The sequence below is a fragment of the Paenibacillus suaedae genome, assembly GCF_032337355.1.
In the GTDB taxonomy this organism is placed as follows: domain Bacteria; phylum Bacillota; class Bacilli; order Paenibacillales; family Paenibacillaceae; genus Paenibacillus_B; species Paenibacillus_B suaedae.
The window spans coordinates 1-115343 of record NZ_JAVYAA010000008.1 but is presented as its reverse complement, the minus strand read 5'-3'; the positions used below and the strand labels follow the sequence as shown (position 1 = coordinate 115343).

Genomic DNA, 115343 nt, shown 5'->3' with positions numbered 1-115343 from the left:
CGCCTTTACCTAAGGAAGCAACTGTACCTTTGTTGTGGTACTCGAACTTCTTAAGCGGCTGGTTGCGAATTGAAGCAACGATGTTGCTCGCGCATACCGGACCTTGCTGCATCGCCATTTGCGCTGTAGGCGGATATGGACGATCAATTGCCGGATTAATCATGAGCGAGTTGTCCCCAATAATGAAGACATTATCATGACCTGGCGCTCTCAAGAATTCATCAACCTTCACACGACCGCGCATTGCCTCGAAGCCTGCTTGCTCGATGAGACGGTTACCACGAATACCGCCTGTCCATACAACCGTAGAAGACTTGATTTCTTCTCCAGTTGCAAGTAGAACACCTTCAGGTGTGCATTCCTTGATCGCTGTTGCCAGCTTGAATGTAACGCCTTTTTTCTTCAATACATTCATTGCATATTCAACAAGCTCAGGATCGAAGCCTGGAAGTGCTGTTGGCGCCGCTTCCACGTTATAAATATTGACCAATTTGGGATCGACATCAAACTGCTTGCACAGCATAGGAATGCGATCGGACAATTCACCGATGAACTCGATGCCTGTGAAGCCTGCGCCACCTACAACGAAATTCAGACGATCAGCACGAGTCTCATCTTGCTTATATAGAGCAAATTGATGTTCGATATGCTCACGGATTACGCGAACAGAGTTGATGCTGCGAATGCTGAACGCATACTCGCCAAGTCCAGGAATACCGAATGTTTCAGGCTCCCCACCAACACCAATCACCAAGTAATCATAAGACAAAGTTCCGTCCTCAAGAATGACTTTCTTATCTTGAATACGAATTTCCTTCACCGAAGATTTCACAAAGTCAATTTTGAACTCATCGATCAACTTCGAGATAGACACTCGAGCATTCTCATAGGAATCCGTACCAGCAGCAGGCATATGCAAATGAGTTGTGAAGTAATGATAGTCATGTTTGCTGACTAATGTTACGTCTGCTTCATTATAGTTTAATTCTTTCTGAAGACGTTGCGCTGCCATGATGCCGCCGTAACCCGCGCCTAGGATTACGATTTTAGGAATGTTACTCATCTTTCATTAGCTCCTTCCAAATCGGGTCAATCATTTTGTGTAGGTTGGTAATAACATGTTACAACTTGAATATGAATACCCTTGTTCTAGAAACCCGCGTATATACATCAATCTTGTGAAGTTGTGAAAAACCCCACAAAAAACAACAAACGAAATGTAGGTACCTATACATTATACAACTGGTAATCATTTTTATTATGGTCTAAATGATTGAAAGTAACTCATTCAGATAGATCCATAATCACGTGCACATCGCATTATGCCCAACATCGACAAATTGTCGACAATTTACAAACAATTCAACTGCAATGATATCGAGTTTCCAATTAAATTACAAGCACCTTTTTTGTAGAACAATGTATGAAAGCGTTTAATTTTGATAATTTTCACATTTATATCGAAATCCCTGGAAAATGTACGGTTTCCTTCTTGTCGAGCACCGTTTATAATGATAGATGTGCCAAAACACACAATGACCATGATCACATGGTCAGACATCGCCATTGGAGGTGCTCTGCCTTGAATTCACAACTTGTATCACAACAAGATGTAGTAGATATTTTAATTATTGGGGGCGGGCCTGCCGGCATGTTCGCTGCATTCTATGGCGGCATGCGACAAGCTTCCGTTCGTCTTATTGAAAGCATGCCTCAATTAGGAGGCCAATTAGCAGCATTATACCCGGAAAAGTACATCTATGACGTTGCCGGATTCCCGAAAGTAACAGCGCAAGAACTTGTTGATTCCTTGAAAAAGCAAATGGAACATTTCAATCCTGATGTTCGCTTGGAAGAGAAGGTTCAGGGAGTAGAGAAGCTCGACGAGCGTCTATTCGCCGTTACTACAGATAAAAGCGTTCATCACGCAAAATCCGTTATCGTAACAGCTGGTGTAGGTGCATTCGAACCACGCCGCTTGGAGCTGCCTGAAGCAGCCCAATACGAGAAATCGAACCTGCACTACTTCGTTAGCGATCTGCATCAGTTCAAAGGCCAGCGCGTGCTGATCAGCGGCGGCGGAGACTCTGCTGTCGATTGGGCACTCATGCTGGAGCCTATTGCTGAACAAGTTACACTTATTCATCGCCGCGACAAATTCCGCGCGCATGAACATAGTGTTGAGCAATTGATGAATTCCAAGGTTCAAGTGATTACGCCTACAGAAATTACCGCTTTGCATGGTGATTCTAGTCGAATTGAGCGCGTAACACTGACTAACACCAAATCAAAAGAAGCAATGGATATCGATGTCGATGCAGTTATCGTCAACTTCGGCTTCGTGTCCTCCCTCGGACCAATATCTGAATGGGGCCTTAACATCGAGGGCGGTTCCATCGTTGTTGATTCTCGTATGGAGACGAACATTCCAGGCTTGTTCGCTGCTGGCGACATTACGACTTACCCAGGCAAGCTGAAGCTCATCGCTGTCGGTTTTGGCGAGGCACCAACTGCTATCAATAACGCTAAGGTGTATATTGATCCATCAGCTAAGCTGTCTCCTGGACACAGCAGCAGCATGAAAATGTAACTAAATAAACGAAAGAAAGGGTATCCTATCTCCAACATCTTTATCTAACGGAGGAGGATACCCTTGTTTCATGTTTGTCCACTATGCAACGGCATGATCAGTCCCGAATTTCAATGTCCGAACTGTTTGAACCCAACCACTGACAGCGGCAAACTGGAAGATTATGTTGGACCTTACGCCCCATATCAGCCAGACGATTCCGTATCCCATCAAACGATGCTGGATGATAGTTCTGTATCTAGTTCTGTATCCATGCAGTGCCTGCATATAATCTATTGTGAGCACTGCCACGCAACCACTTATGTGAACGGACTGGCTTGGGAGTAAAGCCTCGGCATGCCGGTCATCTATGTGCACACCGGTATTCGGAAGAGGGTCGGACAAAGGCAGCGCCTTTTCATTTCCTCAAGCAGCAACGCGATGAATTCTTCATCCAATCGGAGCCTGATTGCCTGCTCATAGGAATCAATAAGCAGTTCATCGGAAAGCAAAGCCATCTGCATCACAACCTTTCCTAAACTTTCCTGCCGCATTCATCATATCACGGCCTCAGAAAGCAGAACAAGCGTTCCAATATCCACAGGCGTTTGTGGAAAAATTGTGAATAATTTGTTGATAAACGTCAAAAAACGCTATCTATCAGTGGGGATGATGTGGATATAATTATTCACATCTTTTTGGATTGTTTTTCTAATAAAAATGTTTAATCATTTTCCAATCTCTAGTAAATCTAATCTATCAAATCCCACTTCCAACGTAGATTGCCCCTTACTGCGGTCTTGTGTTCACCTCGAATATCCAGATATGACCAGTTCGATCAATGCCATAATCGAAGCCGAGCTGGCCAATCCCTGGATATTTCCTCTCTAATAGCGATGTGCAGATCCATGTCAAATATCTCATCTTACTCTTCTTGGCGCGGACGCTCTGTCCAGAGAGCGATCTTGCAATTCCTTGTGCTGCGGTTACCATCGTACCTCCTTTGCACAAGTTCGTCACGAACAAGCCTCTTCTCGCCAAGCGCCCAACCATCGAGCGTACACCCCATTTGCCATTTGACTTCACTACTTTAACCCGGTAATCGATCGGTCTTCCATTAATCGTAGCTAGATGGATTCCCCGCTGAATTAGGTAGGTACGCTTCTTTTTCGTACCGGACAATGATCGCACCATGGCATCGAAATCTCCAAAGCTGCGTGTATTGGCCTGATACGTATATCGATAAGTCGATCCGCTCTTCGTTACTTTAATAACACCGGCACCGCCAGAACCAACGACAGGCTTGATGACGACGAAGCCGTGTATGTTTAACATTTCATGGAGATTAGACGTATTGTATATACGCGTTGCCGGAATATGCCCTGCTACACGTGAATCCGATATTAGCGCCGCGGTTTTCAACCATTTGCTGGCTAACTGTCTGCCTTCCATTCGCCACTCCCCTTTCGTCCTTAATACTTATACATACTCATGGCTCCCAACCGATTCTTGTATGATTGTCCATGGCATGTGCCTGATTTGCACAAGACTAGATCAAGTTGGACGCATAGTGCTTGTCTTTTTCAAGATTGGGATGGTATCGTATAAGGGATAATAATGGATGGATATAAAGGATGGGAGCGACCGTCATGTCAACTGCAGCTGTATATGAAGCGTTGTACTGGATTGCGATCGTATCTATGTCTGTCGTACTCGTGCTTGCCAATGTAGGTATACTTGCGATCGGTTTTCAATTTTGGAGAAAGCATAGACGGGTACTTGGAACAGCGTGCTGGCTGTTTTCAGTATTTTGTTTTTATTTGATCTCCATCATGATCAACAAGACGTTCTTATAATTGTCAGTTCTGATCATCTAGGAAGACTTGATCGACTCCCGCAAGACGGACAATGGGGCAAAATCCTTGGACTTCGCGCTTGGCGCCTGCTCCAGGGATTTTTGTTTTTGTGCTTTTCCCCTCATAATTAGACCTGATCACTCCCCACCTTGGAATGGAGGTAAATCGCATTGATCATTCATGTACTCGTTGCGGATGATGACCCGAATATTGTAACGATGCTGCGGCTTGTGCTCGAATCTGAGCAGTATCATGTGTTCGACGCGAGTGATGGACAAGCTGCAGCACAACTATTGGAGCAGGAAACCATTCATATTGCGATCGTAGATGTCATGATGCCAGTGAAGGATGGCTGGACATTATGCGCCGAAATTAGACAGCAATATGATATCCCGGTGATTATGCTCACCGCGCTCGGCGAACTTGAAGATAAGGAGCAAGGCTTCGCAGCCGGCACCGATGACTATATGGTGAAGCCCTTCGAGCCGAAGGAGCTGCTATTCCGCATGAAGGCGCTGCTTCGGAGGTATCAGATCGTATCTGACAGCCTCATACGCCTTGGTGCAACAACTATCGACCGCAAGAGCTATACCGTTGCAGCCTCCGGCGAAGAACTGACTCTTCCCCGCAAGGAGTTTGAGCTGTTAGCGCAGCTTGCTTCCTATCCAGGGCGCATCTTCACACGCGAACAGCTGCTGGCTTGGATATGGGGTACTGACTACGAAGGGGACAGCCGAACCATTGACGTGCATATTAAGCGTCTTCGGGAGCGTTTTCCTGAGAATGCAAGTGGATTCCGAATCACTACAATCCGAGGCCTTGGCTACAAATTGGAGGTTCCTGAACCTTGAAGACACTGTATACACGAATCGTGTTTTTCTCAGCAATAATCGTATTTATCAGCTTCGTATGCGGCGTCTTTCTGGCGAATATCGCGCACAATCAAGCGATCTCCAGTCATTACGAGCAGAAGATGGAGAAGGTTGGGCACGCGCTGGCGCGCATGAACAACATGTTATCGTCTGGTGAAGACACGGTTGACGAGGCGTTAACGAATCTCGCTGAACTGGGCTATCAGCTGTACCTTATCGCTCCTGATCATCATGTGAAGACATTCGGCAGACCATTCAAGAATGCTGATCTTGCTCCTGAAGCGATTGACAGCGTTCTTCAAGGGAATACGTATCGCGGCATGCTTCAGCAAAGAGCATGGAGCAGCTTCTTCGTCCCCGCTATATTCGAGAATCGACTTGCCTTGAGCCACGGTATCCCGCTCACAGTTAATGGCGTGCAGCACGCTATGTTCATTCGCCCAGATATGGTGCAGCAGACCGAAGAAGTGCGCGTTCTCATTGCGGTACTACTCGTCTCTACCTTCGTTATCAGCCTAGTGCTCATTTCCGTGAAGACACGCTATCTCGTTAAGCCGCTGCAGCGGTTAACCCGAGCCACTATGGAACTGGAAAAAGGCAATTACGAAGTTAAGCTGGATCTCCACCGCAATGATGAAATTGGTGAGCTTGCAAGACGATTCACCGTAATGGCTGAAGCTCTTGGGCAACTGGACGCCGTACAGAAGCAGTTCGTCGCGAATGTGTCCCATGAGATTCAATCTCCCTTGACTTCGATCCAAGGATTAGCGCAGCAGCTCATGGATCACCCGCTGCCGCCCGAACAAGAACGACGCTATTTGCACATCATTGCAGATGAGTCGCGGCGGTTATCCGGAATAAGTCGGCAATTGCTGACGCTCGCCTCCTTGGAACGAGGAAGCGAGATGATGAAGCAAGCTTCTATCCGACTAGATGAACAGCTGCGAGAAGTCATCATCCTACTTGAGCCGCAATGGAGCGTGAAAGACATCGAATTGGATCTTCAGCTCGATAGCGTGAAGTTAACGGGAGATACAGGATTGCTGTATCAAGCATGGACAAATCTGCTAACGAATGCGATTAAATTCACTGCGTCGCAAGGAACCATCGGGATACAATGCAAACAACAAGGAGAAGACATTATCGTAGTTGTATCTGACACGGGGATAGGTATTCCAGAGGATGTACTGCCACATATCTTCGAGCGATTTTACAAACACAGTGAGCTTGCTGAACCAGGACAGAGCCAGCATGGAACAGGGCTTGGCTTAGCCATCGTAAAGCGAATCATTGAATTGCACAACGGAACGATCCGCGTGTCTAGCGAAGTAGGACAAGGAACCATATTTACGATCCGATTCCCTAAATAGCGTATAAGCAGAACATGACCCCGTTGTCATGTTCTGTTCATATTGGGTTCATACAACTGCGGTACACTCCTATCATCCATGCGAATGACGAAACAAAGGAGAGAGTTTACTGTGAAAAAACTGTATTACACTTCATTCTTCTATGCCATTCTTGGCCTCATATCGGGTATCTTTTACCGGGAGTTCACCAAAATAAATGATTTCACAGCTTACACAGCATTAAAACCGCTGCACACCCATATTCTCGTTCTCGGCTTCCTGTTCTTCCTGCTTCTCACCTTGCTTGCGAAGCAGTTCCGCGTGCATGAAGTCCGTTCATTCAAAGGTTGGTACTATGTATATAATATCGGTCTGATGCTAAGTCTTGCAGCGATGACGGTTCGCGGCATCCTTCAGGTTAACGGAACTGATATGAAGGGCTTGAGCCACATGGCAGGCCTTGGTCATGCAGTCCTCGGAGCAAGCATCATTTGGTTCATGATCCTGCTAGGCAAACGAGTGAAGGAATAAACTGACCCTAACAGGCATATCCGAAGGCTGCACCTGCTCTTCTTATAAGAGTAAGGGCAGCCTTCTTCAGTTGAGCAGAATAGATGGCTGCACAGCTTCTGTGTTCTGTGTTCTGTGTTCTGTGTTCTGTGTTCTGTGTTCTGTGTTCAATTCGTTCTATCCCCGCGCAAATTAACAGCTGCCTGAACTCTCAATAACGGTAGCTCCCGTGGTTCCTGCATGGTACGTATTGTTGTGATTCTGGGCATCCCTCGTTGAATCTTGACGGGAATCATAGCAAGTCCCATGCCACCCTCCTGGACATTCCGTGCAATACGCTCTATAAGACACCAGCAGTGTACGGTCTACATCAGTGGATTGCTGTACTTGATGTGCATCATGATGTTCATTCATAGGTATCACCTCCTGCTCGTTATAAGGTTCGCCGAAACAATTTGCAGTATGATTAGAAATATTAGGATTAGCGCTATAGACGCCAAAACAACAAAAAAACCTCTTACAAGGTAACGATGCTCAACTCTACCGTAATAAGAGGTCTTCTATATTTCATTATCATCTAATCACGAAGTCTAATCGCAATTATCGAATCGAATGGAATCAGAATGTATCATTCATCTATATATAAGGTATCATGCAAATAAGTGGAGACTAGTCGTCGCACTTCTCCGCTTTTCCCTCATTTGTTGCTGTACGGAAGCTGGAGCCGCAGCCGCAAGTTGCTACCGCATTCGGGTTGTCGATCGTGAAGCCGCCAGACATGCCGGATTCCTTGTAGTCGATTGTAAGGCCACTCAGATGAGGAACACTTTCCTTATCGATGACGACCTTCATGCCGCCAATCTCCAAATGCACATCTTCCTCAGTCTCTTCATCGTCAAATCCCATACCATAAGAGAATCCACTGCAACCGCCTGGACGAACACCGACGCGCAGGAACATATTTTCATTTTCCTCTTGCGCAATCATTTCCTTTATCTTCTCAATCGCTTCATCGCTGATTGTAATCATTCTAATCACCCTCCTCGTATTACTAAGTATAACCATCCCCTTCGGCATATACAAGAGAACATCGCTGCTGGTAATTTGCACCTTTACTTCCTGTAGACGTATTGCCCCACCTCTTATGCGAATGTATAATGGAACTGACATCAATTAATGTGATTCGTTTCACTGCAATCTCCGACGGAACTTATCCGCCGCGGAGTTTTTTATTTGTCAACAACAGCATATTGTGCTGAATTGTAAAAAGATACCTTACCTGAAGGGGGCCTGTGTATGACTACAGTCATGACGCGTCATGCCGATCCACGTATGGCCGAAATCGCAGATAAAGTCGAACGCGGTGAGCGCCTGACGCTTGAGGATGGCGTTTACTTGTATGAAACGGACGACCTGTTGACCTTGGGTCAATTGGCGAATCTTGCGAACATGCGCAAGAACGGCAAAAATGTTTATTTTATTGAAAATATGTCCCTATACTTCACGAATGTATGCGAAGCGCACTGCGCATTCTGCAACTTCCGTAAAGATCAAGGAGACGAGGGTGCTTATACATTGTCCAGTCAAGAAATGATCGACTTCGTAGATCAGCACATCCATCCGGGCGTACGCGAGTTTCATATCGTTGGCGGACACAACCCGCATGTACCGTTCTCTTATTATGTAGATTCGCTTCGTGCACTGAACGAGAAGTATCCAGACGTCACACTTAAGGCGTACACAGCAGCTGAAATTGATTTCTTCACACGCATCAGCGGCTTGAGCATTGAAGAGGTGCTTAAAGAGCTAATGAATGCCGGACTGGAATCTCTGACAGGTGGAGGAGCAGAAATTCTATCCGATGAATATCGGAAGAAGATGCGTGTCGAGAAAGCTGGCGTTGAGCGCTATCTCGAAGTTCACCGTACGGCACATCAACTTGGCATGAAGACACATACAACGATGCTGTACGGCGCAATCGAATCGCATGAGGATCGTATTCGCCATATGATCTCGATCCGCGAACTTCAAGATGAGACGAATGGCTTCCAAGTATTCATCCCATTGTCTATGCAGCCGAAGAGTCCTAAAGCCAGCATCAAGCGCCGCAACTCCGCGTATGAAGACTTGAAGACAATTGCGATCAGCCGCCTTATGCTGGACAACATTCAACATATTAAAGCGTACTTCATCAATATCGGAACCCAGTTGACACAAGTTGCACTTACGTTCGGTGCTTCCGACGTGCACGGCACGCTTGTGAAGGAACGCATTAGTCATGCAGCCGGCGCGCTTACACCGGAAGGTTTGACGCGCGATGAACTCGTATGGCTCATTAAGGGAGCAGGCCGTACGCCAATCGAACGCGATACGTTCTACAATCCGATAAAGATATATGAGTAATGTCGATGTAATTGATCATTGAGCATATTAGAGAGATAGAGGTAATGCATGACCCTATTGGATAATACAACAGAGAATCAGCAACCGCGGGCACGATTCATAACACCGAAGACATGGCTTCCAGCTGGCTTCACGGAATCGCGTCCCAGGCAAATGAGTGGAGCCATACGACGTAATCGCCGCTTGCGGCGCAGCACCTACCATCTTAATTTTTCGGCAACATGGGGGGAGTCGAACAGATGAAACGATACGTCATACTCGGTGGCGGCTACGGAGGATTGGCCATCATTAGTCGGTTGTTGGAGGGCGAGCTGCCTTCCGATGTACAACTTGTATTAGTTGACCGCATGCCTTATCAAGGCCTCAAGACGGAATATTATGCACTAGCAGCCGGAACGGTGTCTGATATGGACATTCGCGTGTCCTTCCCGGATGATCCGCGCGTGCACCTTCATTATGGGAATGTACAATCCATTGATTTGGACGGGCAGATTGTCCACTTCACAGATGGAGATGCACTCGCCTATGATCATCTAGTCATCGGTCTGGGTTGCACGGATAAGTATCATGGCATTCCAGGCGCCGAGCAGTTCGGCAACAGCATTCAATCACTCGCCAGTACAAGACGCACCTATCAATTGCTAAATGACATCCGTCCATACGGACACGTAAGCATTGTGGGCGGTGGGCTTAGCGGTGTTGAAATGGCGGCAGAGCTGCGTGAGAGCCGACCTGATCTCAATATCCGGATTCTGGATCGGGGATCGCGCGTGCTATCTGCGTTCCCGGAGAAGCTCTCTCACTTTGTCTCTGGCTGGTTCCTTGAGCACCATATTGAGCTTCGTTCTTTTGTGAATGTGAGCCACCTCGAGGATGGAGTCATCTATAACCGGAAAGAAGATATTGAAGAAGAGATTTTGTCGGACGTTACCGTATGGACTGCCGGCATTCAGCCTGTTGCTCCGGTACAGCAGCTCCAAGTTGCGAAGGATCCACAGGGCCGTGTCATCATTAACGAATATCATCACATTCCCGAATATCCGAATGTTTTCGTTGTAGGAGATTGCGCAAGCCTCCCGTTCTCGCCTAGCGCACAAGCAGCAGGCGCCCAAGGGGAGCAGATTGCGGATGTCATTCGGGCGAGATGGAACGGGGAAACTCCTCGCTTAGGTAAAATTAAGCTGAAGGGCGTGCTTGGTGCATTAGGCAAAAAATCCGGCTTCGGCGTTGTTGGCAAGCGTGCCGTTGTAGGGTATGTGCCTCGCGTCATTAAGAGCGGTGTATTATGGATGTCTAAGAACCATTTCGGATAATACCTGCAATGATTCTACTCTATAACAAAGCATGGGAGCAGCGGCATCAATCGATGTCCAGCTGCTCCCATGCTTTTATTTCCTCTATTTTGATCATAATTTTGTCATATAACTCATCTGCCGTTTCCCCAGCAACGATTTCACCATTTACTAATGCAAACGGAAACATGTAGCACTCCCCGCAATTCCCGAGACAACCATACTCCAGTACGTCATACTCCGGGTTGCCTTCTAGGCGCTTCATGACATTATCTGTCCCGTGATGCATATTATTCACACAAAATTCTATGATTGGTCGCATTGACATTATCCCCCGCTTTCATGTTGCGCCTTTGAATTCGGATAGCTTTATAATATAATAAAATCAGCATGGATGAAAGGAGTTGTCATAGATGAGTGAAAATGCACAAAGCACAGTTTACGATGAAGTGCTGGAAGTGTTGGATAAACTGCGCCCGTTCTTGCAGCGCGATGGCGGCGACGTTGAATTGGTTGATGTTGAAGACGGCATCGTTAAGCTTCGCCTGATGGGCGCTTGCGGCAGCTGCCCAAGCTCCACGATCACATTGAAAGCGGGTATTGAGCGCGCTTTGGTGGAAGAAGTGGAAGGCATTACAGAAGTCGTACAAGTATTCTAAATTGAATAATTGGACTTCATAAGAAGGAAGGCTGTCACCAGCAGTTGAATCTGCCGGGGACAGCCTTTTTTCAATCCCGAATCATTTCATTGCGTTAACTTATCACTGCTAAATAATAGGTAAAGCGACATTGCTGGATAGCTGCTACTGCTGCGGCTGCTTCGCTTAACTGCAGCTTGTTCCCCATCATTCTTCCGTTATTTCAACTGAATTCCAAGCTTCAAGGCCATGCCGATATTATAAGCAGTACGCTCCATATTGTCAGCAGCTTGTCCTAAGGCCTCCTCCAATGTCGTAACTCCCGGAACAATCGTAAATACCATATCGATACCGTGCTCATGAACCACTTCATGTCCAGCTGCAAGCGTACCCGCAATACCGATAACTGGTACTCCATGCAGCTTCGCCGTCTTCGCTACGCCGATTGGCGTCTTGCCGTAAATGGTCTGCCCGTCAATCTTGCCTTCACCGGTAATGACCACATCAGCATCAACTGCATGATCTGCTAAGCCGGTTGCGTCGATGACAATATCTACTCCTCGCTTCAATTCAGCTTGCAGAAAAGCCACCACGCCTGCCCCAAGCCCTCCGGCCGCCCCAGCGCCTGGCATATGGGCGACATCACAACCGACGTCCTCCCGTAGCTTCGCCGCGTAGTGCGCCAAGTTCGCATCCAGTTGCTTCACCATCTCCGGCGTAGCTCCCTTCTGGGGGCCAAATACTGCCGATGCTCCCCGCTCTCCGATAAGCGGGTTGTCAACATCGCAGGCCGCTACGAATTTCACCTTCGCAAGCCGAGGGTCAACACCGCTCAAATCGATATGTGCAATGCGGCCGACCTCTTCGCCTCCATCACCAATTTCCGTTCCATCCTCAGCTAACAGCCGAATACCAAGCGCTTGAGCCATCCCAGCGCCGCCATCATTCGTAGCGCTGCCTCCAAGCCCCAGGATAATCGTCTCTACCCCCTCATTCAATGCGGATAGGATCAGCTCTCCCATCCCCCGCGTCGTCGTAACGAGTGGATTCCGCTGTGCCGGTGGAACAAGCGCCAGTCCCGATGCCGCAGCCATCTCAATAACTGCGGATTTGCCATCACCCAAGACGCCATAGAACCCTTCCACAGGTGTTCCAAGCGGCCCTGTTACTGTCGTCCGTACAATTCGGCCGCTTGTCGCATCTACAAGCGACTGCACGGTCCCTTCTCCGCCATCTGCCATCGGTACATATACGAGTTCCGCCTCCGGGAATACCCGCCCCAAGCCGCGGCCAATCGCCTGACATGCTTCCCACGCAGACAAACTTTCTTTAAAAGAGTCTGGAGCAATTACGAATTTCATACTGATCCACTCCTATCCATGCAATCTGACTTTCTCTCCGAGTTGTACATTAGCTGTTTATCTACATTTCTATTTCTATTTCTATTTCTATTCCTTTACCTGTCTCTCATTACGAACCAGCAAGTTCCTCAGTTATACCTGCACAACTTGCGAGGTTTACTGCCTTGTCCCAGTACATTGTATTGTCCTTGGCTTACAAGAACCAGCCGAAGACACCGAATACGAGCGTAGATACGATAGCGAGTACAAGACCGATTAGCGTTTCATAGGGGATAAGACGAAGACGTTCCTTCATCGCCATATTCACGCTGCCGCCAGTGGCATGGAAGAAGCTGCCATGCGGCATATGGTCGAACACCGTAGCACCCGCATGTATCATTGCCGCTGCCCCTAAGGATGCGACGCCAAGCTCCATAATGGTCGAACCGAATACCGAGCTTGCTACCGCAGTACCTGCAGTTGTGGACGCTGTCGCCAGAGACATCAAGGCGCCACTGATTGGTGCAAGTAAATAGGCTGGCAAGCCTGAAGCCGTCAAGCCATCAATAATAACATCCTTCAATTGTGAGTTCGAAATAATTCCGGCAAGTGTCCCCGTCCCGATAAGCATGACGGCAACACCCGTCATTTTGCCAAGTCCAGAGGTTGCATATCGGTTAATCTGTGTAATGCGTCCCATACAGAGTGCCCCTACTAAACCACCAACAGGGAGAGCGATAATGGGGTCAATGGCGATGCCTGCAATCGGGCGCAAGGCCAGCAATGCAATTGCTGTTATTGGCGCCATCATTGCAGCAAGAAAGCTAGGAAGCTGTTCCTTGCTATCCTCCACCTGCTCTACACCTGCTACCTTCGTTCCTTTATGAGACAACTTTTTCGCAATCCAATACGTTACGAACAAACCAATCAAAGCTGGGATAATTCCTGCTGCCATTATCGAAGTCAACGGGATATGGAAAGCATCCGCCGCAGAAATCGCGTTCGGGTTCGGCGACATAATGTTGCCTGCCTTGCCTCCCCCAATCATAGCGAGCAATATCGCCATACGGGACAAGTCTGCACGCTGCGCAATTGCAAGTGCGATTGGAGCCACCGTAATGACCGCCACGTCGATAAATACACCAACAGCTGTCAACACCATCGTTGCAAAAGCTAGTGCGAACAATGCGCGAGTCTCGCCTACCTTGCGTACTAATGTCTCTGCAATCGTCTTCGCTCCGCCTGATTCAATCAATACGCCTGCAAGAACACCTGCTGCTAATATTCGCAGCACAGCTGGAATCATCGTCTTGGCTCCATCCATCATTAGCGTTACGGAGTCAATTAAACCAATTCCTCCGACTACGCCGCCTACCAGCGCGCCAATCATCATACCGTACGCCGGTGGGACTTTTCGTAAAATAAGCACGATAGCAACCACTAAAGCCGCCAGTGCACCAAGTACAGATACCGTTACTGTCATAGTCCCCATCCTCCTTGAAGATGCAGTGTTTCGTTGTTGTACCTTTACTTTACCTCCAATATGAAAGCGCTTCATCATGCATAAACATGAAATGAAGCGCTTTAAAAAGTGTATTTTTTGTTCAATTGCACAAAACAAGATCCATCAACCTTTGTCTTGCTGCTATCAGGCCTGTATGTGAAATAAGATACATGAAATAGACATGCTCAGCCTTTCCGTTGTTAACTGGCTAAGACTCATTACTGCGCAGCATCGCGTGAATCCACCACGCCGACATTAACGTATACAAATCGCGAAAGCTCTTGGGATCCTTGCCTGTCACATCCGCAATCCGCTGAAGACGATAACGGAGCGTGTTGCGATGGATGGCCAGCCGCTGTGCAATCCGCTGCTGCTCGCCGCTTTCCTCATAATACACCTGCAGAGTCTGCCTCAATTCCCCGCTCCGATCTTCTTGGATGAATCGCTGCCACATCTGCTCCATTTCATCTGTAACCCAGCTGCGGCCCACATTCGCCAGCACCGTCTCATTTGGCATATCCTCACTATAATAGACCGTATGCTCAGGCAGGATTGCTTGACCCGCGCGCATCGTATCTTGAGCAGAGCGATAGGATGCTATGAGCCCATCGATTCCTGAATAAGCCTTGCCCACCGCGATACGAAGAGGTGCAATCTGCTTCTCTTCCAGCAACTTCCGAATTTTCCGTATTCCCTCGCATATATCCATATTCGGCTTCCGTGGGTGCAAATGCGGCTTGAATAGGACGATTTGCCGCGTATTCCGTATCGCGATAAGATCAATTGTCGGCCGCCCTTCCAACAGTTCTACAACTCTGCGCAGTGTAGGCACTGAATCCGCATCCTGTTCATCCGTAAGCTCCAGAATACAAGCAACACGAGGCTTGTCCGGCTTCAGGCCTATTCGTTCCGCCTGCAGGCGAAGCATGGCTTGATCTCCCGGTTCCGCATGAATGACCGATAAGAGGAAATCCTCCTTCATCCGCTTATCCCAGCGCGCCTTTTCCAACAAATCCGCCTGCTCCAAATACATCTCAGCTGTCATCTTGACAAGTTCCCCATACTTCGTCACTTCAGCAGGATCTCCCGTAATCCCGATAACGCCGACAACTTCTCCGCGAAATTGAATAACAAGATTCGTCCCCGGCATAACACCCTGAAGATTGCGTGCACTCTCTTTATCGATCTCGAACCTTCCCTTGCGCTCAATGGCAATGAGTGCCCCTTCATGCTTTTGATTAATGCGGGACAGGTCGCCCGAGCCAATGATCCGCCCACGCTCATCCATCACATTTACATTGTACCCAATGACCTGCATCGTCCGTGAGACGATTGCTTGCGCCAATTGCTTGGTCAGCCAACTCATATCTTCATACCACCTATCACGCGAAATCAAAAAGAGGTTAGGACATCCCGCATCCCGTCCATCCTTCTTCTCCAAAATATGAAAACGCCCTCGTTCCAACAGGGCACAGCAACCGCTGTGTCTGTCAGCCGACGGGCGTACATGCAGCATTAGGATTTCGAGCTAATCGTTGTACGAATAGGATCGAGTCCGCCTGAGACATTAATAATATTACCAGTTATAAAGTCAGAAGCATCCTCACATAGGAAGCGGATGACTCGTGTCACATCTTCACCACTGCCGGGACGGCCGCGCGGCGTTTCGTCATCGGTTAGATGAAGTACATCCTCGATTTTTCGCTCCTTGTTGTCACCACGAATATCGCCAGGGCAAATCATATTCACCGTAATGCCATTTTGTGCTTCCTCTACCGCCAGTGTCTTCGTGAAAGACACTAGTCCCACCTTGGCTGCGGCATACACCGCCCGATGCGGCCAAGAACGCGCCTCAGACGCATGGCCGAAGCCATAATGAATAATGCGCCCCCATCCCTTCTTCCGCATCGATCCGAGCAGCAAATGATCGAGCAGTATGACACCACTTAGATTCCCATTCAATAAATACATAATGTCCTCTTCCGAGTAATCCGCGAACAATCTCCGCTCTCTGATGAACGGCCCAGCATTGTTCACCACAATATCAGCCATACCGATGCGTTCATTCATTTCAGTAACGAGCCGCTTCACTTCCTCTGGCTTGGAAATATCCGCGCAAATGGCAATACACCGTATTCCCGTCTTCTCGAGCTGGAGCCGCAGTGCTTCAGCCTCTGCCTCGCTATGTACATAATTTAAGACAATATCATGCCCGGCTTCGGCCAATGTCATAGCTGTCATCTTCCCGAGGCCTTTGGCGCTCCCCGTAATAAGAGCAATTTTACGCTGCTGTTCCACGTCGTAATCCTCCTTTTGAGCGCTTCAAAGAACTTCCACGTTCAGTATAAGATATTTGCCTTGGCAGAACAACTTTGCATTGGACACTGATGTAGACAGACTGTCCGCTCCGCAATGCAATGCACTTGAATCCCTTCCACCTAGATTACAAAGAAAAAAGCCCTAGCAGCAAGCTCCACCTTTCTTATCGAAAGGCAGCTTGCCTCTAGGGCTTCTGTCATTGAAAGTATTCTACAATTAAAATGCAGGTACGATCGAACCTTGGTATTTATCTTCAATAAATTTCTTCACATCGTCAGACTGCAAAGCTGCAAGCAATTTCTTCACAGCATCACTATCCTTGTTGTCCTCGCGAGCCGTCAAGATGTTCGCATACGGAGAATCCTTATCTTCAATGAACAACGCATCCTTCGTAGGATTCAAGTTCGCTTGCAGTGCATAGTTCGTATTGATAAGCGAGAAGTCAACTTCATCCAGCGTACGAGGCAGCATTGCAGCTTCCAGCTCTTTGAACTTCAAGTTCTTCGGATTCTCAGCAATGTCGTTAACCGTTGCTTCCAGACCTACGCCATCCTTCAACTTAATAATGCCCTGCTTCTCCAGCAAGAGCAGCGCACGTCCGCCATTTGTTGCATCGTTCGGAATCGATACCGTTGCGCCATCTGCAATTTCACTAACCGACTTAATCTTCTTGGAGTAACCTCCGAAAGGCTCAACGTGAATATTGCCTACAGTTACAAGGTTGTATCCCTTCGTCTTCACTTCATTGTCCAAGTACGGCTTATGTTGGAAGAAGTTCGCATCAAGCTGCTTCTCGTGTACTTGTACGTTCGGCTGAACATAATCCGTGAACTCCTTAACTTCCAACTCAATCCCTTGCTCAGCCAGCTTCGGCTTGATATGATTCAGTATTTCTGCATGAGGCACCGGTGTTGCACCTACGACAAGCTTCACTTTTTCTGTGCCAGACTTGCCTGCCTCACCAGATGCGTTCGTGTTATCGCCTGCTGTATTTTTGTTGCCGCAAGCAGCGAGTACCGCTACGAGTGTAATAAGCGTTAATACAAAAGTCCACTTTTTCATGTCATTCACTACTCCTTCCAAGATCCCCATTTTAATTGATGAATATTTGTAAGTTGAAGCTCCTAAGAGCGTGCTTCCTATGCCTATTAGGTTTTGATTCAAATGATCATTTCATCCAACTCGTAACTACCGATAATTCCAATTGAATTACTGGGATTATATCATATTTTGTGCTGCCGTCAACCATGAAATGACCGACTCAGCACAATATTTTTTTATTTTCTTGTATAGCGGCGAACAAATGCATCGCCAATCCATTGCAGCACCTGTACGAGTATAACCATAATAACGATCGCCACGATCATCATTTCAATCTCATAGCGATGGTATCCGTAGCGAATCGCTAGGTCACCGAGACCGCCGCCGCCAATGAGACCTGACATCGCTGTATACGATACGAGCGTAACCGCCGTTATCGTCGTCCCTGCAATCAAGCCTGGCATCGCTTCGGGCAGCAGAACCTTATATACAATCTGCCAAGTGGATGCTCCCATTGCCTGTGCTGCCTCAATAACGCCCCGATCAACCTCACGCAATGACGTCTCCACGAGACGAGCGAAGAATGGTGCAGCCGCGATAACGAGCGGCGGGATTGTTCCTTCTACACCGATAGATGTGCCTACTACAATTCGTGTAATCGGTATGATCGCAATCATTAGAATAACGAACGGTACTGAACGCAGCACGTTCACAATGAATGACAAGATACTATATACGATCTTCCCAACTGTGCTATCCGTGCGCCCAGTTAAATACAAGAGCACGCCTAGCGGCAAGCCAACAAGGAAGGTGAATAGTACAGAGAACAGCATCATCTGCAATGTTTCTCCAGTAGCCGAAGACACATCGCTCCAATTGACAGTAGAGAAATCGAAATTCATCACGCAATCACCTCCACTTCAAGACCCTGCGCCCGGAGAGAAGATAATGATTGCTCTACAGCACTTGTGTCGCCATCTAGACGAACGACCAATTGGCCGTAAGGAGTATCCTTCATCCGAGAGATCGTTCCCTGCAGTATTGCGAAGCTGACGCCCGCTTCCGTAAGGACACGATGCAGCACCGGCTCATACGTGACATCACCCAAATAGTTGATCTTCACAACATGGGAATGCTCAGCAGCCTGGCTCTTGAATGCCGCCCAAGGCTGAATATCCGCATCGCTGCGCTCTTCAAGAATGAATTCGCGCGTTACCGGATGCTGAGGCTTCAAGAACACGTCTACAACCTTGCCTGCCTCAGCAATCTTCCCGCCATGAATAACGGCAACTTTGTCGCATATCGCTTGGATGACGTGCATCTCATGGGTGATTAGCACGATCGTAATTCCGAACTTGCGGTTAATATCGAGCAGCAGCTCCAAGATCGCATTCGTCGTCTGCGGATCTAGCGCCGAGGTTGCTTCATCACAGAGCAGCACCTTCGGATCATTCGCAAGCGCACGCGCAATCCCTACGCGCTGCTTTTGTCCACCGGACAATTGAGCCGGGTATTTATGCTTGTGTTCTTCCAAACCAACAAGCCTAATCAACTCATTTACTTTCTTCTCTACTTTATCCTTGGATGTTCCCGCCAGGCGCATCGGAAATGCAATATTGTCATATACCGTTGCTGAACTGAGCAGGTTAAAATGCTGAAAAATCATCCCGATTTTACGCCGCTGCTGCTGCAGCGCCGACTTCGACAGCTTCGTTAAGTTAACGCCGTCTACCTCAACTACGCCTGCCGTAGGCCGCTCAAGCAGGTTAATGCTGCGCAGCAGCGTACTCTTCCCTGCACCTGAATGGCCGATAATGCCATAAATCTCGCCAGATTCAACCGACAGACTCACATCATCCAGTGCCAGCAGCCCTTGCACCTTGCCGTTAGCACCATATTGCTTACTTATATGTTCCAGCCGAATCAACGGAATCGTCACCTTCCTTCATGCTAGCTACATTCTAGAATAGATAGGCCCTACAGCCTTATCTTCATCTATTCGTATGCTGTATCCTCTCAATAACTGTCGCCACATATACCACATTGCCTTGGCTGCCTTCACTTCTCCATTTTGGGGCCGCTCGTTCATGCAAAAAGCCCCCTCTTGGCAGATGCCAAAAGGGGGCGAACGTTCGGTATTCTGTGAAGAAACCAGATGAAAAATCGACTCTCCCTTTCTTATCTGCCAGAACATTACGTTCTGAAGGAATTAGCACCATTGACATCTTGCAATCACATAACTTATTGTTATGCATCCGGGTTGCAAGATCGGTTGCCGGGCTTCGCAGGGCCTGTCCCTCCGCCACTCTTGATAAGAAAACAGTTATGAAATTTAAATTGAGTATAATGCAGCGGGTGAAAGTTGTCAATTAACTTTTATTCCCTTTTCAATTCCATTACTTGACGGGAAGCAGTCGAAATACATGGATCAATGCGCCACACACCATCTCCAGACCATGCTGCAAATCTGCCACATTGGCCTGAATATCCTCAAGCTTAATTTTGTCATTCAAGCTGCGATGCCGCTGCCATAAATCATCCTGCATTTCTGGGTTCATATGATGAATCTCCATATTGCGTCGCTTGCGCAGCCGCTGAAGCGCATCTTCATGCTGCTCCTTCAATGCCAGCAGGGCATGTTCCAATTCAGGATGCTGTCCCTTGAAGCGCAATTGGCGAAGCACCGTAAAGTAAGAGAAATGATGCTTCACCCTTTCGGTCTCCAAGGACAGCACTGTATTCAGCAGCGTTCCAAGCTTGTCCAAAATCGAGAACACGCGAATAAATCCATTTTTATAAAAATAGACGTACCGGTAATAATCATCCTGCTCCGATTCAGACATCTCGGCCTCATAATGCTTCGACACACGATCGGCGAACTTGTCAGACGCATATACGCTTTGTTCCAGTTCATCCAAGGAGGTCTTCAGTCCGACTGTCCATACTTCTATCTTGCGCCAGAAGTGATCGGGATCGCCTGTTCCCTCCATGCGACTGCGTATTGCTTCCAAATAATTGTCCATCCCCGCCATTGCATCCTTCAACGTTCCGCTGTCAACACGGGGCGGCTCCCCGAACAAGCTGCGCAGCATGGAACTCACCCCCGCTTAAATCCGTTTGGGAAATAGTCTTTCCAACGGCGGTCGACCAATTCCACAATATCCTCACGCGGGAATAACTCATCTGGGTAGCCTGGCTTCATGCGGGCATCGATAACAATTGGCAATTTATACGAGAGATGGTGATTACGGACTTCCATTGCCGCGTATATATCTGATGCGGGGTTAAATCGCGTAAATACCGTCCACAAGAACGACAACTGCGTATTGGCAACCTGAGCGTCGTCAACGAGGAAGACGAGCGGCCACTTCGTCTCTTGTGCAGCAAGACGATGTAGCAATCGTTCCGCCAGCTGTGGTTCTGCTTCATACGAAGCACCTGACATTGTCAAGCAGCCACGGCAAAATACAGCCACATCGTTAATCTCATCGATCGGGCCTTCTTCGTACACGCCAGGCAATTCACGGACTACATCGCCTACACCGAGCAATATCCCCTTGCTGCCATGGTTCAGCTTATGCCCCGTATAGTCAAGTGTGTCATGGGACGTATTATTAATCACATACAGATCCGTCTCTGGCTTGAAGCGCTCTAGCACCGCTTCCGTAAGCTCTGCAAAGTTCTCTAAGTCAACCGGCTGATCCGTCAACATCAAGAACTTCGTCAAGCTAAGCTGCCCTTCGCCAAGAATACGGAAGCCAGACAGAAGTGCCTCACGAGAATAGCTCTCACGTACAACAGCTGCGGCAAGCGAGTGAACGCCTGTTTCTGGATATGGATGTACCTTGCGTACCGCCGGCATAACCATCGGGAACGCTGGCGACAACAATCTAACCAGATACTCGCCCAAATAGTAGTCTTCCTGACGCGGCTTGCCCACGATTGTAGCTGGGTAGATCGCATTCTTGCGGTGGTACATGTGCTTCACATTCAGGAACGGGAACTCATGCGCCCATGAGTAATAGCCGTAGTGGTCGCCAAATGGCCCCTCCATGCGGCGCTCATGTGGTGGAACGTACCCTTGGATAACGAATTCTGCTTCCGCTGGGATGCGATGTCCTTCGAATCCGCTGTCTACTACGGGCAGACGCTCACCCATGACGAATGAGGCCATCAACAGCTCCGGGAGCTTCTCCGGCAGTGGAGCGATCGCAGCCGCAATCAGCGAAGGCGGCCCGCCCACGATAACGGATACCGGAAGCGCTTCATTGCGCAGCTCAGCCTCATGATGATGGAGGCCGCCGCCCTTTTGAATTTGCCAATGCACGCCTGTCGTGCTGTCATCGTAAATTTGAATTCGGTACATACCGAGATTGTGATCAGCGCTCTTCAGCTCCGGATGTTCGGTATAGACCAATGGAAGTGTAATAAATGGACCTCCGTCCAGCTGCCAGCTCGTCAATGCCGGCAAGCCCTGCATTGGCTTGTCTGTACGCTTCACCTGCATAATTGGAGCTTGGGAAGAAGATACATCCTTCATGCCAACCTTCATCAGGCTAAGGAGCTCTTTCACCGTCGAACGCTCTTGCCACAGCTTCTTCGGCGATGGAGGCATTAGACGGTTTACGGCCTCTACGCACTTATTCGCGAGCTGTTCAGGACGCGTTCCGAACGCCATATCTACCCGACGCATCGTACCGAACAGGTTCGTCGTCACTGCAAAGGGGCTGCCCTTCACATTGGTGAATAGAAGCGCAGGACCTCCCTCTTCAATGACGCGCCGATGAATTTCTGCAATTTCCAAATACGGATCAACTTCCGCTTCAATAACGACGAGGTCATTCTCACGCTTCAGCGTGTCGACAAAGTCGCGTATATTCGTAAATGACAACTACGAGCCCTCCTTGAAAAAAATAAGCATATCTGTGTTGCTGTACTTGAACAGTTACATGGATGCCGCAGGATGTCTGCAATAATTTGCGTTCACAAGCGGGCTTTGATGACAAACGAAAACTTCCTCTTCTGTAGTATAGCTGTTTTTTTGATGAACCTAAAGCCTGACCGAGCAGACAACTTACGACATTATTACGACATTGTAAGATAGCCGTAAGCCGATTACATGGTACGAGCAGAATGTCTACAGGTATAATGAGATCATCCAAGGGGACACATCATAAATAGTTGGAGGTAGAATGATATGAAAAACAACAATCAAGTTATCGTACGCAAGCCGTGGAATGTTCGCTGGTTGGCAGCAGCAAAGGCTGCCGCATCTATCGTATTGCTCGGTGCGCACTCGAATGAAACACAGCAAGTAAAGGAAGGCGCCTAATCCAATGAATGTTTCTCAGAGAAAAAGAAGCAGCTCGCTTGCCTCTCGTTGACAATCTCCATTGTCCAACAGTAAGCGATCTGCTTCTTTATTTATAACCACTGTGTCCATTCTATAACTCAAACTCAATCTTCTTCGGTTCTTCTTACCACCATCACAGCCAAGAAAAACGATCCTTATTTTTGCCGCAGCTGCCAGACACGGATGCTCATATAACAGAGTACACTGAACAGTCCACAAATCAATACCGTATGTAATAAGCTTGCAAATAGGAATAAATCAGGATTCGTGATCGTACTCGCAACGACCGCGCCGCTTGCAATCTGTGCTGCACAAAGGATAAGCGCCCAAATGCCGCATAACTGAATCTCGCGATTGTTCTTGTGTTTGTGGTAAGCAAAATGGGACATAATCGCGATTACAACAAATAATAGTGCTGCTGCCACACGATGCATGAAGGCAATTCCTGTCCCCCCCGACAGCTCCGGAATCAACTCCCCGTTGCACAGCGGCCAGCCCATGCATGCCCCTGAAGAGTCCGTGTGCCTAACAAATGCCCCTACGTATATTACGATATACGTATATAGAAGTGTGAACCATACCCCATAGCGAAATTCTGCACGAACGGAGTTTACAACAGATGCAGAATCGATGCCGCGTTCGTAGCGCCTTGCCACTACACTCATCATGAAGGAAGAAGCGAACGCCAGCAGCGAGAATCCGAAGTGAAGCGCCATAACAGGCGGAGACTGGGTAAACACTACCGCAAGCGCTCCCATAATTGCTTGTATAATGGTAAATAATAAGGTGAGAGAAGAGTAATATAGAGCCTCACGATGATGCTTCGCATAGCGAAGAACGTAGATGAACAAGGCCAGAACAAGCAATCCTACAACACCCGTCACAGATCGGTGAGAATATTCGATCATGGATTCGATCGTATATGCCGGAACAAACTTGCCATTGCATAGTGGCCAATCCGTGCCGCAGCCACTTCCGGAGCCTGTCTTCGTTACAAGCGCCCCGTTTAACACCACGATAAACATACCGATGCAAACCGCGTAAGATAACCGCCTCAATATCCGGTAGATGTTCGCGTTCACTAGTTTCACCTGACCCGTTGTTCAATTTTTTGCCATTACAAATTATGAAAACAGTTCCAATCGTCCTCCATTATACAAGATTTCCTAGCTGAGTGTACGGCTAATTTGTGACAAATATTACATCTTTCACTTCCAAATCGATGCATCAGCCCCCTTACCTCATGTACAAGATTGACTTCAGATAATATCGGCTTGCTTCGGATGTACATCGTTCTGCACTCCCTTTCAAGGCAATAAAAAAACCGCCCCACCAGCGGGACGGTTCTCATATGTGCATCGAGTGGCTATTCACTTATTATACAGCTGCAGATACTGCAATTGCCCGATCAACGAACTGCTCGATTTCAGGACGAGTCTTGCGCAGCTTGTTCACGAAGCGAATGGTTTCCTTACCGCCCTTGAAGGCTACGAAGCTTGGAATACCAAGAATGTGGTATTGCTGTGCAACATCAAGGAGCTTCTCCGAATCGATTTCAACGAACGTCACCTTACCTGCATAATTCGTCTCCAATTCAGGCATGAAAGGATCGATGAAGTGGCAATCTGGGCACCAGGATGTCTTAAATACCGCTACAACTGGCTCCTCTTGTGCAATGATCTCATTGAACCGCTCAACTGTTTCTATTCTTTCCATACACGCTTCACTCCCTACTAAGTTCACAGAATCTAACATGGAACTTCTCTTATCCAACATCCAGCAGATGTATTCTGATACTTCTGCTTTCTTGAACTTATAACATTTGAAGAATGGAAAAGTCAAACCCCACACATGAACGTCTACGGCTGTTTTTGGGCATACTATGAAGAAAATCAATGAATTCGGTCACGTATCGTCGTCTCGAAATGGAGGGGAACAATCGATGCTGTCCAATCTGTCCAAGCGCATGCGCCACGCGATACAGCTGATGCGCCACTCGTTCGATACGGCATATAGTGTCGTCCGTTCAACTTGGAATGAACTTTATCAACAACTCGTACAATGGCGGGAACGCCCGTCGTTTGATTGGAATCGCGCCGCAGCGAAACGTGCGGAAGAGCAGGCCAGCCGACTGCTGAATGAGAAAGTACGTCAACAAGGAACAACCAGCAGCTTTCGAGAGCGAGAAGATACGGAATTCTCAGCGGAGGAATGGCGGATCATCCGACAAATTCAGAGCTCTGTTCGTACAGCCAATCGCAACAATATTACACGCACCGCAGCCTATGCGCGAATCTATCAGTCTTACCCAGAGCTGCATTGGGCCCTGCTCGCGCATATGGTCTCACGTAATGGCGGCTGGAGTATGACTGATTTGCAGGGAGAATGGCTGCCCCGCATTATGAGTGCGAACCATAGATTGTGGACCTACCGAGTGCTGGAACGATCGAATGCACTCATATTCCATGATGCCTATCCGCAGCTGCTGCTGTATGCAGCCAGCCGCCGAGCCGGCAAGAGCCTGTTCCATCTGCTTCCTGCCTTTGGCGTATCTGCCTTCATGACCCCATTCTGGGACGGCTTCTGGGTACAGCAGACAAGTTCGCTGCTCACGACAGCACTTATTATTAACGAACAGAACGTCATTGAAGGCAGAGTTATGCGCAATCCCACCTACCGGGCACATGTGCTTAATGAATGGGATTTCCAATTGCATGGTTGGCTGCAGATGAATCAAGTCATTTTCCCGCTTGGCGTTCCATCTCTACGAGAGGAAGAAGCGATTCCGCTCGTTGGGCTTAATTTAGAGAACTTTACTGACTTAGATGAACGCATAGCGTTCGGAGAGAAGCTGTATGCGCTGTTGTTCCATACGCCCCATATTTATAATCATGCTGTTCGTTTCATGCGCGCGGCCCCTCATACGGGATCGAGAGCAGACTATTGGCCGCACCGCTTTGTGAAGCAGGCGATCCCGCCCGATCGAACCGAACTATCTGATTCATACCGCGCTTATAGTCCGGCCTTGACCGATGTCTGGAAGGACGAGCCGGCACGGCAAATTGAAGAAGGCGATTGGTTCATAGATGAGCGAATGTATCGGCATCTCCAACCGATTTCAGCTCCGCTGCAGGCTGACATGACCAGCTCTCATGATCGGTTGTGGCGGGAGACTGCCTCGCTCGCTGGGTTCATTCACCCGAGCAAGGGATAACGAAGCAGATTTTATAGGATTGCAGTCAAAGAAGGACACTTCTCCAGTAAGTGTCCTTAGTGTCCTTCTTCATTCAGCCTGCCGATTCCATGTATTCATCCGGCTTAATGCCTTCATATCGTGTAAACGCACGTTTGAACGAATATACGTTTTCGTAACCCACTCGGCGTGCGATGTCATCAATGCCGCATTCCTTTCCTCGCAGCAATTCCTTAGCCATTTCAATACGAAGCCGACATAAATAATCGTAGAAATTGATTCCAGTGACTTCCTTAAATAGTTTAGACGCTTTGGAGACCGACATCTGGAAGATTTCAGCAAGCTGTTTTAAGGATACGTCGGCACTCGTGTAATTTTGGTTTACGTACTGCAGCAACTGACTTCCAGCTTCAATCGTCGATGACGTATTGGAGTACCGATTTCGCTCGCATAGTAACGTTCCCACTTCAAACACATAGCCCCACATTTCTTCCGTATTTTTGCCCTTTGCTCTATTGGCAAATTGTTTCGCGTAAATGCCCGTATCGAGATTGAGCTCATGCAGCACTCTTAGCAGCGTTTCCATCAATAATGAAACGAGTTTGATCGTACTTGCCTCAGACAGGTTTCGTTTCCCGTTTTCCGCGCTGATTTCATAAAGGATCTGCATCGAGGTATCTAGATTCCCTATCTTCAAGTTATTAATCAACTGAACCTCCCAATCTGTCGGATAATAATAGTCAACGATGCTTGGAATGGTCTCCTCCGGCGCGATCCGTAGATGTTCCCGTGAGAACAACGTATACTGCAAACTTTCATTAGCCGTATAGTAAGACTTACTTATGCCAACGAGCCCCTTCTCCATCGTTCCATACAGGACAAAAGGCTGGAAACCACATGTACGTTCAATTTCTTCCGTAATTCCGGCAGCAATTTGTTCCATCATGCCATCTTCTCCAAATCGGTTTGTGGAGGATAGGATCAACGCTTTGTCCGCATTCGTCACTTCGAATAGCTCATAGTCGAGCCGATGACAGCTCATTACTTTTTCGATGATCACCATCGTCATCATCTCGATTTTCTTAATTTTATCCAGATCGGAAAAATCACGGATCGCATGAAAGCTGATCAACATCGTGCAATAATGCATTTCCTCGGTATAGCCGATACCGAATTTTTTCAATCCGTTCATATGCTGATCATCGGCGAAATACCCCTTGAGAAGTTGAAGGAACAAATTCGACTTCGCCGCTTTTTCGTAGTCCTGCATAGATTGCTGAAGCACCTGATTTTCACTCAACAGCCGGTCGAACGATTCCTCAATGTAATTGTATTCAGAGCCGGATACGGGACTATTTTTACCCTCCTCGTAACGAATCCCTGCGGAGAGCTTGTGAAGCAAGGTTCCTAGAGGTCGGTAACTGACCTTGGCCAACAGAAAAGCCGACAACATGCCGAATGCAATGGAGATCATGATAGCCAGCAGTGAACTGAACAAGTTATTGATACCGATGACACTGTTATCGAAGTAAGAGATTTTATATTGCAGACTGCTCTCTTGGGAAGGCACAACAAGCTCATAGGTATGCTCAATTTCCTGAACCCCGTTATCCGGATTCCGGCTCTGCTTGAAAATAGGCGTCTCATGTGTCGTAATTAAGATGTCTTTGGATTCCACACTCCCGAAACGACGCATGTATTCCGAGAAGTAATCGCTGTCAATAAATAGAGCCAGTACCGCCCGCGGGTGATTGACCACCTCCAGACTTTGAAGGACAGGAATAACCCTCTTACTGCTGCCCCACAAATTGACCGTTGCTGGCGCCATTACTTTGAAATACTGTTGCTCCCGAAGAGCGCTTTGCATCATTTGCCGTGTATCTCCATCAAATATAGCAATATTAGAGAAGAAGTGGTCTTCCGAAAATGTCCCCCATGTCGATAACATCTGTTGTTTATCTGGAAAAATGACTGTGCCGAAAGATAGCACGTTTGTAGAATTAATTGAATTTTCGAAATTCCTTCGGATTTCGAGCATCTTCAACAAATCAAATTCATCATCATAAACATCCGTATTCTGCATCATCTTCCGAAGCCATGATTCAATGCTAATCATCTTCGCTATATTTTTGAGCTCGTTCAATTTATTGTCCACAACCGCTGCAATCCGATTTGCATCCGATACATGCTTCTCATGCAGCTTCTGACGTTCCTCCGTTATGTTCCGCTGTACATTTAAGGTGCTGAATACGATGATGGGGATGATCAAAATCGCAGTATAGGACAGAAAGATCTTTCGAAACGTGCCGCTCCCAAAGCTCCAATGTCGCATAGTCCGCACCTCCTTCGGTTTGAAGAACACTTCACATGATGAAGCAATATGAAGAAAACGGCGAACTCCTCTAAGGAAGCCGAGGAGAACGCCAATTTTCCAGATTATTGGTACAATGTTACTGGATGCTGTTGTATCTATCCAGCAGCTGCTGATCAATCTTCATTAATTCATCGAGCCCAAGCTTTTTCAGCTCGGAGATATATTGATCCCAATCGTCAAGTGATTTTTGGCCTAGAGCAAGCTTGGTCGCAAGTTCCTGAGAGTACGTGTTCAAGTTAGTTAAAATTTTTGTTTTCTTCTCGAGCTGCTGATCATCAGGAATGGCCAAATAGTTCAGGTTCATATTCACAAAATATGGTTTGTAATTTAAAATATTCAGCTCATGATCGGCTTTTGCTTTGGGCACACCAGAGAGCTCGAATTCGAGATTGGCGAATTGAACACGTGGAAAAACCGTGTCCCCGAATAATGGACGCCCAGTAATTTGACCCGATTTAGCCAACTCTTCGTCTGAGCCATTATTAATAAATACCTTCGCGCCGTTGCTGTCCTTCTTGTAAGTTTGCCCTTCGATTCCCCAATACAGAAGATCTGCATATTTTTCCGAGTAAATCGTATCGAAAAACTTGATGGCTGCTTCCACGTCTTTGCAATCTTTTGTAATTGCATACTTCTGCCACACAAGGAATGGAGGTTCCAACTGTGCTGCCGGAGTGATACCGTCGACCGCCTTGAGCGGCATCAATGGGAGGAACTCCCCTCCACCGTTAATGGTAGGCTCCTGATAAGTCTCCAGATTATAATCACTCAATGAAGCAACCTGGTTTTCGGTCATTTTTTGTTGCTTTTGCTCCCCTGTCGCCCCAATCAGGCTTGTGTCGAGAATGCCCTCTTTCGTTAACTGCTGCAAGTAGCGGAAGTAATCTTTAATTCCGTCTTGATACCAAGGGGATACTACCTTTTTGTTCTCAACATCTACTGCCGTGATATCTGTACCAAGCCCGAACCATTGCGCGATAGCGCCTTCAAATTTGCTTGGATCGTATACGAGCACTTCGTTTTGCTTGCCATCTCCGTTGGCATCCTGCTCCCGGAACGTCTTCAATGTTTGCAAATATTCTGCAGCTGTGTTTGGAACCGGGAGCTTCAGCTTATCAAGCCAGTCTTTACGAAGCAGCATCGTCAATGCAACCGGTGCTGGCGTTTTACCCTGATATGTTTTTTTATGAAGATTGCTGAACCAGTACATTTTGCCGTCAGGCGATGTTGTCGTCTTTTTGGCGTATGGGAATTCTTCATTGTACATTTTCTTAATGTTGCCGTTGCTGTACTTCTCAATCAGTGGATTCAGATCAAGCAGGACGCCCTGCTTCGCCAAATTCAACACTGTCGTATTATCTAGAGCCGAAATGTTCACGATGTCTGGAAGCGAGGAACCGGACGCCATTCTCGTTTGAACGACCACTTTATATTGCTCGCCTGGAACCATCTCATAGTCCAATTGCAGACCGGCATCTGTGAGCATCTTATCGACTTCTTTCCATACCGGATATTTCTCTCTCTCATCGAATTTGATATATTTATTCGAACCTTGCGGCCCAAGCAGTTTCAATTTTTTGACTTCGGCAGAAGCAGATCCTCCTGCTTCCTCCTTCTTGTTATCGCCGCTGTTGGCGCTGTTACTGGTGGTGCTGCATGCCGTGATCGACCCAATCATGAGAATTGCCATTAATACGGAGATCAATGTTCTTTTCCATTGTTTCATTTTTAGATTCCCCCTTGAATCGATAAAAACGAATTTCAAAATGATTTCAGCGAAATCTGGCCCTTGTAGCAGAAATGCTGAAATCTTATCCCAGATATATTGTAAACGCTTTCAATACATCAAAAACATTCTTTCTCGTCCAGACCGCAATTCGACGTTAATACGATCTATTCCCTTAAAAAGTAAAGTCCTACTCTTTTAAAGAACCAAGAAGCGCTCCCTTGATGAAATACTTTTGAAAAAATGGATACGTAAATATGACAGGCAATGCTGTAAAAACGATAATCGCGTATTTTAACTGGATGTTGGTCAACATGTTCGCCACCGCATTTTTGGTATCTTCCAGCGATAACATCTTTAGATCCACCGACTGTTGAACGACCACACGGTATAGATACATTTGCAGCGGATGAAGCTTTTCGTTCGGCAGATAGACAAGCGCGTCGAACCAGCTGTTCCAAATCCCGACAATCGAATAAATCGCAATAACGGCAAGAATCGGCTTGGAAATCGGCAATATAATCTTAAACAGCAGCTGCAGATGGGAAGCCCCGTCGATAAAAGCAGATTCCTTCAGACCATCTGGAATCGTCATAAAAAACGTCCTGACGAGGATAATATTCCAAATACTAACCATCCCAGGGATAATAACTGCAAACATGGTATTGTACAGCCCGAGCTTATTCACGAGCAGGTAGGAGGGAATTAATCCACCCCCGAAATACATCGGAATTAGTAGAAATACAACGATCCATTTTCGCCCCTTCAGATTGCGTACCGTTAACGGGTATGCACCCAACACAGCCATTAAGCAGTTCAAAAGCGTACCTGCAGCAACGTAAATCAAAGTGTTCGAATACGCCCACCACATTTTCGCATCTCTTACGATCAATTCATATGAGCTTAGGTTAAAGCCTTTCGGAAACCAAACAACATTCATGGCGGCTACTTCCGAAGGCGAACTGATCGACATGATGATGACGAAATAAAACGGATACAGGGTGATTAAGCAAATGACAAGTGCGATCGCGTACAAGATAATGTCGACCACGACAGAGCCTTCCCTGATCTTGTTCGGATTTTTCCTGACCGAGGCCATTGTACTCCTCCTTACCACAAGGCATAATCTGAATATTTACGGCTTAGCGTATTTGCGAAATACAGCAGCGTGAAGTTGATGACCGATATGAACAGCCCAACTGCAGTCCCTAAGCTGAATTGTCCGCCAAGCAAGCCATCGCGGTACAAATAGGTGCCAATGACATCCGCCGTTTCATATACCATTGGGTTATAGATCAACAAAATAAACTCGCTGTTCGCTGAAAACAGACTGCCAATCGCGAATATAAGCAGGAATAAGATGGTCGGACGAATGGATGGCAACGAAATATGGAGGATTTGTTTAAGGCGGTTGGCTCCGTCCATCTTGGCAGCTTCGTATAAATGAGGATCAACAGAGGACATGGCTGCCAAATATAAAATACTGCTCCAGCCAAATGATTTCCATATGCTCGTGATCGTATAAATGGCCGGAAAATACCCCGCTTCCGTGTTTATCGCGACCGGTGTCCCGCCGAACATCTTCACGATGGTATTAATGATTCCATCTGTATTGATGAATGACAACACCATGCCCGCAACGACGACGTTTGAAATAAAGTGAGGCAAGTAGCTTGCTGTCTGTACGTACTTCTTGAAGATGCCACTTTTCAGTTCGTTAAGCAGTACCGCAAACAGAATGGGCACCCAGAAGCCAAACACCAGAAAATAAAAGCTGAGCGAGAACGTATTACGCATCAATCTTCCAAAATATGGACCATTAAAAAATTCAATAAAGTGTTTAAAACCTACCCAATTCGTATCTGTAAATGAGAAAAAAGGTTTTCCCGGGAAATAATCTTGAAATGCGATGATTATCCCGTACATCGGAATATAACTGAAGATAAAAATATGAAGTAGAACGGGAAGCATTATAAGGTAGAGTTGAGCATTTTCACGCAAGTGAAATGATCGGCGTCCCCCCGGTTGACTGTTCGTCTTCATGATCTTCCCCTTTCCATATCGATTGCGGTAATTTTTGGGCCCCTTCCGCAATTTTATGATAATCTCGCCCGGTTTTGTAAGGCAAGCAACATTTTTTGATAGCGCTCGCAATATTTTCGCTGCATTGAAATTCACCTCGAACAGCCATTGCAGACGCAGGTGATGGAGGCGAAGCAGCAATAAAACAAAAGGTCGAGTTAGGGTACAAGCGTACCCCTTACTCGACCTTTCTCATTACCAGTATCATCTTACAGGCAGTAAATCAGCCTCAGCTTATGAGACAGTCTCTATGACAGTCCATGACAATCCCTATCGGAACAGATCTTCCTCCATCCACTTCAGCTGTGGACTGATGCGAGGCACGATGTCCATATTGGCTAGAATGTCTGCTTCCAGCGATAGTCCCTGTGCCATCTCGATAAGTTCAAGTTCCCCTGCATACAGCCGGAATACTGCGCGCTCTGTCACGTACAGCACTTCGATGCCACGTCGCTGTGCATAATCTGCGCAGAAGGTAAGCTGCTCTACCTGCCGAACGAACTTCCGGAAGCGTCCCTCTTGAAGGATACGAAGGCCCCCATCAGCTATCTCCATCTTCAGACCGCCAGCCGTAAAGGTGGAACAGAAGACAAGCTTCTTCGCATTTTGGCTTATATTAATGAAGCCGCCGCAGCCTGTCAGCTTGCCTCCGTACAGACTCACATTCACGTCTCCTCTTCCGTCTGCCTCTGCCATCCCCAGACAAGCAACATCAATCCCTCCTCCATCGAAGAAGTCGAATTGGGCTGGCTGATCAAGAATAGCTTCTGCAAACGCAGATGCGCCGAAGCTTAGCCCGCGTGCAGGTATGCCACCAACAGGGCCGGATTCAAGCAGCAGCGTCATATCTGTTCGTCCTGCTTCAAGTGCTGCATATCCAACTCCCTCAGGCAGACCGATACCGAGATTAACAACACTGCGTGAGGGGATTTCCTTGAGTGCTCGCCGTGCAATGACTAGCCGCTCATCTCTTGCCATTGGAGGCACATATGCGGCGGACGATTCCTGCTGTATCTCCCCAGCATATGCGGGGTTGTATACCTCTGCGAACGTCATTGTATGCTCCTCCGGCCTAGCGACAACGATAGCATCGACCAGCATGCCTGGGATGACTACCTGCTTCGAATGCATGGTTCCGTGCGGCACGATGCGCTCTACCTGCGCAATCACAATTCCTCCGCTGTTCCTCGCTGCTTGAGCAAGTGCCAGCATTTCTAACGTTACTGCCTCTCGCTCCATGGAGATATTGCCGCGCTCATCAGCAGTCGTGCCGCGCACGAAAGCGCAATGAATCGGAAAAGCTCGATAATAGAGCTGCTCTCGGCCTCCAAGCTGCACCAGCTCTACAAGCTCTTCCACCGTGCTTGCATTCAGCCTGCCCCCTCCATTCCTCGGATCGACAAAGGTATGAAGGCCGACATGGGTCAATGTCCCCGATCGGCCTGCAGCAATATCACGATAGAGATGTACAATCACACCCTGCGGAAAGTTGTAGGCTTCAATCCGGTTATCGAGCGCAAGCGCGCCCAAACGCGGAGCAAGTCCCCAATGCCCTCCAATGACTCGCTTCACCATGCCTTCATAGGCAAGATGGTTCACGCCGCGAACAACGCCATCCCCTTGTCCGGCTGCATACACAACTGTAAGCCCTGTCGGCGCCGCCTCGTTCAAGAAGCGGCGCTCCAGCGCTGACGTAAGTGCTTCTGGGTGAGCACATCCAACGAAGCCTCCCACAGCAACCGTTGCATCATTCGCAATAAGCGCCACCGCTTCATCCGCGCCCATAACCTGAGCGCAGCGGCGCGGGACAAGCGGTTGATTCAGCCGCTGATCGAAGCGGCTATCCACTGTGCTGTGACGAGCATCTAGTCCATTCAAATGGACAACCCTCCGTTCACTTCCAGCACTGTTCCATTTATATAATCAGCTGCATCCGAAGCGAGGAATAAATACGCTTGTGCAACTTCGTCCGGCCGTCCTAATCGGCGCAGCGGTACTTTTTCACGCATACTGTCAATAATCTTGTCCGGCATCTTGGCCACCATCTCCGTTGCGATGAAGCCTGGGGCAACCGCGTTCACACAAATCCCCTTAAATCCTAGCTCGCGAGCCCATGTACGCGTCATGCCAATGACGCCTGCTTTGGTCGCAGCATAGTTCGTCTGTCCAATATTGCCTTGAACGCCAACAATCGATGAGGTATTAATGATTTTCCCCTTGCCTTGTGCAGCCATATAAGGAGCTGCAAGACGCGTGCATAGAAACACTCCATTCAAATTCACATTGATAACATCCTGCCATTGTTCTGGGGTCATCTTCAGCAGCATCGCGTCACGTGTAATTCCAGCATTGTTAATCAGAATATCGATAACGCTAAATGTTGCAACCGTCTGCTCCATCAGTTGCCGTACGCTTTCTTCATCCGCTACATTCGTCTTCACGAATAACGCACGATCACGCTGTTCTCTTGTCAGCTCTTCGATCACTTGCTGCCCCGCCGTCTCATTGAAGTCAGCGATAACAACATTCGCCCCTGCCTCAAGAAACAAGTGTACCGCTGCAAGCCCTATGCCGCTTGCTCCGCCTGTAATGATTGCCGTTTTCCCTGTAAGCTTCATCGTCATCGTCTTCCCCTGTCTCCCTTCAATCTGTATGGTCGGCCGATGCAGTTGACCCGCTAGGAGCTGCTTCTGATGAATCTCTCCCCAAGAAGGACTCGATTGCATGCAGCAGCTGCGGAAGATCGTCAACTAACGGTGAGTGACCGCATCCTGTCAATGGAACGAACTCCGCAATGTCTCCCAGATCAGCCAGCGTCTCTCTCGTCATCACCTCAGTAATAACTAAATCCTGCATGCCCCGCAGAACCAAAACGGGGGCTTTGATTCGTTTCACAGCCCCGCTTCCCGGAGATGCTTCATGATCAAATACACTCACGTTAAACGTGTTCAGCGCATGATACACATCCATCAGATTACGCTGCGTCAAAATATCGTCTATATAGGTTTCGTATCTTGCCTCTTCCGGTTGATTTCGATCATAGATAACGGCCTCATACAATTGCTTCATAAACCGGCGATCCCGACGTATGTTTGCAGATTCGATGAGGGTATTGCGAGCCAATGATCGAATACCTTCGATGGTCGTAATCCGGCGCGTAACATCTGGCAGGCCGTTCGATCCGTCCTCATAAAATGGATAACCACGAGTCGAGACGCTTGCCAGTAGCACCAGCCGTGTTACCTCATCAGGATAAGCGGCTGTATACTCCATTGCCACCCCGCCACCAGTCGACCAACCAATGAGGGTGAAACGAGTTAGTCCGAGTAAATCGACCCATTGCTTCACATCTGCAGTGAAATCAGATAAGGATTCAATCGGCGTATGATAGGTAGAAATACCAAACCCACGCAGGTCGACCGCATACAGCTTATACCGAGCACCCATCTGTTCCAGCACGACATCCCAATGGCAGGACGAATTCATGTTGCCATGAATCAGCACAACTACCTCATCGCCGCCATCACGTTCACGGTATCCGAGTGTTTCCCCATTTGGCAATTCAACGGATTTTACATGAATCTTCATGCTTCGTCCCCCCATCTTAAGGTGAGTGCGCCCCACGCATACCCGATGCCCGCAGCTGCTAATACAACAATGCTGCCCGGTTGAATCAACTTCCGTCTTACGCCTAATTCCAGACATAAAATCGGATCGAATTGACCGATATGACCATAGTCCTCTAAATAAACGGAACGTTCTTCAGGAATCCCTAAGGAGCGCAGCACGAATTCATGTGCGGATCGTTTCATATGAAGCAAGCCTATAAAATCAATATTCGAGACCATATATCCACTACCCTGAATGGCTTGTTCCACCACCTGAGAGAATCGCTGCATCGACACCGCATCCAGTCGCGACTTCATCCGTTCTGGATCTGGGACTCGGAAGCAAGCCTGACCTTGCGCCAATAGCTCAGCCGTCAATGGCTGCTTCGTTCCCCCTGCTTGAATGATGACATCTTGCGCAAATGATCCATCCGTAATAATTGCTGAATCCAGCACCTCTGGATACGAAGGGCCAGCCCCACGCTGGAGCAGCATCGCTCCGCCGCCAGCACCCAAGTTCGCCATGAAGCGAGTGTTCGGATCCGTTAAGTCAATCAGGTCGCCGTTGCGATAGCCGCCAGCAAGCAGCACAGTGCGAATACGAGAATCCCCCAACATCATCGACTTCGCTGTCCGAACAGCCATAATTGCCGTACAGCATCGGGAGCCCATATCGAAGCCCCACGCATTTACAGCTCCAATCTCATGCTGCAGTTGAAGAGCCGCCGTCCATACCGGGTATTCCTTGTATTCTTCACCGATATATATAATGAGATCAATTTCCTCAGGCGCGATCTGGGCACGACGAATCGCTTCCTCCGCTGCTGCAACCCCCATCGCGCAGGGATGATCATCAGGCCCTGGGACAGGCTTCTGCCGGATGCCCAGCTTCGACTCCACAATATGCTGAGGAATGCCTGACGCTTCTGCAATATCACCGCTAGTCATTTTCTGGTCAGGGATGTAAGTTCCTACGGACAACAGACGGACGATCGACTGCTCATTCTTTTCTCTTTCATTCATTCCGTTCTCGTTCATGCGCGTCATTCCCCCGCTTCATCATCAGCTGCATATAGCCAACCGCTTCCTCCCATGAAGCAACGGTCTGCTCTTCCTGGCCCTGTACATAGGTAATTCGGATTCGCCAATCGTCCAATCCCTCGGTCTCCTGCCGTATCCGGCAGCGGACGACAAAGGAACCGACCACAGAGGTATCCTCAACCAAATGATGTCGATTGTCCTGATTTCGACTGTCATGAGCCTCCAAGTGCACATCCTCTTCCAAGTGCTCCGCAGCCGTGTCCTTCTGCCTGCGAGAAGTCATCCTGCCTCCTCCTTCCCATGCCGTGATGCTGTCTCCGTAGGAGACGAAGAGGCTCTCCTTCCTCTCCGCTTCATCCACCACATTCGGAGCGTTCCGGTTATGCCTGCTGGGAAGATGAGCACGACGACAATGTAGAGAAGGCCAAAGAAAATAATCCATCTCTCGAATATGGGGTGGAACTTAGCCAGCTCAGTTAGGCCATGGTGCGCCCATTCAATAATCGCTGAGCCAATAATCGCCCCAAATAGTGTCCCAACGCCGCCAATAATCGTCATCAGAAGCGCGTTCAAGGTCATATCCATCGCGAACACCGTCGTATTGACGAATCGCAGTGTCAGCACATACATGGATCCGCTAATGCTGGCGACTACACCTGCGACTACACTTGCAAACACCTTGTAGTGGATGATCTCATAGCCGAGCGAAGCGGTTCGCTGCTCATTTTCACGTATCGCCATCAACACACGACCGACGGGGGATTGCGTGAACCTTCTGAGCAGCATATAGATGACAACCATCACAGCGAGCGATACCATGTACAGCACCGTCCGATCCTTTAGCTCCGAGGGAATCGGGAACGTGAAGCCGTCATTTCCTCGCGTCAGAGACCTCCACTTCTCCGCCAAGACAAGCAGCAATCCGGAAAAGGCCAACGTAAGCATTGCGTAAAAGTGATTCTTCAAACGCAAAGACAACATGCCTACCAGATAGCTGAGCAGCGCCGACAAAATCACACCTGCTGCAATCGACAGCAGCAAGACTCCGATGTTGGCCCCCATCCGATCGAGCATGACACCAGTTGCGTACGCACCAATACCGAAGAACATACAATGACCGAATGAGACAATGCCTGTATAACCGAGCAAAATGTCGTAACTCATCGCAAAAACAGCGAAGATGCAAATTTGCGTCATAATAATGAGGAAGCTGCGCGAGTCATTGATCCACGGCAGCACGGCAAGTCCAATGACGAGCAGAAGGAACCATTTCGTTCCGATGTTTATATGTCTCATTACGCTCCCCCCTTCGCCCCGAACAAGCCTGAAGGCTTAATGAGAAGGACAACCACCATCAACAGCATATTGCCTGCAAGCGACAAGTCCGGCACATAATAGGCCATAAATGCTCCCGACAAGCCAACTAACAGTGCCGCCAGTGCAGAGCCTTGGATGCTCCCCATGCCGCCAATGACAACGACGATGAAGGCAAGAATGGCAAATTGCATGCCCATTTCGGCAAAGATCACTCCTGAGTATGGAGCAAGCAGTACGCCTCCCAGTGCCGCCAGACCTGCCCCAACCATAAATACAAGCGTGAATACACGCCGAATCGGAATGCCTAGCGCTTGAACCATTTCCGGATTCATAACGCCTGCGCGCACGATTAGACCAATCTTCGTACGCTTCAATATGAACAATAATCCGCCGTACACGAGCGCACCAATTACGATGATGAAGATTCGGTATTTAATTAGAATCACTCCGCCAACTTCCCAGCTTCCGCTGAGTATAGGCGGGGCATCCGCCTTAAGTGGATTCGGGCCGAATACAACTTTGAGCAATTCACTTAACACAAGCATAACGCCTAGCGTGACCAGAATCTGCTGCACATGATTGCCGTACACGGGCCGAATGACAATGCGTTCCATCATGAAGCCAAGCAGCATTCCAACAAGAATTGCCCCCACAATCGCCAAGACGAATGAGCCCGTTGCCGCATACAACCACACCCCGCTATAGGCACCCCAGGCAAACAAGCCGCCGTGCGCGAAGTTGAGCACGCTCATAAGTCCGAATATAAGTGTCAGCCCCGACGCGAGCAGGAAGACGAGCATTCCGGTCGCAAGCCCATTAACAATCAGATTGATGAACCCGTTCAATACATACTCCCTCCTCTTTGGCGCATCGGTTACGCAATGCCCAAATACTTCCGCCGTGTCTCCTCGTCATAACGCAGTTCATCCATCGTTCCTGCCTTCACGACGCGCCCTTCGTCCATCATGTAGTACGCGCTTCCAATGCGGCTCGCCATAAGGAAGTTCTGCTCAACTAGGAGCACGGTCGTCTTCTCCTTCATCTGCTGGATAGCTTCCATCAGCTTCTCCACCATAATCGGGGCAAGCCCTTTGCTAGGTTCATCGATGAGGAGCAATTCATTGTCGTTCACATATGCCCGGGAGATCGCCAGCATCTGCTTCTGCCCTCCACTCAAGAGCCCACTCTTGCGGTTCCAGAAGCGGCGCAGATCTGGGAACAGCTCCATTGTCCATTCCAGCCGAGCAGCAGCCTCTTCGCTATTCCCTCTCATCGCAATACGCATCGTTTCTCCTACCGTTAGATCCGTGAAGATTCCCTGATCCTCTGGAACATACCCGACCCCTTTGCGAGCAATGAGATGCGTCGGAAGCTGATCCAATCGTTCTCCCTTATAGTGGATTTCTCCCTTGGATGCCGGATTCAATCCCATAACGGAACGCAGTGTCGTCGTCTTGCCCGCCCCATTGCGGCCAAGCAGTACGGTAATCCCACCAGCCTTCACTTGGAAGGTGACCCCTTGCAAAATGTGAAACTGTCCGATATACGTTTCAATTTCATTCACCTGCAGCAGCGTCATCATACAACCCTCCCAAGTAAGCAGACTGTACCAATTCATTATTCATAATCTCATCCGGATGACCATCTGCAAGCAGCTTCCCATTAAACAGAACGGCGATCGTATCGGATAAATCCAGAACCATCTCCATCTTGTGCTCAATGAGTAATATCGTTCGATCTTTGGCATCCTTCACCCGACGGATCACTTCCATAATCGCTGGAACCTCTTCCACTGATATGCCAGCCGTCGGTTCATCGAGCAGAAGAAGCGACGGCTGGAGCGCTAGCAGCATCGCTAGCTCCAGCTTGCGCTTCTCTCCATGCGCCAAGTGCTTCGCTGTAGCACCGCCTCTTCCTCCAAGCAGCACCATTTCGAGCCAATGCTCCGCTTCTTCTTCAAACTGACGATACGCTCGCAGTGATCGATACCAATTCATGCGAACACCATGTCTGGATTGGACAGCAAGCCGTACATTCTCCATCACCGTCAGATTGGGGAATACATTCGTGATCTGAAAGGATCGCCCCATCCCAAGCCTTGTCCGTTCGAATGGGGGCAGCAACGTCACGTCGCGCCCCTCGAATTGGACCTGGCCAGAAGTTGGCCGCAGTTCGCCGCTTAACAAGTTGAACAGGGTCGTCTTACCTGCACCATTTGGTCCAATGATTGACTTGAAGCAATTACGCTCAACGGTGAGGTTCACTTCCTGTACTGCGATATGTCCGCCGAACGCAATCGTCAAATCTGTTGTGCTCAAAATCTTATCCACCGCTTGGGACGAATGGGAGCGGCGAGCTCTATTCGTCCCCTGTTCAATCGGCAGCGACTCGGCCGTCCTGAGGTTGTTCTCCGCTCCGCTCATGTCCCGACCTCCTAGTTAACGTTTGTTGCGAATCGGCGGTGCCGTCTCTTCTGGCGACAGTTCACGGATAAGTACAGGAACCGGATAATCGGTACCATCCTTCTTCTCCAGCTTCACCGCATACATCGTCTGCAGTGCTTGGTGATCTTCCGCTCGGAACGTCATCTTGCCCTTCGGCGCATCAAATGTCATTCCTTCCATCGCTACAATCAGCTTGTCGGCAGTCGTATCACCGCCCGTCTTCTTCACCGCTTCCACGATCGCGATCGCTGCTGACATGCCTCCAGGTGTGAACAAATCTGGCAAATCTCCATTGAATCGCTTCGTATGTTCTTCTACGAGCCATTTATTCACATCATTGCTCGGAAGTGAATGGTAGTACACCGAGAAGCCTTCCATCCCCTCCAGCTCCTGCATTGTCTTCAGAGCCGCGATATCCGGAGCTCCAGTAGACAGTTTGATGCCTTGCTCCGTTACCTTCATATCCTTAAGCTGCTTCCACGGCGTATTCGCTCCCGCCCATACTACGAACAAGTAATCCGGTTTTGCACTTACAATTTTCTGAATGTTCGCGGTAAAATCCGTTGCAGTAGCGTCCGCGTACTGCTCTTCTACAATTTCTGCACCAAGCTTGATCGCTGCTTCCTTGAACGCCTTAATGCCATCGCGTCCGAACGCGCCATCCGGTGCGAACGTTGCAATCTTAACGCCCTGCTTCGCTATCGCCGCCGCGCCTGCAACCGCGTCCTGCGAGGAATTGCGTGCAGTGCGGAATACGTATTTGTTCCACAACTCGCCTGTAATGCTATCCGCAACAGCCGGCTCGACGACCATAATCTTCTCGTATTCCTCAGCAAGCGGAAGAACCGCTAATGTATCCCCTGAGCTGGATGAACCAACAAGGAAATCAACCTTATCGGTTTCAAGCAGCTTGGTTGCCTTCTTAACGGCTACGTCCGGCTTCGTTTCCGTATCTTCTACAATGAATTCAACTGGCCGTCCATCGATCGTCTTCGTACCTTGTGTGGCATAGTCGATGCCAAGCTCGAATCCGCGAACCGTCTGTTTGCCGTAACTTTCAAGCGCCCCCGACATGGAAGCAAGCACTCCGATCTTGATTGGCGTCTTATCTCCATCGGACGATTTCTTCTCTTCCGTTTGATTATTCTTGTTCTCTGTCGATGCTGCACCATTGTTCTCTTGCTTTGCGGAGTTCCCTCCCGCATCACTTCCACTGCTTCCACAAGCAGCTGTCAGCAGCAGGAGCAAGGACATGAAGCTGAGCAGCAATAGTCTTGACATCTGTATGCGAACCGCCCGTTGCTTATCATGGCTGCGATGTAATTGTTGCTTCTGATTGCTTGTTTCACGAATAAATAACTGTGTCATAGACACCAAAAACCCCCTTACGAATCATTTCTCATTCATCATAAGAGGGTATAGTTACAAATGAGTTGCATCGGTTAGGAAACCGCAGCACGACATACTGCCAGCTTAATCAACAGATAAGCAAGCAACATTCCGCAGCAGATCCCTCTTAATCGTCATCACTCAGTATTACACTCGATATGTCCCGAACAAGTTCTCGGATATCCTTCATCGGCTCGATCCCTAGCTCTTCCTCCAACGCCTTTCGGCATTTGTTGTACCAGCGCAAAGCTTGATTGCGATTGTTCATTTGAAGATGACAAGCAATCAGGATTCGGTACGCCTCTTCCCAGCAGCGATCTTTCGCTACAATCGATTCCGCCCAGCGGATCGCCTTGTCGAAGGTATTCATAGCCGCATAGTGGCAAGACAATCTCTCTGCTCCACGCATGAACAACACTTGCAAGCGTTCCCGTTCCTCAATGCACCAATCCTCGTAACGGCGTTCAGGCATATAGTCGCCTTCATAGATAAGGAGCCCTTCCTCCAGCAGTTTGATTGCCTGCTCCACATCGCCAGCTTCAAGCCCTTGTTCGATCGCCATCTCGAAGCGATTGGCGTCGAGCACCCAGCCCGCAGCCGGATTCAATTGATAGGTGGTTCCCCGCCTAATGATGTAATAAGGGTTCGAACGAACACGACGATGCGGTTCCAAGGCCGTATTCAAGGCATTTAGCGCCACCTTGAAGTCTCGATTGGCCGCCTTCTCCTCTGATTGAGGAAACAGAGAATCCAGCAGTTCTTCCTTCGTCAACGAACGAGTCCGTCTAGTCACCAGAAGCTGGAACAGCTCTTTTGCCTTGCCACGCTGCCAGTCTTTGTCCGACAACTCGATATCGCCAAGCTGGACGACAAAATTCCCAAGCGTATGTATATACAAGGTATATCCAGGGTGGTACGTAAGCTGATCTAGTCCTAATTCCGTAAGCATCGTCGATGCGTAGGAACGGCAAATATCAAGTCGTACCGCTTCAATAAGCAGCGGAATGAGCTGCTGCGTGTCGCTCGGCCCGAACAATGTACGCCGCGTGATCAGGAACGAGTAGCCTTCCCGCTCCGTCCGCGCCAAAAAGCGCTCCATCGCAACCGCGAACTTGCTGTCCTGCTCTGTCCGATAGGCGCATAATGCGAGCCACATCTCAACAGCAGCGCTGCCGAATCCATCACCGCAAGCGAGGAAACGTTCACTACATTCACGGAAAACATCCTCGGCTTCGGCATACCGATTCGCGTTGAACAGTGCAATGCCCATGCTCAGCCTAATTAGCGAGGTGAGCCAGCCATCATTCGCGAATTGCGTCTTCTCCCAAGCACTATGCCCGTATCGTAGAGCCGTATCCGTTGAACGAGCTCTGCCGAAGAGCAAGCAGAGTCCCATATATGGCTCAGCGCTGCCGCGCTTCACTTCCAGCCGTTCCATGATTGACAGCGCCGCCTGATAGCAATCAGCAGCTACCTTCGCATCATACTTCCCAGTCAGCTGCGCAGCATGGCCCATTCGCATCCATCCGCAAGCCTCTACGAAGGGCGCCTTGAAGCGAATGCCCTGCATCATTCCCGCTTCTGCCGCCTCCTTCGCCGCAACTGGCTCTCCGCACATACTGCTGATAAGCGAGAGCAGCAGATCAATCTCGCGGTGCGAGCGGGATAATGTCTTGGAATGGTAGCTAAGCCCGCGGAAGAGCGAACCCTGTTCCTGTTCCATCATCTGGGCATGCATTAGCTTCGACTTTGCCTTGTGCAGTCTGCCGGTACGGAGGAACAACCGCGCTTCAAGCAGCCAGTCTCTTCCCTCTGCGTGGATATGAATAGCCCGATCGTACCAGAGCTGCGCTTCTGTTCCTCTGCCCGCATTAAGCATATTTTCAGCCATCAATGTATATAAGCGGCCAAGACGCTCACGCTCGCCCGTTCGAACCCTTCCACCTGATTCATAGCTTGAATGCCGCAAGTTAACGCTTTCAATTCGATCTACATGCATGATCCGGCCTCCATAGAGCGACTCTGCAATTGCAATCGCACGCTCCAGCAGAGGCTCTGCCTTGCCAGGTTGTATCGTATCCAGAAATAAGAGAGCTTGCCCTTCAAGGGCCATCATCTGAACAATGCGATTGCTGGCACTATCTGCTTCATATTCGGCTATGCGGTATTGGGCTGACGCCTCTTCATACTGGCAGCGATAACGCATAATATCCCCATGCAGCACATGCAAATATGGGTATCTTCGCCTCGTACGCTCTGGAATCGTCAGCAAGGAGGCATGGACGAATTCCAAATGACCGCCCTGTATCAACTCTTCGCCCCCATCCTGCAGCAGCAGTGCCGTCTCTTCGGCATCCTGCAGCACCATCGCCTGTGCCATCGCCAGATCATAGCGGCCGCGCGATGCGAAGATGTGAATGGCCTGCTTCGCCAAAGACACGTAACGATCATGCTGTCTTCTCAACTGATCGAGCAGGAATTCACGGAACAGGGCATGATAGCGGAACTGCTTGTCATCGACTGCTGACAAGAAGCCGCTGCCGCACAGCTCAAACAACAGGGCATGTGAACCGCTTCGCCCGCATACGGCATCACACCAGTCACCGGTAAGCTCGTCAAAGATACTCGTCTCCAGCATGAAGGAGCGCATCGACAAAGATTGCTTCTGGAACAGCTCCAATGCCAGAAACTGAAACAACTCCTCCATCGTATCTCTTGGCGCCCGCAGAAGTTCTTCTAGCGACCCATTGGAAGACAGCAGCCGCTGCCATATAAGCTGCACCGCAATAATCCAGCCTTCCGTCTGCTTATAAATCCGCTCAAGCTGCTGCTTCGTAAGCGGGTACCCGTAATAATCGCTGTACAACACTTCAATTTCTTCTTCATTGAATGCAAGCTCTTCCTTGCCAATTTCCAGTACATGGCCTCGGATGCGCAATGCAGCTAGACCATCCCACTGAGGCTTGGCGCGTGAGGAAATGACGATGCCCATCTTGTCGCAATCAGGCAAATAGGACACAACATACTGCATCCATTCGTCAATGCTTGTAGTCGGTTCGACGAGGTGGTAATCATCAATGATTAATATCGTCCGCTTTGAAAGCGATACCAACTCATTCAAAAATAAGTCTGCCAAGGCAATGATATCTTCACTGCTGTTCCGATTTCCACCGCTGTGCAGCTCAGCAAGCAGCGATTCCCCAAAATCGGGAACCGCTTGCCGCAACGTATAAATGATATGGGATACAAATGGGATAAAGTCATTGTCTTGGGGAGATGCTCCGTACCATGCATACGTCATGTCCGAGGAGCGCAAATAGGCGGACAGCGCCGTCGTCTTGCCGAATCCCGGACCAGAGGTCAATATGGTGAGCGGGAAATCTGTAATGCGGGTTAGCACTTTAGCAAGACGAGGACGGTGGAGCAGCTGCTTCTTCAGAGGGGGCGGCATTAATTTCATTTTAAGCACGCGGCCTTCTTTCATGCAGAACCTCCAATTCCTCTATTTTCCAATGTTGTCCTGTATATTGTATCACAGTTATACCTGCTTCAAGCACTTTTACAAAAAAATGAGCGGCTGACCTCGGTCAACCGCCAAACCATGCTTTCATTGCCTTTTTGTCCAGCTTGCCCACTACTGTCTTTGGAAGCTCTTCAGTGAGAATAAAGCGCTTGGGCACTTTATACTTACCAATCCTCGCTTGACAGTATTGCTTGAGTTCTTCTTCCGTCAAGGAGGAGATCTCTCCTGTACTGACAGCGGCAACGACAACTTCGCCCCACTTCGAATCTGCTATGCCAAGCACAGCTGCTTCCAGCACCTTCGGATGGCTCTCGAGAATATGCTCCACTTCAAGTGGATATACATTCTCTCCTCCGGTAATAATCATATCTTTCTTCCGGCCAACAATATAGTAATAGCCGTCCTCATCCCTTCGAGCCAGATCCCCCGTCAACAACCATCCATCCTGCATCGTCTCTTCCGTTGCCTGCGGATTGTTCCAATAATGAGAGAACAAATGACCTCCCCGAAGCACCAGCTCTCCGACTTGACCTGCTGCCAGCACGCGCCCGTCAGATCCAATAATCCTTGCCTCTCCGAGCAGCATCGGCACGCCTACCGATCCGGGCTTCATTCTAGCCGCTTCCGGCTCGATTACGAAATTGTTTGGACCAGACTCTGTCGCGCCGTATCCTTCCTTAAAAGGCAAGCCTCTAGCATGAAATGCTTCATATACGGATAATGGACACGGGGCACCTCCCGAGAGAAAGGTTCGCATATCCGGAAACATATCATTTCTAAATGAATCGCACTGAACGAGCAGATGATACATCGTCGGCACCATTAACACAATCGTACAACGTTCTTCCCGAAGGAGCCGGATCATGTCATCCGCTTGGAAATTGCGCACGAGCACGACCGTTCCCCCAGCCATAAGTACAGGGAATGTCAGTGCATTAATGCCTCCAGTATGGAACATAGGCAAGATCGTCGGCGTAACGTCCGATTCGTTCAACTGCCAGCTAATTACCGTGTTCGCCGCATTCCAGAATACAGAGCCATGCGACAGGACAACCCCCTTCGGTTTCCCTGTTGTTCCCCCAGTGTAGATCATGAGCCATGGATCATCGAGGCAGATTGCTTCCTGTGCCAATATGTCACGAGGTTGTGCAGGCTCATCTGCCGTTGCCCCGGCTGCAATCTCAGCAGATGCATCCTCGATTGCATTGAATGTCGAACTCCCCGGCTGTTCACATTGGGCCTCCGCCTGTTCATGCAGCAGCGCAGACACATCCAATACTTCTACGCTTCTTTCTTGTAATGCTTCAGATAGAGCAGCAAGCGAAGGAACCGTTCGATCATAAAGCAGCACCTTCGGCGAACAGTCCCGTACAATTTCATGCAGCTCTGCTTCCGCGAGCCTCCAATTCATTGGGGCGGCAATCGCGCTCAACAGTCTGCAGGCAAGCAGTGCATCCAGCATCTCAGCCTGATTTAGCAGCAGTACAGCAACCCGATCCCCAGCGCTAACACCATGATGCTGCAGTACAAACGCCAACTTCCTTGCACGGCATGCAAGCTCTCGATACGTGTATCGATTCCCTGTATGAGCGTCTACGACCGCGACTTTATCCGGCGTCTTCTCGCAGCGATGCTCGAACCAGTATGCAGCACTGTCCACCGTTTCAAAGCTTCGCCATGAATGCTGTCGTTCCGATTCAGCCCCGCTCGACGATGACAGCGACACCATGACCGCCTCCTACACAGAGCGCAGCCGCGCCGTATTTCACCTTTCTCCGCTCCATCTCGTGAAGCAGTGTCACAAGCACTCTTGTCCCGCTGGCACCAATCGGATGTCCGAGCGCAATCGCGCCTCCGTTCACATTGACGATCTCTGTATCAATGCCCAGTTCCTCGGTAACAGCCAGCGCCTGTGCCGCAAAAGCTTCATTGATTTCGAACAGTTCAATATCCTGCATGCGCAGGCCTGCCCTGTCAGCAGCCTTCCGCAGCGCAGATACAGGTCCGAGTCCCATCCATTCCGGCTCCACGCCTACTGCTGCATAACCGCGCATCACCGCGAGGGGTGATAAATTACGCTTCACAGCTGCTTCCGAGCTGCACAAGACAACAGCAGCTGCCCCATCATTAATCCCGGACGAATTGCCCGCTGTAACCGTGCCATTGCTAAGGAAGGCAGGTTTCAGTTTGCTTAAATTGTCCATGGTCATGCCATGGCGAGGGTGCTCATCCGTATCCACCGTCCGGAAAGCCCCCTTGCGTTCAGGTACTCGGATTGGAATGAGCTCAGCTTCGAATCTTCCATCACGCATCGCTGATTCCGCACGTTGTTGGCTCTTTAGTGCAAATGCGTCCTGCATGTCACGTGTGATATGATAGCGTTCCGCTAATTTCTCTGCGGTAATGCCCATTGGCTGCTGTAGAAAGGCACAGGTCAGTCCATCATGCAGTACAGTATCCAACAGCTCCCCGTGCCCGTACTTATATCCCTGTCTTGCCTGCTTGAGTATATAGGGAGATTGGGTCATATTCTCCATTCCGCCAGATACGACGATATCTGCATCACCCGTCCTGATGTTCTGTGTCCCCAGCATGACAGCCTGCAGCCCTGATCCACAGACTAGGTTGACCCCCGTCGCTGGTGCATGGATAGGGATGCCCGCCTGTAAAGCCGCTTGTCGTGCCCCATTTTGACCAACTCCAGCTTGCAGCACCTGTCCCATCCATACTTGATCCACATGTTCTCCCATGATGCCAGCGCGGCTGCAGGCCTCTTGAATAGCAGCTGTGCCCAGTTCCACTGCAGTCACATCCCGATAATTGCCTTGAAATGAACCGATTGGCGTGCGTGCCGCCCCCATTATCCACACTTCATTCATCTATTCCACCCCACGTTCAGGATTTATGGCTGCCGCTTGCAGATATGTCCTGCAATGTTCAGAGGCTAACCCCCTCCCCAAATGCCCGTTCACCCGCAAGCCTGTATATCCACCATTTCCAGTAAACGCGATGACAGTTGCAAATCAGTTGCATAACGTTACAGACATGAACGCACTCCATGACCTTGCTCTTCACAAGGGCTATTTCGAAATAGATGCGACCGAGAAGAAGTGAACCGATAGGACAACAAAAAAGCACTCGAACCGCGACGCGGTTCAAGTGCTCTCCGTAATTTGTATATATTTATTGCATCCGTAACGCCGCACCTAGCAAGGCAAGCTATGCCTTGAACTTCGCAGACAACTGCTGCAAATCATCAGCAATGGTAGCCAAGTGGTTCGCGTACGAAGCCATTTCCTGCATGGCCGCATTTTGCTGTTCTCCCGCTGCCGCCACATTTTCCATTTCAAGCAGCGTTGTATTAGTCATTTCACTCGCTTCATCGAACGAAGTGATCATCGTACCATTGGCACTAGTGAGTTGAGTGCTCATTTGTGCAATATGACTCAGTTGTACGTTCATTTCATCAACTGCTGCGAACATGTCGGCGAAGCTGCTCGTCACCGTCTTCGTCACCTGCTGACCTTCCTCTACCGAGGCTGAACCGTTCTGCATTGCTGTCCATACCGCTTCAGAACGTTCATGAATATGCTGAATCATGCCTGTAATTTGCCCAGCCGCTTCATTCGTCTGCTCTGCCAGCTTGCGAACCTCATCAGCTACAACTGCGAATCCACGGCCATGCTCACCCGCATGTGCAGCTTCAATCGCTGCATTCAGGGCGAGCAGCTTCGTTTGTGCAGACAATTCTTGAATGAATACGACAATCCGGCGAATATGCTGGGACTGCTCAATCAACTGCTCCGTTTCCTTGGTCGCCAGCTCTGTATGTTCTGTAATTGCATTCATTTGCGAGCGTACACTGCTCAACGCCTGCTCTCCTCGTACTGCCCATTCACTCATATCATTAGCAGCCTCAGAGGACAGATTAACCAGTTCGGTAACTTCCTTCAACTGGCGGCCAGACTGATGCGCATCAGAGCGAACCGCTTTGAGACGATCATTAAGGAGCGATGATTGTGCAGACACCTCCTGGTAAGAGGCAGCAACCTGCTGCAGAGACGCTACATTCTCTTCTGTATTAGCGGAGAGCTCCTCAGCAGAAGCTGCAACCGTCTCGGACACTTCGCGAATGCGAAGCAGAACATCAGTCAAGGACTGTGCCATCGTGTTGGAGTTTTTCTCCAAGCGTCCAATCTCATCGCTGCGATCCGACTCCGGAATCCGTTCTGTGAAGTCACCCGCAGCAATCCGTTCCGTCAGCTGCTGCACGCGGAGAACGGGACGAATAATGCTCTTTACAAACCGCCATAAAAATAGTCCCATTAATGCGATAAGAACGACTAGGAAGATGGATGCGACAATAAAAATGTAGTTGGCTTGACTGTTGATTTCCGACAAGGCGATGACCGAGACGATGCTCAGACCCATTTTGTTGCGTTTGTCGTAACTGACGAACTCATTACGTCCTGCCGCATTCGACTTGTAGGCACCGTGATCTTCCGCTGTCGCCAGCTCTCCGTACGTAGCTTCGTCCAGAACCGTCCCCTGCTTGTACACCGGATGCGTTACGACCTGATTATCCTTGTCAACCAGGCTGATATAACCGCTTTTCCCTACTTTGTATTTCTCTACAGCCTTGTTAATCCGATCGATTGCCACATCAATGGCAACAACTCCATTCTTCCCTGGGAGTTCTTTAGCGAACGTAACTACCAAATCATTCGTTATCGCATCGCGATACGGCTTCGTCACAATTACTTTCCCGGCACTTTTCTTTGCCTGCTGATACCAGTCCCGCTTCATCGCATCAATCGTCTCATCACTGTCATTAGAACTGTGTATGTATTGATTATCTACAAAGACATATGCCGCATATATATTCTCAATATCTTTGGCAATCTCCAGCATCCGATCATGGATCCAGTCCTTTTGTTGCGACTTCTTACTAATGCTGTCAGCCAGGCTGTTTACCGTATAGGCATTTGAATCATACATGTCATCCAGCATACCGACAATGGATTGGGTAGCCCCATTCACTTGATTGTAGACCATGTCTTTCGTATTGCTTGCTGCCGTACCTGTCAGGATAATGATAAGAATAATCGTAGGAACGACAATAAATAACGCAAGTAAGCATATTATTTTCTTTTGTAAGGATTGTTGTATTCCTGTAGTCCACTGAAAAAACCTCTTCATGTTGACACCCCTTTGCTTGCCAAGTCTCGTTGCCAAAATACGTTTGGTATATCGGTATAAAACGGTAAAAGTTTATACATTGTTACAAAATCAACAGATGGTAATTAACACCATATCATCCTTGTATCCTCCCGTTTCTCTTCCTTTCCCTTATGCACCCTGGTGTACGACAAAAAAAGCTCCATGAAGGAAGTGCATCGCTTGCGCTTCCTTCGTGGAGCTTGTCAATTTTTTTATTCTCACTACGCTATAAATAGCGCGTATGTGAATTAACCACGTTCTCCCTGCAATCGCATCAATGGACGCAGTACCTTCTGAACCGCACGCGGGTAACCCGACAGCTCATCATATCGAATAACGCGGAAAGCAACCAGCCCAACAACGAACAGAGCTACTACCCCCACGCCTACAACACCTGCCGTGAACATGAAGGCAAGCTTGGCCGGCAAGATGCCCACTAATTGCTCGCCCAACCATTCGCAGCCATATCCTACGCCACCCGACAGCACGATGGTCATCAGGAAGCCTATCCAGCGATTGCCTAGTACCGAAAACGGAACAACCTTCTTCATGACACGAAGATTGAGCCATGTAATAAGCAGGAAGCTTAATGCTGTTCCTCCAATAATGCCGTAAATACCAAAGAAGTGAACAAGCGAGAAGCTGGCAATAAGCTTAATAATAATACCTAATGTTACACTGATCATAGCAATATAAGGCTTGCCAAGTCCAATTAGAATCGAGCTTGACGTCATCATCGTAATTTGGAATATCGTACCGAGCGTCAACGCTGCAATAATGCCTGCACCGTCCAACGTACTGAACAAGAAACCGTTCACGGAATATGCTGCGACCGCTAGAGCCAATACGATAGGCATGCCACTCAATACGGAAATACGCATTGCCATTGTAGTCTGCCGCTTCAAGTGAACCATATCCCGCTTCGCAAAGGCAGCGGAAATGACCGGGATGAGCGACGTGCTTAACGCAATCGCCAGAATTGGCGGAATGCCAGCGATCGATTGTGCACGCTGACCAAGGATACCATACAGATGCTTCGCCTCATCTACCCCAACTTCCGGTGAGAGAAGTGGAATCGTGATGGACGTATCAATAAAGTTTACAGCCGGTACGGCAAGTGAAGACAATACAATCGGTACGGACATCGCGAAAATTGAACGGAAAATATCGCTAAGCGGTACTTTCTTCGCACCCCTGCGGCGTGCGCGTACTCCAGCTTCCCGATCTGCCTGACGGAGCTTACGCAAGTAATAGATCATAATAATGAATGCGCCGACACTCCCTAGCACACCGCCGAAGGAAGCACCCGCTGCGATCCACTCTTGGTTCTGCCCCGTGCTCATCAAGATATAGGCAAGTCCGATCGCCGTAAGAACACGTAAAACCTGCTCTACGATCTGCGATACACCACTTGCCTGCATCATATTGCGCCCTTGCGTATACCCGCGCATCATGGCAATGACCGGGAACAACAGCAGCGCAGGTGCTAATGCACGAATAGCAAGTGCAGCCTCAGGCAGCTGAATCATATCCGCATACACACCTGCGAACGCGATGAGCAGCAAGGTTGTAATCACACCGGATATGAGTCCGAACAGCAGCGCAGCATAATAGACCCGCTCCGCTTCGCGCACCTTATTCAGCGCATAGCGTTCGGATACCATCTTGCTTAATGTACTCGGAATACCTGCTGTCGCTATTGCAAGTATCATCAAATAGACTGTCTGTGAGGCAGCAAAAGAGGCATTACCCACAGAACCGAGCATATGCTCAAGCGGAACGCGCTGAAAGAGCCCTAAGACGCGAGCGACGAGGGTAGCCGCTGCAATAATGAGCGTTCCTTTAATAAATGATTCCTTTGCCAAACGTTTCCCTTCTTTCTGTATGCTAGCCCGTATCCTAATATCCCGTCCGAACATACTACATTCAATTCTATTCATCATGACAAAAGCCACCGTATTTTCTCCAAAGAGCAGGAAGCCGCTCCATAAGACAGCCCTAGTCTATATCAGACCATCAGACCGTCTTATGGACACCTTTTCTATTAAAACATTTACAACCAAAGGAAGAACAGGACAATCATCACGATTTGCAGCGCAAATTTTACGACAATGCTCGTAAATAGTCCGACAACCGCACCAATGGCCGATTTTGTCGATTTATCCATACTCGCTCCTGTCATAAGTTCCCCGATAAACGCGCCTAAGAGAGGCCCAAGTATAAGACCGAACGCCGGAATGACGAACGGACCGATGATGACCCCTATTGTACTCCCGATGATTGAAGCCTTAGACCCTCCGAATCGCTTGACTCCCCAGGCATTGACCACGTAATCGGCAATAAACAGCACAGCTACAATAATCGTCTGAATCGCCCAGAACCAGAACCCGAAGGGTTCAAAGCTAATGCATAATCCATACACAAAGAAAGCTGCATAGATTGCCAACGCACCTGGTAAAATCGGATAGATAGCCCCTGCCATACCGACAAGAAACAGGACTATCACACTAATCCAACCGAAAATAACCATCCGTTCCACCACCTTGCACGAGAATAAACGCTCGTGAACAATCGATTACAGCATATACTCCCTAATGACTTGGGCAACACCATGCTCGTTGTTCGTTCGTACGACGATGTCCGCAGCCTGCTTCACTTCGTCCTGCGCATTCCCCATAGCTACACCAAGCCCTGCCGCTTGAATCGCGGCCATATCATTCAAGCTGTCGCCTACAGCAACCACTTGCGACATCTCGCAGCCAATAAGCTCGCATACAGTTTGTATTCCCGTTGCCTTGTTGACTCCTCCAGGATTAATCTCAATATTATGTGGCGAGGAATTGGTCAATTCCAATCCGCCCATGGCACGCAGTTCGCGCCACAGAATTTCGCGCACACGATCATCCTTCGTAAAGTAGCCGAACTTCAGCCATTCCTCAGCCTCGATATCGGCTCCCCAATTCTCTTTGTTGTACAATCGTTCCGTCGAATAAGCCCAGAACCACACATTATGCTCCTCGGACATCGCGTGCATGCGCTTCACCGCCTCGCGATCCAAGAGATGACGCAAGTGCAGCTCACGTGTATTCTTCCACACTTCACTCCCATTGACTGTTATCATTGGAGCATTCAATCCTAGTTCTTCCGCATAAGGAAGTGCATTGACGAACGCGCGGCCAGTGGAGAAGATGACCGTAATTCCCGCATCGCAAGCACTGCGGATGGCATCAGCATTTTCCTTGGAAATGCGCTGATCATCATCCAATACCGTTCCATCCATATCGAGAGCCAACAACTTATATTTACTCATCTCATCCGTCACTCCTGTCTCTGATGCGTTCCGCTTCAGACGAGTTGTGATTCGTTATTTGTCGAAGCTTGTAACACTCATTGTCAATCATTGTCGTGCACAAATTTGCATAACGCCATTGTATCATATGCAGGCATTTACAACAAAGAATTCCTTTCCTTTACAAAGAGGCCGCTTACGCAGTGGTTCCTATCTGGCAATAACAAAAAAACACCCCTCTCCATAATCAGGAGCAAAGGGTGTTCCTAAGCCGCTTCTAAGCAGTCATCTCTGCAATCCGACGACGCTTCAGTACGCGGGCCAGCATTCCATGAGTCGGGGACAACAGAAAGGCAAGTATGAACAATGCGCCCGCTACCGTGACCATCATTCCCGCTATTGACGCATCGAGTAAGGAGGACAGGTAGTAGCCAGCTATTGCACATCCAATTCCAATGGCCACACTGTACACAATCATGAGACTCAAGCGCTCCGTTAGCAAGTAGGCGGTGGAAGCTGGAACGATAAGCATGCCGACGACAAGGATAGCTCCTACACTTTCAAATGAAGCCACTGTCGTCATGGACACGAGTCCCATCAGCAAATAATGGAATAACGCAACAGGTATGCCGCAGGCTATAGCCATCGCCGGATCGAATGCACATATTTTGAACTGCTTATAGAACAGCCCGATGACGAGCAATATCACTAGCAGTGTAAAACTGAGTATCCATACAGCCTTCGGCACCATGTCGATGCCGAACAAGGTCGTTGTATTCCAATGGACATAGGCGATTTCACCAAACAGAACACAATCCAAATCCAGATCCACATTGCGTGCATTCAAGCTTACGAGCACAACGCCAACCGCGAATAATGCGGTAAATACCACTCCAATTGATGCATCCGATTGCACGCCGCTATTTTGAAACAGCTGAATGAGAAATACCGTTACTAAGCCTACTGCGGACGCACCCAGCAGCATGACGAACGAATCACGTGAGCCGCTTAGCATGAAGGCTATAACGATGCCGGGAAGCACGGAATGGCTGATGGCATCCCCGATCATGGACATTTTGCGCAGCACGAGGAAGCAGCCCAATATCCCGCAAGTTGCAGCTACTAGCGCACCGGTCAGTATAATCCATAGGTCTGTCACAACGACGCCTCCTTTCGCAATCGAGGCTCCGTCTCCTCTAGACGAATTCGTTCCTCCACCCGAATCGATTGATGATTACGGATCCGACGAATCCATTTCGCGAGCACACCGCGGCGTGGGGCAAATACAACCGAGCAGCAGAAGACGAAGGTTGCAGCCAATACACTGAGCGGGCCAGTAGGTAAATTGCTCGTCGTCGTACTGACAAGTGTGCCAATAATGCCGCTTACTGCTCCAAACAGCCCGCTGAGCAGCACCATTAATCCGAGTCGATCGGTCCAATAGCGTGCAGATACGGCAGGAGTAATCAATAGTGCCGCAACAAGCACAACGCCGACTGCCTGAATGCCAACAACGACGGCAATTACGGTAAACAGCATAAGCAGCTGCTCCAGCACGCCAACCGGAAACCCGAGTCCGCGCGCAAAGCCAGGATCGAAGCTGAGCAGCTTGAATTCCTTGAACAGCAGGCTGCATGCCACAATAATAAGCAGCGACACACCTGCCATCGTATAGACATCACTCTGCATCATGGAAGCTGCTTGGCCGAACAGAAACTTGTCGAGTCCGCTTTGGTTACCGTAGCTGGAATGTTGAATTTGCGTCAGCAACACAATGCCAACACCGAAGAACACCGACAGCATAATCCCCATTGCCGCATCCGCTTTGATGCGCGTATAGCGCGTCACGACTGAAATTCCCGCTGTTGCCAGCATACCGGATAAGAAGGCTCCTAGGAAAAATAAGGGCAGCGATTTAACCCCAGTGAGCATAAAAGCAATGCATATGCCTGGCAGCGCAGCATGCGCGAGCGTATCCCCGACCAGACTCTGCTTCCGCAAATAAGCGAAGCTGCCCACAATGCCACTCATGAGACCGAGCAGCAAACAACCGACGAGAATCCACTGTGTATTCGGATCACGCAACACGTCCCAAGATATTCCGAACATTGCACTCACCTCGTTCCTACCATGACGGCACCCGCATTTTGATCCAACACGGTAAGTCTGCCGCCATAGGTTTGCTGCAACATGCTTGTGTTAAATATTTTTTCGGTTTCTCCACAGGCAACCAATTCTACATTCAGAAGCATTACCCAATCGAAGTATTCCTTCACTGTTGCCAAGTCGTGATGGACAACAAGCACGGTCTTCCCCTGACGCTTCAATTCATTTAATAATGTAATGATCGCTTTCTCCGTCATCGCATCTACACCAACGAACGGCTCATCCATAAAATAGATGTCCGCGTTTTGGGCAAGCGCCCTTGCTAGGAATACACGCTGCTGTTGTCCGCCGGACAGCTGACTTATTTGCCGATCTGCAAAATCCGCCATTCCCACCTTGGCCAAACAATCGAGCGCAATCTCCTTCTCCTTCGCGCCCGGTCGCTTGAACCATCCTAAGTGTCCGTAACGGCCCATCATTACAACATCGAGTGCGTTCGTGGGGAAATCCCAATCCACAGATTCGCGCTGTGGGACGTAGCCTACCCGTTTGCGGCTTTCCGAGTAAGGCTTGCCGAATATATTCACCTCTCCGCTTACTCGCGGAATTAATCCAAGCACAGATTTAATAAGTGTAGATTTCCCTGCACCATTCGGCCCGATAATGCCGATTAAATTTCCCTCCGGTATCGTAAAGCTAACATTGCGAAGCACGGGCTTCTTCTGGTATGCAACAGTTAAGCCACTCACACGAAGCGGCGTATTCCCCTTATCCATCATGCTCATTTCGCTCCTCTCCTACCATGTTATATCTCTCGAAGTTATGTACATTACTTCAGTGCATCGACGATCGTATTGACGTTGAAGCGAACCATGCCAATATAAGTTCCCTCTTCTGTCCCCGGCTCGCCCATTGCATCCGAGAATAATTCACCGCCAATGACGACCTCATGGCCTTTTTTCTTCGCTCCTTCGATGACCGCCTCAATTGCCTTCTTCGGTACACTCGATTCAATAAAAACTGCCTTAATCTGATTGTCCACCAGATAATCGCGAAGATCGGATACATCCTTGCTTCCGTATTCAGAAGCCGTGCTGATTCCTTGAAGCCCCATAACCTTCATGCCGTACGCCTTGCCAAAATATCCAAACGCGTCATGCGCCGTCACGAGCACGCGGCTCCCTTCCGGAATCTCTTCTATCCGCTTGTGTACATACGCATCAAGCTCTTGCAGCTTGCTTACATATGCCTCTGCACGCTGCTTATAGGCTTCTGCATGTGCCGCATCATATTCCACCAGCGTGTCACGAATGACCTCCGTCGCCTTGATCCAATTCTGCACATTGAACCAAATATGCGGATCATGCGATTGTGCTAATGTCGGATCTGCGAGCAGCTCAGATTCCGAAATTGTTCTGGAGACGGGAACCGTCGTCTTGCTGCCGCTCATTTTCTCCAAAATATCGACCATCTTCCCTTCCAAATGCAAGCCGTTGTAGAATACGATGTCCGCATCATCCAGCTTCTTAATGTCTCCTTGAGACGCTTTGTATAAGTGAGGGTCAACCCCTGGACCCATCAACCCAATTACATCAACACGTTCTCCTCCTACCTCTTTCACCACGTCAGCAATCATACCAATCGTAGTTGTTACCTTGATTGGATGAGCATCGGCAGACGTTGCAGTTCCCTCTGTCTTGCCCTCGTTTGTGCTGCCGCCACATGCTGCTAATCCTACAGCTACGCTTAAGAACAATATCGTCATAACCAACCGCTTCAACGCCGAATTCATTTTGAACTTCCCATTCGGTCTTTCAGCTGCCTTCGTCATCTTTCGTTCCCTCCCACATGAATGCCCAATGTTTTTTTGTAATGATTACGTTTATCACTGATCACTGTTTAATATACACAAATATGTTTCCCTAATGCAACTATTTTTGTATAAAAAAAAATTCTTTCCCTAGACATATAGTTTTGCAAAAAGAAAAGACTTTTCCTTATCGTATGCGATGTGCTCCCTGATCGGTGACACCATGTACGATATGAAAAAGTCTTTATTTGAGGCTCGCAACGCTCAGAAATGCATCATTGCCACTTAACGCAGCGACTCCTCCTGCTTATTGATTGTTGTTAGCTGCATCCGTAGATTCGCCGCCTGTACCTTGCTTCTTCTTCGGTGTACCCGTCAATCCGTATACCTCATCATACGCATCGAACATAGCACGCGCGATCGGAGCTGCCCCGTAGGAACCATATCCGCCCTCTGGGACGACAACCGCAACCGCAAGCTTCGGCTTATCCGCCGGCGCATAGGCAATAAACACCGCGTTTTCCAGCGTTTTCCCCGCTATACTTTGCTGCGACGTACCTGTCTTTCTGTAGAACGAGTAAGGGAAACCATCAAAGCCATGAACGTTAACCTTCGACATCCCTTCTTCAACAACACGCCAGTGCGTGTCGTCGAATTTCGTTTCGTTCAACACTTCTCGCCCGAAGGTTTTTACTACTTTGCCATCTCCGTCCGTAATCTTGCTCACGAACTGAGGCTTAATGCGCTGACCATGGTTCGCTAAGGTAGCTGCATATTGAGCAAGCTGCAAGGTTGTATATTTCCCTTGCTGACCGAAGGAGGCATATACAAGTGCGGATTGTGCATTGTTACGCTCCGCCTCCACCAGGTAGTCCTTCAATCCAGCGGATTCACCAGGCATACCGCTTTCTGTCTTCACGCCGAGACCAAAGGCATCCATATATTTATCCCATAACTCCAGCCCATTCCGGTCGGAAAGGGAAAATAGCTTTTTACCGATCATGTCTACCATGAAGGCGTTGGAGGATACTTTAAGGGCTTTCGCAGCATCCATATAACCGTAAGAGGTTCGACTCGAGTTCCATACCTTCGTCTCATATCCTTTGCGGCCGAACTCCCCATAACCCTTATCATAGTATTCTGCCCATGGGCCGAACAGATTTTCTTTCAGACCGATGAGGACGGACAATGGCTTCATTGTAGAACCGAGGTATACAAGTGATGTCGGATGTCGTCCGCGCTCCTTGTCATCATTGTATGGTCCATAAACCTCGCGAATAGCTCCGTTCCCCATGAAATACTGAATCTTTTCATAGTCGTCGCTACTGATTTGACCATTCCGCCATACGTTCGGGTCATAATCTGGCATACTGGCTATCGATACGATATTGCCCGTGTCCACTTCCATCGCAACTGCATAGCCTGTGCGTGCATTTGGTGCATACTCGGTGCGGTTCGAGGAATTACGAATTTTCTCCAGCGTTTTTACGATGGACTCCTCTGTTGCCTTCTGAATATCGCGATGGATCGTCAAATGTATGTTGTTGCCGCGCTCCGGCTTCGTCAACTGCATCGGCCCGATAATACGACCCGCCACGTTGACCGGGAACTTCTTCACCCCGTTCAAACCGCGCAGCTCGTTCTGATACATCAATTCGATGCCGTCAACGCCAACATCCTCGTATTCCAAGTATTCCTTCTCCGTAGGAAGCTGTTCCTGCTTCTCATACTGTTCCTTGTAGAACGGCATCCGCTCGCGAACACCCTTGAACTTTTTCAAATAACCGACCGTCTGTACTGCGATCGTATCCTTATCATAGTTACGAACACTATCCTCGACGATATCGATGCCTTTGAACTGCGATTTATGCTCCAGGAAGTAAGCAACCTCTTCCTTCGTCAATCCTGATTTAATGAGCCTAGGAACAAAAACAAAGTTCATCTTTCCACCCAAGTCCATTCGCTTCAAAATTTCTTCAGCTGTTAATGGCTTGTCTTGAGGACTGCCTATCTTCTTGAATATTTCCTCGAGCTGCTTCGCAAGCTGCTCTACCTCAGCTCGATTCTTCTTCTGGTCATCCGTCATCTTCTTGCTCGGATCCCCGTAATTCTTTACCACATTGAAGTAAAGAGATTGCGACGCTGTAGAATAGGCTAGCCGCGTATTCGAAGCATCATAAATAGTTCCCCGAAGCGGCGGGACCGCCGTTTCCCGGAATCCAAGCTGGGACTCCTTCTCCTTCAGGGCGGGACCTTCAACGAATTGCAAAATGGCCAGTCTCACGATAAGCACGGTGAAAATCAAAAATGTAATAAAAAAGAATAAGTTCAACCGAAACGAAAACGTACGCCGGTTCTGTACTTCCCGCTTCTGCGGATCATCCGCATTTGGATGACTCAATGCCAATCATCCTTTCTTGCTAACTTTTGCTGTACAATCTTATTTATTTTACCATACTGATTTGCCTATATTCAAAGGTTGTGCAGCTTCTAATCGCCATCGCCGCAAATTATCTTATCGTCAATGGCTTGTCTGGAATATGAGTGGTGTCGAACTTAGGGGGATTGAACCAATCTCCCGATGATGCCCATGTGCTATCTAGCGGCACCCACTTCTTCTGTTCGCTTAGCCAGACCTGATTCCAGGCATGCGGACCATAGCCGCCATTGCCATTGTATCCAAGACCAGTTACAACCTTGACTTGAAGGCCTGAGGAACGAGCCATAACTGCATACAGACGAGCATAATCGATACATACCCCCTGCTTCGTAGCGAAGGTATCTTCCGGGGTCTGCTCCTTCCAAATCCGCTTCGTCTCGTATTGCTTGGCCTTATCCCAATCGTACTGAACCCTAGAACCAACCCAATCATACAAGCGTCGTGCCTTCTCTTCATCGGTCGATGCTCCTGCCGTCACATCACGCGCAGCTTGCTTCACATCGGAAGAAATCTGATTATCAATGACTTCATATCGTCGCTGCAGAAGTTCTCCGAATTCCTGCCCCATTTGGGAGGTGAAGACAGGCAGACTCTCTGTAATTAATGACCCCGCAAGCGGCTCGATCACTTGGTTAGCCACCGTGCGATAAGCAGAAGAGGATTGAATGATATCGCTTGCCTTCGTAGCAGGCTGAAGGGCAACATATACGAATAACACCATAATAATGATGAAGGCGCGCACACCACCAATTAGCGCACCAATTGCACCACCCGTTAGCCAATTGGCCATACGGCTTATCACTTGCATGAACCCTGAGCGAGAAGATGAGCTTCCTTCTTCTTGACTCGCCACAGAAGCCCCGCTCCAGATCAAAGAAACGAGCCAACCCATTATTCCTCGGACGAGCATATAGATGATGCCGAATAAGATTGCAACGCGCAGCAGTGCGAAGTCCCGTATTCCTGTCACGAAGGTATAATAGATCTGCTCCCACCAAGCCAGTGCATGGGAGGGTATAACAATATTCCAATCAACGAACTGACGCTGTACCATGGGCGAGAGCCACATCGCAGCAGCGAAGGACAGGATAAGTGATACAATGGTGCAGGCCGACTGAGCAACAAATAGAAAGAGGTGGCGCATGGACCCCGAAGCGCCTCTCGCCACCCCTTGAACTGCGGAAAGAAGCACGACCGCAAGCAGTACTAGCGTTATCGCGTTCCATTCCCACTGCAATCCGGTACTCATTTGTTCTGCTTCGCTTCCTTCACGAAATCGCGAATCGTATCGTTCATGCTCCATTCACCAAGGGAGACTCCATTGAACGATAATTTCACTTTGTCACTGTTAGGAGTGCCTGTAAGCTCCAAATTCGGCGACTTGATCGTATAAGTCCCGTCCTCATTGCTCTTGAACGTCGCCTTCTTCGCTTCCTCCATCATGGAGTTCATCGCTTGATCCTTCAGCTTCAGCACAGTCTCATCCTTCACTGTCGTCACTACGTTGTTCACGTCGTCCCACGTAATTCCGCTATAGACGGCTACAGCAGCGACAATTACGACGACCAGCGCCCATTTTATCATCGTTTTCACGAAACTAACAATTACGAGCAGTACGATGAGTGCGATTAGGAAGACAAGCCAATTTTGCTTAATAAATTCAAACCACATTTCGAGTTGACTCACTTCTTCAATCACCCTTTCCAAAGCGTATTATACATCATTCCTATATGATGCAACAGTCAGACCATCTAACACCTTCAGCCAAATTCGGGTACTAAGTTCGTCCGCTAATACGTACAAGTATACCATAGCGATCTGGAGGTGACTTGGCTTGCGTTCTGTCTTTTGGCTCTACCTGTTTTTATTCGTTGCGTTTTTCGATTTGCATGCGCAGTACCCCATTCTGACCCCATTTGCAATCTCTCTTGGTGCTGCTCCATCCTTCATCGGATTAATGATGGGTATGTATTCGTTCACCCATCTGCCTGGCAACGTCATGGCCGGTTACGGAGTGGACCGCTTCGGCAGCCGCATCTTCATCGTGTTCAGCCTCATTGGAGCCGGCATTATTCTCATGCTTCAGGCCCATGTCGTCAACCCATGGCAGCTGCTTATTCTACGCTCTATAAGCGGATTCGTACTCGCGTTCCTCTCCCCTGCTTGCCTGTCTCTGCTTGCACGAATGGCACGCGATCATGTTCATCAAGGCAAGTTGATGGCGGGCAATGGGCTCGTCCATACATTGGCTTCTGTTGTCTCTCCTGCCGCTGGCGCTTATCTCGTGTCCCAAATCGGATTCGTCATGGCGTTCCAAGCGCTGGGCATTGGCCTTATCCTTGTTGGTATGTTGGCATGGCTGTTTATTCAAGATGTTCAAGAAAGTGAAAGTCCCTCCTCTAAGACGACAGCACCAAGCATCCCTACTTCAACACCAGCTGCAACTTCTGAGCATGCACCTGCTATCCCATGGCGCTTCTATTTTATGCCGCTTGCCATTGCCTGCTCGCAGGGCATCTTATTTTTTGAGCTTCCATTTATGGCTGACGCATTAACCTCAATAATGAAAACAGGCGTATTGTTCTCGGCCATCAGCCTCGGGGCGCTCCTTACCTTAAGCATGTTGTTCTTGAATCAATATTCTGCTTATATGCGCACATGGCTCGGCTCCTTTTCGCTAGCGATTCTGTTCTTTCTATTGGCAATTCACTGGCCTGTTCCTTTACTTCTCTCCTTATTTCTTATCGGCATGACGAAGGGAATCATTTTACCGGCTTTATCAGCACATCTCTTGTTGCTGAGCGGCGGGGCCAGATACGGACGAATCTTCTCTATCTTATCGATTGCTTCTTCTATCGGCTCCTTCATTGGACCGATGATTGCCGGGCAGCTCCGTGGGCAATTATCGCCGTACTTCATCGCATTTCTCGTCCTTATGACAGCCGTTACGCTGCTCCCGCCAGGCAAGCCTACATCGTTAGTGAAGAAGACTGTCCACAGCACGCGTCCACCTTCGACGAACCCAACTACATAAGAACAAGAGCTGAATGTCCTGTCCCGGCATCTTGATGCCTTCACATGGTTTGCGCCCATATTCCCAAATATGGGTGAATACACAGAACAGGATAATTCCGCGAACATACTATAATGATGAGAAATGACTACCGACGAAAGCAGGTGAACCTAGTTGGGGTATTATACTGAGCCTGGCGGTGGGCCAGAGCTGGCGTTCGGCGCACGTTTCTGGACAATAACCACCGTAATTCTCGCCCTGTTCATCCTGCTCGTCATCATTCTGCGTGCTCCTCTGCTGTAACCCCCCATCTTGCTCTCTCCTTATACGGCTTGCCTCCGGGCAAGCCAATTTTGTCATGCGCTTCTCGTTTCATCACCGCAATGGATTTCATCATTCGTGGTACACTATTGATAATGGGAGAATTACTGGCCGGATCTTTTCCATCAGATTCGGAATGCTGCCCGTACCGCATAGAGGAAGAAGGTGAACACGATGGAAATCGCTCTCATCGTAGAAGGCAAAAACGATCGCAGCCGCTTGCGAAAGCTGTTGGCTGACAAAGTTGACATCATGTGCACATATGGGACATTGAATACCGATCGCACAGAAAAACTGCGTAAACAGGTTGGAGATAAGCCCGTATACTTATTTATGGATAATGACTCTTCTGGGAAACGCATTCGAGCTATTCTGCGAGATACGTTCCCGGATGCAGATCATCTCTATACGCGCCGAGGATATGCTGGAGTAGAAGGTACGCCAGATGAGTATTTAATCCAACAATTAGAAAAAGCGGGGTTAGACGAATACATCGTGTATCCGGATCTTCCCCCGCTTACCTAATCTCTTATTTAATTAATTTCATGACATCTTCCGCAATGATTTCAGGCGTTGTTCGCTCCCGATCATTCGCGTTATACGCTTTGCGAATATTACCCTTCTGATCGACTAGAGTGATGACATTGAGATGCGTAAAGTTGCCATCCTGATCCTTCATCACAGCAGAGTCCAGCGCTGGCATCATGTTGGCCACGTCCTCTTCTTTTCCGCGAAGGAAATACCAGCCTGAGTAGTCAGCGTTGAATTTCTGCGACCACGTCTTAATCGCATCCATCGTATCCCGCTCCGGATCGAAGGAGATGGATACGATACCTGCCTCTTTACCAAATACGCCTTTCTCCTGCAGTAAAGTCTGTACTTCAGACAGCATAAATGTCGTCGGCGGACAGACGTCCGGACAATTCGTGAAATAGAAATAGAAGAGCCTTACCTTCCCGTTCGTACTATCAAGACTTACTGTGCTTCCATCCACATTCTGCATAGAAAAATCCGGTGCCTTCTTGAAATCTTCACGCGGCCAGTATAACCAAGCAGCAATAATTGCAAATACCACAACCAGTGACATTAAGAAGATTTGCAAAGAATACTTCTTCGCCCATTGAGACATCGTCTGTTCCTCCCGTTACACTCCCTTTAGTGGTCAGGCTGAATTCCAATTAACTCGATTTGATGCGATATTACATTTTCCCCATCGTATCCAAGACAAGAATGAACAAGTGCAGCAATAACCAGTTAATCGAAAACAAGAAGTTGCGCTTCGCCCAAGCTTCATTGTCCTTCGCCTTGAAGCCCGAGATGCAAATATACAGCCAAATCACATTAAGAATGGTTCCTAATACCCCGTAAATCCAGCTTACATAGCCATACGAATAGAACAGCCAAGTAACCGGCAGAAGCAGCACAACATACGGGATCATTTGCTTCTTCGTCCGCTCGATTCCTTTGACTACGGGAAGCAGCGGGTATCCAGCGGCACGATATTCTTCAACACGTCGAATGCCTAGCGCCCAGAAGTGAGGCGGCTGCCACAGGAATAGAATGAGGAACAACAGGATAGCCCCTTCATCCACTTGACCTGTCACAGATGTATACCCCATAACGGGTGGCATTGCTCCCGAAATGGCCCCAACAGAGGTGCTCCATGTCGATGTTCGCTTCAACCATAATGTATAAATGACTACATAAACAAACATGCCCAGAACGCCAAACCATCCTGTCAATGGATTGGTCATCAGGAACAAGACCGACAGACCTGCAATACCAAGAATAATGGCATACCAGAGCACAACATTCGGCTGTAAACGTCCCGTAGGAAGCGATCGATTGCGCGTACGTTCCATTTTCATATCGAAATCTCGATCAAAATAGTTGTTGAACACGCATGAGGACGACATCGTAAGTGCGGTACCAATTATCATCCACAGCAAGGTCATCCACGGAATATCCCATTTGGCTGCCACCCAAAACCCTGTGAATGCAGCCATTAAGTTGGAGCGAATAATACCCGGCTTCGTTAACTGAACAAACTCTTTCCATAATTCGACCCGCACCGGTTCCGGCGATAGCGGGATAGAGTCGGAAGGAGCCTGGTACGTATATTGTTTATCCAAAATGACCTGTTCCTCCTTGTGTTGTACAAACAAGAGCAGAAACTTTATGTTTCCGCTGTAATTTTCATCATATCAAAAACGTCCAATTGCTGACAATGTCTCGTAGCATCGTTCATCATTTTGACAATCTATTGGATCTTCCTCACAATAGCGTGTGTGGCTATACTTATTTGGAAATTGATGCGAACTCCCAGATGTGCAATTTGGATCTACCGCCAGGAATGCAAGCGGTAATGACGTCCCATTCACTTGTTTCCTCCAGACGAATCCGTCTTAGCTGCAAATACTCCTCGTGTGTGGTATCCATCCACTGCTCCACGAATACGTTAGGTTGGTCAGTTCCTTCATATAATACGACTTGAGGAAAAGGCTGCAGGCGCTCTGTAATCTGTTCTAAATATGCTTCTCGCTTGTCCGGCTCAATTCGATACTCGACAAATATAATGTTCATGGTTGATTCCCCCTCTTTCTTATGTTGCCCCCACTGAATCCTTCTTGTGAATTGTACTCATGAGTCATATTCTGGTACATAATTGCTCACAATACAAGAGGGTGATTACGAATATGGATACAAGCACACATGCTGTTATTGGATTGGGGCTTGCCGGACTCTCACACATTGATCCTGCCGTCATGACCCATCCTGCTACGGCTTCGGCCGTCTTCTTCAGTGTTCTGCTCGGATCACAGGCTCCAGACGCGGATGTTGCACTCAAGCTGAAGGACAACACCACCTATATTCGTCAGCATCGAGGCATCTCACATTCCATCCCGATGCTGCCAATATGGGCACTGCTTATCGCAGGTCTAATGACTTTGCTGAACAAGGGTGCCTTGTTCTGGCACGTTCTGCTCTGGACCGCTCTCGCCGTAGTCATACACGTCATTACTGATCTGTGTAATGCCTATGGGACCCAAGTGGCGTGGCCTGTTACAGACAAATGGCTGTCCTTTGACTTCATCTCGCTGTTCGATCCGATTATTTTCTCTTCCCACCTCGTAGCTGTAGCATTGTGGGGATTGGGTGTCTTGTCACCAAGAATAGTATTTCCCGTGCTGTATGCGCTGCTCCTTGTGTACTTCTTATGGAGGGCATCTGTACACAAGAAGCTTAAGGATCAGATGCTGCTCTTCGATGAAGAGTACGTCCATTCGGACACGTATACACTTATTCCGACCGTATCGCTATCCAGATGGAATGTAGTCAAGCCTCTTCCAGAAGGGGCTTACCGAATCGGGAACTGGAATCACAATCGTCTCCATTGGACAGAGACGGCCTACTGCGATAAGCATCCAGCAGTAGAAGCTTCCAAGGAGCACCCTGCTGTAGAAGCGCTCCTGTACATTTCACGCTACGCTTGTGCATCGGTAGAGCCAACCGGTTATGGATATGCCGTTCGCTGGGCCGATGTCAGGTATAGGCATCGCAAGCAATTCCCCCTCGTTGCTGTCATCATGATGAACGCCAAGTATGAGACGCTTGATTATTTCGTAGGCTGGCTAAGCAAAACTCACTCCGGCAAGCATTTTGGATTGGAATACGAATAGAAACGGCGTGTAAGGGCACTTAGAAGAAGAAGGTACAGGGAATCTGTGAAGACAGGATCCACTGTACCTTCTTTTTTGGCCAAATGCTGTTGATACTCACTTTTCATAATAAAAGGCTACCCCGCGCGCAGGGTAGCCAAATCATTAGTGCATTTCGATTAGCGGGAACCGCCGGAAAGCGATTGTTGTGCCATTTGCACCAAACGCTTCGTCATGTATCCCCCGATAGAACCGGTATCACGGGAAGTGTAGTTCCCGTAGTAGCCGTCTTGTGGAATTGGAACGCCCAATTCCTGAGCAATTTCGTATTTCATTTGCTGCAATGCAGCAGTAGCTTGAGGAACAACCAAGTTGTTGGAACCAGAACGATTAGACATAGGTGAATCTCCTTTCGCAATTAGGCGCTTCTAGTTGTGCAAGCTTGCAAACTTATTTTATCCGGCCTGCAAAATGTTATACTTATCTGTAACATTATTTTGCGAAAAGGAGTCTTCCCCATGAACAAATGGTTATCACTATGGTTCGCATGCTCTTCCATCGCCCTGCTGATCGCAACAGCGATCTCCATCAGCCAAAGTGTCTGGCTTGCTCTTCTCTTTACCATACTTGCTATCGTGAATATGGGATGCGGCTTCATTGTGAAGGCCAAGCTTCGTCGGCGAAGCTTGGCCCAACAAGATCATACAGCAGGCCAGTAGGCAAGCAGGCTTAACAAATCGTCCTAGATTTATTGCGGGAGCACAAAGCCCATCCGGCGCTTCACTTCCGTTAAAGTCTGCTCTGCCGCTTCACGTGCCCGCTCAGCACCACGACGCAGCGCCTCGTGATGTTCACCTGTGCGTCTTACTTCATGATAGCGGGCTTGAAGCGGCTCGATGAGCGCAGCTACATGCTCTGCCAAGTCTTTCTTGAAAGGACCGTACATTTGGCCCTCGTACTTTGCTTCAATGTCAGCAATGGACATACCAGCAGCGTGAGCATAGATGCTCATCAGGTTGCTGATTTCCGGCTTATTCGCAGGATCGTACTTCACAAGCGCTTCAGAGTCCGTCTTCGCACGGCTGATTTTCTTTCGAATAACAGCAGGATCATCTAGCAAGGCAATAAAGCTTCCAGGGTTAGGGTTACTTTTGCTCATTTTCTTGGAGGCGTCATCCAATGACATAATCCGTGCGCCGACTTCCGGGATATACGGTTCTGGAACAGTCAGGAAGTCGCCGAAGCGCCCGTTGAAACGTGCAGCCAAGTCCCGAGTAAGCTCCAAATGCTGCTTCTGATCATCGCCAACGGGAACAAGATCGGCTTGATATAATAAAATATCTGCAGCCATAAGAGATGGATATACGAACAAGCCCGATCCAACTGACTGCTTCCCTTCCGACTTATCCTTAAATTGCGTCATCCGCTCCAACTCACCCATATAGGTGAGTGTCGTCATCAACCATCCAAGCTCTGCATGCTGATGAACATGAGATTGGAGGAAAATGTTCGACTTGCTTGGGTCGAGGCCTGCCGCAATATACAAGGCAGCTACAGATTCTGTCTGCTCACGCAATTTTTCCGGATCCTGCGGTACAGTAATGGCATGCAGGTCTACCACCATGAAGAAGCACTCATGTTCTTCCTGCAGCTTCACGAAGTTTTGGATTGCTCCGATGTAGTTGCCAAGTGTCAATTGACCGCTTGGCTGAATACCAGATAATACGCGTTTCATCACGCAACACTTCCTTTTCCACAAATATCATTATTCTTGTATCGTCATACTCGAGAACGCAAAAAAGGCCCTTCATCCGCAAGGGACGAAGAACCGTGGTGCCACCCTAATTCGCCTGCATAATCGTATGGCTGTGACATCTAACAAGCACAGTCCTACGAATGTTAGGAAGCATCAGCAAACGATGCTGACTCCCTCTTTGCAAGCCTTGACCTCTGTAACGCAGAGCTGCGGCTATGTCTACTTCATGCACATCACTGGTTCAACACAGCACTCCGAGGCCCATTCCAACTATGCATTCGCGTCGGTTCACAGCGACCACCGACTCTCTGGAGCTACCGCATAGCGTACTTGTCCTCATCATCATTTTACACGAATTCAATTATATCCTATCACTTATGCGAGCTCTACATAACTAGGAATTAGCCATAAGGATAGCGAAGATCATTGTATTTGTCAATCTGTTCTGTTGCCCGTTTATCGCCCGCTTGAATTAGACCTTGTGTGCTTCAATGACTTTAATGCGTGAATTTGCTATCATGAAAATAACAAACCATTACATAACTTCACGAGCAAAGGGGCAATTCGCATGTATCAGATTACGAGAGGCAAATGGAACGATCATGAGACAGTTATTCTTCACAGTGACACGCTTGAGGCAACATTGCTGCCTTCCCTAGGCGCTAATCTCATTCGTCTGTGGGACAAAGTGCTTGAACGCGATATTTTGCGTACGCCAGCTGAGAGCGATCTGGATTATTATATGACCAAACCTTACCACTTCGGCATCCCTATGCTTATGCCGCCTGGACGGATACGCCGCGGACAATTCCAATATGCAGGAGTGTCCTATCAGTTTGATCAGAACACAGCCAACAACAATCACATTCACGGCTTGCATCGCTTGCAATCGTGGCAAGTTACATGTGCCGAAGCAACCGAAGATCACGCTATCGTCACGGTTCAGTTCCATTCTTCTGAGGATAAGCACTGGATGGAGCAATATCCAACACCTCTCCAGTTCGAGCTTACTTACGAACTGAAGGGAAGCCAACTGACACAACAATTGCAAGTAACCAACGTTGGTGAGCAGACTGCACCATTTGGCTTCGGAACACATACGTGGTTACAACTTGATGGCGAACCGAACCGCTGGACCCTGCAGGTTCCAGTTACAGGTGTGTATGAGCTGGACGAAGAGCTTATTATGACAGGAAATACGTTGCCGCTGGGTGATAACGAGAAGCTGCTCTCTGGAATGAACCTAGAAGGAACCGACTTCGATACGGTATTCAGCATAGGCGAGCATAAGCCTGAAGCTTGGCTGTCCCGCGAAGACGGTTATCGTATCCGCTATACAGGCAATGAGCCTTGGTTCAAGCATTGGGTTCTCTACACTCGAGGCACTGCGAATGAAATTATCTGCATAGAGCCTTATACTTGGCTTCCTGATGCGCCAAATCTTCCATTCGGCAATGAGGTTACAGGCTTGATTGAACTTGAGCCGAACAAGCCAGTTATCCTCAACTTAGAGCTTGAAATTCAACATCCATAACAGGGGAGGCGACAAGCCTCCTTTTTGGGTTCCTCCCATAAATGCCGGACCAGGACAACTTGGCATTATTTACATTTCACAACGAGCACTTCCTCTCGCATATTTCATCTCTATCTCTCCATAATAACTATCACAAGGAGGTGAACAACATGCCAAATCAACAACAAGGAAGCGGAAGCCGTTCCAACAATCTCGTTGTTCCTCAAGCAACAGCAGCTCTTCAACAAATGAAATTTGAGATCGCTCAAGAATTGGGTATTCCAATTTCTCAAGATGGTTACTACGGTAACTATACTTCTCGCGATATGGGCTCCATCGGAGGCTACATCACGAAGCGTCTTGTACAAATTGCTGAACAGCAATTGGCTGGCCGCGCTCGCTAAGCTTAGCTGTTGAACCTTTTTAAGCTAGTTACGTAATACCCCATACTTACGAAAAAAAGCAGGACGTCCTACTACAACCAACTGGTGTTAGAAGGGACTCCTGCTTTCTTATTTACAAATAACATTCGACAATTGCAAATGAACACATTAAGATACATTTCTGTAAGTATGTAGATTCTCTTCCTTCTTATCCAAAATATGAACCATATTATGATTCGATTCAAACCATGTGCTGACATGCAGCTCCCCATGCCTAACTGTAAAATCGTACACAATCTCCCCATGCGTCCAATTCTTCTTATGTTTCAGCGCATCAATCGCCGTTTGCAGAAATTGGGCAATCTGCTGCCTCGACAATCCTTGTCGAATCGGCTTTAGTTCACCAGCACAGCTTTCCAACGCATCGTGCTTCACACCGAATTTCCCAATGATATCATTGCGAAGACAAACTACAATTGTTCCACCTGTCAAACCAATCAGCTCTGATTCTAATTTCTCAAAAACTAGGCTTATTTGCCTAGCTAATGGAATCGAGACAGACTTCATCTTATTCATTCCTCCCTATTTTGACAGAAGCTTAGCTTCAATTTTATGGTTCTTTAGTCACAGTATAAGGGATTATTTTCCTTTAATCAACACATTTTTACATCATACAAAATCGTCTTGACGAATTTCGTCTAATCGTGTTGAATTTACTAACATTTTCATAGACCATCTTCACAGCCGATGCTATAATGATTTCAAATTCTAAATTTTGGCATGACAGGGGAAAGGAGCGGTCCTATGAACTGGTTCTACAAGTTAAACTTCAAACAAAAGCTGCTGTTCGGCTGTTACAGTATCGTCGGCCTATTCGCATTAGCGACAATAGTCCTACTCCTAGCTGATGTATCGCTTACAACCGGGATAATCATTATCGCCATCCTGATCGGTGTTAGCTATCCCATTATTAACTTTCTGGAAAGTTCATTGAGTGCCCCGATCAAAGACATTGCCCAGTCAGCCCTGCAAGTATCGAAGGGTGACTTCTCCCAAACGTTGAACGTGACAACGAATGATTCACTTGGCGAGTTAGGGCATGCTTTTAATTCCATGATCATTAAGCTTCGTGAAATTTTACGCCAAACGACCGATATTACGCGGCACGTATCCGAATCAAGCAGAGAAATGTATCATATGAACCACAATTTAAAGCTCGTTATGGAACAGGTGACAGCTTCATCAAATGAACTTGCGATTGGAGCAGCGGAAATCTCCGAAGATGTCGCATCGATGTCGGATTCCGTCAAGCAAATTGAGCAGAAGGTTGAGTCCTATACATACTCTACGAAGGAAATGAATGAGCGTTCTGCCCTTACAGTCGGTCTCGTTGCTAAGGGAAGAACGGCAGTCGAGACACAAAGCGCAGGCATGCAGCGCAACATCGAGGCAACTGATCAAGTAGCTTCGACAATTGAGGAACTTGCACGACAAGCAGATGGCATCTCCAAAATTACACGCACCATCTCTGACATTGCTGAGCAGACGAACTTATTGTCCCTTAATGCCTCTATCGAGGCGGCACGTGCTGGCGAGCATGGCCGTGGCTTCGCAGTCGTCGCACAGGAGGTTCGCAAGCTTGCTGAAGAATCTTCCGCTTCGACGAAGGAAGTATTTACTCTGGTGAAAAGCATTGAGTCAGGCATCCGCCAGGCAATTACGAATATTCAAGTCAATGAAGAGGTCGTTCACGCCCAAACGGAATTAATTAAAGAAACAGAGCGCATCTTCCTAGAAATTGTAGATAGCATTCAATTTATTACCGAACAAATTGCCGCCTTCGCGAATGAAAGTGATACGATGCTGGAGGGAGCTGTAAACATTTCAAGCTCCATCGAGAACATCTCAGCAATTACACAGCAATCTGCTGCGGGAACAGAGCAAGTATCTGCTTCTATGAATGAACAAATTACATCCGTCCAAGCGATGGCCGATGCTACGGAGCAAATGCAGCAAAAGGTGATCCAGTTGCAGCGCACGATTCAAGTATTCAAATTCTAATATTGCATATTCGATATCCAAAACAAACGGGGCAGCCACTAGTAGAATGCTACTAAGGGCTGCCCCGCTGTTATTGGATTACCTATTTACCTACCTTACAGCTATTCAGCACTGTAAATGATAAGTTTAATCTCCAATTCCATTATGCAAGTTATACAGTTGCTTCTTGTTCAACTGCAAGCGTGCGCTTGCGATCCTTGCGGTTCCACAACATGAAGCCAAAAGTTCCAAGAAGGGCAAGAACAAAACCAATGCTGTACATGACATTACCGCCATACGATTCCTGCAGTGCTCCGCCAATAACTCCTCCCGCCAATCCGGACAAGCCAAAGAACACCATACCGAGCAGCGATTGTCCTGTAGCTGCTAATTTCTGTGGGAGAAGCTGCACTACGAATTCGATTGCTAAGGCCCAGAAGCAAGCATACGTAATCGAATGCAATCCTTGCAGTACGATTAACATCACCGGCTCCGTCGTTATGGAATACAGCAGCCATCTAAGCGCATATAGCATGCCTACGGCGGAAAGCAATGTCAACATTCGATAACGCTTCATGATTCGTCCCATAATAATGAAGCCAAAAACTTCACTGAATCCTGCAACAGCCCATGCAATCGATACCTGCCCGGAGGTTGCGCCCAAATCGCTCATATGCAGCGATAGCAGCGCATCATTCATCCGGTGGGGCATCCCGATGACGAAAATAAGAGCAAGCAATACAAGCAAGGAAGGAATGGTGAGCGCCTTTTTCAAAATGGTCATGTTCACCGCTTCATCCGGCTCACCATCATCATATCTCGGTTCCTTCAAAAAGAACATACCGATAAAAAAGCTGGACCAGACCGGCAAATACATCCAGAACAGTGAATCCACTCCGCCCACCAAATCAAATACCTGTGCTAGCGTTACAGCCGTTACGGTGAAGCCAACTGAACCCCAAAGGCGAACAGCTCCATATGATTGCTGCATAGAATTGGCTATTTTAACTGTTAACGTATCAAGCAATGAAATCGATGGAAGATAGCAAATATACAAAATCAGAATACTTACCGCGACAAGGATACGATCCGTTGTCAAAAAAGCTAATGACGCTGATATTCCCAATACAATCCACAAGCCGATTAGTAGCGGGCGAACCTTTCGGATGCGGTCGCTAATAAGACCTGCGGCAGGCTGTGCAAACATCGCCAGAAAAGGCCCCAACATTAATATAGTGCCTACTTCAAACGGTTCGAAACCCCGCTCCCGCAATAGAAGCGGCAAATAAGAAAGCAGAACGGCATTCGTTGAGTAAAACAAAGCATGGAACAGCTTAAGAAGCCTAGTTGATGTCGCCAAGTTGTTTTTCCTTTCTATGTAAGCCTCATTTAACTTGCACGGTCTATCCGTTGTCACTCTAATTTATTCAGTCATTTGCAGGAACAATTCCACGTCTTGCAATGTCACATCTATCGCCGATTGCCAGAAATCTGGCTTCGTCAAATCTACGCCAAGGTGCTTCTGTGCAAGATCCTCTACCGTCATTACCGCTGTATCCCTCAGCAATGCATCATATTTCGCTGCGAAGGATTCACCTTCTTCTAAAGCCCGCGCATACAATCCCGTACTGAACAAGTAACCGAATGTGTATGGGAAGTTGTAGAACGGTACACCCGTCATGTAGAAGTGCAGCTTAGACGCCCAGAAGTGCGGGTGGTACGAATCCAGTGCACCACAGAACGCTTCCTTCTGTGCCTCTTCCATAAGTGAGCACAATTCCTCCGAAGACAATACACCCTGCTTACGCTCCTCATAGAAGCGAGTCTCGAACAGGAAGCGCGCATGAATATTCATGTAGAACGCAATTGAGCGCTGAAGCTTATCCTCCAGAAGTGTCAGCTTCTCTTTCTCATCCTTCGCCTGTTTCACCGCAGAATCTGCTACGATCATCTCTGCAAATGTGGAAGCCGTCTCTGCCACATTCATCGCATACCCCCGTGCAAATGGAGGCAGGTCTTCCATCACATGCGTATGATAACCATGTCCAAGCTCATGCGCAAGCGTAGACACGTTCGATGGTGTACCAGCATATGTCATGAATATACGCGTTTCTTTGCTTACAGGCAACGAAGTACAGAACCCGCCTGGGCGCTTGCCAGAGCGATCCTCTGCTTCGATCCAGCGCTTCTCGAAAGCATTCACTGCAAATTTAGCCATACGTGGGCTGAATTTCTCGAATTGCTCTACTATTGTACGGGCGCCATCATCATAAGAAATCTTCGATTGCGTGCTGCCGATTGGCGCTTCTACATCACACCATGTGAGTTTTTCCACACCAAGCAGCTTCGCCTTGCGCTCCAAATACTTCACGAACGCCGATTTATTGCGTGTAATAGTATCCCACATTGCATCCAGTGTCGCCTGTGACATCCGGTTATAAGCAAGGGGCTCCTTCAATACTTCCTTCCATCCACGGTTCTCATACAGCTTCAAACGGAAGCCTGCAATGCGGTTCAATGCGTCTGCACAGTAGTCAGCACGCTCCTCCCATGCTTCTTCCCACTTCACGAACATGTCCTCGCGCACTGAGCGATCAGCATCGGACAGCTTGTTGTCAGCTTGTCCTGCAGAAAGATGCACCGTCTCCCCATTCTCTTCATGCGTGATGCGGAAATGGGATACGATTGTGTTGTAGTTGGCACTCCATCCGTGATATCCGTCCGTTGCCAAATCGCCTACAAGCGCTTCCTTCTCCGGTGACATTTTCTCCTTTGCCCATTCACGGCGTTCAGTCAAATTGAAACGAATGCCTGCAATTTCAGGCAGTGCAACAAATTCAGACCATACCTGCTCGTCCATGCCGCGCAAAAGCTCATCATAAAGCGTATCCAAGGTTACCATTCGGGCACCGATGGAACGTACACGATCCGATAACTGAATCGCTTTCTTATCCTTCACATTTTGTGCCGTCAAGCAGCCTATGTAAGCACCGGCCTCACGCAACTCTATAATCAACTGCTGCAGCTGCTCAGTTAATTTAGCAAGCTGTTGCGCCTCTTTACCAGATTGAGGAATCGCCATTGCCTTAAGCTCATTCGTGATCGAAGCAATCTTCTGCTCACCGGTTGACAATGAAGCCTTCAGTGCTTCGGATTCTGATCCACCTTCAAAAATAACATCCAAATCCCATGTTTGACTTAACGGTTGTTTCATCGTGCACACACCTTTCATTTGGCTTAATTTGTCCACACCTATTCAACCTTGCAAAGTTTGAGTTTTGCACCTTGACCGTGTATAACTAAACTATATCAAAATTTCTAAGAACTCGCATAGGGAGGATCGTGAGATGAAACCATTGCCAATCTCTGCAGACACTGCTGTCAAACTGTCTAAGGCGCTTAATGTTCCCTTAGAGCAGCTCATGCATATGCCGCAGCACATTCTTATACAGAAGCTCGCTGAGCTTAATAAGGCCGATCAGAGCCCTTCTGGCGCAGAACAATCATCGGAGAACACCAAGGAATGATACCATTTGAAAATACACTGCCGTATGATCAGCTAATGGGCGACCTGTATATATCAACCTGCCCATTTTGTAAGAAAGACAATGTCCTTCTTCCCATTAAGCCAAATGAGCTTCCTGATATCCATGACGGCAAGAAACGGCTCCTTGTATTCCCTTGTTGTCGCAACCGCCTCGTCATCATCGATGCGGATAACGATTATTTGCTCGCAAACCGCGCGATTCGATAGAGAATGCATCGGATCAGTGAGGATTGATTTTCACTGGTCAAGACAAAGACGTGTACCCGCCACTTCTGCCGGATACACGTCTTCTTGTCTCCTCATTCAATCGGCCATACTTGATGTAGCGTTTTCAGTTGCTTCTCTCATTTCCTCACGAATCAGGGTCCACTGCTCTCTAGCAGCTCGGATCATTGCCGCATCCATGATCCTTTTATCATGAACAATTTTACTGAAGCATTTCACAGCCTCATTGAATTCGCCTAATCTGCGATACAGCTCCCCAATAATAAAAATGAGCCGCGCATCGTTCTGATCGCGCCACTCCTGCTCCAGCACGGCAACATAGGCGTCAAGTGCATATTGCATATATCGACGCTCTTCTACCACATCATTGCGATATCGATACAACCATGCGATATGGTGAAGAAGACCAGCAACCACACGATGGCTCTCGCCAATAGTCTGAGCTGTTAACAGAGCCAGCTGGTACGTTGCAAGCGCATCCTCCCAAGTCCGCTCGCCACCGTAATCACGGTTCTTCCACTGGTTCGCGATGCGTGCTTCGAACTTCCTACGCTGCGGCTCGTACCAATGTTTTAAGGAATTTTCTGTGGATGCACATCCACATGAAGGACATACCCGAACTACGTAATAGTCCGGATTCACCTTGCCCTCGTCATAATGCGTACAAAAATCACTGTCAATGCGTGAGGGCTTCTTGAAGCGAGGCCGTACACGCGAAGTAACAAATACCTGTTCACAGTACGGACAGCCTACCTTCACCGTAAAAAGCGGTTCAACCTCCATAAATCGTTCCTCTTTTCTGCTGATCGATTATGTGAGTCGCACGAAGTCCATGAAAACGAATCTATTATGGAATACATGAGCCGTTCTATTTGAACAAGGAATTAAGCCTCATCATTCGTATTAATAAAGTGATACGCTGGGCCCGATAAGCGATCGATAACCATCGCTGCCAGCCCTGGCTCCATTCCTATCTCATGAAGCGCTTCCCGCATGCAGCCTAACCATGCATCTGCACGATCACGCGTTATCGGAAATGGTAGATGACGTGCACGCATCATTGGATGTCCGAACTGATCAGAGTAGAGAGATGGTCCTCCGAAAAACTGCGTCAAGAACATGAATTGTCGTTCCATTACCGGCATAATATCCTCTGGGAATAGTGGCGCAAGCAAAGGATGAGCCTGGACTCGTGGATAGAATGCCTCCACCATCTTCCGAACCGTCGCCTCTCCGCCGATCGCCTCATATATTGTTTGACTGTACCGTTCCATAATCGCTCCTATCTATTCTCCATCATGCGACTGCCATCAACAGCCAGCATTTCGTCAATAAAGTAGTCCTTGTTCAACACTTTATTACAAACGAGCAGAAGTTTCAATCAAATGAATGGTGAACGCGCAAATAAGCACAAAAAAACGCTGAGCATCTGTTCAGCGTCTGGCCGTAGTTGTAGTCTCTTCTTACCTTGTCTTTACCAATCTTCTTCTGGTGATCCCATTAACGATTCCCGAATGACATAAACAAAAGCGCAAACAAGGATGCCTGCAATAATGCTCACACCAATCACCCCTAACGATCGGATACGCATTTCATCTTTCTTGTATTTTTAGTGTACCATAATGCTTCCCGAAATGACACGGATAAATGCAAGCGTTTCCTTTACGTTTTGATTACAGAATAAAGACAGAATTGTATCATCACAGCGCTGTTCTGAAGGTGAACAGCATGATTGTTGTCCCTTTATCATATGTTGTATTGCAGTGGTCGTCCCATTGACTGAAGAAGTAGAGGGAGTGAATATACAATGAGCCGCTCTCGGACAAGCTCCTCCATCCAGATTGTACTCATCGCAGCAACGATTGGTCTCTTCATTTTATTAATGATCATATATCCTGACACCGTATTATCCGCTTCGACACGGGGGTTGGCCATCTGGTGGGACGTCCTGTTCCCATCCTTGCTCCCGTTCTTTATTATATCCGAAGCTCTGCTTGGTTTCGGCATTGTACACTTCATTGGCACCTTGCTTGATCCAATCATGCGCCCGATGTTCCGCATCCCTGGAATCGGCGGGTTTGTGGTCGCTATGGGGTATGCTTCCGGTTACCCTGTTGGAGCCAAGCTCACCACTCAGCTGCGAATGCAGAGGCTCATTTCCCGTGAAGAAGGGGAGCGCCTCGTCGCCTTCACCACGTCATCCGATCCCATATTTCTAATAGGTGCTGTATCCATCGGATTTTTCGGAGACGCCAGCCTAGCTCTTACGATTGCACTTGCTCATTACGGAGCGGCATTTGTCGTCGGGCTATTGATGCGATTCCATGCTCCGCATGCTCCTATGACACCCATAGCAGCAGCTGTCGAGCCGATCTCCTCCCATGGACAGACGAAGCGTGTCAGGCAGACTCCCCTCGTTGTCCGCGCCTTCTGGGCCATGCATGAGGCAAGGCAGAAGGATGGCCGCTCCCTCGGCACCTTATTGCAGGAGGCTGTTGCCTCCTCTTTAAAGCTTATGATCGTTGTAGGAGGGCTGGTTGTCTTTTTCTCCGTTGCGATGGACTTACTGTCTGTAATTGGGGTTATGCGTGTATGGGAGGCTGTGCTGCAAGGGCTGCTTCAGACTGTTCAACTCCCCGGCTCCCTCTCTTCCGCCTTTTCCGGTGGAATATTTGAGGTCACTCTTGGCGCTAAGGGCGCTGGAGCCGCGGACTCAGCTGGCACTCATGCACAAGTGGTAGCCGCAGCTTGGATTTTGTCATGGGGCGGATTGTCCGTCCATGCCCAAATCGTTAGTATTATGAATCAGTGCGATTTACGATATATTCCTTTCTTTGTTTCCAGACTCATTCACAGCTTCCTTGCCGCATTCGCCGCTTTTATCCTGTATCCGCTGCTCCGTACAAGAACGGTACAATCCTTGCTCCCTACGTGGCTGTCTGACTTAGACCACAACATAATTCCAACGAAAGTATGGATTACAGCATGGTCAGCCACACATACTGGTCTTCTAGCAGCCTTCGCCATTCTCATTATATTGAGTATCGGATCAGCGGCTGTTGGATTGCTGCGATATTTCCATCGAATGGGCAGATAAGGGAACGGCTAATCTGCTTCAGATGAAATGGCGATTGTATTCCAGATGTGGAACGTATAATATGGAATTGGATATACTTCGTTATAAATCTTAATGAAAAGCAGTGCAAAGGAGCCAACGCCTTGAAGTACGCAGTAATGAACCGGGGAGACGACGTATCTGCCGCATTAGCTGACACGTTCCACCAACTGGCCAACGATCGGGGCCTAGTACGTGATGATGACGAACCGAATATTGTATTATCCATAGGCGGAGACGGCACGATGCTTCAAGCGTTCCATCGATACATCGATCAGCTTGATCAACTTGCATTTGTTGGCATCCATACCGGCCACCTCGGGTTTTACGCGGATTGGAAGCCAGATGAAATTGAGATGCTCGTTCAGTTGATTGCAGATAATCGAACTCAAGATCAAATATCACCGCGCATCGTCAAGTATCCGCTAATTGAGCTGCAAGTCGCTACTCATGACAACGGCTCCAACAAGACATACATCGCATTGAATGAGTTTACGCTTAAAGGGGTAGAAAATACGCTCGTCGCTCAAATTGATATTAATGATGAACTGTTCGAAATGTTCCGTGGAGATGGGGTGTGCGTATCTACTCCGTCTGGAAGTACAGCTTACAATAAGAGTCTCGGCGGGGCTATGGTTCATCCCTCGATCCCATCGATTCAACTTGCTGAGATTTCATCCATCAACAACCGTGTGTATCGTACGCTTGGATCGTCGCTTATTTTGCCGAAGCATCATCATTGCGACATCCATTCTCAGAAGAAGCAGAAATTGCTCCTGACGGTTGATCATATCAACATTCCGTTGGAGCAGCTGTGCTCCATACGCTGTAGAGTCGCCGATCAGAAGGTAACATTTATTCGCTATCGTCCATTCCCGTTCTGGAATCGGGTGCGTGAAGCCTTCCTCGGATATGACGAGCACGGCTGTTATAACGTATAAGTTCAACTTCACAATGCCCGCTGTTCACTGGACGGCGGGCATTGCTATGTCCTATTCATGCAAACGGCACCGCTCCTCGTCTTGAACGGATGAGAAGCGGTGCCGGTAAGTCCATCTACTATGGTATTATGCTGTGTCTGCTTAGGAACGCACTTCTTTAGGTGCGCGTTCTACCCGCTCTGCCCGTTCCTTCGATTCCGCAGCAGGTCGTGGCTGCGCACCTGCCTGATTCGGTGTACCGCCTTTGCCATGATTCTGCTTATTGCGATTGCGCGAATGACGAGGCTTACGCTCAGACGAGGATGGCTTCGCAGCTGGTTCCGCTGCTGCATCCTGATTATTTTGCTTCGGCTGGAGTACGATCCCCTGCTTCGGTTGCTGCGGCGGCAAATCCGCAGTAGGCGCTTCCAATGCTGCTGCACCTTCTTGTTCTGCTTCATCTCCCTGATCTCCAGCAGCCCTTACACGGACATCCTTGTTGCCTACCCTCTCCAATATGAAATAGGCGCATCCGAAATTGCAATATTCATTAATGTAATCCATCATTCCGGACAAGGCGCTATCCTTAGTGGATTTCGCATGAGTGTCACGGAAGAAGCCTTTGAGGCGAAGCTGATTGTATCCCCAATCCCCTAGAATGTAATCATACCGTTCTAGTACTTCGCTATAGCGACCCTTGAATGCTTCCGGATTCCATGCGTTCTTGTACTCATGAATGACTTCGTACGATCTGCCTCCAATTTGAATCACGTCCGTGATTCCCCCTTCCCCTGCCGCAGCAGGCTCAAGCACGAACGGAGGAGCGCGCTTTATCGAGGTTGTTCCCATAACATAGAGGCCTGCATGCTCCCTCTCCTCCCGATTGCCGCCGCTGCTCCTTACAAGTCGCTAGCAACTTGTAAGGAGACTGGGACATCGAGTAGATGATGCATTCTTCCCGCTGCTGAACATCGGCTTCTCGAACGGTCACTCTTTAGGCGAACTCCGTCTCATCGCCAGCGGCTAACAACACGATTACGCTTGTGTAGCCATGGACTTATGAGCGGACTGGACTTGTTCATGCGCATGGTAGGAACTGCGGACAAGCGGTCCCGATTCCACATGGCTGAACCCACGCTTCAATCCTTCGTTCTTCAGCTCTGCAAATTGTTCTGGAGTGTAATATTTCTCAACGAACAAGTGTTTCTTCGTCGGCTGTAAATACTGTCCAATTGTCATAATGTTGCAATCAACGGCGCGAAGATCGTCCATTGTCTGCAAGATTTCGTCCCATTCTTCCCCTACGCCAAGCATAATGCTGGATTTCGTAGGAATGTTCGGCTGCATTTCCTTCGCACGCTTCAACAATTCAAGTGTGCGTTCATACTTCGCCTTCGCACGTACACGGTCGGACAACCGTTCTACCGTCTCGACGTTATGATTGAGAATGTCTGGCTTTGCGTCCATAACCAACTTAAGTGCATCCCAATTACCCATGAAGTCCGGGATAAGCACTTCCACACTGCAGAGTGGCAACCGGCGACGTAGCGCCCGGATCGTCTCTGCAAAGATCGATGCTCCTCCATCATTCAAATCGTCTCTGGCTACGGATGTAACGACACAATGGCGCAAGCCCATGCGCTCTGCAGCTTCTGCTACGCGTTCTGGCTCCTGCAAGTCCAATTCCGTCGGCATGCCGGTATTGACCGCACAGAAGCGGCAAGCACGAGTGCAGATGTCTCCCAAAATCATAAACGTCGCCGTACGATTTGCCCAACATTCATAAATGTTCGGACAACGTGCTTCCTCGCACACGGTGTGCAACGTTTTGGAGCGCATCATATCTTTAATCTCGGAATAGTTCTCTCCGGTAGTCAGCTTGATGCGTATCCAATCTGGTTTCTGCTTCTGCTCTCTCGTTTTCATGGAGTCTACCTTCCTTCTTGTTCGCTTAACCTTGACCTAATTCTGTATTATACCATGAACCCTTCAAAATCTATACCTACGTGTCCATTGCTTGGATAAAAAGGCCATTTACGCACATTCTAACATTAAATCAACCTTTTCAGGTATGGAATAAGGAGGAAATGAAGACATGAGACAAGCTCCATCTTATCTATGTGCAGGACTTGCCTTATGGCTGGGGCTGATGACACCACATTCAGCAGTGTTGGTTCACGCCGCTCCGTCTGGTTCACAGCAGCAGAAGATTCAGTCTAGCCAGCAGTCTGGAGCTGCCAAAGATTCTGGTCAGGCACCATCCCCGGCAGGGGATGTATGGAAAGAGCGTCGAAATTTATATGAGCAAATGTCGATACTGACCGGAATCCCTTGGTACCGATTAGCTGCCATCGACCAGTACGAGCGGGCGTTGACCAAAGCCAACCCAAAACAGCGTAAACATCCAGATCGACTAACAGGCGTATATGTGGATCCCCGTAAATGGGCTGGCATGCTGAACCCGGATATCAATGATGACAACCCGAAGTCAATATCTATCTTTAGAGGTATTGGACGTGACGGTTCCGGGGACAAGCGTGCGGACGCCTCGAATGATGTGGACTTGCTCTACAGCGTCGCTTCGATCATTGGAGCCTATGGGCCTAATGTCGAAGATTTCGGCAATGGACTGTGGCATTATTATTCCAATCCACGTGCTGTTCAGCGTGTCCAGCAGTATGCGCGGATTTTCGAGCATTTCGATAAAGTAGATCTGTTCGAGTACACTTTCCCATTGCCTCTTGGAAGCTCCTATTCATATCGAAGTACTTTTGGAATGGGACGGCATTACGGGGGATATCGTATTCATGAAGGCACCGATATCTTTGCCGGATATGGGGTTCCTGTGCGCAGCACCTGCTATGGCATCGTTGAGGTGAAAGGCTGGAACCGTTACGGCGGCTGGCGGATCGGCATACGTGATCTGAATAACATTTATCATTATTACGCCCACCTTTCTGGTTATGAAAAACATATTAAGGTTGGCGATATCGTCACCCCAGGTCAGACAGTAGGATGGGTTGGCAGCTCTGGATATGGCAAGCCTGGCACATCAGGCAAGTTCCCTCCACATCTCCACTATGGCGTATATCGCGATCGCGGTTTAGTCGAGTACGCGTTCGATCCGTACCCGCTTCTGTACCAGTGGGAACAATCCGATAAGCGCAAGCGGCTGAATTCCAAGCGGCGCTAACGATTGGGTTCTAAATAAGGCAAAAAGGGCACATCTTTCGGCCGTACCGATGAATGTGCCCCTTCTTCATTTACGAATCCCTTACACATTCCATTACACATCTGATACAGATGCATGCGCCCTTTATCATACAGAATTGATTTTTTATCGCTTACAGCCTCATCATACTTTTCATTTCATATCTTTGTGCGCCATAATCCGATCACGATCCAGTATTGCCGTTACCGCCATGCTGCTGCACATCACCAGTCTCGGCCGGAGCTGTCGGATCAGCATGCGTTTCCGTCTGTGTTGGAACTGTTATCCCTTCCTGCTTGCTGCCGGAAATACTCCCGCTTCCTCCGCTGCTTGGAACCGACTGCATTGGCAGCGACAAGGCAGGTGCTTTCTCCCGATTCGCTCCTACTGGCTGGCCCTTGCCATCATAATAGTACATTGGAACATCCCCTACGACGAGCAAATAGGAGATTGGAATTTGGGTTTCAACCACTTCAGGCTCCAGATCGAATGGAATGACAATCGCAACCTCTTCCGTCACCTTGATATACACCTCAACCAGTACCATATTGATGCCTACGTCCATGGGGCGGGTATTCAACTCCACCTTAACCGCACCCTGCGGCTCCATCTTAACCGGTATCCGTGGACCGAAGGAAGCGATCAGCGGACTGCCCAGCGCTTGACCAAGCGGAATCTTATCACTGATTTCATGAATATTTTTGAGCGAGGACTCTACAATATCTACTGTTTCGGAGGTAATCCGCATATGCTCGTTGTAATTCAAGACGAAGCTTGTCACTTTACCGCGAGAATCGGTTTTCCATTCAATCAGCTTATCGAGTTCTCGTCCACGCATCACCTGATCGGTAATCGCTCGGTTAATGGCTTGTGTCGCAATTTGCTTTACACGAATTTTAGCCAAATGCATGAGTGGCCCCTTCACATTTCTATCCACGTAGACGAACAATTGCACTGTCAATAGCGTGATAATAACGAGCGCAATGAAGAAGGCTCTGCGTTTTCGCTTCGGCTTCGATTGTCTGCTGCTCCAGCCTGATGATACATTTTTGGCTTCTGATTGACCTGCAACTGGCATCCTCGGCCGTGGACGCCACCCTGACGCTCTCCAGCCTGGACGGCGTTTGCTCCAAGATATTTTCGGCCATCTCCATCGCCGCGCACGGAACCCGCTCGAACGCCACCTATTCACATCCGATTCCCCCTTCCGGTCGGTGCAACGAGCAGCCTGTACGTTCTCAGTGTATGCTTGCCCGAGGGAAAAAAGAAGAATTCAACCGTGTGAAAGCGGCTATTTTAACTGCTTATTGAGCTCATCGCACAGCTTCTTGTACCGATAGTGATCAATCGACCAGAACAATGCATAAATAATCATACCTACGCCTACATTACGGGCAATGTCCTGCCAAGCCGTTGTTAGTAGCAATGAAGCTCCAATAAGTACTGCAATAATAAGGAATAGCTATAACAGGGATATGGAAAATAGAGGATAGCAAGGGTTGCAGATTACACTCCTTCTATAAGTAGTTAATTTAAAGGGGGGATGCTATACCTACATTTATAAAAACTCAAAAAAACGACCTGCAAGGAGAGGATTTTCGTAATCCATCTTACAGGTCTCAATCTATCTCATTCTTTTATATTATTTCATCTTACTAGATGCATATTAGTATTCTTCGGCAGGGTATTCCGGATTTTGATCTTCCGGTTCTTTATTCTCTGGTTTTTGATGTTCTGGTTCTTTATTTTCTGGTTGTTTATTTTCCGGTTTTTGATGTTCTGGTTCTTTATTTCCTGTCGGTGTTCCCTCAACATCATATCCGTTTACTTCAAATGTAATGATTTTATCGTAAAATACATAATCTTTGCGATTTTTGAACGGCCCTTTGTTGTTGTTATGTTTGTCGAATGCGAACATGACGGAGCCCTTCCCTGCGGCACGACCATCATACCACGCAATAAATGATTCTACTTCCGCCATTGACAAGTCATACTCTTTTTGAATTCCATTATTCAAAATAAGGCTCAACAATGCGCGATTTCCAGATTGACCATCGCCAGAACCCGTACCTGGCTTTGTACCTGTACCTGGGTCTGTACCTGGATCCGTACCTGGCTCTGTACCTGGCTCTGTACCTGGATCTGGAGGTGTCACTCCATCAGGACTCGGTGTAGCAAAAGCCTCATTGGAAGTTACGCCCTCTAACGGGCCATACAATGCAGTTACTACATAATAATAGGTCTTACCGTTCTTTACTGCAGTATCCGTATAAGTAAAAGTGTTTCCTGAAACGGTAGTAATCGTGGTGTACGACCCTCCTGCGGTTTCACTTCGTTTTACTTGAAAACCTGTCGCGCCGTTACCATCACTCCAACTCAGAACAACTTGTTTATCTCCGCCAGCTGCATTCAGTTGAATCGGTTCTTGAGACGGTTCTTCAGGATTGTCTCCGAAGACATTCCACTCGTAGACATGAGCGCCACTCTCTGGTTTAAGGACAACGGTTTTGACACCTTTCACTGCCTCTGGAAGCATTTCTACTTCGTCCTTCTTAGTCGGCTTGTACGAGAGCAACAAATTATCCTTATCATCGTAAAGTTCTAATGTAACTACATAAGGGCTATTAACGATCAAAGAAGATATTTCTTTAGGAGAAGAGAACGTGTACCAAGGAAATGATGATACGTTGATAAGTTCTCTTGAGTCATTATTAATAACATTATCGGTTAAATTTTTAGTTTGCTTCACTTTGTTTCCTACAGATGGCCCTAAATTCACTACTCGTGCATCGAGTAAGCCCCCAGTATATTTTGTAGCATTCGGTTGAATGCTTTTCTCCGGCGATTTGGTGCTTTCGCCTGCTTCGTTAACAGCATTTATGACATAATAATAAGTCTTGCCATTCTCAACTGATTTATCTGTATAAGTAGTTCCAGCAATATTACTAGCTATCACCTGATGCGGCCCGCCGGGAGAGGTTGAACGTCTCACGTTATATGCTCTCGCTCCGGTCGATACCCATTCTAATTTGACAACCTTATCTCCGCCGTAAACCCAACTGATTGTAGTGGGTGTCGGTGGAGTAGATGGTTTTCTAAATACGTTCCATTCATTTACATACACACCTGAATTATCTGGCTTTAAAACTACTACCGATACGTTTTTGACCGATGAAGGCAAGGTTTGCACCCCATTAACATTTAACGGAGCATATGACAGAAGAAGATTATCATTTTCATCATAGAATTCAATATTCGCTTTCCCGGCGCTCGTAAACAATACGATTGAATTTACCTCTTCGGGCTTAGCAAACTTATGCCAAACGAATTGGTCACGATTAATGAGTTCTCGCGAATCATTGCTAACATTATTATCTGTTACTTTCTTGGATTTTCTTTCAGGCTTATTTACACTCTTGCCTATGTCCATAACGACGCCATCCAATAAACCACCCGTAAATTGCGTTGCTTCTGGCTTTTTGCTAATCTCTGGCGAATTGGCGCTTTCGCCTGCTTCGTTAACGGCAGTTACGACATAATAATAAGTCTTGCCATTAGTAACTGCTTTATCTGTATATGTAGTTCCAGCAATATTAGCTATCACCTTATGTGGCCCACCGGGAGAGGGCGAACGTCTTACGTTATATGTTTTCGCTCCGGATGCAATCCAATCGAGCGTTACGGTTGAGTCTCCAGCTTGACTCCAACTGATCGTCGTTGGTGAGGGTGGAGTGGATGGCGTTTCGAACACGTTCCATTCGTAGACGTAGTCGTTCTTATCTGTCTTGAGAACAACTGTCGAAACATTGCTTACTTTTGCAGGTAGAGTTTGAACACCTTCAACAGTTAACGGATTATAAGTGAAGAGAAGGTTGTTTTTGTCATCGTAAAATTCTACCTTCATCGATCCGCCGCCTTTCAAAACAACGGAAGTAATTTCTTTCGGCGCAGCAAACGTATACCACGCTACATTATCTGCTCTAAGAATTATTCTACTATTATTAGTAAGATCATTATCGGTTAACTTGGTTTCCGGCGTTCCTTGCCCGACCGCAGGTCCAACCTGAATAGGTTCTCCATCTAAAAGCCCGCCTGTGTACTGACTTGCTGCAGCTTCTGCCGGACTCGCAATGACGATTCCAAGAATAAAAGCCAACAGCAGAAAAGCTAATCCCGTTTTCTTCTTTTTCATTTTGTTTCCCCCATTATTTTTATCTGTACTTGATCCCACCAAAAAAGTCCAAATTTTAAATTTCTTTAGTTTTCTTATACTTGAATTTTTAGGTAAGAACAAGCTCAATTATGCTAACATATTTTTTCCGTTATATCTAAACATTTCATCTCATAAATGGGATTTTTTTTATTACAAAATACACTTTTATTTTTTGAAAACGGTATCAAAGAACTATTTTTGAAATAGACCTTACATACTAAATGATCCAGAATAAATATCAAAAGAGCGTGCACAAGCACGCTCCCTATCAACTAAAAATGAAATTTATAAATCTTTAAATTTCTACAAAATAATATTATCATTTTTTCTAAAATTGCAAATGAGAATATCTCCACTGATTATCTAGTGCATTCCATACATCGTTCGTCTCAGCACCTACATACCAATAGGCAAATCCCGCCACATTGCGTTTGCTCGCCATTGCATACTTCGTACTCAAGGAGCGGCTTTCTTCTGCCCACACTTGATGTCTTATTCCTCGATCCATGAAGTCAGCGATATACTGTGATGTTCGGTCATCCCATTTGACCTTGCGGGAACGAAGCAGCTCACCTTGCTCGTTCAATGTCATTTCACGGGAAGTAACACCTTTTTCTTTGATCGCCCAATCTCTCGTATAGAAGGGAAGTGCTACGATGACTTTGTTAGCCGGCACCGACTCTACAAGTTTATCCAGCGCGCGCTGCACCCATGGCAGCGATGACACGGATCCCGCATTCGGCGCACCGTCCCAGTGCTCATCGTAACTCATCAGCACCATATAATCCGCAGACTTGCCAAGTGCTGCATAGTCAAACGCCTCCGTCCAATCTGTCCCCAAGTCAGGAGACACATCAATAGATAGGACTGCCTTCTGTTGATGCAGCTTAGCCGCCAGTTCCGACACGAACACCGTTAAGGCCTGTCTATCATCTGGTCTCACATTTTCAAAATCAAGATTTAAACCATCTAACCCATATGTCTTCACAAAGCCCGACAGCTTCGCAATGACCGCATTCTTCTTCGTTGGATCCGTAAGCACCTGATGCGTCAAATCCGCATTGAAGCGATTGCCTACAAGCGCCCACACCTGCTTACCATGCTGCTTCGCCCACGATAGGAGCGCCTTGTCGGTTTGATCCGAAACCGTCTGCTTCGCATCAAGGAAATACCATCTTGGCGATAATGTATTAACGGTTGAGCCCGAAACCTTCTCTATATACTGCTGCGTCGAAAGCTCATGCATCCATCCCATCTCGATGCGCTTCGGCGGGGTCTTCGTCAGAGCCTTCGACCAATCAGGACGTTGAAGCGCCCGATTCAATACGACGGCCGTCTCCTGCCGGGTCAGCGGAGCATTTGGCCGGAACCCTTTATCGTCACCAGTCATAAGGTCCAGCTTTTGCATAATGCTTACATACGGTACTGCCCATTTCGCGATATCGAATGAATCTGGATAAGATAATACGCCAGAGCCGGATTTCGTAGATTGCTTGAACGCCCGCACAATCATTGCAGCCGCTTCCTGGCGAGTTACAGGCTGTTGCGGCTGGAAGCTTCTCTCCCCTGTTCCCTGTACCAAATGCAGCAATGACCCTGCTTGAACCGCACCATAATACCAAGCGCTGCGCGGCACGTCATCATAAGCAGGAATGTCGCTTGTCACAGGGTGCAAATTAAACATCCGATTGATCATGCTGATTAACTCCGCCCGGGTCACAGATTTCTCCGGTTCATAGCGTCGATTACCAGACCCGGTCACAATGCCTTTCTTATATAAGGTGACAATATCCTGCTGTCCGTATATGCCTGCAATATCATCGAATGGCAAACCTGAACTTGCACTCTTCGATTCTCCCCATGCCAAACTTCCGGTTATAAACATCGCGGCTACAGCCGTTAACAATACAATTTTGCGTCGAAAGGTCACTTCGATATCCTCACTTTACTAGAGATGATAGATTGCGCTATCTTCCATCCTAGCAAAAAAGAGAACATTGATAGATAATTAAATAATGGAAATCATCATACATTTTTGTATGATAATAGGAACATATGAGTAATTACCTTTATTACATTCGGTTAACATTGCGTGTCTCCATTTTTTTCAGAGCTGTCTTATAGACGATATAGATCATTTCACTCACATTGACTAAACCTAATCCCCGCTCCTCTTTAATCGAGTACGTATTCGAACCCATGTCGCAATTCAAACGAACTCCGTCAAAATAGATTCGCTCTACTGGCGTATGGCCATGAACAATAGGCTTATTGTCGGTCAACCTCTGAAGAATAGACTTCGGAATGCTGTAAAAATCCGACTCTGACATCCAAAGTATACCTCTATTCTGTTGATATAACGGTTCATGAGGATTTAATCCGGCGTGCGTATAAACAAATTCATCATCTTCGTAGAGTAATGGCAGACCGCAGGCCCATTCTATGTATTTATGCATCTCCGACTCATCAGCAAATGCCCTCGAAAAATCCTTAAGAGTATCGATCCCTCCATGTCTGAGCCATAGCTTGTCCCCATATTGATAATAATCCCTCATCATCTCCTCATGATTGCCGATCAAAGCAATCACATTGTTAGGATATGTATCTACCAATTGCTTGATCTTCCTGAGGACTTTGCCGCTTTCTTTTCCACGATTGATATAGTCCCCGCCGAACACAAGCTGATCCTTAGTTAAATCGATCTCCGCGTACTTTAGCAATTGTTCGAGTCCATTAAACTCACCATGTATATCACTCATGAAATACTTCAATAAACTGAACCTCCTCTGATTAGGTCCCGCATATGCAAAAAGACCGGACAAAGGAACGCGCAGTAAATCAATCCTTTTCCAGTCTCTTATCTATTCAAATACTATTTTATAGGGATATTCATTTATACCAATTCACAGGATCTATTGCGAGTAATGACGCTGTCTCATTGCCTCATAGAGCAGCACTGTAGTAGCCATGGCTACATTCAGCGATTCCGCCTGCCCACGCATCGGAATAATAATCGTATCATCTACGAGCGATTGCACGTTCTGAGAGACACCTTGCCCCTCATTGCCGACGACAAGCCATGTCGCTGGGCGATAGTCATAGCTATAGCAGGAATGCGTTGCCTGCAAGCTCGTGCTGGCTAGGCGAACCCCGCGTGCTTGTGCAGCAGGAAGCAGCTCAGCTAAATCCCCCTCTACAACCGGTAAGTGGAATAGCGAACCCATCGTCGAACGAATCGTCTTCGCATTGTAGAGATCAACGGTTCCTTTGCCAATGACGACACCATCTGCGCCAACTGCATCTGCGGTACGGATAATCGTCCCTAGGTTGCCAGGATCCTGTACGCCATCCACAACAACAACGAGCGAGTTCGGTGATGCCAGCAAGCTGTCTACCGATGCAGCAGGCTTATGGACAATAGCGAAGACAGGCTGCGGGGTCTCGGTATCACTGCATTTGCGTATGATCGCATCCGTCACTGCAATCCACTCCGTGTCCGGAGCCCGACCAGAGGATGATATTCCCCCCTCTTCTTGCAAGTGGAATGGCTCCAACTCCTGCGGTATTCCGCTGTTCATGTCATACGCCACGACATCCACCTGCATATCAGAGCGCAGAGCCTCCAGTACGAGATGGATGCCTTCCACGATGAACAAGCCTTCACGGTTGCGGTGCTTTCGTTCTTTTAGCTGTACCCAGCTCTTTACTTTATTATTCTGTATCGATGTAATGCTCAATGGTTCTCTCATGATTCCGAAAATGCCAGCTCCATCGTATTCAAATGTTCGTTCTGCCCAATAATGACAAGCACGTCTCCTTCTTTAATGCGATCTTCTGCATATGGAGAAATGTTAGTCTTGCCGTTGTTCTTGATTGCCATAACGTTGCATCCATACCTCGCGCGGATATCAAGTTCCTTCAAGTTCTTGCCGATCATAAGGGGCGTCGCACGAATCTCTACAATACTGTGGTCATCAGACAACTCGATGTAATCCAAAATATTCGGCGAAATCAGGTTGTGCGCAACGCGCATCCCCATATCACGTTCAGGGAATACGACCTTGTCAGCACCGATTTTGCTTAATACCTTGCCGTGCAGTTCATTCTGCGCCTTGGCAACGATCGTCGGCACACCTAGATCCTTCAGGATGAGCGTAGTCAGGATGCTTGCCTGTATATCTTGCCCGATGGCAACAACGACTACGTCAAAGTTGCGTACACCAAGCGCTTTCAGCGCTTCTTCATCCGTACATTCTGCGGATACCGCATGCGTAACCATATTCGCTACATCCTGAATTTTCTGCTCGCTCGAATCAATCGCAAGCACTTCAAATCCCATTTTGCTTAAGCTGTTCGCTATACTTGTGCCAAATCGGCCCATACCGATAATGGCAAATTGTTTTTTGGCAGCCATAGGTTCACCTTCCCCATTTTCCGACAACATTCTATACCCTTCATTATAGCATGCCCATCTCCGTAGGTGAAACGCGAATCCCTTCCTTGAATGACAGTCCTCATCTCAGGGAATGTTATAGCATGAAGCAAGCACACGCGAAGGAAGGAGGACTGCCTGTGGCCGTCACATTGAATTTGCGTCAAGCCATTGTGCAAAAGGTAAAAAACAAGCCCGATGAAGATATCGTAGATATGATTGAGGGCTCCATCGATTACGATGAACGCGCATTGCCTGGATTGGGTGTGCTGTTCGAAATGATCTGGAAGGCGAGCAGCAGCGAGGCTCGTCAGCAGCTTATCGATACGCTTCAGAGCAAACTGCAAGACGAACAAGCTGGCAAATAATCATCAGATCTACATTGCCCGCATCCACGAAATGCAATTATGCATATCCACATTACAATGACGCAGAACCCATTACCCTTGAATAGAGGGATAACGGTTCTGCGTCTTTTTTTACATATCGCTTTACATTGACGCTGCGTCAAACTATACAATGAAAGCATAACAAGCAAGGAGCCGATGCCCCATGAAAATTCAAGAAGCTGCAGAGCAGCTTGGGATGACAACGAGAGCAATACGCTTCTATGAGCAGAAAGGTCTACTGCCTCCGCTCGCCAAAGAACAGAATGGCTATCGCGTATTCAATGAAACGGATATAAGCCGGCTGCGGACAATAGGCGCACTGCGGGAGATGAATTTGTCAGTCGAGCAAATTCGCTGCTGTATTGATGATGCAGCTCAAGGGAATATGGCGTCTGTCCATCCCTTTTTATTAGAAAAGCGGCAAGAGCTAGCCCTGCAATATACCGAGCTGAAGCGGCTCCTCGGCCAAATTGACAAGCTGCTTAACGGCTATGATTCCGATCAAGCCAATCAGGGAGAGATGATGATGAACGATTTACATGCCATAGGCGAACAATCACGACACTACCAGAAGCTGCGCAGTGATTGGAGCGACCGCTGGAATTTTGACAAGCAGGCAGGACAATATGATCACGCTGTAGCGAACGGTACGGGGCCATTGGATGTCCATGCCGATTATGAGGCCATTCTTGACAGGGTATGTCTTGAGGCGATTCAAGAGACAAAGACCAGAGAAAGAGGACTTGAAATTGGGATTGGTACGGGCAATCTGGCTGGCCGCTGCTTGCGCCTGGGGGCAGATATGACCGGCATTGATCAATCAAACGCGATGCTCGAGCGATGTCGGGAGAAATGGCCGAATATTCGGCTGCTGCAAGGCAACATGCTGGCTTTGCCAATAGCGGATGAACAATTTGACTTCATAATATCGACCTATGCGCTTCACCATGTAACCGATGATCAGAAAGAGATCGCCCTTGCCGAGATGATCCGGTTACTTCATCCTGATGGACGCATTGTAATCGCAGACCTAATGTTCCGGGATGAGGCGCATCGCGCTACCTTTATTGACGAGCTGACAGCTGCAGGGGACGTGCAGGGAATTGAAGCACTCCACGACGAATATTTCGCCGATCGTTCCAGATTGATTTCATGGTTAGAGCAGCAAGGCTTCGAGGTAAAGGCGGAACAGTTGAATCATTTAATGCACATGCTGACGATTTCCAAAGAGAGGGTGTAAGAGCCGTGACAATCGAATCTGCGCAGGATAGTACCGCCCAACCCCAAGATCGCAAAGTGACACTTGTACCTCAATCGGATGAAACCAAGCAAGCGAACACGAAAATGAAACCGGATCATGACACCGTCTACGCCCAGCAGGCTGCCGATTATGACCGTATGATCCAGTACGAAGATATCGAGCAGGAATGGCGGCACTCTGTACAGCAGGTGCTCAATAAGCGGCATTATGAGCGGATTATCGAAATTGGTGCGGGAACCGGAAGATTTACTCGAGTTGTATTAGCTGACATGCCCAACAGAGATTGGCAATCTGGTTCCTATGTAGCCTGTGACGCATCTGAAGCGATGCTAGAGCAGCTAAAGCACAATATATGGCTTGATGTATCCTTGGGACGAATAAGCGCCCCTACAGCCGCTAAGCTGTCCACACATGAAGCACTGCACCACAAGCTTCCGCTTGCTGATCATTCTGCTGATCTCATTCTAGCAGGCTGGACAATCTGTTATGGTGCCTGTGAAGGGAATACAAGTGAAGAACAGAGCAGTTTACTAGATCGCATCATGCACGAGCTGAGACGCATATTGCGTCCCGGTGGATGTATCGCGATTTGGGAGACACTTGGAACGGGGGTAGCCGCTCCCGAAGTTCCTCCTGGATTGCGGACGTACATTCGAGACTTAGAAGAACGTTACGGGTTCGAGCGCACGGAATTAAGCACGCATTTCCGCTTCCCTTCAATGGAGGAGGCCAAGCAGATTACAAGCTGGTTTTTCGATTCCGCCGCCTGCGAGTTCCTCACGCTAGAAACAGATGGCAGTGTCGTACTGCCATCCTATACAGGCCTGTGGGTCTGGGATAATGACAAAGCCCGCCAATAATCTGGCGGGCTTCTTGTTGTCTATTTTCCTTAAGGAGCTGTCTCCATAAACTTCAAATCCGGCATTTTGTCCATAGCTGTACGCATCGCATACTCGTTCTCAAACAATGCGACAAAATTGCCGTTCTTGTCCTTCACGAGCTGTGAATTGATACGGAACTTCGTTGGATCAATATCCTTCGGATTGCCTGTTACCCATCTTGCGAACTGGTACGTTAGACGCTGCATCATCACATCAACGCCGTACTCCGCCTTCATCCGATATTCGAATACCTCGAATTGGAGCTGACCTACTACGCCCAATATCGTCTCATCAAATACGCCTGCGGAATGGAATACTTGAATTGTACCTTCCTCAGTCAACTGATCGACGCCTTTTTGATACTGCTTATGCTTCAATGCATTCTTAACCGTCACCCGGGCGAAAATCTCAGGAGAGAAGGTTGGCAGCTCATCGAACACCACTTCTCCGCCTTGACTCAAGCTGTCTCCAATCCGGAAAATGCCTGGGTCGAACAGACCGATAATATCGCCTGGGAAGGCCTCCTGCACGATATCCCGATCCTGGGCAAGGAATTGCTGCGGCTGCGCAAGCTTAATCTCCTTGCCTGCCCGTACATGCTTAACGGACATCCCGCGCTCGAATTTGCCGGAGCAAATGCGCAAGAAGGCAATGCGATCCCGATGGGCAGGGTTCATATTTGCTTGAATTTTGAAAATATAGCCCGTAAACTTCTCGTTCGTTGGCTCAATCGGCCCTTCCGTCGATTGGCGCTGAGCTGGCTTCGGAGCAAGCTGAAGAAAGTTATCCAAGAATGTCTGCACGCCGAAATTGTTGACCGCACTTCCGAAGAAGACGGGTGTCAATTCGCCGCGCTTTACCTTCTCATAATCAAACTCGTCTCCCGCTACGTCTAACAATTCCAACTCTTCACACAATTGATCATGCAAATAGTCCCCTGCAATTTGGCGAATGGCCGGATCGTTGTAATCCTCAACCTTCTTCACACTAATCTTCGTGTTATCATCCTGGAACAGCTCGACTTGGTTCTTCATGCGATCATATACGCCGCATAGACCGCGTCCCATACCAATCGGCCAGTTCATAGGCACAGAACGAATTCCGAGCACCTGCTCGATCTCTTCCATCAGCTCAAACGGACTGCGACCTTCACGGTCGAGCTTGTTGATGAACGTAAAGATCGGAATACCACGCTTCGCACATACTTGGAACAGCTTAATGGTCTGTGCCTCGACACCCTTCGCAACGTCGATCAACATGACAGCAGCATCCGCAGCTGTCAATGTGCGATACGTATCTTCACTGAAGTCTTGGTGACCTGGTGTATCCAAGATATTAACCCGATGCCCATTATAATCAAATTGCATTACCGATGACGTAACCGAGATACCACGCTGCTTCTCGATTTCCATCCAGTCACTCGTTGCATGCTTGCTCGCTTTACGAGCCTTGACCGTACCTGCGAGACGGATGGCGCCACCGAACAGGAGCAGCTTTTCTGTCAATGTCGTCTTACCGGCGTCTGGGTGAGAAATAATCGCAAAGGTACGACGCTTCTCTACCTCTTGCGCTAATTGTTCGGATAATTTACTCATATCGTTAGCCCTCTCATCACAAAATCACGTAAGTCCTATTGTAACACAAAATAAGTAAACCTATAAATGGGTAACGAGAACAACCTTCAAAGAATATGAAATATCTCTAATCCCTCGTTACTGCATCCCTGCTATCCTAACAGCTATCCCCTATATTAGGAACTCATTCACTTTACAACTAAAAAACCGCCCATCCTCTCATCGAGAGAATGGACGATTCGATTATATCATAATACGTATTATTAACTACTTATGATTGCTCAAGCAGAGCGCGGACAACCAGTGTTACCGTACCCGCTCCATCCGCAGCGGACCCTTCAACTAATGTCCAGTTCAAGGCCAATGAGGAGCGAATTACTTCGACATCAGCTGCACTCAGCTTCAATCCTGAAATACGACCCATTTCCTTGGTATAATGCTCTCCCTCTTGCACATCGAAGCGCTCTTGCAGCCATATCGACAGACCATTATTCGTGTTAAATGTCATCCGATATCCCTCTGCAATTGCTTGAGCAAGCGGCTCATCATGTTCGTTCGCATAGGATACGAAGTCGTCATACGTATACCACTCTTCATTAATCGTAATGAGTTCGCTAACATCTCCTGTGCGTGCTGCATGCAACAGCTGCTCTTCGGTAATGCCCTTACGACGAGCGCGTTCTATCATAATCGCGGTACTTTGCGATACCCGAGTCTCTGTAGACAACTATTCCACTCTCCTCACAATTGTGCATTGGCATAGATTAACAAATATCTAGCATTATATCATACTAGCTATAGGAAACCCATCATCTCTCGTAATTGCTATACGAGCTAATATAATTGCACCACTTACACTTGACCATCATTCAAATGGCAAGCCGCATAATGCCCAGGCGAGATTTCCCGCCACTTCGGCTCCTCCTGACGGCAGCGTTCCGTGGCAAATGGACAACGCGATGCGAACTTGCACCCTTGCATATCTGCGAGCGGACTTGGCAAATCTCCCTGAAGCATCGAGATCGCTGAACCAGCCTGCTTCGGATCCGGTACAGGGATTGCGGAGAGCAGCGCCTGCGTATAGGGGTGTGCAGGATGGTTGTACAAATCATCGCTAGGAGCGACCTCGACCAGCTTGCCCAAGTACATCACGCCGATCCGATCCGATATATGTCTTACCATGGATAGGTCATGCGCGATGAACAGATAAGTCAACCCATACTCTTCCTGCAAGTCCTCCAGCATATTCACCACTTGGGCTTGTACGGATACGTCAAGTGCCGAGATTGGCTCATCGCACAAGATGAACTCAGGCCGTACCGACAGTGCGCGCGCAATACTGATCCGTTGACGCTGACCGCCGCTGAACTCATGCGGATAACGCTCCGCATGCTCTGGCTTCAGTCCTACCTTCTCCAGCAAAGACAATACCATATTACGCTGATCCTTCCGGTTCACGACGCCATGGATCGCCATCGGTTCACTAATGAGTTGAGTCACGTTCATGCCAGGATTCAACGAAGAATAGGGATCCTGGAATATCGTCTGCATTCGCTTGCGGAACGGCTTCAGCTGCTTCTCGTTCATTGTCGCGATGTTTTGACCGTCGAACAGAACTTCTCCATCCGTTACATCATATAGTCTTACAATCGAACGTCCTGTCGTTGACTTCCCACAGCCTGATTCTCCGACAAGTCCGAACGTCTCCCCTTTATGAATATGGAAACTGACATCATCTACTGCTTTCAATACTTTCTGTGGACGGCCGAGCAGTGATTTGGAGGCTGGGAAGTACTTTTTTAGTCCACGCACGTCCAGCAAAATTTCTTTTTGGTTACTCATTTGACAGCCCCCTCTCCAATCGTTCCAGACGCTGCTCTTCTTCTTCATGCACAAGCCAGCATAGCGAACGATGACCTGGATCGGTCGTAACGACCGGAGGCATTTGTCTGCACTTGTCCATCGCAGAAGGGCAGCGCTCCATAAATGGGCAGCCTTCCGGCGGATGTAGCAGGTTCGGCGGCGTTCCCTCAATCGTAGCGAGACGCTCGCGTGTCCCTGTCGATACTTTCGGAATCGAGCGAAGCAATCCCTTCGTGTATGGGTGACGAGGACGCTCGAAGATATCCTCAACCGTACCCTCTTCCATAATCAACCCGCCATACATGACGATAACCCTCGTACACACTTGCGCTACAACGCCCAAGTCATGCGTAATGAGTAGAATGGCGGTCCGCGTCGTATCCCGGAGCTCCTTCATCAATCCCAGAATCTGAGCCTGAATCGTGACGTCGAGCGCAGTGGTCGGCTCATCTGCAATAAGCAGCTCGGGCTGGCAGGAGAGCGCCATTGCGATCATGGCCCGCTGACGCATCCCACCGCTGAATTCATGCGGGTACTGATCGATGCGCTGCTCGGGCGAAGGAATACCAACCTGACGCAGCAGTTCGATTGCCCGCTTTCGTGCTTCCGTCTTCGACAGCTTCTGATGACGCTGCAATACCTCTACGATCTGTGCGCCTACCTTAACTACCGGATTTAGCGACGTCATCGGATCTTGGAAAATCATTGCAATCCGATTACCCCGAATGCGCCGCAATTCCTTTTCTGACATATCTAATAGGTTATCTCCGTGGAACAGCACTTGACCGCTCTTAATCTGTCCCGGATGTTGTATTAATCCAATGAGAGACTTCGCTGTCACGCTCTTGCCGCTGCCTGATTCACCGACGATGCCGATGACTTCGCCTTCATGAACATCGAAGCTGACGCCCCGGACAGACTGCACTTCTCCGTCGCGTGTGTGGAACGAAGTTCTCAGTTGTTGAACGGATAGCAGTTCATTCATAAGTCTCACTCCGTTGTATAGTATCGTTAGCCCTGCATCTGTATCGTTAGACGATCCAACTATCTGCTCTCTACAGTGCACACACTGCATCCTAGAACCTAACCCAGCTTATAATGGACTAACGTTGATTCGCTTTTGGTTCAAAGGCAACACGCAGCACATCGCCTAGGAAGTTGAACGACAGCACTGTAACCAAGATAAGCAATCCAGGGAACAAAGCCATATAAGGCGCCTCCCCGATATATCCTTGTGCGCTGTTCAACATACTTCCCCATGACGCGTTCGGCGGCTGTACCCCGAGACCAAGGAAGCTTAGTGACGACTCCATCATAATTGCCCCTGCAATATTGATCGTCGCCGTAACAATAATCGTAGGCATAATATTCGGAATGATATGCTTCCAAATGATGCCGAACGTGCTCTGGCCTGATACTCGCGCATACAGGACATATTCCCGCTCCTTGACGGACAATGTCTCCGCACGCACAATTCGGGATATGTTCATCCAGCTAAGCAGGCCGATGATCAGCACGATCGTGGTAATCCCTGGCTTCAAGTAAGCATTCAGAATAAGCATTAAGAAGAAGGATGGTATCGACATTAAAATATCAACGATACGCATCAACGTATTATCAATCCAGCCGCCAAAATAACCACTAATTGTACCTACAGCAGTTCCTACCAGCACTGCGATAAACATCGACAAAAATCCGACACTAAGTGAAATACGTCCGCCATACAATGCCCGTGCGAACACATCGCGCCCTTGGTCATCTGTACCGAACCAATGAGATGCGCTTGGGGACTGAAGTGTCTCCGTCACGACCATCTTGTCGGGATCATGCGGGCTCAAAAATGCCAAGGTGGAAGCGATAATGAGAACCGCGAGTAGAATCAATGCTACAAGAGCCAGCTTCTGTTCTTTCAATTGTGTAGCGATATTTCGCCATATCATTCGGTTCATCTGACTCACCCCGTTGTCTTAATTCGTGGATCTACTACGCCGTACAGCAGGTCAGCAACCAAGTTCCCGACAACCAGCATAACGGAAGAGATCATCGTAATGCCCATGATGACAGGGTAATCCAGCTGAAATACCGAAGTAATCCCGAGTGCCCCCATCCCTGGCCATGAGAATACCGATTCCGTAATGAATGCTCCGGCAATCAGTTCAGGGAAGGACATACCGAGAATTGTAATGACAGGCAGTAGAACATTTTTCAGCACATGACGGCGCAATACCGTGCCGCGAGTGGCTCCATAAGCGTACTGAATTTGAACGTAGTCCTCTTCCAGCTGGCTTATCGTATGCGAACGAATGTAACGCATATAGACCGATACATTCATGAAAGTCAGTACCGTACAAGGCAGAATTCCGTGCTTCAAAATATCAAGTGTGGAATCTACCCCGATTGTCCGCATCCCCATACTTGGGAGCAGGTTTAATTTCAACGCAAAAATATAAATCAGCATAATGCCAAACCAGAAGCTCGGGATCGAGATTCCGATATAAGACAGCAGGCTAAGGCCGCGGTCACTAAGACGATTTTTACGTGACGCAGCGTACATGCTAAGTGGTACCGAAATGAGAAGTGAGATCAACATAGCGGATCCCATAAGGCCAATCGTCGCAGGCAGCCGTTCTAAAATGAGCTCCGTCACCGGCCGATGGCTCATCAGTGAATAACCTAAATCTCCTGAAAATACATTTTTAAGCCAGTTCCAATACTGCACAATAATCGGTTCCGTCAATCCAAGGTCATGACGGATTCGCTCTACATCCTCCGCGTTCATGTTCGGTGTGACGAACGAAAGCACCGGGTCTCCCGGTGCTAGTTTAATGAGCGCGAATGATACGATTGAAATAAACCAGAGCAGTGGAATGGCTTGCAGAACGCGTCGCAAGATGTATTTCTGCAATTCAATTCCCTCCGTGCAGACGCCAGCCCTTGCTGGCGCCTGTATTCTGGATGTTTATGTTCGATATCAAATTATCGTGCTTAGTTCAGATAAAGTTTGGACAAATCTTCGAACATGAAGACCGGCTTCGCAACCGCTTCATCAAGACCGCCATAACGTTTGTCTACCGCGATGATCGCTTTGTCGTTTGCAATCGGATATACAACCGCCTCGCTGGCAATCGTTTGTTGAATTTGCTTGTACAGTTCGCCACGCTTCGTGCTATCCATCTCTACAGCAGCTTGTTCCCACAGTTTATCGAGTTCTGGGTTGTTGTAATGGCCGTAGTTGTACAGTTGATTGCTCAAGTAGAGCGATTTGTACGAATCCGGTTCAGTTCCCATTACATAACCATTGAAGGACAAATCGAATTTCGTGTTGTTCGGATCAAGCGACATATTGGAGAACGTGCCGGATTCAAGCGGCAGCAATTCAACCTCAATACCTACTTCTTTCAGCTTTTGTTGAATGTAGAGTGCTTGGCTTGTTTGAATCTTGCTTGCATTCGAGTACGCAAGCTTCAGCTTCAAGTTGCTTACGCCAGCCTGCTTAAGCAATTCTTTGGCTTTCTCCGCATTGTAGTCATACTTCTCAACATCCGCTGTGTAATACGTTGTATCCGGTGTAAAGATGGACGCCGCTGGGTCTGCAAATTCTGCAGAGCCATAAGCTAGCGGAATCAGTTCTTGCTTGTTAATTGCATAGGAAATCGCTTGACGGACTTCCTTCTTCTTCATCGCATCGATGTTCATATTGAACACCAGATAGTTCAAGCGGCCTTCAGGGTATACAACCATGTTAAGCTTGCCGCTTGTATTCAACTTGTTGTAATCCGCTGGTTCAACCTTGCGCATATTCAATTCACCATTCTGCAATGCCAAGTTCGCTGCATTCGGATCTTTCGCAATGCGGTAGATGACTTGGTCCAGATGACCCTTGCCTGCGAAATAATTATCGAAGCGCTCCAATGTTACATATTCGCCTGGGCGATATTCTTTGAACTTATAAGCGCCAGAACCAATTGGAGCTGCATTCTTCGTGCTCTTCTCAATATCAGTTTCGCCTTCGAAGATATGCTTCGGAATCGGCTTGAACGAAGCAAAGATTCCTTCAAAGGAAGCAGATGGCTGTGGAAGAACCAAATCGACAGTTACGTCATCCACTTTCTTCGCTTGCAGCGGCTTGCCATTGAAGATGTAGGATTCACGATCCGTGCTGTGCTGCTTCTCATCCAAGATGCTGTTGATTGTGAAGACAACATCATCTGCTGTAAGCGGCTTGCCGTCATGCCATGTCAATCCTTTGCGAAGCTTCAGCGTGTAAGTCAAGAAATCCTTCGATGGAGTAATGCTCTCCGCAAGTACGAATTTCTTCTTGCCTCCGTCTTCCACCGTATACAACGGTGCATACAAGGTTTGATTTATCGTCAACGTAACACGGTCATTCGAATACAATGGGTTCAATACACGAGGATCCTCTTGTACTGCAATAATAATATTGCCTCCATCCTTCGGTTGGCCTGTCCCTTCCGCCATAGAAGACGTTGAATCCTTCGCAGGAGTAGAATTGTTACCGCACGCACTCACCACAAGGACGATAAGTGTGAGCAGTCCGATAATCCATAATTTGTTGCGTTTCATGTTGATTCCTCCCGATAGATGGTTAACAAGACTATGGAATCTAGTATAACTATATTTTTTTCAGAAGACAATAGTTTTTCCGAGTTTTTTGATAGGGATTAAAATAATCGTGTATTCACAGTCAGGAGATCGACACATGAAAAGGCGAAGCAGCCATTCGCTAGAACGCTACCTTCAACCTTCAACCAAAAAAGCTGTGCCCCTATAGAGGGCACAGCTGATTATCAATCTATGGGAAACGAATTACTTCGTCCAGACAACTTCACTTTCTTCCTGTCCATTAACAGGCCACCAGTGGAAGCCATCCTCTTGTAGAAGCTTGTCTGCTTGCTCAGGGCCCCAAGAGCCTGCCGGATAAGCGAACAGATCTTCGTTAGATTTCTTCCATGCTTTCGCGATATTATCAACGAATGACCATGCAGTAGCCACCTCGTCCCAACGCGTGAAGTACGTGGAATCGCCGCGAGCAGCATCGAAGATCAGACGCTCATACGCTTCTGGCGTATTGATGCCGACCATGCAGCTTTGGCAGAAGTCCATCGCAAGCGGTTGAATGCCGCCTTCCGCTCCAGGCTTCTTACCATTAAGCTTCACATAGATGCCTTCCATCGGATTTACGCGGATAACGAGCAAGTTCGGCTCCAGCTTATGCTTCTGTCCGAGGTATACATTCGTAGGCATGTTCTTGAATTCAACCACAACTTCTGTCGTCTTCACTGGTAGACGCTTGCCTGTCCGAATGTAGAACGGTACTCCCGCCCAGCGGAAGTTGTCAACGAATACACGTGCTGCAAAATATGTCTCCGTAACAGATGCAGGATTCACCTTATCTTCCTCACGATAGCCAGGAAGCTCCTTGCCATTCATCGAGCCTGCGGAATATTGTCCACGCACGACATTGCGATGAACATCCTCTTGCTCTGGGTATTGGCGCAAGGAACGAAGCACCTTCACTTTCTCATCGCGGATATCTTCCGGATGCAGACGGCTTGGCGGCTCCATTGCAATCATCGTGAGCATTTGCAGCATATGGTTCTGCGCCATATCGCGCAATGCACCTGCATGATCGTAATAGCCTCCACGCTCTTCAACCCCAACTGTCTCAGACAGGGAAATTTGAATATTCGCAATATGCTTGTTGTTCCAGAGCGGCTCGAAGAATGCATTCGCAAATCGAAGAACTTCAATGTTCTGTACCATTTCTTTACCCAAGTAATGGTCGATACGGTACACTTCTTCTTCTTTGAATACTTGACGGATTTCTTCGTTCAGCTTCTCTGCTGACGGTAGATCGTAACCGAACGGCTTCTCGATTACGAGGCGGTGCCAGCCCTTGCTCTCCAGCATTCCGCCATCACGAAGATTGTGCGATACACTGCCGAACAATTCCGGAGCCAGTGCCAAATAGAACAGACGATTTCCTGGAATATCGTACTCGCGTTCGATATGCTCGGACTGCTCACGCAGTTCGCGGAAGCCATCTACATTGTTAATATCTAACGGTTTGTACTCAAAATGCTTAGCAAACCGGTTCCATTCCTCATCATTCTGAACCGGGTAACGGCAAAATTCGTCGATAGACGCACGCACATCCTGACGGAATTCTTCATGCGTACGAGCACGGCGGGCTAGTCCGATAACTGCGAAGCGTTCTCCTAGCTTGCCTTCGCGATACAGACTATATATAGCCGGGAACAATTTGCGGCGAGCTAAGTCGCCAGTAGCACCGAATATATAGAATACGGCGCCTTCTGCCAATTGGGATTCATGATTTTGCATCACAGTCATCTCTCTCCATCATCCTTACACTCGTTTATAGATCTGATATAGTTCCTATTTCGGATGTGATGCCATTTTAGCATACTTACCGTATAGATTCCATTCTTTCCTTGACGTCAAGTATAATTCTCATTGCCTTGTCTAGCTGCAATTCTCAATCCATTCTCATTAATATTCACCGGCAATCAGCGGTGTACCGAAAGATATTCGGGTTTCTCCCTTGTCCCTGTTTTCATGAACAGCAAGCTGCAAATTTGCATTTCCATGCTTCATTTGCACCCCTGAACCCATATAGTCCGTCTGATAAGATACACTGATCGTACGCTCATCCTCATAGCGGTCAAGCGGTTCTGCTTGTCCCCATTCCCGTAGCGATCGCTCAGCCCTCTCGAAGCTGTCCTTCAGCGATTGGCTCGCTACTGTCTGAACGGTAGCCGTCCATTCTGCCCCGTAATGAGATGATAGCTTCTTCATCAGTTGTTCCCCTTCTGCAGCTGACTGAGTCATACCGGTTCTGGCTGATCCTTGAATGGATATCGTATAGTATACGCGCCCATCCTCTTCTTGAAACCACAGAATCGCTGCTTCTATCGAATCCGATATATAAATTCCGCGATACGCCTCCTTGCCTTGTTCTTCCTTGCGTATCAGGTGCGCTGTGATTCCTGCATCCTTCTGCCACTGTTCGAGGTTCTTCTCCTTGCTGCCATCAGCTGCATAATTCCCTTGAATGAGCACCGTAGTCTGGAATTTCCCGGATCCGACCAATTCAGCAAGCACCCACAGCATGTTCACCCGCTTCACAAGATCAAGCTTCTCGACCGATTCCCGACTCCCAGCCAACTGCCATCGATCATTGCTTCCGATGAGTGCGATGGCACCGCATAATGCTAACAACACCAATCCTACTGCCGCAACGGCAGAACGGCGTACTGCATGCATCCTTCCATCACCTTACCTTATCGAAGTGTAGCACCTCTTAGAATTAGGCGGGCTGATTCTAGGTGTATGACCATACCTAGCATTCGTTCATGGAATAGACTACTGACATATACATTCAACCAAGAATGGAGGCTGACCAACCGTGGTTCCCGTTCCGATAGACGAGACATTCATTCGATTGCTGTGTGGCCGCCCGGTCTGTGTTGTGATGCAGAATGGAGATCAATATATAGGACGGCTTACCTCTTGTGAGGGAGGGAAAGTGATATTGAACGGCGATATTGTTACTACCTCGCGCGCTTCTGCTGCATCCGTTGAACCTTCCCCAGTTAAGAAGCGCAGAGGGAAAAAGAAAAACAGATCGCTTCAAGTTGCTGACACTTCAAATCAAGTATATACAAGCGCATTCGATCCATATAGAGCCAGTCCCTTCTTCCCTGGTGGACGCCTCGCTCTTGATTTGGGTCTGGTTTCCTTATTTTTTCTGCTTTTTATCTAGAATTCCTGCATCCTCTTCTCAGTTCATTCGAAAAAAACCCGAACACTCTCCTAGGAAAGCGCTCGGGTTCTCGGCTATTCAGCCAATCCGTTCTTATAAGCGTAAATCGCTGCCTGCGTGCGATCCTCCACACCAAGCTTCGCCAATATATTCGTAACATGGAATTTAACCGTCTTAATCCCAATAAACAGATCATCCGCGATATCCTGATTGGACTTCCCCTGCGCTAATAAACGAAGTACGTCCATCTCACGCTCTGTCAATTGTTCATGCGCCGCAGTTGGCTGTGCTGGCTGGCGGAATCGATTCATCATCTTGGAGGCTACCTGGGACTCAAGCACAGATTGGCCTCTTGCAGCCGCCCGGATGGCTTCAGCAATCTCTGTAGCTCGGGACGTCTTCAGCAAATAACTGAATGCTCCAGCTTCAATGACAGGATACATCTTTTCATCATCCAAATAACTTGTAAGTACGATCACTTTGCAGTCAGGATACAACTGCAGCAGCTTGCGGGTTGTCTCTATACCATCCATACCATCCATCACAAGATCCATAAGCACAACATCAGGCTTATACTCTTGAGCAAGACGTATTCCGTCCATCCCGTTGCTTGCTTCCCCTACGACCTCAATGCCTTCTTCTGTATTCAGTACTGCAGCAAGGCCGATGCGAACCATTTCATGGTCATCTACCAACAATACTTTAATAGGATTGTCCATCATCGATGTTTCCATCTCCATCGTTCAACTCTTCCTCCTTCAGACCAGGCTCTTCTCTCATGACAGGCACTCGAATTTCGATCCGGGTTCCTTTGTCAGGTGCGGTAATGAACTGAATGGAGCCACCCACTTCATTTACCCGCTCTTGCATCGTACGAAGGCCATAGCTTGCTTGCTTCTTATCGTCCCAATCAAATCCTATCCCATTATCACGAAGGAGTAAACGAACGAAATCCCCTCGATTTTGCAGCTTGATCTCCATCCGTGATGCCTTCGAGTGCCGCAGTGTATTCGACAACGCCTCCTGAACAATCCGGAACAGATGATTCTCAACGCCCTTCACTAATCCAATATGATCATCCATCTCGCAATGGATTTCAATTGGAATTTTGGACTGAAGCTCGCGGATCAGCTCCGCCAAGCCTTGAGTCAAGCCTTTTCCCTCCAAATGTACAGGCCGCAAATGAAGCAGCAGCGCTCGCATCTCAGACTGGGCAACGGAAGCCATTTCTTCAATCAGCTCCACCTGCCGCACCGCTCGATCAAAATCAACATCCAGTGTTCTCCGTACAGCGGTAGCTGTCATTGATATTGCAAATAACTGCTGGCTTACCGCATCATGCAACTCCCGCGCCAAGCGTTGCCGCTCTTCAATAATCGCAGATATCCGAGCCTGCTCTGCCAATTGCGCATTATTCGTGGACAAGCGCTGCATCGAAGTCACTTGTTCTTCCCAACGCTTGCTTACTCGCTCCAATTGTTCAGCTAGCTGGCCGATCTCGTCATCGCCGAGATCCGGCATCGGCCGCGATAGATTCCCCTTCTCCAAGAGCAGCATCGATTCGCGCAGCAATTCCACCCGACGCTTCATTCGATAACCTTGGTAGAACGCAAATATCGACGTAATGATTGCAACGACAAACAACACCGATAATGTCGCCTTCACTCCGTCGATCCAAGTCTCAAATGGCTGCACATAACCATATGATTGCATCAAATAAATGATGACAAAGAATAGTATGATAGAAAGGAGAAGCGTCTCGCCCATTAATCGTACTACCATATTCACATGCTTTTTCGGTTCCATACCGGCCTCTGCATCTCCTTTCTCCGCTAACTGTCCTACATGTGCAACCTGACATCAATATCTCCTACGAGGTAAGAAATATGGAGTTTCACCTTTTGCTCCGTAAACTCGTAATTCGGCGATCGCCACGTCCACTTGTTCAAAAATCCGGTTTCTTTGTCGCGTCCCACATCAATTTGTCCAAATATGACCGTAGCTTCGATATATACACCAATGTCATCTGGAATCATAATGTCCATGTCACCTAATACACCTTGAAAGATGAGGGTGGTTTCCGGTTCTTCCAATATCGCTAAGGACAAATCAATATCACTTTCCCCAATGAAATGCCACATGCTCTGGCTATGCAAAATATACGGAACTCGATCCCACTTCAGGCTGGACGTAATATTCTGGCGCTTTTCGACATGATCATGTTTCTGGTCTTTGCGGGCACGCGAATAGAATATCCCTAACGAAATCAAGATGATTCCGACGAATAGCATTAAATGTTCCAAAAGTAACAGTGTTCCGCCGATACCTAGCAAGGTGTACCCTACACGCAATTCTGCAGCACGAACTTTGCGTATGCCCAAATACAGCATTACAAGTGCGACAAACGTTACGAAACTAAGCCACTTGCCAATCAAAATGAGCAACCCGAAGACGATAAGAATATATGCAAGCAAACGGTTGTTTTTATTCATGTCGCACCTCCTGTCACAAATATTCGCGGATAGCACTTACGGCGATGCTAGCGCATCGCCGTAAGCTACCTATGTTAGCATATCACAACCTTGGACATCCCCCAAGGATTTATTGCTCCGTTTGACCCAATTTTTGCTTCAATGCTGCCAATTGCTCGTTAACCTTCATTTCCTTCTCTACATCTACTGGCGGCTGGTAATTGGATGAAGTGCCTGCATATCCGCCGTAAGGGACACGCATGACTTCAGCTTCTGCTTCCAATTGCATAATCTTCTCTTCCATGCGATGGAATCCGCGAGTCGCAGAACCTGACTCGATGGAATGGTTGCTTGTAATGGAAGACATCTGCTTGCGTGCCTTCGCCATTTGTGCACGTGCAGCCAATTCATTGCGTTTGTTGCGCAGCTTGTAGAATTCATCCTTCATCGAGCGCAGCTGATGCATTAACTCTTCCGCATGGCCCTGTGCTTGGGCATGCAAGTCGCTGTATTCAGCAACTTTTTGATCATAGTACAGTTTTTCTTCCAGGAACTTGCGTGCCATTTCCTCTTGGCCTGACTTCAATGCGCGTTCTGCCTGTGCTTCACGGTCAGCTGTAAAGCGAATAGCTTCATCATAACGATGCTTGATTTGGCGCTCACTTGCCATTTGCTTGGCAACTGTTACTTCCGCATCATGGATTTCTTCCTCCATGTCGCGCAGATATTGATTCAGCATTACCACTGGATCTTCTACTTTATCCAACAACTCATGTACAGAAGCCTTAGTCATATCTTTAATACGTTTGAATACACCCATCTTATTTGTCCCCTCTCTCGTACTTCGCTACTTTTTGGCGAAGTTCTTCGATTTCTTTTTTCAACGCTTTTTTCTCAATATCCATCATCATCGAATCGATGGAAGAATCATTAGAAGATGCATAATTCGCATCATAACTGTTGGTTTGCTTCACTCCACCATATGTGGAGGAGCCGTATGGATTCGTAGGCCCTGCTGCTCGTGGTCCGTTGTAATAGTTGGGATCATTGGAGTAGCCGCCTTGGTAACCTTGTTGACCTTGATAGCCGCCTCCGTATGGGCCTGCGCCATAACCGGTAGGTCCAAATGGCTGGTACGGCTCCTTAGGTACTACTAGTGATACTACAAAGTATACGGCGATAAGTGTGAACGCCGAGAAGAATACTCCGATTACAAACAGGACACGCAGCAGAGTGACATCGAATCCAAGCCATTCACCTAAGCCGCCGAGGAGACCGCATACTTTACGATCCCGTGTCGAACGGTACAACTTTCTGTTCATGGCTTACTTCACTCCTTTGCTGAATCTAATTTTTGTTTCAGGCGCTCCATTTCGCGCTTCAAAGCCATATCCCGTTCCGGGTTGATGTTGCCCATCGTTTGGCCGCTCATGCGGCGTACATCTTGAATGCCTTGCGTTTCCCATTCCATCCCGGACACTCGATCCTCGAGTCTGCGGAACATGCTGTCCACTTGCCCCACACCGTATTGTCCGAAGCGCTCGTTCATTTGCTGCTGCAAGCGAACGGTCTGCATTCTAGCGATGTAATATTGGCGCTTGTCATATACAGCTTGATATTCGCTCTTGAGCATATTCAATTGCTCTTCCAGCTCAAGAATCGCATCCTTGCTCTTTTCGTACAATTCTGAATACTGCTGCACCTTATCCTCATGCATCAGCTTCTCTTGCAATGCAATCTTGGCTGCGAATTCCTCACCCGCCTTTAAGGCCAGCATCGCTTGCTGCTCTCTGCGAGAACATAATTCTTGTGCTTGATTCATTTGATTTCTCATTTGATTCGCATGCATGACATATTGTTGATAGAGGCGGTCTGCCTCATTAATATCATGGCGTGTACGCATCAGAAACTGGTCAATCAAGCGAACAGGATCTTCAACCTTATCCAACCGTTCATTCAATGTAGCCATCGTAATGTCGCGAACCCTTTTCAAAATACCACTCATTCAGCCTTACCCTCCTTGAACCGACTATTTGCAATTATTAATAATCACCTTTGTTAAAACGGATGGCTCTTGTTGCGCTTGCCTCCCAACATCGATATCCCGAAACCAATCAATCCTACGGCAACGATGATACCGATGATCCAGGACAACTTGCCAATCAACGATATCGCTCCGATAATGATGAAGATCCATCCGAAGAATGAATTCCCTGCCTTCACTCCATAGTAGCCAAGCGCAATCAGAATGAGAGGGAACAAGTAGCCAAACCAGCTGCCCAGATGAATCCCGAACTTGCTTAGTAATATGATTCCTCCCAGTGCGATCAGTACAAAAGCGAATGTGTTACCTTTGTTCGTTTGCATTCGGTTCGTCACCACCTTTCGTCGTGTCTTGCTTATGTCTTTATTTTAGGTGGAAATGCACTTGCCCAAAACAGGCCGGGGACGGTTTTTGATCCTAGACTCAAGTCGGGGGACCTGACCGACCTTTGATCGAGCCTATACTGGACTGGTCTGAAGTCGAAGTTGAAACAAAGTTCCGCCAATTACGTATATATTTCCATAACTGCCCATTCGCTGCAGGCGTCACTTCCTTCAAGCGATGAGAAAGGAGCGCATCGTCATGCACACGTTATATTGGGGATTGCTGATATTCGGCGTTTTGTACGCCATCGTCTCACTTCTGATTGGAGAGGTCCTCAGCCATGTAGTCGATGGTTTAGTTGGCGACAGTCACCTTGCGGTACTTCAGCCAACCATACTCGTAAGCGGCTTAACCGCACTTGGCGCAGTCGGAGTCCTGCTTAGCCGTTATACAGCTTGGTCTTCTACAACCATTCTCCTCACCGCTCTTGCTGGTGCACTTGTAGTATCCATTGGTGTCTATTTTCTATATGTAAGGCCTATGGAGAATAGTGAGAACTCCATTGGATTCTCCATTACAGAACTTGCAGGTAAGGTTGGGGAGGTCAATGTTCCGATTCCGGCTGCTGGCTATGGAGAGGTCATTGTTCGAATCGGAGCTGGAGTAACGAATCAAATTGCAGCCTCCTTCGACAAAGAAGCCATTCCTTCCGGAACGACCATCGTCGTTGTTGAAGTAAAGGGAGATACGCTGTATGTATCCCCGCTCAACGAGGAAACACTCCGTCCAACCCATTAACATCATTGCTCTTCTGTTACAGGACTTAAATCCTACATTCTCACTTCGATTCGATTTATGGATTCATGTGTATTCAGGCATTGCCTATACAAATATATATAGAGGGAGCTGTATCTTATGGAGTTTAGTGAAGCATTGATCATTCCATTAATCGTTATTGGCGTCATACTCGTACTTGGCCTTGCATTCTGGGCACGCTACAAGACCGTCAGCCCAGACGAAACAATGATCGTCACCGGTTCTTATCTGGGACGCAAGAACGTATCCACCGACGAATCCGGACGCAAAATGAAAATTGTCCGCGGCGGTGGTGCATTCATCCTGCCAATCTTCCAGCAATCACAATTTCTATCCCTACTCTCACACAAGCTTGATGTAACCACACCAGAAGTGTATACCGAACAAGGTGTACCCGTCATGACTGACGCTGTAGCGATCATTAAGGTAGGCGGTACTGTAGAAGATATAGCAACCGCTGCAGAGCAATTCCTTGGTAAGCCCACCGAAGCGCTGAAGAGTGAGGCTCAAGAAGTTCTCGAAGGTCATCTGCGCGCGATCCTTGGTTCCATGACCGTCGAGGAAGTATATCGCAACCGTGATCGATTTGCTCAGGAAGTACAGGGAGTTGCCGCTAAAGATTTAAAAAAGATGGGTCTGCAAATTGTATCCTTTACGATTAAAGACGTGCGAGATAAGCACGGATACTTAGATGCACTCGGCAAACCACGTATCGCAGCCGTTAAACGTGATGCAGACATTGCTGAGGCAGAAGCTGTTCGTGATGCCCGTATCCAAAAGGCCAAAGCGGAAGAAGCAGGAATGAAAGCCGAGTTGCTCAGAGATACGAACATTGCTGAAGCTTCCAAAGAAAAAGAATTAAAGGTTGCTGCTTTCAAAAAAGACCAAGATCTTGCTCGTGCGGAAGCAGACCAAGCATACTTCATTCAAGAAGCACGTTCCAAGCAAAGCGTTGTTGAGGAACAAATGCGTGTCGAAATTGTTCGCAAAGAACGTGAGATTGATCTGGAAGCCAAAGAAATTCTCCGTCGTGAGAAACAGTATGATGCAGAAGTGAAAAAGAAGGCCGATGCGGATCGCTATGCCGTTGTTCAATCTGCCGAAGCTGAGAAGTCACGCAAAGTACTGGAAGCGGATGCTCTGCAGTATCGTATCGAAGCCGAGGCCAAGGCCCTCGCTGAACAGAAACGCTTAGAAGGTCTGGCGATTGCCGATGCTGAACGTGCGCGTGGTACGGCTGAAGCTGAAGTCATCCGCCTGCGTGGTCTAGCCGAAGCAGAAGCGAAGGAGAAGCTTGCTGAAGCGTTCGAGAAGTTTGGCGAAGCTGCTGTACTCGATATCGTCGTTAAGATGATGCCAGAACTCGCTGGCAAAGTCGCAGAGCCACTCAAGTCCATCGACAAGCTCACTGTCGTTGACACAGGCAATGGTGAAGGAGCAGCACGGGTAAGCAACTATGTCACACAACTCATGGCGACTGCTCCACAAATGTTAAAAGACGTATCCGGTCTGGATATTGAGAAAATGATTAAGCGATTTACCAACGGTCCGGAACATAGCAAGCAGATCAAGCCAGCACTCGATCTACCTACGAACGAACCAACTAAACAGCCCGAGTAAACCTTGAAGCACTTAGGTCTTATTCATAAAAACAGCCTTGCAGAGCAAACTCTACTCGTTCGCTTTGCAAGGCTACTCTATTTGTCCACTATCCCAGCCACATCTAACCGTGAAGCATGATCTACATCCATCTGATGCTCGTTCCTCTATTATGGACATCCTATGTTCGACTTAATAGGTTCGACTACTTCGCGTTTTATTTTTCCTGTCCTCATGATTCAATTTGCTGTCAAACTGACTCAAGCAACTATGTAATCGTCTTATCGTATTCTTTCATTTCCGAGAATAACAAAAAAAACCTTCAATCGCTTGAAAGTCATGTTCATAAATATGGTGCCGGTGAGAGGACTCGAACCTCCACGGTTTCCCTCACGATTTTGAGTCGCGCGCGTCTGCCAATTCCGCCACACCGGCTTATGAAATTAATGGCGTGCCCTGAGAGATTCGAACTCCCGACCTTTTGATTCGTAGTCAAATACTCTATCCAGCTGAGCTAAGGGCACAAAAGATGTTTGGAGGCGCCACCCAGATTTGAACTGGGGAATAAAGCTTTTGCAGAGCTTTGCCTTACCACTTGGCTATGGCGCCACATCTGGAGCGGACAACGAGATTCGAACTCGCGACCCTCGCCTTGGCAAGGCGATACTCTACCACTGAGCTATGTCCGCAAATGGCTGGGGATATAGGATTCGAACCTATGCGTGACGGAGTCAAAGTCCGTTGCCTTACCGCTTGGCTAATCCCCAATGTGGTAATGGGGCGATCGAAGGGAATCGAACCCTCGAGTGTCGGAGCCACAATCCGATGCGTTAACCACTTCGCCACGACCGCCATATTACATTAGAAATTATTGGCAGGGGCAGCAGGAATTGAACCCACACCAAAGGTTTTGGAGACCTTTGTTCTACCTTTAAACTATGCCCCTACATGGTGGAGGATGATGGATTCGAACCACCGAACCCGGACGGGAACAGATTTACAGTCTGCTGCGTTTGGCCACTTCGCTAATCCTCCAAGATGGTGCCGGCGAAAGGAGTCGAACCCTCGACCTACTGATTACAAGTCAGCCGCTCTACCAACTGAGCTACACCGGCGAAATTTCTATGGTGGCTTGGGACGGAATCGAACCGCCGACACAAGGATTTTCAGTCCTTTGCTCTACCGACTGAGCTACCAAGCCTCATTGAAATCTTATTAAATTTAAGCCACTCGAAAATAAATGGCGGAGCTGACGGGATTCGAACCCGCGGTCTCCTGCGTGACAGGCAGGCATGTTAGGCCTCTACACCACAGCTCCATATTTGGTTGCGGGGGCAGGACTTGAACCTGCGACCTTCGGG

General features: G+C 48.1%; 110 protein-coding genes, 11 tRNA genes, 1 pseudogene, 1 riboswitch and 1 other annotated feature (1 of these 124 running past the window's edge). Of the genes and pseudogenes, 30 read left to right on the top strand and 92 right to left on the bottom strand.

Features of this window, described 5'->3' with window-relative positions:
* Positions 1-1063: the 5' portion of an NAD(P)/FAD-dependent oxidoreductase gene (locus RQP50_RS25445; RefSeq protein ID WP_021252640.1), read on the bottom strand. Its footprint begins 134 nt before the window's first position; only the first 1063 of its 1197 coding nucleotides appear in the window; it begins with the start codon at positions 1061-1063; the stop codon falls past the left edge of the window.
* A 519-nt stretch (positions 1064-1582) separates the two neighbouring features.
* On the opposite strand from RQP50_RS25445, the gene RQP50_RS25440 reads away from it, so the two are divergent.
* Both RQP50_RS25440 and RQP50_RS25435 read left to right on the top strand, forming a co-directional pair.
* Complete coding sequence (locus tag RQP50_RS25440; protein WP_174809982.1) at positions 1583-2590, top strand: NAD(P)/FAD-dependent oxidoreductase; 1008 nt, start codon at positions 1583-1585, stop codon at positions 2588-2590.
* 63 nt (positions 2591-2653) lie between these two features.
* On the top strand, positions 2654-2917 hold the full coding sequence (locus tag RQP50_RS25435; RefSeq protein ID WP_139070670.1) for a hypothetical protein: 264 nt from the start codon (positions 2654-2656) through the stop codon (positions 2915-2917).
* 20 nt (positions 2918-2937) lie between these two features.
* Here the strand turns inward: RQP50_RS25435 and sda are convergent, their stop codons facing one another.
* The gene (gene sda, locus RQP50_RS25430; protein ID WP_028533731.1) at positions 2938-3087 is read right to left on the bottom strand and encodes a sporulation histidine kinase inhibitor Sda; all 150 of its coding nucleotides are present in this window, start codon (positions 3085-3087) and stop codon (positions 2938-2940) included.
* Positions 3088-3358: 271 nt separating this feature from the next.
* Positions 3359-4021 carry a YheC/YheD family protein gene (locus RQP50_RS25425; RefSeq protein ID WP_315747113.1) on the bottom strand — a complete coding sequence of 221 codons (663 nt, stop codon included), beginning with the start codon at positions 4019-4021 and terminating at the stop codon, positions 3359-3361.
* A 197-nt stretch (positions 4022-4218) separates the two neighbouring features.
* On the opposite strand from RQP50_RS25425, the gene RQP50_RS25420 reads away from it, so the two are divergent.
* From RQP50_RS25420 to RQP50_RS25405, 4 genes are all read left to right on the top strand, one after another.
* Entirely contained in the window at positions 4219-4425 is a 207-nt protein-coding gene (locus RQP50_RS25420) for a hypothetical protein (RefSeq protein WP_028533730.1), read from the top strand.
* Between the two features lie 170 nt (positions 4426-4595).
* A complete protein-coding gene (locus RQP50_RS25415) occupies positions 4596-5276 on the top strand; it encodes a response regulator transcription factor (RefSeq protein ID WP_072730670.1) in 681 nt (226 codons plus the stop codon).
* Positions 5273-6667, top strand: a complete 1395-nt coding sequence (locus RQP50_RS25410; protein WP_315747112.1) for a sensor histidine kinase — start codon at positions 5273-5275, stop codon at positions 6665-6667. The genes RQP50_RS25415 and RQP50_RS25410 overlap by 4 nt, the downstream gene beginning before the upstream one ends.
* Positions 6668-6778: 111 nt before the next feature.
* Positions 6779-7177, top strand: coding sequence for a DUF2871 domain-containing protein (locus tag RQP50_RS25405; protein ID WP_072730672.1), 399 nt, complete (start codon positions 6779-6781; stop codon positions 7175-7177).
* Between the two features lie 171 nt (positions 7178-7348).
* Here RQP50_RS25405 and RQP50_RS25400 read toward each other — a convergent pair whose 3' ends face one another.
* On the bottom strand, positions 7349-7570 hold the full coding sequence (locus RQP50_RS25400) for a hypothetical protein (RefSeq protein WP_268626009.1): 222 nt from the start codon (positions 7568-7570) through the stop codon (positions 7349-7351).
* A gap of 255 nt (positions 7571-7825) precedes the next feature.
* Positions 7826-8185, bottom strand: coding sequence for a HesB/IscA family protein (locus RQP50_RS25395; RefSeq protein ID WP_021258546.1), 360 nt, complete (start codon positions 8183-8185; stop codon positions 7826-7828).
* A gap of 267 nt (positions 8186-8452) precedes the next feature.
* Between RQP50_RS25395 and mqnE the strand changes: the two genes are divergently transcribed.
* Together mqnE and RQP50_RS25385 are read left to right on the top strand one after the other, a co-directional pair.
* Positions 8453-9559, top strand: coding sequence for an aminofutalosine synthase MqnE (gene mqnE, locus RQP50_RS25390; RefSeq protein ID WP_315747111.1), 1107 nt, complete (start codon positions 8453-8455; stop codon positions 9557-9559).
* Between the two features lie 239 nt (positions 9560-9798).
* On the top strand, positions 9799-10872 hold the full coding sequence (locus RQP50_RS25385; RefSeq protein ID WP_090513606.1) for an NAD(P)/FAD-dependent oxidoreductase: 1074 nt from the start codon (positions 9799-9801) through the stop codon (positions 10870-10872).
* 46 nt (positions 10873-10918) lie between these two features.
* On the opposite strand, the gene RQP50_RS25380 is transcribed toward RQP50_RS25385, so the two are convergent.
* Positions 10919-11173, bottom strand: coding sequence for a YuzB family protein (locus tag RQP50_RS25380; protein WP_021252628.1), 255 nt, complete (start codon positions 11171-11173; stop codon positions 10919-10921).
* Positions 11174-11264: 91 nt separating this feature from the next.
* On the opposite strand from RQP50_RS25380, the gene RQP50_RS25375 reads away from it, so the two are divergent.
* Positions 11265-11510: a NifU family protein gene (locus tag RQP50_RS25375; protein ID WP_021252627.1), complete on the top strand. Its 246-nt coding sequence runs from the start codon at positions 11265-11267 to the stop codon at positions 11508-11510.
* A gap of 197 nt (positions 11511-11707) precedes the next feature.
* On the opposite strand, the gene RQP50_RS25370 is transcribed toward RQP50_RS25375, so the two are convergent.
* The 10 genes from RQP50_RS25370 to RQP50_RS25325 form a co-directional block, all read right to left on the bottom strand.
* A complete protein-coding gene (locus RQP50_RS25370) occupies positions 11708-12850 on the bottom strand; it encodes a glycerate kinase (protein ID WP_315747110.1) in 1143 nt (380 codons plus the stop codon).
* A gap of 193 nt (positions 12851-13043) precedes the next feature.
* On the bottom strand, positions 13044-14312 hold the full coding sequence (locus RQP50_RS25365; RefSeq protein WP_021252625.1) for a GntP family permease: 1269 nt from the start codon (positions 14310-14312) through the stop codon (positions 13044-13046).
* Between the two features lie 229 nt (positions 14313-14541).
* A complete protein-coding gene (locus RQP50_RS25360; RefSeq protein WP_315747109.1) occupies positions 14542-15699 on the bottom strand; it encodes a sugar diacid recognition domain-containing protein in 1158 nt (385 codons plus the stop codon).
* A 149-nt stretch (positions 15700-15848) separates the two neighbouring features.
* Entirely contained in the window at positions 15849-16631 is a 783-nt protein-coding gene (locus RQP50_RS25355) for an SDR family oxidoreductase (protein WP_315747108.1), read from the bottom strand.
* A 237-nt stretch (positions 16632-16868) separates the two neighbouring features.
* Positions 16869-17714, bottom strand: coding sequence for a MetQ/NlpA family ABC transporter substrate-binding protein (locus RQP50_RS25350; RefSeq protein WP_021252622.1), 846 nt, complete (start codon positions 17712-17714; stop codon positions 16869-16871).
* A 215-nt stretch (positions 17715-17929) separates the two neighbouring features.
* Complete coding sequence (locus RQP50_RS25345) at positions 17930-18598, bottom strand: methionine ABC transporter permease (protein ID WP_315747107.1); 669 nt, start codon at positions 18596-18598, stop codon at positions 17930-17932.
* Positions 18595-19620, bottom strand: coding sequence for a methionine ABC transporter ATP-binding protein (locus RQP50_RS25340; protein WP_315747106.1), 1026 nt, complete (start codon positions 19618-19620; stop codon positions 18595-18597). The genes RQP50_RS25345 and RQP50_RS25340 overlap by 4 nt, the downstream gene beginning before the upstream one ends.
* A gap of 27 nt (positions 19621-19647) precedes the next feature.
* Entirely contained in the window at positions 19648-19782 is a 135-nt protein-coding gene (locus RQP50_RS25335; protein WP_315747105.1) for a hypothetical protein, read from the bottom strand.
* 86 nt (positions 19783-19868) lie between these two features.
* Positions 19869-20011: riboswitch (SAM riboswitch) on the bottom strand.
* A gap of 78 nt (positions 20012-20089) precedes the next feature.
* The gene (locus RQP50_RS25330) at positions 20090-20785 is read right to left on the bottom strand and encodes a Cthe_2314 family HEPN domain-containing protein (protein ID WP_021258553.1); all 696 of its coding nucleotides are present in this window, start codon (positions 20783-20785) and stop codon (positions 20090-20092) included.
* A 5-nt stretch (positions 20786-20790) separates the two neighbouring features.
* On the bottom strand, positions 20791-22584 hold the full coding sequence (locus RQP50_RS25325; protein WP_315747104.1) for a UbiD family decarboxylase: 1794 nt from the start codon (positions 22582-22584) through the stop codon (positions 20791-20793).
* Positions 22585-22890: 306 nt separating this feature from the next.
* Here RQP50_RS25325 and RQP50_RS25320 point away from each other — a divergent pair, with 306 nt between their 5' ends.
* Positions 22891-23025 (top strand): hypothetical protein, encoded by a 135-nt coding sequence (locus tag RQP50_RS25320; RefSeq protein WP_265332122.1) that lies wholly within the window; start codon positions 22891-22893, stop codon positions 23023-23025.
* 176 nt (positions 23026-23201) lie between these two features.
* On the opposite strand, the gene RQP50_RS25315 is transcribed toward RQP50_RS25320, so the two are convergent.
* Both RQP50_RS25315 and RQP50_RS25310 read right to left on the bottom strand, forming a co-directional pair.
* A complete protein-coding gene (locus RQP50_RS25315; protein ID WP_315747103.1) occupies positions 23202-24128 on the bottom strand; it encodes a COX15/CtaA family protein in 927 nt (308 codons plus the stop codon).
* A 295-nt stretch (positions 24129-24423) separates the two neighbouring features.
* A complete protein-coding gene (locus RQP50_RS25310; protein ID WP_065290644.1) occupies positions 24424-24762 on the bottom strand; it encodes a thioredoxin family protein in 339 nt (112 codons plus the stop codon).
* Between the two features lie 226 nt (positions 24763-24988).
* On the opposite strand from RQP50_RS25310, the gene RQP50_RS25305 reads away from it, so the two are divergent.
* Positions 24989-26260, top strand: coding sequence for a DUF2515 family protein (locus RQP50_RS25305; protein ID WP_315747102.1), 1272 nt, complete (start codon positions 24989-24991; stop codon positions 26258-26260).
* Positions 26261-26333: 73 nt separating this feature from the next.
* Here RQP50_RS25305 and RQP50_RS25300 read toward each other — a convergent pair whose 3' ends face one another.
* The 28 genes from RQP50_RS25300 to RQP50_RS25165 form a co-directional block, all read right to left on the bottom strand.
* A complete protein-coding gene (locus tag RQP50_RS25300; RefSeq protein WP_315747101.1) occupies positions 26334-28571 on the bottom strand; it encodes a helix-turn-helix transcriptional regulator in 2238 nt (745 codons plus the stop codon).
* A 118-nt stretch (positions 28572-28689) separates the two neighbouring features.
* Positions 28690-30339, bottom strand: a complete 1650-nt coding sequence (locus RQP50_RS25295) for an extracellular solute-binding protein (protein WP_315747100.1) — start codon at positions 30337-30339, stop codon at positions 28690-28692.
* Between the two features lie 190 nt (positions 30340-30529).
* Positions 30530-31438, bottom strand: a complete 909-nt coding sequence (locus RQP50_RS25290; protein WP_315747099.1) for a carbohydrate ABC transporter permease — start codon at positions 31436-31438, stop codon at positions 30530-30532.
* A gap of 11 nt (positions 31439-31449) precedes the next feature.
* Positions 31450-32382, bottom strand: a complete 933-nt coding sequence (locus RQP50_RS25285; RefSeq protein WP_021252611.1) for an ABC transporter permease — start codon at positions 32380-32382, stop codon at positions 31450-31452.
* A gap of 309 nt (positions 32383-32691) precedes the next feature.
* Positions 32692-34299, bottom strand: coding sequence for a CoA-transferase (locus RQP50_RS25280; protein ID WP_315747098.1), 1608 nt, complete (start codon positions 34297-34299; stop codon positions 32692-32694).
* Positions 34296-35039: a 3-oxoacyl-ACP reductase FabG gene (gene fabG, locus RQP50_RS25275; RefSeq protein WP_315747186.1), complete on the bottom strand. Its 744-nt coding sequence runs from the start codon at positions 35037-35039 to the stop codon at positions 34296-34298. Before fabG ends, RQP50_RS25280 begins: the two co-directional genes overlap by 4 nt.
* A gap of 25 nt (positions 35040-35064) precedes the next feature.
* Entirely contained in the window at positions 35065-36009 is a 945-nt protein-coding gene (phaZ, locus tag RQP50_RS25270) for an intracellular short-chain-length polyhydroxyalkanoate depolymerase (RefSeq protein ID WP_315747097.1), read from the bottom strand.
* Complete coding sequence (locus tag RQP50_RS25265) at positions 36006-37067, bottom strand: 3-oxoacyl-ACP synthase (RefSeq protein ID WP_315747096.1); 1062 nt, start codon at positions 37065-37067, stop codon at positions 36006-36008. The genes phaZ and RQP50_RS25265 overlap by 4 nt, the downstream gene beginning before the upstream one ends.
* Positions 37045-37353, bottom strand: a complete 309-nt coding sequence (locus tag RQP50_RS25260; RefSeq protein WP_072730685.1) for a hypothetical protein — start codon at positions 37351-37353, stop codon at positions 37045-37047. The genes RQP50_RS25265 and RQP50_RS25260 overlap by 23 nt, the downstream gene beginning before the upstream one ends.
* Complete coding sequence (locus RQP50_RS25255) at positions 37350-38366, bottom strand: branched-chain amino acid ABC transporter permease (RefSeq protein WP_028533713.1); 1017 nt, start codon at positions 38364-38366, stop codon at positions 37350-37352. The genes RQP50_RS25260 and RQP50_RS25255 overlap by 4 nt, the downstream gene beginning before the upstream one ends.
* Positions 38366-39232 carry a branched-chain amino acid ABC transporter permease gene (locus tag RQP50_RS25250; protein ID WP_072730686.1) on the bottom strand — a complete coding sequence of 289 codons (867 nt, stop codon included), beginning with the start codon at positions 39230-39232 and terminating at the stop codon, positions 38366-38368. The genes RQP50_RS25255 and RQP50_RS25250 overlap by 1 nt, the downstream gene beginning before the upstream one ends.
* Before the next feature lie 29 nt (positions 39233-39261).
* Complete coding sequence (locus tag RQP50_RS25245; RefSeq protein ID WP_072730687.1) at positions 39262-39966, bottom strand: ABC transporter ATP-binding protein; 705 nt, start codon at positions 39964-39966, stop codon at positions 39262-39264.
* Positions 39944-40810 carry an ABC transporter ATP-binding protein gene (locus RQP50_RS25240; RefSeq protein ID WP_394358437.1) on the bottom strand — a complete coding sequence of 289 codons (867 nt, stop codon included), beginning with the start codon at positions 40808-40810 and terminating at the stop codon, positions 39944-39946. The genes RQP50_RS25245 and RQP50_RS25240 overlap by 23 nt, the downstream gene beginning before the upstream one ends.
* A gap of 15 nt (positions 40811-40825) precedes the next feature.
* A complete protein-coding gene (locus tag RQP50_RS25235) occupies positions 40826-42205 on the bottom strand; it encodes a substrate-binding domain-containing protein (protein WP_315747095.1) in 1380 nt (459 codons plus the stop codon).
* 142 nt (positions 42206-42347) lie between these two features.
* Positions 42348-45704 (bottom strand): BTAD domain-containing putative transcriptional regulator, encoded by a 3357-nt coding sequence (locus tag RQP50_RS25230; protein WP_315747094.1) that lies wholly within the window; start codon positions 45702-45704, stop codon positions 42348-42350.
* A gap of 103 nt (positions 45705-45807) precedes the next feature.
* Positions 45808-47472 carry a class I adenylate-forming enzyme family protein gene (locus RQP50_RS25225; RefSeq protein ID WP_315747093.1) on the bottom strand — a complete coding sequence of 555 codons (1665 nt, stop codon included), beginning with the start codon at positions 47470-47472 and terminating at the stop codon, positions 45808-45810.
* Positions 47441-48622, bottom strand: coding sequence for an acetyl-CoA C-acetyltransferase (locus RQP50_RS25220; RefSeq protein ID WP_315747092.1), 1182 nt, complete (start codon positions 48620-48622; stop codon positions 47441-47443). The genes RQP50_RS25225 and RQP50_RS25220 overlap by 32 nt, the downstream gene beginning before the upstream one ends.
* Before the next feature lie 340 nt (positions 48623-48962).
* Positions 48963-50942, bottom strand: coding sequence for a methyl-accepting chemotaxis protein (locus RQP50_RS25215; protein WP_072730691.1), 1980 nt, complete (start codon positions 50940-50942; stop codon positions 48963-48965).
* Between the two features lie 269 nt (positions 50943-51211).
* Positions 51212-52882, bottom strand: coding sequence for a putative polysaccharide biosynthesis protein (locus RQP50_RS25210; RefSeq protein WP_051240322.1), 1671 nt, complete (start codon positions 52880-52882; stop codon positions 51212-51214).
* Positions 52883-53016: 134 nt separating this feature from the next.
* Positions 53017-53493 carry a DUF456 domain-containing protein gene (locus tag RQP50_RS25205; protein ID WP_028533705.1) on the bottom strand — a complete coding sequence of 159 codons (477 nt, stop codon included), beginning with the start codon at positions 53491-53493 and terminating at the stop codon, positions 53017-53019.
* Positions 53494-53538: 45 nt separating this feature from the next.
* On the bottom strand, positions 53539-54273 hold the full coding sequence (locus RQP50_RS25200) for a Cof-type HAD-IIB family hydrolase (protein WP_065290660.1): 735 nt from the start codon (positions 54271-54273) through the stop codon (positions 53539-53541).
* Positions 54274-54529: 256 nt separating this feature from the next.
* Positions 54530-55411, bottom strand: a complete 882-nt coding sequence (locus RQP50_RS25195) for a metal ABC transporter permease (RefSeq protein WP_072730692.1) — start codon at positions 55409-55411, stop codon at positions 54530-54532.
* Complete coding sequence (locus RQP50_RS25190; RefSeq protein ID WP_021258579.1) at positions 55408-56361, bottom strand: metal ABC transporter permease; 954 nt, start codon at positions 56359-56361, stop codon at positions 55408-55410. Before RQP50_RS25190 ends, RQP50_RS25195 begins: the two co-directional genes overlap by 4 nt.
* Positions 56362-56366: 5 nt before the next feature.
* Positions 56367-57137, bottom strand: coding sequence for a metal ABC transporter ATP-binding protein (locus RQP50_RS25185; protein WP_090513654.1), 771 nt, complete (start codon positions 57135-57137; stop codon positions 56367-56369).
* 50 nt (positions 57138-57187) lie between these two features.
* Positions 57188-58189 carry a metal ABC transporter solute-binding protein, Zn/Mn family gene (locus RQP50_RS25180; protein ID WP_072730693.1) on the bottom strand — a complete coding sequence of 334 codons (1002 nt, stop codon included), beginning with the start codon at positions 58187-58189 and terminating at the stop codon, positions 57188-57190.
* 286 nt (positions 58190-58475) lie between these two features.
* Positions 58476-60569 carry a peptidoglycan D,D-transpeptidase FtsI family protein gene (locus RQP50_RS25175; RefSeq protein WP_315747091.1) on the bottom strand — a complete coding sequence of 698 codons (2094 nt, stop codon included), beginning with the start codon at positions 60567-60569 and terminating at the stop codon, positions 58476-58478.
* Between the two features lie 109 nt (positions 60570-60678).
* On the bottom strand, positions 60679-61857 hold the full coding sequence (locus RQP50_RS25170; RefSeq protein WP_072730695.1) for a transglutaminase domain-containing protein: 1179 nt from the start codon (positions 61855-61857) through the stop codon (positions 60679-60681).
* The gene (locus RQP50_RS25165) at positions 61854-62294 is read right to left on the bottom strand and encodes a hypothetical protein (RefSeq protein WP_021254252.1); all 441 of its coding nucleotides are present in this window, start codon (positions 62292-62294) and stop codon (positions 61854-61856) included. Before RQP50_RS25165 ends, RQP50_RS25170 begins: the two co-directional genes overlap by 4 nt.
* A gap of 148 nt (positions 62295-62442) precedes the next feature.
* Between RQP50_RS25165 and RQP50_RS25160 the strand changes: the two genes are divergently transcribed.
* From RQP50_RS25160 to RQP50_RS25150, 3 genes are all read left to right on the top strand, one after another.
* Positions 62443-63642, top strand: a complete 1200-nt coding sequence (locus RQP50_RS25160; RefSeq protein ID WP_072730696.1) for an MFS transporter — start codon at positions 62443-62445, stop codon at positions 63640-63642.
* 153 nt (positions 63643-63795) lie between these two features.
* Entirely contained in the window at positions 63796-63924 is a 129-nt protein-coding gene (locus RQP50_RS25155; protein ID WP_260612440.1) for a hypothetical protein, read from the top strand.
* Between the two features lie 192 nt (positions 63925-64116).
* The gene (locus RQP50_RS25150; protein ID WP_072730698.1) at positions 64117-64467 is read left to right on the top strand and encodes a toprim domain-containing protein; all 351 of its coding nucleotides are present in this window, start codon (positions 64117-64119) and stop codon (positions 64465-64467) included.
* Positions 64468-64471: 4 nt separating this feature from the next.
* On the opposite strand, the gene RQP50_RS25145 is transcribed toward RQP50_RS25150, so the two are convergent.
* The 3 genes from RQP50_RS25145 to RQP50_RS25135 all read right to left on the bottom strand — a co-directional run bounded on the left by RQP50_RS25145 (position 64472) and on the right by RQP50_RS25135 (position 66525).
* On the bottom strand, positions 64472-65071 hold the full coding sequence (locus tag RQP50_RS25145) for an SCO family protein (RefSeq protein ID WP_065290668.1): 600 nt from the start codon (positions 65069-65071) through the stop codon (positions 64472-64474).
* 70 nt (positions 65072-65141) lie between these two features.
* Positions 65142-66074 (bottom strand): heme o synthase, encoded by a 933-nt coding sequence (cyoE, locus tag RQP50_RS25140; RefSeq protein WP_268626027.1) that lies wholly within the window; start codon positions 66072-66074, stop codon positions 65142-65144.
* A 166-nt stretch (positions 66075-66240) separates the two neighbouring features.
* Complete coding sequence (locus RQP50_RS25135; RefSeq protein ID WP_315747090.1) at positions 66241-66525, bottom strand: hypothetical protein; 285 nt, start codon at positions 66523-66525, stop codon at positions 66241-66243.
* A 113-nt stretch (positions 66526-66638) separates the two neighbouring features.
* On the opposite strand from RQP50_RS25135, the gene RQP50_RS25130 reads away from it, so the two are divergent.
* Positions 66639-67622 (top strand): metal-dependent hydrolase, encoded by a 984-nt coding sequence (locus tag RQP50_RS25130; protein WP_315747089.1) that lies wholly within the window; start codon positions 66639-66641, stop codon positions 67620-67622.
* A gap of 158 nt (positions 67623-67780) precedes the next feature.
* Here the strand turns inward: RQP50_RS25130 and RQP50_RS25125 are convergent, their stop codons facing one another.
* A complete protein-coding gene (locus RQP50_RS25125) occupies positions 67781-67999 on the bottom strand; it encodes an alpha/beta-type small acid-soluble spore protein (protein ID WP_072730701.1) in 219 nt (72 codons plus the stop codon).
* A gap of 120 nt (positions 68000-68119) precedes the next feature.
* On the opposite strand from RQP50_RS25125, the gene RQP50_RS25120 reads away from it, so the two are divergent.
* Complete coding sequence (locus RQP50_RS25120; RefSeq protein ID WP_138184514.1) at positions 68120-68320, top strand: DUF5325 family protein; 201 nt, start codon at positions 68120-68122, stop codon at positions 68318-68320.
* 29 nt (positions 68321-68349) lie between these two features.
* Here RQP50_RS25120 and trpS read toward each other — a convergent pair whose 3' ends face one another.
* The gene (gene trpS / locus RQP50_RS25115; RefSeq protein WP_021254260.1) at positions 68350-69336 is read right to left on the bottom strand and encodes a tryptophan--tRNA ligase; all 987 of its coding nucleotides are present in this window, start codon (positions 69334-69336) and stop codon (positions 68350-68352) included.
* A gap of 78 nt (positions 69337-69414) precedes the next feature.
* Positions 69415-69709 (bottom strand) — a binding site (T-box leader).
* A gap of 216 nt (positions 69710-69925) precedes the next feature.
* Here trpS and RQP50_RS25110 point away from each other — a divergent pair.
* A complete protein-coding gene (locus RQP50_RS25110) occupies positions 69926-70891 on the top strand; it encodes an aldose 1-epimerase (protein WP_315747088.1) in 966 nt (321 codons plus the stop codon).
* A 149-nt stretch (positions 70892-71040) separates the two neighbouring features.
* Positions 71041-71274, top strand: a complete 234-nt coding sequence (locus RQP50_RS25105) for an alpha/beta-type small acid-soluble spore protein (RefSeq protein ID WP_005551150.1) — start codon at positions 71041-71043, stop codon at positions 71272-71274.
* A 147-nt stretch (positions 71275-71421) separates the two neighbouring features.
* Here RQP50_RS25105 and RQP50_RS25100 read toward each other — a convergent pair whose 3' ends face one another.
* Complete coding sequence (locus RQP50_RS25100) at positions 71422-71820, bottom strand: O-methyltransferase (RefSeq protein WP_315747087.1); 399 nt, start codon at positions 71818-71820, stop codon at positions 71422-71424.
* A gap of 237 nt (positions 71821-72057) precedes the next feature.
* Between RQP50_RS25100 and RQP50_RS25095 the strand changes: the two genes are divergently transcribed.
* The gene (locus RQP50_RS25095; RefSeq protein ID WP_021254263.1) at positions 72058-73314 is read left to right on the top strand and encodes a methyl-accepting chemotaxis protein; all 1257 of its coding nucleotides are present in this window, start codon (positions 72058-72060) and stop codon (positions 73312-73314) included.
* Positions 73315-73465: 151 nt separating this feature from the next.
* Here RQP50_RS25095 and RQP50_RS25090 read toward each other — a convergent pair whose 3' ends face one another.
* Entirely contained in the window at positions 73466-74653 is a 1188-nt protein-coding gene (locus tag RQP50_RS25090) for an MFS transporter (RefSeq protein ID WP_315747086.1), read from the bottom strand.
* A gap of 63 nt (positions 74654-74716) precedes the next feature.
* Positions 74717-76507, bottom strand: a complete 1791-nt coding sequence (locus RQP50_RS25085; protein WP_072730707.1) for a M3 family oligoendopeptidase — start codon at positions 76505-76507, stop codon at positions 74717-74719.
* A gap of 133 nt (positions 76508-76640) precedes the next feature.
* Between RQP50_RS25085 and RQP50_RS25080 the strand changes: the two genes are divergently transcribed.
* Together RQP50_RS25080 and RQP50_RS25075 are read left to right on the top strand one after the other, a co-directional pair.
* A complete protein-coding gene (locus RQP50_RS25080; protein WP_021258599.1) occupies positions 76641-76820 on the top strand; it encodes a YycC family protein in 180 nt (59 codons plus the stop codon).
* Complete coding sequence (locus RQP50_RS25075) at positions 76817-77047, top strand: hypothetical protein (protein ID WP_174807468.1); 231 nt, start codon at positions 76817-76819, stop codon at positions 77045-77047. Before RQP50_RS25080 ends, RQP50_RS25075 begins: the two co-directional genes overlap by 4 nt.
* A gap of 96 nt (positions 77048-77143) precedes the next feature.
* On the opposite strand, the gene RQP50_RS25070 is transcribed toward RQP50_RS25075, so the two are convergent.
* Together RQP50_RS25070 and RQP50_RS25065 are read right to left on the bottom strand one after the other, a co-directional pair.
* Positions 77144-77848 carry a DUF2225 domain-containing protein gene (locus RQP50_RS25070; protein ID WP_065290678.1) on the bottom strand — a complete coding sequence of 235 codons (705 nt, stop codon included), beginning with the start codon at positions 77846-77848 and terminating at the stop codon, positions 77144-77146.
* A gap of 101 nt (positions 77849-77949) precedes the next feature.
* Positions 77950-78339 carry a globin domain-containing protein gene (locus tag RQP50_RS25065; RefSeq protein WP_142545924.1) on the bottom strand — a complete coding sequence of 130 codons (390 nt, stop codon included), beginning with the start codon at positions 78337-78339 and terminating at the stop codon, positions 77950-77952.
* Positions 78340-78872: 533 nt separating this feature from the next.
* On the opposite strand from RQP50_RS25065, the gene ylbJ reads away from it, so the two are divergent.
* Both ylbJ and RQP50_RS25055 read left to right on the top strand, forming a co-directional pair.
* Positions 78873-80162, top strand: coding sequence for a sporulation integral membrane protein YlbJ (gene ylbJ / locus RQP50_RS25060; RefSeq protein ID WP_315747085.1), 1290 nt, complete (start codon positions 78873-78875; stop codon positions 80160-80162).
* Between the two features lie 122 nt (positions 80163-80284).
* Complete coding sequence (locus RQP50_RS25055) at positions 80285-81121, top strand: NAD kinase (RefSeq protein ID WP_021254271.1); 837 nt, start codon at positions 80285-80287, stop codon at positions 81119-81121.
* A gap of 141 nt (positions 81122-81262) precedes the next feature.
* Here the strand turns inward: RQP50_RS25055 and RQP50_RS25050 are convergent, their stop codons facing one another.
* Positions 81263-81949, bottom strand: a complete 687-nt coding sequence (locus RQP50_RS25050; protein ID WP_083545276.1) for a YutD family protein — start codon at positions 81947-81949, stop codon at positions 81263-81265.
* A gap of 186 nt (positions 81950-82135) precedes the next feature.
* Positions 82136-83038 (bottom strand): annotated as a pseudogene (lipA, locus tag RQP50_RS25045) (lipoyl synthase); the annotation flags it as partial.
* A 157-nt stretch (positions 83039-83195) separates the two neighbouring features.
* On the opposite strand from lipA, the gene RQP50_RS25040 reads away from it, so the two are divergent.
* Positions 83196-84293, top strand: a complete 1098-nt coding sequence (locus RQP50_RS25040; RefSeq protein ID WP_072730710.1) for a M23 family metallopeptidase — start codon at positions 83196-83198, stop codon at positions 84291-84293.
* Between the two features lie 202 nt (positions 84294-84495).
* On the opposite strand, the gene yunB is transcribed toward RQP50_RS25040, so the two are convergent.
* The 7 genes from yunB to RQP50_RS25005 all read right to left on the bottom strand — a co-directional run bounded on the left by yunB (position 84496) and on the right by RQP50_RS25005 (position 92938).
* Complete coding sequence (gene yunB, locus RQP50_RS25035; RefSeq protein ID WP_315747084.1) at positions 84496-85503, bottom strand: sporulation protein YunB; 1008 nt, start codon at positions 85501-85503, stop codon at positions 84496-84498.
* Positions 85504-85602: 99 nt separating this feature from the next.
* On the bottom strand, positions 85603-85737 hold the full coding sequence (locus RQP50_RS25030) for a hypothetical protein (protein WP_315747083.1): 135 nt from the start codon (positions 85735-85737) through the stop codon (positions 85603-85605).
* A 240-nt stretch (positions 85738-85977) separates the two neighbouring features.
* The gene (locus RQP50_RS25025) at positions 85978-88503 is read right to left on the bottom strand and encodes a fibronectin type III domain-containing protein (RefSeq protein ID WP_315747082.1); all 2526 of its coding nucleotides are present in this window, start codon (positions 88501-88503) and stop codon (positions 85978-85980) included.
* Positions 88504-88852: 349 nt separating this feature from the next.
* On the bottom strand, positions 88853-90454 hold the full coding sequence (locus RQP50_RS25020) for an S-layer homology domain-containing protein (protein ID WP_315747081.1): 1602 nt from the start codon (positions 90452-90454) through the stop codon (positions 88853-88855).
* Positions 90455-90596: 142 nt separating this feature from the next.
* Positions 90597-91295 (bottom strand): metallophosphoesterase family protein, encoded by a 699-nt coding sequence (locus tag RQP50_RS25015; protein WP_315747080.1) that lies wholly within the window; start codon positions 91293-91295, stop codon positions 90597-90599.
* A 141-nt stretch (positions 91296-91436) separates the two neighbouring features.
* Entirely contained in the window at positions 91437-92273 is an 837-nt protein-coding gene (locus RQP50_RS25010) for a TrmH family RNA methyltransferase (protein WP_315747079.1), read from the bottom strand.
* Positions 92270-92938: a potassium channel family protein gene (locus RQP50_RS25005; RefSeq protein ID WP_021254279.1), complete on the bottom strand. Its 669-nt coding sequence runs from the start codon at positions 92936-92938 to the stop codon at positions 92270-92272. The genes RQP50_RS25010 and RQP50_RS25005 overlap by 4 nt, the downstream gene beginning before the upstream one ends.
* A 158-nt stretch (positions 92939-93096) precedes the next feature.
* Between RQP50_RS25005 and sspI the strand changes: the two genes are divergently transcribed.
* The 3 genes from sspI (at position 93097) to RQP50_RS24990 (ending at position 95466) form a co-directional block, all read left to right on the top strand.
* On the top strand, positions 93097-93324 hold the full coding sequence (gene sspI / locus RQP50_RS25000) for a small acid-soluble spore protein SspI (protein ID WP_028533687.1): 228 nt from the start codon (positions 93097-93099) through the stop codon (positions 93322-93324).
* Positions 93325-93508: 184 nt separating this feature from the next.
* The gene (locus RQP50_RS24995) at positions 93509-94585 is read left to right on the top strand and encodes a MerR family transcriptional regulator (protein ID WP_072730713.1); all 1077 of its coding nucleotides are present in this window, start codon (positions 93509-93511) and stop codon (positions 94583-94585) included.
* 5 nt (positions 94586-94590) lie between these two features.
* Positions 94591-95466, top strand: coding sequence for a class I SAM-dependent methyltransferase (locus RQP50_RS24990; RefSeq protein ID WP_072730714.1), 876 nt, complete (start codon positions 94591-94593; stop codon positions 95464-95466).
* Between the two features lie 29 nt (positions 95467-95495).
* Here RQP50_RS24990 and RQP50_RS24985 read toward each other — a convergent pair whose 3' ends face one another.
* From RQP50_RS24985 to RQP50_RS24945, 9 genes are all read right to left on the bottom strand, one after another.
* Complete coding sequence (locus RQP50_RS24985; RefSeq protein WP_021254283.1) at positions 95496-97082, bottom strand: peptide chain release factor 3; 1587 nt, start codon at positions 97080-97082, stop codon at positions 95496-95498.
* A 250-nt stretch (positions 97083-97332) separates the two neighbouring features.
* A complete protein-coding gene (locus RQP50_RS24980) occupies positions 97333-97788 on the bottom strand; it encodes a hypothetical protein (protein WP_021254284.1) in 456 nt (151 codons plus the stop codon).
* 125 nt (positions 97789-97913) lie between these two features.
* Positions 97914-98903, bottom strand: coding sequence for an ABC transporter ATP-binding protein (locus RQP50_RS24975; protein WP_072730715.1), 990 nt, complete (start codon positions 98901-98903; stop codon positions 97914-97916).
* Positions 98896-99909 carry an ABC transporter ATP-binding protein gene (locus tag RQP50_RS24970; RefSeq protein ID WP_036667646.1) on the bottom strand — a complete coding sequence of 338 codons (1014 nt, stop codon included), beginning with the start codon at positions 99907-99909 and terminating at the stop codon, positions 98896-98898. The genes RQP50_RS24975 and RQP50_RS24970 overlap by 8 nt, the downstream gene beginning before the upstream one ends.
* A gap of 118 nt (positions 99910-100027) precedes the next feature.
* Positions 100028-100873, bottom strand: coding sequence for an ABC transporter permease (locus RQP50_RS24965; RefSeq protein WP_021254287.1), 846 nt, complete (start codon positions 100871-100873; stop codon positions 100028-100030).
* A gap of 5 nt (positions 100874-100878) precedes the next feature.
* Entirely contained in the window at positions 100879-101829 is a 951-nt protein-coding gene (locus tag RQP50_RS24960) for an ABC transporter permease (protein WP_138184493.1), read from the bottom strand.
* 80 nt (positions 101830-101909) lie between these two features.
* Complete coding sequence (locus RQP50_RS24955; protein ID WP_315747078.1) at positions 101910-103508, bottom strand: ABC transporter substrate-binding protein; 1599 nt, start codon at positions 103506-103508, stop codon at positions 101910-101912.
* A 243-nt stretch (positions 103509-103751) separates the two neighbouring features.
* Positions 103752-105296: a glucose-6-phosphate dehydrogenase gene (zwf, locus tag RQP50_RS24950; RefSeq protein ID WP_021254290.1), complete on the bottom strand. Its 1545-nt coding sequence runs from the start codon at positions 105294-105296 to the stop codon at positions 103752-103754.
* 159 nt (positions 105297-105455) lie between these two features.
* The gene (locus RQP50_RS24945; protein ID WP_072730718.1) at positions 105456-106229 is read right to left on the bottom strand and encodes a YwmB family TATA-box binding protein; all 774 of its coding nucleotides are present in this window, start codon (positions 106227-106229) and stop codon (positions 105456-105458) included.
* Between the two features lie 142 nt (positions 106230-106371).
* On the opposite strand from RQP50_RS24945, the gene RQP50_RS24940 reads away from it, so the two are divergent.
* A complete protein-coding gene (locus tag RQP50_RS24940; protein ID WP_072730719.1) occupies positions 106372-106728 on the top strand; it encodes a hypothetical protein in 357 nt (118 codons plus the stop codon).
* Positions 106729-106802: 74 nt separating this feature from the next.
* On the opposite strand, the gene RQP50_RS24935 is transcribed toward RQP50_RS24940, so the two are convergent.
* The 7 genes from RQP50_RS24935 to RQP50_RS24905 form a co-directional block, all read right to left on the bottom strand.
* Complete coding sequence (locus RQP50_RS24935; RefSeq protein WP_021254293.1) at positions 106803-107468, bottom strand: response regulator; 666 nt, start codon at positions 107466-107468, stop codon at positions 106803-106805.
* Complete coding sequence (locus RQP50_RS24930) at positions 107431-108534, bottom strand: sensor histidine kinase (protein WP_021254294.1); 1104 nt, start codon at positions 108532-108534, stop codon at positions 107431-107433. The genes RQP50_RS24935 and RQP50_RS24930 overlap by 38 nt, the downstream gene beginning before the upstream one ends.
* 35 nt (positions 108535-108569) lie before the next feature.
* Positions 108570-109220, bottom strand: coding sequence for a cell wall-active antibiotics response protein LiaF (gene liaF / locus RQP50_RS24925; protein ID WP_021254295.1), 651 nt, complete (start codon positions 109218-109220; stop codon positions 108570-108572).
* A 109-nt stretch (positions 109221-109329) separates the two neighbouring features.
* Complete coding sequence (locus RQP50_RS24920) at positions 109330-110019, bottom strand: PspA/IM30 family protein (protein ID WP_021254296.1); 690 nt, start codon at positions 110017-110019, stop codon at positions 109330-109332.
* Between the two features lies 1 nt (position 110020).
* Positions 110021-110521, bottom strand: coding sequence for a PspC domain-containing protein (locus RQP50_RS24915; RefSeq protein ID WP_021258624.1), 501 nt, complete (start codon positions 110519-110521; stop codon positions 110021-110023).
* 8 nt (positions 110522-110529) lie between these two features.
* A complete protein-coding gene (locus RQP50_RS24910; protein ID WP_021254298.1) occupies positions 110530-111204 on the bottom strand; it encodes a PspA/IM30 family protein in 675 nt (224 codons plus the stop codon).
* A gap of 53 nt (positions 111205-111257) precedes the next feature.
* Positions 111258-111566: a LiaF transmembrane domain-containing protein gene (locus RQP50_RS24905; protein WP_021254299.1), complete on the bottom strand. Its 309-nt coding sequence runs from the start codon at positions 111564-111566 to the stop codon at positions 111258-111260.
* 259 nt (positions 111567-111825) lie between these two features.
* On the opposite strand from RQP50_RS24905, the gene RQP50_RS24900 reads away from it, so the two are divergent.
* Positions 111826-112365, top strand: coding sequence for an NfeD family protein (locus RQP50_RS24900; RefSeq protein ID WP_072730720.1), 540 nt, complete (start codon positions 111826-111828; stop codon positions 112363-112365).
* 117 nt (positions 112366-112482) lie between these two features.
* Positions 112483-114003 (top strand): flotillin family protein, encoded by a 1521-nt coding sequence (locus RQP50_RS24895; RefSeq protein ID WP_021254301.1) that lies wholly within the window; start codon positions 112483-112485, stop codon positions 114001-114003.
* A gap of 331 nt (positions 114004-114334) precedes the next feature.
* Here RQP50_RS24895 and RQP50_RS24890 read toward each other — a convergent pair.
* From RQP50_RS24890 to RQP50_RS24840, 11 genes are all read right to left on the bottom strand, one after another.
* Positions 114335-114417 (bottom strand) — tRNA-Leu (locus RQP50_RS24890).
* Between the two features lie 12 nt (positions 114418-114429).
* A tRNA-Arg gene (locus RQP50_RS24885) sits at positions 114430-114506 on the bottom strand.
* A gap of 10 nt (positions 114507-114516) precedes the next feature.
* Positions 114517-114591: transfer RNA gene (locus tag RQP50_RS24880), tRNA-Cys, on the bottom strand.
* A 5-nt stretch (positions 114592-114596) separates the two neighbouring features.
* A tRNA-Gly gene (locus RQP50_RS24875) sits at positions 114597-114671 on the bottom strand.
* A 3-nt stretch (positions 114672-114674) separates the two neighbouring features.
* Positions 114675-114749, bottom strand: a tRNA-Gln gene (locus RQP50_RS24870).
* Positions 114750-114758: 9 nt separating this feature from the next.
* Positions 114759-114834 (bottom strand) — tRNA-His (locus RQP50_RS24865).
* Positions 114835-114854: 20 nt separating this feature from the next.
* A tRNA-Trp gene (locus tag RQP50_RS24860) sits at positions 114855-114928 on the bottom strand.
* A gap of 3 nt (positions 114929-114931) precedes the next feature.
* Positions 114932-115017, bottom strand: a tRNA-Tyr gene (locus tag RQP50_RS24855).
* A 4-nt stretch (positions 115018-115021) separates the two neighbouring features.
* Positions 115022-115097, bottom strand: a tRNA-Thr gene (locus RQP50_RS24850).
* A gap of 10 nt (positions 115098-115107) precedes the next feature.
* Positions 115108-115183, bottom strand: a tRNA-Phe gene (locus tag RQP50_RS24845).
* Between the two features lie 40 nt (positions 115184-115223).
* Positions 115224-115300, bottom strand: a tRNA-Asp gene (locus tag RQP50_RS24840).
* Between the last annotated feature and the right edge of the window lie 43 nt (positions 115301-115343).

Coding starts and splice junctions, on each gene's coding strand:
- RQP50_RS25040 (WP_072730710.1), top strand. CDS start 83,196: ATGAGACAAGCTCCATCTTATCTATGTGCAGGACTTGCCTTATGGCTG.
- RQP50_RS25110 (WP_315747088.1), top strand. CDS start 69,926: ATGTATCAGATTACGAGAGGCAAATGGAACGATCATGAGACAGTTATT.
- RQP50_RS24955 (WP_315747078.1), bottom strand. CDS start 103,508: ATGAAACGCAACAAATTATGGATTATCGGACTGCTCACACTTATCGTC.
- RQP50_RS25305 (WP_315747102.1), top strand. CDS start 24,989: ATGCTGTCCAATCTGTCCAAGCGCATGCGCCACGCGATACAGCTGATG.
- RQP50_RS25265 (WP_315747096.1), bottom strand. CDS start 37,067: ATGAACGAGAACGGAATGAATGAAAGAGAAAAGAATGAGCAGTCGATC.
- RQP50_RS24970 (WP_036667646.1), bottom strand. CDS start 99,909: ATGAATGAACTGCTATCCGTTCAACAACTGAGAACTTCGTTCCACACA.
- RQP50_RS25130 (WP_315747089.1), top strand. CDS start 66,639: ATGGATACAAGCACACATGCTGTTATTGGATTGGGGCTTGCCGGACTC.
- RQP50_RS25205 (WP_028533705.1), bottom strand. CDS start 53,493: ATGGTTATTTTCGGTTGGATTAGTGTGATAGTCCTGTTTCTTGTCGGT.
- RQP50_RS24995 (WP_072730713.1), top strand. CDS start 93,509: ATGAAAATTCAAGAAGCTGCAGAGCAGCTTGGGATGACAACGAGAGCA.
- RQP50_RS25260 (WP_072730685.1), bottom strand. CDS start 37,353: ATGACTTCTCGCAGGCAGAAGGACACGGCTGCGGAGCACTTGGAAGAG.
- RQP50_RS25150 (WP_072730698.1), top strand. CDS start 64,117: ATGGAAATCGCTCTCATCGTAGAAGGCAAAAACGATCGCAGCCGCTTG.
- RQP50_RS24910 (WP_021254298.1), bottom strand. CDS start 111,204: ATGAGTGGTATTTTGAAAAGGGTTCGCGACATTACGATGGCTACATTG.
- RQP50_RS25185 (WP_090513654.1), bottom strand. CDS start 57,137: ATGATGGATAAGGGGAATACGCCGCTTCGTGTGAGTGGCTTAACTGTT.
- trpS (WP_021254260.1), bottom strand. CDS start 69,336: ATGAAACGCGTATTATCTGGTATTCAGCCAAGCGGTCAATTGACACTT.
- RQP50_RS25395 (WP_021258546.1), bottom strand. CDS start 8,185: ATGATTACAATCAGCGATGAAGCGATTGAGAAGATAAAGGAAATGATT.
- fabG (WP_315747186.1), bottom strand. CDS start 35,039: ATGAAGCTTACAGGGAAAACGGCAATCATTACAGGCGGAGCAAGCGGC.
- RQP50_RS25170 (WP_072730695.1), bottom strand. CDS start 61,857: ATGAGTACCGGATTGCAGTGGGAATGGAACGCGATAACGCTAGTACTG.
- RQP50_RS25335 (WP_315747105.1), bottom strand. CDS start 19,782: ATGAACGAGCGGCCCCAAAATGGAGAAGTGAAGGCAGCCAAGGCAATG.
- RQP50_RS25400 (WP_268626009.1), bottom strand. CDS start 7,570: ATGAATGAACATCATGATGCACATCAAGTACAGCAATCCACTGATGTA.
- RQP50_RS25120 (WP_138184514.1), top strand. CDS start 68,120: ATGAACAAATGGTTATCACTATGGTTCGCATGCTCTTCCATCGCCCTG.
- RQP50_RS25180 (WP_072730693.1), bottom strand. CDS start 58,189: ATGACGAAGGCAGCTGAAAGACCGAATGGGAAGTTCAAAATGAATTCG.
- RQP50_RS24930 (WP_021254294.1), bottom strand. CDS start 108,534: ATGGAACCGAAAAAGCATGTGAATATGGTAGTACGATTAATGGGCGAG.
- RQP50_RS25220 (WP_315747092.1), bottom strand. CDS start 48,622: ATGAATGAAGTGTGGATAATGGGGGCGGCACGCACGCCAATCGGTTCA.
- RQP50_RS25225 (WP_315747093.1), bottom strand. CDS start 47,472: ATGGTGTCGCTGTCATCGTCGAGCGGGGCTGAATCGGAACGACAGCAT.
- RQP50_RS25075 (WP_174807468.1), top strand. CDS start 76,817: ATGATACCATTTGAAAATACACTGCCGTATGATCAGCTAATGGGCGAC.
- RQP50_RS25230 (WP_315747094.1), bottom strand. CDS start 45,704: ATGAAAGAAGGCCGCGTGCTTAAAATGAAATTAATGCCGCCCCCTCTG.
- RQP50_RS25095 (WP_021254263.1), top strand. CDS start 72,058: ATGAACTGGTTCTACAAGTTAAACTTCAAACAAAAGCTGCTGTTCGGC.
- liaF (WP_021254295.1), bottom strand. CDS start 109,220: ATGAATAAAAACAACCGTTTGCTTGCATATATTCTTATCGTCTTCGGG.
- RQP50_RS24985 (WP_021254283.1), bottom strand. CDS start 97,082: ATGAGTAAATTATCCGAACAATTAGCGCAAGAGGTAGAGAAGCGTCGT.
- RQP50_RS25050 (WP_083545276.1), bottom strand. CDS start 81,949: ATGGGAACAACCTCGATAAAGCGCGCTCCTCCGTTCGTGCTTGAGCCT.
- RQP50_RS24920 (WP_021254296.1), bottom strand. CDS start 110,019: ATGGGTGTATTCAAACGTATTAAAGATATGACTAAGGCTTCTGTACAT.
- RQP50_RS25300 (WP_315747101.1), bottom strand. CDS start 28,571: ATGCGACATTGGAGCTTTGGGAGCGGCACGTTTCGAAAGATCTTTCTG.
- zwf (WP_021254290.1), bottom strand. CDS start 105,296: ATGACTGTGATGCAAAATCATGAATCCCAATTGGCAGAAGGCGCCGTA.
- RQP50_RS25215 (WP_072730691.1), bottom strand. CDS start 50,942: ATGAAGAGGTTTTTTCAGTGGACTACAGGAATACAACAATCCTTACAA.
- RQP50_RS25065 (WP_142545924.1), bottom strand. CDS start 78,339: ATGGAACGGTACAGTCAAACAATATATGAGGCGATCGGCGGAGAGGCG.
- RQP50_RS25245 (WP_072730687.1), bottom strand. CDS start 39,966: ATGACGCTGCTGCAGGTGAATGAAATTGAAACGTATATCGGACAGTTT.
- RQP50_RS25010 (WP_315747079.1), bottom strand. CDS start 92,273: ATGAGAGAACCATTGAGCATTACATCGATACAGAATAATAAAGTAAAG.
- RQP50_RS25295 (WP_315747100.1), bottom strand. CDS start 30,339: ATGAAACAATGGAAAAGAACATTGATCTCCGTATTAATGGCAATTCTC.
- RQP50_RS25380 (WP_021252628.1), bottom strand. CDS start 11,173: ATGCGACCAATCATAGAATTTTGTGTGAATAATATGCATCACGGGACA.
- RQP50_RS25240 (WP_394358437.1), bottom strand. CDS start 40,810: ATGAGCGGAGCGGAGAACAACCTCAGGACGGCCGAGTCGCTGCCGATT.
- RQP50_RS24905 (WP_021254299.1), bottom strand. CDS start 111,566: ATGCAAACGAACAAAGGTAACACATTCGCTTTTGTACTGATCGCACTG.
- RQP50_RS25085 (WP_072730707.1), bottom strand. CDS start 76,507: ATGAAACAACCGTTAAGTCAAACATGGGATTTGGATGTTATTTTTGAA.
- sda (WP_028533731.1), bottom strand. CDS start 3,087: ATGGCTTTGCTTTCCGATGAACTGCTTATTGATTCCTATGAGCAGGCA.
- RQP50_RS24965 (WP_021254287.1), bottom strand. CDS start 100,873: ATGAACCGAATGATATGGCGAAATATCGCTACACAATTGAAAGAACAG.
- RQP50_RS24900 (WP_072730720.1), top strand. CDS start 111,826: ATGCACACGTTATATTGGGGATTGCTGATATTCGGCGTTTTGTACGCC.
- RQP50_RS25005 (WP_021254279.1), bottom strand. CDS start 92,938: ATGGCTGCCAAAAAACAATTTGCCATTATCGGTATGGGCCGATTTGGC.
- RQP50_RS25420 (WP_028533730.1), top strand. CDS start 4,219: ATGTCAACTGCAGCTGTATATGAAGCGTTGTACTGGATTGCGATCGTA.
- RQP50_RS25255 (WP_028533713.1), bottom strand. CDS start 38,366: ATGAGACATATAAACATCGGAACGAAATGGTTCCTTCTGCTCGTCATT.
- RQP50_RS25365 (WP_021252625.1), bottom strand. CDS start 14,312: ATGACAGTAACGGTATCTGTACTTGGTGCACTGGCGGCTTTAGTGGTT.
- RQP50_RS24895 (WP_021254301.1), top strand. CDS start 112,483: ATGGAGTTTAGTGAAGCATTGATCATTCCATTAATCGTTATTGGCGTC.
- RQP50_RS25135 (WP_315747090.1), bottom strand. CDS start 66,525: ATGAACATTATATTTGTCGAGTATCGAATTGAGCCGGACAAGCGAGAA.
- phaZ (WP_315747097.1), bottom strand. CDS start 36,009: ATGAAGATTCATGTAAAATCCGTTGAATTGCCAAATGGGGAAACACTC.
- RQP50_RS25360 (WP_315747109.1), bottom strand. CDS start 15,699: ATGAGTTGGCTGACCAAGCAATTGGCGCAAGCAATCGTCTCACGGACG.
- RQP50_RS25290 (WP_315747099.1), bottom strand. CDS start 31,438: ATGGCCTCGGTCAGGAAAAATCCGAACAAGATCAGGGAAGGCTCTGTC.
- RQP50_RS24945 (WP_072730718.1), bottom strand. CDS start 106,229: ATGCATGCAGTACGCCGTTCTGCCGTTGCGGCAGTAGGATTGGTGTTG.
- mqnE (WP_315747111.1), top strand. CDS start 8,453: ATGACTACAGTCATGACGCGTCATGCCGATCCACGTATGGCCGAAATC.
- RQP50_RS25425 (WP_315747113.1), bottom strand. CDS start 4,021: ATGGAAGGCAGACAGTTAGCCAGCAAATGGTTGAAAACCGCGGCGCTA.
- RQP50_RS25125 (WP_072730701.1), bottom strand. CDS start 67,999: ATGTCTAATCGTTCTGGTTCCAACAACTTGGTTGTTCCTCAAGCTACT.
- RQP50_RS24975 (WP_072730715.1), bottom strand. CDS start 98,903: ATGAGTAACCAAAAAGAAATTTTGCTGGACGTGCGTGGACTAAAAAAG.
- RQP50_RS25080 (WP_021258599.1), top strand. CDS start 76,641: ATGAAACCATTGCCAATCTCTGCAGACACTGCTGTCAAACTGTCTAAG.
- RQP50_RS25350 (WP_021252622.1), bottom strand. CDS start 17,714: ATGAAAAAGTGGACTTTTGTATTAACGCTTATTACACTCGTAGCGGTA.
- RQP50_RS25070 (WP_065290678.1), bottom strand. CDS start 77,848: ATGGAGGTTGAACCGCTTTTTACGGTGAAGGTAGGCTGTCCGTACTGT.
- RQP50_RS25330 (WP_021258553.1), bottom strand. CDS start 20,785: ATGCTGCGCAGCTTGTTCGGGGAGCCGCCCCGTGTTGACAGCGGAACG.
- RQP50_RS25210 (WP_051240322.1), bottom strand. CDS start 52,882: ATGTTCGGACGGGATATTAGGATACGGGCTAGCATACAGAAAGAAGGG.
- RQP50_RS25285 (WP_021252611.1), bottom strand. CDS start 32,382: ATGAAGACGAACAGTCAACCGGGGGGACGCCGATCATTTCACTTGCGT.
- RQP50_RS25370 (WP_315747110.1), bottom strand. CDS start 12,850: ATGAAATTCGTAATTGCTCCAGACTCTTTTAAAGAAAGTTTGTCTGCG.
- RQP50_RS25375 (WP_021252627.1), top strand. CDS start 11,265: ATGAGTGAAAATGCACAAAGCACAGTTTACGATGAAGTGCTGGAAGTG.
- RQP50_RS24935 (WP_021254293.1), bottom strand. CDS start 107,468: ATGGAGATGGAAACATCGATGATGGACAATCCTATTAAAGTATTGTTG.
- RQP50_RS25190 (WP_021258579.1), bottom strand. CDS start 56,361: ATGTTCGGAATATCTTGGGACGTGTTGCGTGATCCGAATACACAGTGG.
- RQP50_RS25100 (WP_315747087.1), bottom strand. CDS start 71,820: ATGAAGTCTGTCTCGATTCCATTAGCTAGGCAAATAAGCCTAGTTTTT.
- RQP50_RS25105 (WP_005551150.1), top strand. CDS start 71,041: ATGCCAAATCAACAACAAGGAAGCGGAAGCCGTTCCAACAATCTCGTT.
- RQP50_RS25310 (WP_065290644.1), bottom strand. CDS start 24,762: ATGGAAAGAATAGAAACAGTTGAGCGGTTCAATGAGATCATTGCACAA.
- RQP50_RS24915 (WP_021258624.1), bottom strand. CDS start 110,521: ATGAACAGAAAGTTGTACCGTTCGACACGGGATCGTAAAGTATGCGGT.
- RQP50_RS25200 (WP_065290660.1), bottom strand. CDS start 54,273: ATGAGTAAATATAAGTTGTTGGCTCTCGATATGGATGGAACGGTATTG.
- RQP50_RS25385 (WP_090513606.1), top strand. CDS start 9,799: ATGAAACGATACGTCATACTCGGTGGCGGCTACGGAGGATTGGCCATC.
- RQP50_RS25320 (WP_265332122.1), top strand. CDS start 22,891: ATGAAAAACAACAATCAAGTTATCGTACGCAAGCCGTGGAATGTTCGC.
- RQP50_RS25145 (WP_065290668.1), bottom strand. CDS start 65,071: ATGTCTCAATGGGCGAAGAAGTATTCTTTGCAAATCTTCTTAATGTCA.
- ylbJ (WP_315747085.1), top strand. CDS start 78,873: ATGAGCCGCTCTCGGACAAGCTCCTCCATCCAGATTGTACTCATCGCA.
- RQP50_RS25025 (WP_315747082.1), bottom strand. CDS start 88,503: ATGAAAAAGAAGAAAACGGGATTAGCTTTTCTGCTGTTGGCTTTTATT.